Source organism: Thermomonas sp. XSG (assembly GCF_014678725.1).
Lineage (GTDB): Bacteria > Pseudomonadota > Gammaproteobacteria > Xanthomonadales > Xanthomonadaceae > Thermomonas.
Map to the genome: position 1 here is coordinate 2765577 of NZ_CP061497.1, position 111835 is coordinate 2877411.

Sequence of the window (111835 nt, forward strand, 5' to 3'; positions counted from 1 at the left end):
TTCGTACACTTTCTCGCCGACATGCAGCGAGAACAGCCCGCTGCCGGCGACGAAGAAACGCACTTCGTCCTCCTTGTGCGCGTGTTCGTCGAGGAACTTGGTGCGCATCGCCTCGCGGTTCGGGTTGTCCGGCGCGATGCTGACCACGTCGACGCTGCGGAAGCCGCGTTCGGCCACGAGGCGGTCGATGTCGGCCCGGTACGCGGCCATGATCATTTCCGGCGCGTCGCCCGGCTGCACCGGCTGCGCGGCCTGCCATTGCTCGAAGGCAACGCCGATCTTCGCCAGCTCGGCGGCGATCCCGGCATGCTCATGGGCGACCAGCAGCGGCGCCTGCGGGGCGTCATGGTGGAAGATGCGCAAACGGCTCATGTCAGGCTCCCGCGCCGCGCAGGCGGCGCATTTCCAGTTCGCAGCCGAGCAGGAATTCGAACGCGTCCAGGTGGCGGCGCGCTTCGCTGATGTCGCGGCCCCATGCGTACAGGCCGTGGCCGGCGATCAGGTAACCCCAGGTGTTGGGCTGGGTCAGTACCGCATCGACGCTCGTGGTCAGCTGGTCCATGTCCTGCGAATTCGGCACCACCGGCAGGTCGAGCTCGGTTTCGTGGGTGGTGTGGCCGCGCAGGGCCTTGAACAGTTCGTACCCGCGCAGGCGCACGCGGCCCTGGTCGGCATAGAGCAGGCCGGCGATGGTCTGGGTGGGGGAGTGGGTATGCAGCACCGCGCCCACGTCGGGGAAGCGGCGGTACAGGTGGGTATGCAGGGCGGCTTCGGCGGACGGCCGGTGGTGGGTGGCCACCGGGTCGTTGGCCATGTTGACCACCATGATGTCGGCTTCGGTCAGCCGGCCCTTGTCCTTGCCCGAAATGGTGATGGCCGCGTGGTCGGCATCCATGCGGATGGAGAAATTACCGGCGGTGGCCGGGGTCCAGCCCTTGGCGGCCAGCTCACGGGTATGGCTGATGATCTGGGCGGCGCAGCCGGCGTACAGGTTGTGGTCGAAGGCGGGGGCGTTCATCCGCGAAGTGTATTGCTTGGCGGCTCCCAGCGTCATCACGTTGCGCGCAGGATTTCAGGCGTGCATCACGTGGCCCCCCCCCGGCCCGCCAGTCGCTCCCCGATACTCGCTTGGTTGCGCGCTGCGGTGCCCGCGTGATGCTGCGGGGTTTGCGCGCGAGTGGAAGACCGGCATGTCCCTCTGCGCAATGACGAAGCCTCACGCCCTCATCGCTGCTGGCCATAGGTGCTGAACTTCTCCAGCACCCGCGCCATCTCCTCGGGCGGCAGGTCGCGGGTATGGCCCAGCATGCGTGCCAGCAGGTACTGGCGGGCCAGGTTCTCCACTTCTTCCGCCAGCGCGTAGGCTTCGGACAGGGTCTTGCCGGTGGTGACCTGGCCATGGTTCGCCATCAGGCAGGCGCGCAGGCCGCCGTCCAGCGCACGCAGGACGTTGGCGGACAGCTCGCCGGTGCCGAAGGTGGCGTAATCGGCGCAGGGGATGCGATCGCCGCCGGCCACCGCCACCATGTAGTGGAACGCCGGGATTCCCTGGCCCAGGCAAGCCAATGCGGTGGCGTGGGTGGAGTGCACGTGCACCACCGCGTTCATGTCCTGGAATGCGTGCAGGATGTCGCAGTGGAAGCGCCACTCGCTGGACGGAATCAGCTGCCCGGGCGGGCAGGTGCCGTCGGCTTCGAGATACACGATGTCCTCGGGCTGCAGGCGGTCATAGGCACGCCCGGTCGGGGTGATCAGCAGCCCGTCGCGCCAGCGGATGCTGGCGTTGCCGGACTTGTTCAGCGACAGCCCGCTGGCGTTCATCGCCCGGCAGTGGTCGATCAGGGATTGCCGGGCGGCGCGCTCGTGGTCGTGCATGGTGGTGTCCGGGTTGAAGCGAAGCGCAAAAGGATAGCGGGTGGTGACCATGCGGAAACGAAAAACCCGGCCGGAGCCGGGTTCTTCGCGGAGCGCAGTTCCTGCGATCAGGCCTGCGGACCCTCGTGGAACTTGGGTTCGGCTTCCATCGTGTTGCCGCCTTCCGGACCGGTGATGCCGCGGGCCAGGTCGCTGTGGCGATAGCCGTAGAGGGCGTACACGATCAGGCCGATCACTGCCCAGCCGAGGAACATGGCGATGGTGTAGAGCGACAGGTTCAGGAACAGCAGCAGGCAGCCGGCAATGGCCAGCGGGCAGACCACCCAGGCCATCGGGGTGCGGAACGGGCGATGGCGCTGTGGGTCGCGCTTGCGCAGGATCAGCACGCCCAACGACACCGCAATGAAGGCGAACAGGGTGCCGGAGTTGGAGATGTCGGCCAGGATGCCGACCGGGAACATCGCCGCGAACAGCGCCACGAACACGCCGGTCACCATGGTGACCACGTGCGGGGTGCGGAACTTCGGGTGCACCTTGGACAGCGCTTCTGGCAGCAGGCCGTCACGCGACATGGTGAAGAAGATGCGGGTCTGGCCGTAGATCATCATCAGCACCACCGACGGCAGTGCCAGCGCGGCGGCCAGGCCGATCGCGTTGCCCCAGCCGGCGAAGCCCATCACCTTCAGCACGTGGGCCAGCGGTTCCTTGCTGCACACCAGCGCATCGGAGCCTGCGCAGGCTGCGGCCATTTGCGGGGTGCCCGGATGGAAGGCCACGCCGTTCGCATCCAGCATCGGCTGCGAACCGATTGCGCCGACCGCACCGTAGCCCACCAGCATGTAGAAGATGGTGCAGACCAGCAGCGAGCCGATCAGGCCGATCGGAATGTTGCGGTTCGGATTCTTGGTTTCCTCGGCCGCGGTGGAGACCGCGTCAAAGCCGACGTAGGCGAAGAAGATCGATGCCGCCGCGCCCAGCACGCCGATGCCGCCCATCGGGCTGCCCCAGCCGGTGGGGAAGAACGGCTTGAAGTTGGCGTCCTGGGCCGCCGGCACCGCGATGATGATGAACGCGGTCAGCGCGACCACCTTGATCAGCACCAGCACCGCATTGACCTTGGCCGACTTGGAGGTGCCGATCACCAGCAGGCCGGTGATCACCAGCGCGATGGTGAACGCCAGGATGTTGAACGCGCCACCGTCCATCGGACCGGTCTTGAGCGCCATCGGCAGCTCCATTCCGGCGCTGGCCAGCAGGCCGTTCATGTAGCCGGACCAGCCCACCGCCACCGCGCCGGCGGCCACCGCGTACTCCAGCACCAGCGCCCAGCCCACGGTCCAGGCGATCGCCTCGCCCATCACCGCATAGGTATAGGTGTAGGCGGAGCCGGCCACCGGCACCATCGAGGCGAGCTCGGAGTAGGCCAGCGCGGCCAGCGCGCACACCACCGCTGCGATCACGAACGCCAGCATCATCGCCGGGCCGGCCTTCTGGCCCGCTTCGGCGGTCAGCACGAAGATGCCGGTGCCGATGATGGCGCCGATGCCGAGCATGGTCAGCTGGAAGGCGCCCAGCTGGCGCGTGAGGGCTTTCTTCTCTGCCGTCTCGAGGATCTTGTCGAGTGGCTTGATTCGCTGGAACAGCATCAGGTTACTCCCCCGGTTCTTGTTGTGGTCGGCCGCCTGCAGGCATGCCGCAAGCCGCCGACCTTAAACGGACAGGGGCGTCCGGCACAAGCGCCGACGGTCACGACGCGGGATAATGCAGCGCATTCAGATTCCGAGGAGCAAACCCGCGATGGACGCAGCCCTGCAAGCGGCGCTGGAAGGTTATGCCGGACGCTGGCCGGAGGAAGCTGCCACCGTCGCGCTGTTCTGCGAACTGCTGGCCGATGCCGAAGATCCGTTCCGCCGCGAGCGCCTTGCGGGTCATTTCACCGCTTCGTGCTGGCTGGTGGACCGCAGCGGAACGCGCGTGCTGCTGACCCACCATCGCAAGCTGGGCCTGTGGCTGCAGCTGGGCGGGCACGCCGATGGCCAGCGCGAACTGCCGATGGCGGCGCTGCGCGAGGCGGAGGAGGAATCCGGGCTGGCCGGCCTGCGCGTCAGCGATGCGATCTTCGACCTCGACCGCCACTGGATCCCCGAACACAAGTCCGTGCCTGCGCACTGGCATTACGACGTGCGCTACGTGGTGCATGCCGGCGAGGACGAGGCCTACACCATCAGCGAGGAATCGCTGGACCTGGCCTGGCGCCGCATCAACGAACTGGCGGCCGACCCGGCGACGGATGCATCGGTACGGCGGATGGCGGGGAAGTGGCTGGCGCGCGGCTGATCAGTACAGCACGCGCGTCCGCAGGGTGCCTTCGATGGCCGACAGTTCGTCGCGGATGGCCGCCGCCTGCGCTTCGTCGGCGCTGACGTCGATCACCACGTAGCCAACGTTCGCGTCGGTGCGCAGGAACTGGCCGTCGATGTTGACCGCGTGGCGGCTGAAGATCTCGTTGACCCGCGACAGCACGCCAGGCACGTTGCGGTGGATGTGCAGCAGGCGCAGGCTGCCCTCGTGCTCGGGCAGCGTCACCTCGGGGAAGTTGACCGCCGACAGGGTGCTGCCGTTGTCGCTGTAGCGCACCAGCTTGGCCGCCACCTCCACGCCGATGTTGTCCTGCGCTTCCAGCGTGCTGCCGCCGATGTGCGGGGTCAGGATCACGTTGTCGCGGCCGCGCAGCGGCGATTCGAAGACATCGCCGTTGGCCTTGGGCTCGACTGGGAACACGTCTACCGCGGCGCCGCCGAGATGACCGGATTCCAGCGCCGCGGCCAGCGCTTCGATCACCACCACGGTGCCGCGCGCGGCGTTGATGAGGTGGGCGCCGGGCTTCATCCTGGCCAGCTGCTGCGCGCCGATCATCCACTGGGTGGACGGGGTTTCCGGCACGTGCAGGGTGACCACGTCGGCGCGCGACAGCAGGTCGTCCAGCCCGGCCGCGGCGCGGGCGTTGCCCAGCGACAGCTTGGTTTCGATGTCGTGGAAGATCACCTGCATGCCCAGCCCCTCGGCCAGCACGCCCACCTGGGTGCCGATGTGGCCATAGCCGACGATGCCGAGCGTCTTGCCGCGCACTTCGTGGCTGCCGGTGGCCGCCTTCGACCAGCCGCCGCGGTGGCACTCGGCGCTCTTCTGCGGGATGCCGCGCATCAGCATCACCGTCTGCGCCAGCACCAGTTCGGCCACGCTGCGGGTATTGGAATAGGGCGCGTTGAACACCGGGATGCCGGCCAGCTCGGCGGCGTCCAGGTCCACCTGGTTGGTGCCGATGCAGAAGCAGCCGATGGCGATCAGGCGCTTGGCCTCGGCCAGCACTTCGGCGGTGAGCTGGGTGCGCGAGCGCAGCCCGACGATGTGTGCCTCGGCAATCCGCGCCTTCAGCTCGTCTTCGGGCAGCGCCTTGGCGTGGTATTCGATCTGGCTGTAGCCGGCGGCGCGCAGCGCGTCCACCGCGGTCTGGCTGACGCCTTCCAGCAGCAGCACGCGGATGTCCTGTTTCGGGAAGGAGGTCTTCTTCAGGGACATACGGGCGACATCCGGCGGGGTACGGATGCCGACTATAGCCAGAAAACCGGTGCTTTTGTTGCGCTGCGGCATGCTATTTTCCGGGCACAACATGCCGCAGTGGATGTTGCAGATGAAACCGTGCCGGCACTGCCGTCGCGGCCATGTTTTCCACCGGATCCCCGCCGCCATGTCCGACGCCCGCCTCGAATCCCTGCGTGCCCTGCTGCCCGAGTTGCGGCTGCTTGTCGAACCCGCCGACCTGGAACACTACGGCCGCGACTGGACCCGGCGCTGGACGCCCGCGCCGATGGCCGTTGCGCTGCCAGCCAGCGTGGAGGACGTGCAGGCCATCGTGCGCTGGGCCAATGCAGAAGGCGTGGGGATCGTGCCCTCGGGCGGCCGCACCGGCCTGTCCGGCGGCGCGGTGGCCGCCAACGGCGAACTGGTGCTCAGCCTGGAACGCATGCACAAGGTGCTGGAGTTCGATGCGGTGGATCGCACGCTGACCGTGCAGGCCGGCATCCCGCTGCAGAAGGTGCAGGAGACGGCGCGCGAACACGGCCTGCAGTATCCGGTGGATTTCGCATCGCGCGGCTCCTGCAGCATCGGCGGCAATATCGCCACCAATGCCGGCGGCATCCGGGTGGTGCGCTACGGCAATACCCGCGAGTGGGTGGCCGGTGTGAAGCTGGTGACCGGCAGCGGCGAGCTGATGACGCTGGGGCGCGGGCTGGTCAAGGATTCCAGCGGCTACGACCTGCGGCATCTGGCAATCGCCTCGGAAGGCACGCTGGGCATCATCGTCGAGGCCACGCTCAAGCTCACAGACCCGCCGCCGCCCAGCAACGTGATGCTGCTGGCGCTGCCATCATTCGAGGCGCTGATGCAGGTGTTCGCGGCGTTCCGTGCGCGGCTGCAGCTGCAGGCCTTCGAGTTCCTGACCGATGTCGCGTTGAAGCACGTGCTGGCCCACGGTGAGCCGCCGCCGTTCGAGCAGGCCCATCCGTACTACGTGGTCACCGAATTCGCCAGCGACGAGGCCAGCGAAGCCGAGGCGCTTGCTGCGTTCGAACAATGCCTGGAACAGGGCTTGGTCAGCGATGGCGTGATTTCCGCCAGCGACGCGCAGGCCGCGCAGCTGTGGCGGCTGCGCGAGGCCATCACCGAAAGCCTGGCGCGCTACGTGCCCTACAAGAACGACGTGTCGGTGCGGATCTCGGCGATGCCGGCCTTCCTTGCCGAAACACAGGTCCTGCTGGGGCGCGAATACCCGCAGCTGGAGGTGGTGTGGTTCGGCCATATCGGCGACGGCAACCTCCACATCAACATCCTCAAGCCTGACGCGATGGCGCAGGATGCGTTCGTGGCGGACTGCGAGCGCGTGACCAAGCTGCTGGCGCAGTCACTGCAGGCGCATGATGGAAGCATTTCCGCCGAGCACGGGATCGGGCTGGTGAAGCGGCCCTACCTGTCTTGCACCCGCGGCGCAGCCGAAATCGCCGCCATGCGCGGCATCAAGGCGGTACTCGACCCGAACGGAATCATGAATCCCGGCAAGCTGTTCGACCGCTGACACGCCAGCGCGCCAACATGAACCGATGCGGGCCGGCAGCCGCGGCGCGAGGCTGGATTCTCCGCGGGTTTGGATTAGTCTGCCGGCACGCCAGCACGGGCGCGCCAGTCGAGAACGCCATGTCGAAATCCTTCCTGCCCATCGTCCTGCTGCTCGCGGCCGCCCCGGCCTGTGCCGGCAGTTTTGCTTCCAGCGCTTCTTCCGCTGGCTCGGCGACCTCCGGCAGCATCTCCGGCGACGACAAGGTGGTGCTGCAGGCACGTGCGGATGCTGCAGCCTTCGTCGCCAGTGACGGCGGCATCCGCGGTGCGCGCCTGGAGGCGGCCCTGCGGCTGCTGCGTGAGCGCCGTGCCGATGCGCGCGCTGCCAGCGACATGCAGCTGGCGCAGGCCATCCTGGCCCGGTGAGCCCGCGCCGCCTCTGGTGGCGGCTGCTGTCGGCGGCAGCGCTGGCCAGCATCACGCTGCCGGCTGCCGCCTCCCGCTTGCAGGTGGAGCCGCGCGGGCTGGATGCGGCGCAGCTGCAGGCAAGCCACGAGTTAGTGGAGGAGGTCGAAGCGCGCCTGCCGCCAGCCTGGCGCGCCGCTATACCCGCCGACCTGCAACTGCGCTGGCGCGATGACCTGCCGGCGCAGGTGCATGGCCGCAGCGTGGGCCTGCAGGTCAGCCTGCGTCGCGAACTGCTCGATGGTTGGATGGCGCGTTCGCCACGGGAGGGCGCCGCAGGTGCGGCCACGCGTGTGGCGCAGGCCGCGCTGATCCACGAGCTGGCGCATGTGCTGGACCGCGGGCCGGCGGGTGGACTGTCGCGCGATCCGCGCCTGCTCGACCTTGCCGGCTGGCAGCTGCGGCCGCTGCACTTCGGCCTGCGTAGCCAGCGCAACCCGTTCACCGACCGCAGCCCGGACCGCTACGAGCTGCAGGATCCCGGCGAGTTCGTCGCGGTCAACCTGGAATGGTTCCTACTGGACCCCGGATACGCCTGTCGGCGTCCGGCACTGGCGCGTTATTTCGCAGCCCGCTTCGATTGGCAGCCACCGTCGGCGGAGTGCGCGCGGGGGCTGGTATTCCTGCAGGCCGGGAAGGACGCAGCAACCACCGGCTTCGAACAGATCGATCCGGCGCGCGTCTACGCCGTCGACTACCTGCTGGCCGAGGGCAACGGTGCGCCGATGAGCCGCTGGGGCCATGCCATGCTGCGTTTGGTGGTCTGCGCGCCCGGCCGCGTGCCGGGGCCGGACTGCAGGCTGGACCTGCAACACCACCGCGTGCTCAGCTTCCGCGCCTTCGTCGACGACGTGCAGATTTCCAGTTGGCGCGGATTGACCGGGCGCTATCCGTCGCGCCTGTTCCTGCTGCCGCTGGACCAGGTGATCGACGAATACACCCAGGTGGAGTTGCGCGGTCTGCGTTCGATCCCGCTGGCGCTGCAGCCTGGCGACATCGCCGGCCTGCTGGAGCGCGCCGCCCGGCTGCACTGGAGCTACGACGGCCGCTATTACTTCATCGACAACAACTGCGCGGTGGAAACCTGGCGGCTGCTGCGCGACGGCGTGCCGCGGCTGGCGGCGCTGCCGCTGCGCAGCATCACCCCGACCGGCCTGCTGCGGAAACTGGAGCGCAACGGGGTGGCCGATAGCGCGGTGCTGGACGACCGAGACGCGGCGCTGCGCAGCGGCTATTACTTCGAATCGGCGCAGGCGCGCTATCAGCAGATGTTCGCGCTGGCCCGTCAGCAGCTCGCCTTGCCGCAGGTGGGACTGGAAGAATGGCTGGCGCTGCCGGCGAAGCGCCGCAGCCCATGGCTGGGCCGGGGCGATCTGCGCGTGACGGCGGCGCTGCTGCTGCTGGAGGAGGCGGCGCAACGGCGGGCCGAATTGCGCGCGCGCGATGTGGCCAAGCGCCGGCTGCTGGCGCCGGGCGAGGGCAGCACGATGCACGACCAGCTGCGGCTGCTGCTGGCGGATGCCGGCTTGCTGCTGCGACCCGGTGCCTTGCAGGGTGGGGGTTACGGATTGCCGCAGGGGGAGCGTGGTGCGCTGGAGGCGCAGGCGATGCGGTTGTCGGCCGCGGTGGGCGGCGAGTGGGCGCGCCTGCGGCAGCAGGCGCAGGCGGCGCTGCCGCAGGCGCAGCAGCGCGAGTTGCAGGCGATTGCCGACAATCTGTCCGCGCTTGGCGAACGCCTGCGCCGGCTCAATCACGAACAGGGTGGGCTGGAGCTGCGCTGATCCCATGTGGTTGCAGGCACGGCCGGGAAAGGTCCGCGAACTGCGCGTGTGGCGGGAATGATTCTCCTTCATGGCTATCCGGATTGGAAACCGCGGCCGCTTGTCGGAAACTCCGTCCCGGAGTCGCGGTGTTTGATGCCGGTCAATATCCACGGATATGGCCTGGCCGATGATTCCCTTATTCCCCAAGGAGGCTTTCCACCATGAACCAACATGATTCCGGCCGCCGTCGTTTCATCGGTTATGCGGCGCTGCTGGCGCTGGCGCCGCTGGCCGCAAAGGATGTCCTCGCGCAGGCGAAGGCGCCTGCGGGCGCGCTTCCGAAGCTGCCGCTAGATAATGCCCAGGCCAAGGCGCTGAACTACGTGGAAAGCACGAAGGGGCTGGCACACAAGACCTTCAAGGCGGGCAGCGATTGCAGCAACTGCATGTTCTTCAAGGGCGCGGCGGGGCAGGCCTACGGCCCGTGCACGCTGTTCCCGCAGAACAGCGTGGCGGCCAAGGGCTGGTGCAGCGCCTGGGCCAAGAAGGTCTGAACCCGGCATCGCCTGGCGCGATGGTTGCAACCGGCGGCGCCCGATGGGCGCCGCTTTCTTTTCGTCCCGAGATCGGCGCCGGGCTGGCCATGAAAAACCCCGCCGGCAGCTGCCGGCGGGGCGGGGTAGTGCGGGTGGAGGCAATACGCCTCAGTAGACGTCACGCACCGTGTTGTAGACGTTGAATTTGCCGGTCGGGGTGACCAGGCGCTTGTCGTCCAGAACGGCCTTGAGCTTGCGGGTCCTGTCGTCCACCACCACGATCGCCGAGCGCTGGTTCTTGCCGTTCCACACCGAGAACCAGACCTCGTCGCCCTTGGCGTTGTATTCCGGCTGCACCACGCGCTTGGGGCCTTCCCCCAGGTTCGCCCATTCCGCGATCGGCAGCACCTGGTACCCCTTGGCGAGGTCGGTGGTGTCGAACACCGCGATCGACTGGCTGATCTTCGGGTCGGGGTTGAGGGTGGTGTCGACCCACAGGTTCCGTGACTTCGGGTGGGTCTTCACGAACAGCGAGCCGCCGCCCTGGCCCTTCAGCACTTCGCAGACCTTCCAGGCATAGTCCTTGTGGTTGACCGGATCGGTGGCGATCAGGGTGATCTTCTCGTTGCCCAGCGCCGAGGTCGCCCACACCGGCCCGCACTTGGGATGCATGAAGTTGGCGCCGCGGCCCGGGTGCGGGATCTTGTCGACATCGATCAGCGCGGCCAGCTTCTGGTCGCGCGAGTCCACCACCGCGATCTTGTCGCTCTGGTTGGCCGCGGTCAGGAAATAGCGCTTGGTCGAATCCCAGCCGCCATCGTGCAGGAAGCGTGCGGCATTGATCGTGGTGGTCTTGAGGTTCTCGATGTCCTCGTAGTTCACCAGCATGATCTTGCCGGTTTCCTTGACGTTGACGATGAACTCCGGGTGCTCGTGCGAGGCCACGATGGCGGCCACGCGAGGCTCGGGGTGGTATTCCTGCGTGTCCACGGTCATGCCGCGGGTGGAGACGATCTTGAGCGGCTTGAGCGTCTCGCCGTCCATGATCACGAACTGCGGCGGCCAGTAGGTGCCGGCGATCGCGTATTTGTCCTCGAAGCCCTTGAATTTGGAAGTCTCGACCGAGCGTGCTTCCAGGCCGACCTTGATCTCGGCCACCTTGTCGGGCTTGGGCAGCCACAGGTCGATCAGGTCGAGGCGCGCATCGCGGCCGATCGTGTAGAGGTAGCGGCCGGAGTGCGAGGTGCGCGAGATATGCACCGCATAGCCGGTCTTGACCACGTTGATGATCTTCTTGGTGTCGCCGTCGATCAGTGCCACCTCGCCGGAATCGCGCAGCGTCACCGCGAAGATGTTCTCGATGTTGTAGCTGTTCATTTTCTTCGTCGGCCGCTTGTCGGCGGGGACGAATTCGACGTAGCTGTCGCGCATTTCCTTCATGCCCCATTCCGGCGGCGCCGGCGGTTCATGCTGGAGGAAGCGCGCCATCGCGTCGATTTCCTTCGGGCTGAGGTCGCCCGAGGTGCCCCAGTTGGGCATGCCGGCCGGCGAGCCGAAGTTGATCAGCGCCTTCAGGTACTCGGTGCCCTTGGCGCGGGTGATGTCGGGGGTCAGCGGCTTGCCGGTGGCGCCCTTGCGCAGCACGCCGTGGCAACCGGCGCAGCGCTCGAAGAAGATCTGGGTGGAATGCTTGCGCTCTTCGTCGGTCAGCGCCGGGCCACCCTTGGGATCGTTGGCGATCGCGAGCTCGGCCGCCACCGCAAGCGGCGCGCCCTCGTATTTGGTTTCCGCCGCGGTGGAGGTGGCGTGCGACTGCGCCGTCTGCTGCGCCTGCGCGGGTGCAGCCGCCGCTGCGCCGCCGGTCGCCTTGCGATGCGCCTTGACGTGGTCTTCGTCGATCTCGAACGCCGGCGTATTGCCCCAACTGCTGGTGATATAGGTCAGCGCGTTGGCGATGTCCTCGTCGGACAGGTGGGCCATTGGCGGCATCACGTTGTCGTAGTCCACCCCGTTGACGGTGATCTTGCCGCTGATGCCCTGCAATACCGAATCAATGAGCTTGTCGCGGTCCAGGCCCTTCAGGTAGTCGGAGCCTGCAAGCGGCGGGAAAGCCCCGGCCAGCCCCATGCCGGTGGGTTGGTGGCAGGCTGCGCAATTGGCGAGGTAGGCGGCCTCCCCGGCCTCCATCTTCGTCTTGGGCGGGCGCTCGTTGGTGATCTGCGCGATGGCGTAGGCGGACATGCCGCCGAACATCGCCAGCCCCAATGCGGTCATTGCGACTTTCTTGTTCATAGGACTCCCCAGTAACGGTTGAAGACGCGATGAAGAGAAACTGCTTTCAATGCACGGTGATTCTCAGCCGGTTGCAGCCGGGCCGATCTGATTCAAATCAAATTAAATCCGTCCTCCCGGCCTAGAATCCCGGGGTCCAATTGCAGCCCATTCTCATGCGCGATTCCACAAGAAAAACCCTCTGCGGGGCAATCGCGGTCGCGCTGTCGCCGCTGGCGCATGCGCAGTCCGCCGCGGTAATCCCCGCCGAGGACGGGATCCGCTGGCTGGGCCGGGTGGTGGTGGTGGCCAGCAAGGCAGCGGAACCCGCGGCGCAGGTGGTCGGCACGGTCAGCAGCTTGGACCGCGAAACCATCGAGCGCCGCCAGGTGCAGACCATCGCCGATCTGGTCCGTTACGAGCCTGGCGTGGACGCATCGGGTGATGTTTCCCGGTTCGGCTGGCAGGGATTCTCCGTGCGTGGACTGGACGGCAACCGGGTAGGCATGGAAATCGACGGGGTGCCGCTGGCCGAGGGCTTCAGCGTGGGCCAGTTTGCCGCCGCCGGGCGCGACCTGGTGGATATCGCCGCGGTGCAGCGGGTGGAAATCCTGCGCGGCCCGGCGTCCACGCTGTACGGCAGCGATGCGCTGGCGGGGGTGGTGGCCTGGCGCACGCTGGATCCGCAGGACCTGCTGGATCGCGTGGAGGGCCAGGCTTACCTCGGGGGGAGGCTGGGCTGGACCGGGCGCGATCGCGGCCGCCAGCTGTCGGTGTCGATGGCCGGCGGCAGCGGTGCACTGCAGGGCATGCTGCTGCTGTCCCATCGCGAGGGCCATGAGGTGGAAAACGCGTCCACGAGCATGCCCGCCAATCCCGTGGACCAGTGGCGACGGAGCGCGCTGGCCAAGCTGGCATGGGATGGCGGCGTGCTGGGACGCTGGACCTTCGCGCTGGACGCCGCCCGCGGCCGCAGCGAAGTCGATATGCGCTCGTCACGGTTTGGCCCGGGGCGCCTGGCGACCACCACCGAACTGCTGGGTGACGACCGTTTCGAGCGCGATCGCGCCAGCCTCAAGGGCGAGTGGACGCCTGATGCGGCCTGGCTGGAAGCGTCGGAGCTGCTGGTTTACGGGCAGCGCAACCGCAGCCTGCAGGACACCGCCCAGACCCGCCTGGCCGACCGCGCCACGCCGTTCCCGTCGCTGCGCGAGCGCCGCTTCGACCTGCGGCAGCGCAACACCGGGCTGAAGTGGCTGGGCCAGGCGCGTTCCGAGGCTGGCGTCTGGTCGCACTGGCATGTGTTCGGGCTGGAGTACGCGCGCACCCGCTACAGCGGTTACCGCGACGGCCGCGAGATCAACCTGGCCACCGGCGCCAGCAGCAACGTGGTGCTGGGCGAACGGTTCCCGGTGCGCGATTTCCCCGAAAGCCGCAGCACCGAGTTGGGTGCGTTCTGGCAGGACGAGATCGGCATCGGCGAGACCTTCGCGGTGATCCCGGGACTGCGCTGGGAGCGCTACCGGCTGGACGCCGAGGCCGATGCGATGTTCCGTGAGGACTACCCGGACGTGGCCGTGGCCGATATCGCCCGCAGCGCGTGGACGCCGAAGCTGGGCCTGCGCTGGCGCAGCAGCGAACATTCGACCTGGTTCGCCCAGTACGCGCGCGGTTTCCGCGCGCCGCCGTTCGGTGACGTCAACATCGGCCTGTCGCTGACGCTGCTGAACTACGAAGTCCGCCCGAATCCCCAGCTGCGGCCGGAGCGCAGCCAAGGCCTGGAACTGGGCTGGCGCTGGGAAGGGCCGCGGCTGCAGGCGCAGCTGTCGGCCTATCGCAACCGCTACCGCGATCTCATCGAATCGCGTGCCAACCTGGGCATCGACCCGGTGACGCGCGCGCTGGTGTTCCAGTCGGTCAACCGCACGCGCGCATCCATCCATGGCGTCGAGGCCAGCCTGTCCTACAGCCCGGGCGCGACCAGCGACTGGGCGCTGCGCGCCGCCGCGGCCTGGGCGCACGGGCGCGACCAGGAACGCGATCGGCCGCTCAACAGCGTGGCGCCCGCAAGGCTCGTTCTTGGAGCGAGGTGGGAACCGCTTGAAGGTCGCTGGGGCGCGGAATTCGTGGCCACTGGCGTGGCCCGGCAGGGGCGCCTGGATACCAGTGCGGGCCCGCTGTTCCGCGCGCCCGGCCACGCCCTGCTGGATGCCTACGCGTGGTGGCGCTTCCGTCCCGGCATGCGTTTGGGTCTGGGGCTGCAGAACATTGCCGACCGCAGGTACTGGGACTGGACTTCGGTCCGCGGCATCGATCCGCTCGCCACCACGCCGCCGCTCGACTTCCACACGCGCCCGGGCCGCAACGTCAGCGTGACCCTCGGCATCGACTGGTAAGCGGACCTTCCGCGTAGCGGAGAGAAAGAGCGGGCGCACCCGGCCGCACGCGCCAGTGACGACGCGCGCCGCTCAGCCGACGGCGAGGCGCGCGTCCAGCCGCGCGCGGATCGCCGGCCATTCCGGCGCGGTGATCGAGTACACGTGGGTATCGCGCAGGCTGCCGTCCTTGTGGCGGCGGTGCGCGCGCATGATGCCGTCGCGCTGCGCGCCCAGGCGCTCGATCGCCACCTGCGAACGCAGGTTCTGGTGGCTGGTGTGGAAATACACCGACTGTGCGCCCAGGGTATCGAAGGCATGGCCCAGCATCAGCCGCTTGCCCGCGGTGTTGACGTGGCTGCGCCAGACCGATGCCGCGTGGAAGGTGTAGCCGATCGCCAGCGTGGGCACCGACAGATCGATGTCGTAGAAGCGGGTGCTGCCCACCACGCGACCGCCGGCGACGATCGCGAACGGCAGCTGCCGGCCGGCGTCGCGCATCGCCAGCGCCTCTTCCACCCAGCCCGGGATGCCGTCGCGGGCGGGCACGTTGACGTAGTTGATCGCGCCGATGTCGCCATCGTCCACCGCGTCCTGCAGCGCCGCGATATGGTCGCGCGCCAGTGGTTCCAAGCGCACGCCGTGGGTGGAAAGGATGGCGGGGGCGGAGGCGGTCATGGGCTATGGTGGAGTTGCAGCTGCCCGCCGTGCGGCTGGAGACGCCGCTGCGGGCAGCCGCAGGCCTTGTGTTGGCTTACTCCGCGCGGCCGCCGAATTCGCCGGTGGTGGTGTTCACCCACACCTTTTCGCCGTTGCCGATGTACTCCGGCACCATGATTTCCAGGCCGGTGGAGAGCTTGGCCGGCTTCGGTCGCTTGGTGGCGGTGCCGCCCTTGAGTTCCGGCGGGGTTTCGATGACTTCCATCGCCACGCTCTGCGGCAGCTGCACGGCCACCGGCATGTCGTCGATGATCTGGATGTAGCAGCCACTGAGGTCGTCGACGATGTAGCCGGCGGCATCGCCAACGACGTCGGCGTCCAGCGTGTACGGGGTGTAGTCCTCGTCGTCGAGGAACACGAACGCGTCGCCGTCCTTGTACGAGTAGGTCACCTGCCGGCGCGACAGCTCGACTTCCTTCAGCTCGTCGTCGCCGCCCACCGTGATGTCGAGCTTGCTGCCGCCGGGCACGCTGTACATGGTGAAGCGGAACTTGACGTTGCCGCCGCGGCCCTGCGGGCTGCTGCGCTCGATGTCGCGGATCTGGTAGACGGTGCCGTTGTGTTCGACGACGTTGCCCTTCTTGATGTCGTAAGCCTTCATGGGAGGTTCTTCTTCTGTTGTTGGAGCGCGTGGAAGATGCGTTCGTTGAAGGTCCAGGTGAGCAGACCCCAGATCAGGCCGCCGATGGCGCACAGCGGCACCGCGATGGCCAGCACCAGTGGGAGGCGAGGGTGCGACGGGCCAAGTTGCAGGGTCATGGCGATGGCCATGAATGCCAGCATCAGCCCGCCCCAGAAACCGACACCCTTGAGCAGCACGAAATGCCACATGCCGCGCGCGCGGATCGCGGGCCACTTGACCGCCGTCCAGCGTGCGGCGCGCGAACCGAAGTCGTTCACTTCGGCGCCAGCCGGGTGGCACCGTCGAGGCGGATGGTTTCGCCGTTGAGATAGGTGTTGGTGAGGATGTAGGCCACCAGGTCGGCGTACTCCTGCGGCTGGCCCAGGCGCGACGGGAACGGGATGGTGGCGGCCAGCGACTTCTGCACGTCCTCCGGCATGCCGTCGACCATCGGCGTCCAGAACACGCCCGGCGCCACGGTCATCACTCGTATGCCGAAGCGGGCCAGTTCGCGCGCCATCGGCAGGGTCATGCCGACCACGCCGCCCTTCGAGGCGGAGTAGGCGGCCTGGCCGATCTGGCCCTCATAGGCGGCCACCGAGGCGGTGTTGACGATCACGCCGCGCTCGCCGTCGGCGTTCGCTTCGTTGTGCTGCATCAGGTCGGCGCAGGCCTTGGCCACGTTGAAGCTGCCGACCAGGTTCACCATCACGGTGGTGGAGAAATGCGACAGCGTCATCGGCCCGGTCTTGCCCAGCACCCGGCCGGCGCCGAGGATGCCGGCGCAGTTGACGGCCGTGTTCAGGCCGCCCAGGAAATCCCTGGCGGCAGCGACGTTGGCGGCTACCTGTTCCTCGTTGCTGACGTCGGTCTTGAAGAAGCGGGCATTGGCTTCGCCCAGCTCGGCCACGGCAGCCGCGCCCTTGTCTTCGTTGACGTCGAACAGGGCGACCTTGCCGCCGTGGGCAACGAGGTGCCGGGCCACGGCGAAACCGAGGCCGGAAACGCCGCCGGTGATGACGGCGCGGGCGGATGCAAGCTGCATGGGGAGTCCTGCGGGCGGGAAAGCGGGGATTTTAGCGGATGGCGGTGGCGCGGCGGGCACGTCGACGGCCGGTGCGGTGTCGCTCGCGGCTCAATGCGAACGTGCTGTTCGATATCGCCGACGCGGCACCGCACCGGCCGCCGACGCGCCGCTTCTCGCAGGCGATGGGGGCGCGCAAGAAGCCTCTAGAGATCCAGCAGGTAGAACCTGTTGCAGCCGCCGTGCCCGGTGGCGCCCATCGGGCCGTCGATGCGGTGGAAGCCGCTGCGCTCGTACAGGCGCATGGCCGCATCCATGCCGGTGAGGGTTTCCAGGTAGCAGCGGGTGAAGCCGAAGCCGCGCGCGGCGTCCAGGCAGCGCGCCATCATCGCCGCCCCGGCGCCGCTGCCGCGGGCTTCCGGCAGGAAATACATCTTGCGCAGTTCGCAGACGTCGGCACCGCCGCCGGCCAGCGGCGCCACGCCGGCACCACCGAGCACGCGGCCATCGCGTTCCAGCACGAAATAGGCGTGGCGCGGCGCGGCGTAGGCGCGGCTCATCCAGTCCACTTCCGGGTCGCTGATGGCGAAGCCGCTGCCGGTGGCGCCGAATTCCGGCATCACCGTGCGGATGACGGCGGCCATCGCGGCATCGTCGTCGGCGAGGATGGGGCGGATCGAGAAATTGCTCATGCGTCGTTGCCCGGATTCAGGAGGTTCGGCTCAGGCCGCGCCCAGCGCGCGCCCGACCTTGCTGCCGGTGTCGCGGCCCAGCAGGCCGGCCAGCCAGCGTCCGGTCTCCGCCAGCAGCGGCAGGTCGATGCCGGTGTGAATGCCGAGGCCGTGCAGCATGTAGACCACGTCCTCGCTGGCCACGTTGCCGCTGGCGCCCTTGGCGTAGGGGCAGCCCCCGGCGCCGGACACCGCGCTGTCGACGACCGCCACGCCTTCCTCCAGGCAGGCCAGCACGTTGGCCAGCGCCTGCCCGTAGGTGTCGTGGAAGTGTATGGCCAGCGCGGCCATCGGCACCTCGGTGGCCACCGTCTTCAGCATCGCCCGCGCCTTGGTGGGGGTGCCGATGCCGATGGTGTCGCCCAGCGAAACCTCGTAGCAACCCATGTCGTGCAGCGCGCGCGCCACCCGCACCACGTCGGCCAGCGGTACTTCGCCCTGGTACGGGCAGCCGAGCACGGTGGAGACATAGCCGCGCACCTTCACGCCATCGGCGCGGGCGCGCTCGAGCACAGGCGAGAAGCGCTGCAGCGATTCGTCAATGCCGGCATTGGTGTTCTTCAGGTTGAACGCTTCGGAGGCGGCGGTGAACACCGCAACTTCCTGCGCGCCGGCTGCGCGGGCGCGCTCATAGCCCTGTTCATTGGGCACCAGCACCGGATAGCTGATCCCCGGTGCGCGGGTGATGCCGGCCAGCACCTGTGCGGCATCCGCCATCTGCGGCACCCATTTCGGGCTGACGAAGGCGGTGGCCTCGATGCTGGCAAGGCCGGTCCTGGACAGCCGGTCGATCAACTCGATCTTGGCGGCGGTACCGATGTCGACCTTCTCGTTCTGCAGGCCGTCGCGCGGACCGACTTCGACGATGCGGACATCAACGGGCAAGGGCATGTCAGGGTTCCTGTGGCTGCGTGGTGACGGCCGGTGCCGGGACGCGCCGGATCCGGGCCAGCGGCTGGTTGTCGAAGAAGGGGTGCCGCGCCAGCAGCGCGGCGATCCGGTCGGCGTCCCCGGCCACGAAATTGCGGCGGAGGGGCGATTCCGCTTTCGCCTCATCCGGTGGGATCGGGGCGCTGTAACCCTCGAGGTCGCCGCGCTGGATCGCGGCGGACACCCAGGCGTGGTCCGCCTCGTACAAGCTGATGGTGTCCCCGTCGCGTTCGTAGCGGAACAACAGCAGGCCGCAGCGCGTCCTGCCTTCGCCGGCGCAGTCTGGCCCTTCGCCCGGCTTGAACCGCAGGTACTGGTGGCCGCCCGCGTCGATCAGGGTCAGGTCCAGCGGCTTTTCCTCCCCGTTGGCGATGACGCTGCGGCAGCCAGGCAGGATTTCCAGGGCACCGGCGTCCGGCGGCAGCGCCTGGCTGTCCTTCGGAATGCGCTGCCAGTAGCCGGGCCAAGCCGGATCGCAACGGGTAACCGCACCCGCCGGGAGCGATTCGAATACGGTCATGGAGCAGCCGGCGAGCCCTGCCTGCAGTAGCAGCAACAGCAGGCTGGCGGCGTTCCTGCAGGTCATGGTTCGAGGGTGGCGAGCACGGCATCGGCTTCGACGAACTCGCCGGCCTGCGCGCGGACTTCCGCAAGCACGCCGTCGCGCGGGGCCTTCAGCGCCAGCTCCATCTTCATCGCCTCCAGCACCAGCACCACGTCGCCGGCCTGGACGGCGACGCCGACGCTGGCCTGCACCAGCACCACCCGGCCGGGCATGGGCGCGCGGATGCGGCTCTCCGCGCTGGCATCGGCGCCGGCCAGGCTGCGGTACATCGGCTCCACGCGCAGGCGCAAGCGCGCATCGCCGTCGTGCACCAGCACGTCGTCGCCGTCCGGCATGGCGCGGAAGCGGCGCATGCCGCCGTCCAGCCGCAGGGTCAGCGCGTCGCCATGCAGCCGCGCGCCGGACACCACGTGGGTAACGCCGTCGCGTTCGATGCGGTATTCGCCTCCATGGCCGTGCGCGGTCAGTTCGATGCGCTCGCCGTTGCCAAACGCCAGCCGGCGGGTGCCGGCATGGCCCAGCCGCCAGCCGTCGGCGCTGGCCCAGGGCGAAGTGGGATCGGTGGCACGCGCGGCGGCGTCGCGGGCGGCGGCTTCCTGCAGCAGCAGCTGCAGGGTGGCAGCGGCGAGCAGCAGCGCGGTGTCCTCGCGCGGCGGGGCGAGGAACTCGTCCAGGTGCCGGTCCAGGTAGCCGGTGTCGATGGTGCCGCCGACGATCGCCGGATGCCGCACCAGTCGCTCGAGGAAGCCGACATTCGATTTCGGCCCGCGGATCACGCACTGCGCCAGCGCCTCGCGCAGCCGTGCAAGCGCGCGCGGGCGGTCGCTGTCGTGGACGATGATTTTGGCGATCATCGGGTCGTAGAAGATGGTGACGTTGTCGCCCTCGACCACGCCGGAGTCGATGCGCACGTGCGCCGACGGCGCCGGCAGGTGCAGCGTCTGCAGGGTGCCGGAGCCGGGCAGGAAACCGGCATCGGGGTCTTCCGCATACAGCCGCACTTCGATGGCATGGCCGCGCTGGACGATGTCCTGCTGGCGCAGCGGCAGCGGCTCGCCGGCGGCGATGCGCAGCTGCCACTCGACCAGATCCAGCCCGGTGACTTCCTCGGTGACGGGATGTTCCACCTGCAGGCGGGTGTTGATTTCCATGAAGTAGAAACCGCCGTCCTGCCCGACGATGAACTCCACCGTGCCGGCATTGGCGTAGTCGATCGCGTGCGCGGCCTGGACTGCCGCCGCGCCCATCGCAGCCCGCAGTTCGGGGGTAAGGAAGGGCGAGGGCGATTCCTCCAGCACCTTCTGGTAGCGCCGCTGGGCCGAGCATTCACGCTCGCCGAGGTAGATGGCGTTGCCGCGGGCGTCGCCGAAGATCTGGATCTCGATGTGGCGCGGATGCTCGATGTAGCGTTCCAGCAGCACGCGGTCCTTGCCGAAGGCGTTCTTCGCCTCGCGCTGGCAGCTTTCCAGATTGGCGGCGAACTCGCCGGCCGCGCGCACGATGCGCATGCCCTTGCCGCCGCCGCCGTGCGCGGCCTTGATCATCAGCGGGTAGCCGATGCGATCGGCCTCGCGCTGCAGCAGGTCGGGCGACTGGTCTTCGCCGGTATAGCCGGGCACCACAGGCACGCCGGCGGCGGCCATCAGGTCCTTGGCGCCTGCCTTGCTGCCCATCTTGCGCATCGAGTTGCCCGACGGGCCGATGAAGGCGATGCCGGCGGCCGCCACCGCGTCGGCGAAGTCCGCGTTCTCGGAGAGGAAGCCGTAGCCGGGATGGATCGCCTGCGCGCCGGTTTTCTTCGCCACTTCGAGGATGGCATCACCGCGCAGGTAGCTGTCCTGCGGGCGCGAACCGCCGATGCAGTACGCCTCGTCCGCCAGACGCACGTGTTGGGCGTCAGCGTCGGCTTCCGAGAACACGGCGACGGTCCGGATGCCGAGCTTGCGCGCGGTGCGGATCACGCGGCAGGCGATCTCGCCGCGGTTGGCAATCAGGATGGTCGAGAACATCAGGCTTGGATCCAGTTCGGCTTGCGCTTGTCGAGGAAGGCCGACAGGCCTTCTTGGCCCTCGGGCGAGACCCGCAGGCGGGCGATCAGGGCGGCGTTGTCGGCGTCGTGTTTCGCGCCGTCGGCATGGGCGCAGACAGCGCGCACCAGCTGCTTGGCGGAAGCGGACGCCACCGGGCCGGCCTTGAGCAGCAGGTCGATCTGGCGCTGCACGGCCGCGTCCAGCGCGTCGGTGTCGACGACTTGGTGCAGCAAGCCGATGCGCAGCGCCTCGGCGGCGTCGAAGATCTCGGCGGTGGCGAAATACCGGCGCGCCTGGCGCGGGCCGATGGCGCTGATGACGTAGGGCGAGATCACCGCCGGCAGCAGGCCGAGCTTGCTTTCGGTCAGGCCGAATTTCGCCTCCGGTACGCCGATGGCGATGTCGCAGCAGGCCACCAGCCCCACGCCGCCACCGAACGCCGCGCCCTGTACGCGGGCGATGGTCGGCTTCGGCAGCGCATCCAGCGTGCGCATCAGGCGGGCGAGGGCGAGCGAATCCTCGCGGTTCTCGGCCTCGCTGGCGGCAGCCATCCCGCGCATCCAGTTCAGGTCGGCGCCGGCCGAGAACGAGGGGCCCTCGGCTTCCAGCACCAGCACCCGCACCGCGGGATCGTCGGCCAGCTCGGCCAGCGCGGTAGTCAGGCCGGCGATCAGGCCGGCGTCGAAGGCGTTATGCACCTGCGCGCGGGTCATCCGCAGGCGGGCGACGGCGCCATCGCGGTCAAGTTGCAGGGCCTGGCTCATGGGCGGATCGATCGCTCCGGAATTTGATCCAACACATGATAGCGGCAGCGCTGGAATGCTAGAATTGAGAACAATTCCCATTTGTCCCTGCGGTGCGGTTTCCATGCGATTGACCGAACTTCCCAAGCGCAAGCCGGCCGTCGTCGAGGCCGTCGAGGAGCAGGCGCCCAACGACCCGGTGGCGCGCCGCCTGCGTGAGCTCGGCTTCGTTGCCGGCGAGGGCGTGGAGGTGGTTGCCGCGGGGCCGCTTGGCGCCGAGCCGCTGCTGGTGCAGGTGGGCTTCACCCGTTTCGCCCTGCGTCGCGCCGAGGCCGCGCGGGTGCGCCTGCGCGCCAGCGGGAGCGCAGTATGAGCGAAGCCGCCGCACTGCCGCGCATCGCCCTGGTCGGCAACCCGAACTGCGGCAAGACCGCGCTGTTCAATCTGCTGACCGGCAGCCGCCAGAAGGTGGCGAACTACGCCGGCGTCACCGTCGAACGGAAGGAAGGGCGGCTGCTGTCGCCGTCGGGCCGCGGCTACGCCGTGCTGGACCTGCCGGGCGCCTACAGCCTCAACGCCGCCAGCCTGGACGAAGCGGTGACGCGCGACCTGATCCGCGGCTTCTATCCGGGCGAGGCCGCGCCCGACCTGCTGGTCTGCGTGGTCGATGCCACCAATCTGCGCCTGCACCTGCGCTTCGCGCTGGAGCTGCGCGCGCTGGGACGGCCGGTGATCGTGGCGCTCAACATGATGGACGCCGCGCGCCGGCGCGGCATCGCCATCGACGTGGACGTGCTGCAGCGCGAGCTGGGCTTGCCGGTGGTGGAAACGGTGGCGGTGCGCCGCGACGGCGCCCGCGCGCTGCTGGACCGGCTGGAAGGCCCGCTGCCGGCGCTGCCGGAATCGCGCGAAGCGTTGGCCGACGAGGCCCTGCACGAGGAAGTGCGCCGGCTGCTGGCGCTGGCGGTGACCATGCCGCGCCGTACCGCCGCCATCGACGACGCGTTGGACCGCTGGCTGCTGCATCCGGTGTTCGGCCTGCTGGCGCTGGGCGTGGTGATGTTCCTGATCTTCCAGGCGGTGTACGCCTGGGCCACGCCGATGATGGACGCCATCGAGGCCGCCACCGGTTGGTTCGGCGGGCTGGTGGGCAGCACCCTGCCGGACGGCCCGCTGCGCAGCCTGCTGGTGGACGGGGTGATTGCCGGCCTGGGCGGCGTCATCGTGTTCCTGCCGCAGATCATGGTGCTGTTCGCCTTCATCCTGGCGCTGGAAGAGTCCGGCTACCTGCCGCGCGCCGCCTTCTTGCTGGACCGGATGATGGCGGCGGCGGGTCTGTCCGGGCGCAGCTTCATCCCGCTGCTGTCCAGCTTCGCCTGCGCGGTGCCGGGGATCATGTCGACGCGCTCCATCCAGGATCCGCGCGACCGCATCGCCACCATCCTGGTCGCGCCGCTGATGACCTGCTCGGCGCGGCTGCCGGTGTACGCCCTGCTGATCGGCGCGTTCGTGCCGGAGAAGGACGTGGGCTGGTTCAACCAGCAGGGGCTGGTGCTGTTCGGCCTGTACGCGGCCGGCATCGTCAGCGCGCTGGCGGTAGCGTGGACGATGAAGCTGTGGCGGCGTGACAAGAGCGAGCATCCGCTGTTGCTGGAACTGCCGTCCTACCGCGTCCCGCACCTGCGCGACCTGGCCATCGGGCTGTGGGAGCGGGCGATGATCTTCCTCAAGCGGGTGGGCGGGATCATCCTCGCGCTGACCATCCTGCTGTGGTTCCTGCTGTCCTTCCCGGGCGCGCCGTCCGATGCCACCTTGCCTGCGATCGACTACAGCTTCGCCGGGCGCATCGGCCACTGGATGACCGCGGTGTTCGCGCCGATCGGCTTCAACTGGCAGATCTGCATCGCGCTGATCCCGGGCATGGCCGCGCGCGAGGTGGTGGTGTCCTCGCTGGCGACGGTGTACGCGCTGTCGGCGGCCAGCGAGGATGCGACGATCCAGGCGCTTACCCCGATCATCCAGGACCAGTGGTCGCTGGCCACCGCGCTGTCGCTGCTGGTGTGGTTCATCTACGCGCCGCAGTGCATCTCCACCCTGGCGACGATCCGGCGCGAGACCCATTCGTGGAAGCAGACGGCGTTCGCCGCCGGCTACCTGTTCGCGCTGGCCTACCTGGCGTCGTTCGCCACCTACCGGATCGCGCTGGCGCTCGGGGCAGGCGGATGACCACGGGGCTGCTCGCGCAATACCTGGTCATTGCGCTTGCGGTGCTGGCCAGCGTGGTGGTGGTGATGCGCAAGCAGTTCCCGAACGCCACGCGGCGCCTGCGTATCGCCATCGCCTTGCCGCTGCTGCGCGAGGGACGGCCCGCATGGCTGCGCGCATTGGCGAGGCGGATTGCGCCAGCGGGGCAGGGCGGCGGCAGGGATTGCGGGGGCTGCAACGGCTGCGGGTAGCAGCCCAAGCTCCACGCTTCCGCCGATGCGCCGCCGGCGCATAAAGAACAAGGCCCGCATGCGCGGGCCTTGTGGTGGTGCAGCAACCGCGCCGGCGGTTACTTCTTGGCTTCGTCGGCTGCCTTCTCCGCCTTGTTGGCCACTTCATCGGCGGCGTCCGCCGCCGACTGCGCGGCGTTGGCGGTGGCGTTCGCAGCATCGGCAGCGGCCTCGGCGCTGGCCTGCTTGGCGGCATCGGCCGCCTGCTCGACGTTGGCGCCGACCTCGCCGACCGCCTCACCGGTCGCGGCGGCGGCTGCATCGGTGGCCTGCGACGCCGCATTCGCGGCGGCATCGGCTGCCTGTTCGGCGGCAGCGCTGGCCTCGGCGGCCTCGTTCTGCGCGGTGGCGGTTTCGTTCTTGCAGGCGGTCAGCGCCAGCGTGGCCGCCACCAGGGCAACATAGAGTTTGGCGTTCATCAACAGACTCCTGGGTGTGGAAAATGGCGATCCGGCGCCGCGTCGTCGACGCGTTCCCGGACCGTGGAACCGCACGCAAGGGCGGCGACCCGGATCTTAGAAGGGGGTTTGTGAAGACGGGATGCAGGCCGATCAGGCCCCAGCAGTCCCCGGTCTTGCAGCGGCTAGTGTTTCAGCCTGCGCTTGCCCGGCGAGGCCGGCACCGCTTCCACCGCCACGCTGAAGCTGCGCGACTCGCCCGGGAACACCGCGCCCACGCCGACCACGTGGCGTCCCACTTCCTCATCGCGCTCGTTGCGGATCACCACCACCATGGTGTACTCGAACGCGCCGTCGTCCGGCGCGTTGAGGGTGCCCTCCACCTTCAGCGGGACGAAGCGCTGGGCCGCGTCCGCGGCGGGCGCGTCGAAACGCAGGTGCCCGCGGCAGGCCGGGCAGACCGCCGAGCTTTCCAGGATGGTCGCCTTGCAGTGCGGGCAGGTGCGGGTGGCGCCCGCCACGCCGGGGCGCGCCGCGCTCATGCGGCGCTGCCGCTCTCCGCTTTCGCCGCCGGCTTGTCGTCCTTGCCCCAGCCGCACTCGACATGGCCGCGGATGCGGCTGCCGGCGGCCACGGTCAGGCTGCCGGCCTTGAGATCGCCGTTGATCGCACCGCTGGGCAGCACGTCCACCTGCTGCGCGCTGGTGATGTTGCCGTCCAGCTCGCCGGCCAGCGTCACCTTGTTGGCCGACACGCCGCCGGACACCTTGGCGCCCTGGTCGATGGTCAGGTTGCCCTGCACCTTGATGTCGCCCTTGAACTTGCCGGCGATACGGACGTGGCCGGCGCCTTCGATCTTGCCCTCGATGGCTAGGTCGGCGGCGATCACCGATTCCCGGGCAGCGGGTTCAACCGCCCGGATCGGCGCGGGTGCCGCCGGTGCGGGAGCGGGCTCGACGGCCGGCTGTGGCTCGGGTGAACCAAGCTCGAAGCGGGCGGGCTCGCTGGCCTTGGCGGCCGGTGCGGGGTCTTTCCAGATGGCCATGCACGGATCTCCTCGGGAAGAGGGGTCGAGGCTACCACCGATTTGCGACGACTTCCTTGCTGAATACGATAGGTTGCTGTTGCAACCCATTGAATGCGATGGAAGTCACATCGCCCGTCACATGCGGAACACGCCGAAGCGGGTGCGCTCCTCGATCGGCGCATTGAGCGAGGCCGACAGTCCCAGCCCCAGCACGCGGCGGGTGTCGGCGGGGTCGATGATGCCGTCGTCCCACAGCCGCGCGGTGGCGTAGTAGGGGTTGCCCTGGTCCTCGTACTGCTGGCGGATCGGCGCCTTGAACGCCTCTTCCTCGTCGGGCGTCCACACCCCGCCGCGGGCCTCGATGCCGTCGCGCTTCACGGTGGCCAGCACGCTGGCCGCCTGTTCGCCGCCCATCACGCTGATGCGTGCGTTCGGCCACATCCACAGGAAGCGCGCGCCGTAGGCGCGGCCGCACATCGCGTAATTGCCCGCGCCAAAGCTGCCGCCGATCACCACGGTGAACTTGGGCACGTGGCTGCACGCCACTGCGGTCACCATCTTGGCGCCGTCTTTCGCAATCCCGGCCTGCTCGTACTTCTTGCCGACCATGAAGCCGGTGATGTTCTGCAGGAACACCAGCGGGATGCCGCGCTGGTTGCACAGTTCGATGAAGTGCGCGCCCTTGAGCGCGCTCTCGGCGAACAGGATGCCGTTGTTGGCGACGATGCCGACCGGGTAGCCGTGCAGGTGGGCGAAGCCGGTGACCAGGGTCTTGCCGTAGCGCGCCTTGAATTCCTGGAACTCGCTGCCGTCGACGATGCGCGCGATCACCTCGCGGATGTCGAACGGCCGGCGTGCGTCCTTCGGCACGATGCCGTACAGCTCCTCGGCCGGGTACAGCGGCTCGCGCGCGGGTTGCGTCGCTACCGGCACGACCTTCTTGCGGTTGAGGGAACCGACGATGCCGCGCGCGATCTCCAGCGCGTGGCGGTCGTCCTCGGCGAAATGATCGGCCACGCCGGAGATGCTGGTGTGCACGTCGGCGCCGCCCAGCGTTTCGGCATCCACCACCTCGCCGGTGGCGGCCTTCACCAGCGGCGGGCCGCCGAGGAAGATGGTCCCCTGTTCCTTGACGATCACCGATTCGTCGCACATCGCCGGCACGTACGCCCCGCCGGCGGTGCACGAACCCATCACCACCGCGATCTGCGGGATGTTCTCCGCGCTCAGCCGGGCCTGGTTGTAGAAAATCCGGCCGAAGTGTTCCTTGTCCGGGAACACCTCGTCCTGCAGCGGCAGGAAGGCGCCGCCGGAATCGACCAGGTAGACGCAGGGCAGGCGGTTCTCGCGGGCCACTTCTTGCGCGCGCAGGTGCTTCTTCACCGTCATCGGGAAGTAGGTGCCGCCCTTGACGGTGGCGTCGTTGGCGACGATCACGACTTCCTGGCCCATGACCCGGCCAATGCCGCAGACCATGCCCGCGGCCGGTGCGGCATCGTCGTACATGCCTTCGGCAGCGAGCGGTGCGATCTCGAGGAACGGCGAGCCCGGATCGAGCAGGGCGTCGATGCGCTCGCGCGGCAGCAGCTTGCCGCGCTCGGTGTGCTTGGTCCGGGCCTTTTCGCCGCCGCCGTCGGCCGCGCGCGCCAGCCGGCGGTCGAGTTCGGCCACCAGTTCGCGGTGGAAGGCGGCGTTGTCGAGGAAGTCCTGCGAACGGGTGTCGAGTTGCGAGGTCAGCGCGGGCATGCGGGCGTCCGGTACGGCGGCGGCAAAACGCCAAGGATACCGCCTGCACCGGCTGCCCCCGTACGGGCCGGCTGCCGCAGTCTGCGACAATAACCGGCTATCCACCTCCTTACGCGCCGTGGCCCGCCTCGACCAGACCCCCAAGACCCTCGACGTCCTCCATCTCACCCACGATGGGCGTGGCGTCGCCCGCTGGCCGGAGGGCCACTCGCAGGCCGGCAAGGCCGTGTTCGTTGCCGGTGCGCTGCCGGGTGAAACCGTCTCCGTGCAGCAGACCGCGCGCTCCAAGCACTTCGACGAGGCGAAGACGTTGGAAGTGCTCGCCGCATCGCCGGACCGCGTGACGCCGCGCTGCCCGCATTTCGGCGTCTGCGCCGGCTGCGTGCTGCAGCATTTGTCCGAAGACCGGCAGATCGAAGCCAAGCAGCAGGTGCTGCTGGACAACCTGCAGCGCATCGGCCACGTGGCGCCGGCCGCGGTGCTGCCGCCGCTGCGTGGGGAGGCCTGGGGCTATCGGCGCAAGGGCCGCTTGTCGGTGCGGCGGGTGGAAAAGAAGGACAAGACGCTGGTGGGCTTCCGCGAAACCGACCCGCGTTTCGTCGCCGACCTGCGCGAATGCCATACCGTCATTCCGCAGCTGGGCTTCAAGCTGGACGCGCTGGGCGCGCTGGTGGACGGCATGGACGCGCGCCGCGACATCCCGCAGATCGAATTCATCGCCGGCGATGCCGCCATCGCGCTGGTGTTCCGGCACCTGCAGCCGTTGTCCGAGGCGGACCGGGCGAAGCTTGCCGCGTTCGGGCAGGCGCATGGGTTCGCCATCTTCCTGCAACCAGGCGGCAACGATTCCGTGCATCCGCTCGGCGGCGAGGCGCCGCAGCTGTCGTTCCGGCTGCCGCAGTGGGACGTGGAACTGCTGTTCCGCCCGCTCGATTTCATCCAAGTCAATGCCAAGTTGAACGAGGCGATGATCGCCCGCGCGCTGGACCTGCTGGACGTGCAGCCGGGCGAGCGCGTGCTGGACCTGTTCTGCGGGCTGGGCAACTTCACCCTGCCGCTGGCGCGCGCGTCCGGCGACGGCGCGGTGATCGGGGTGGAGGGGGACGCCGGGCTGGTGGCGCGGGCGCGTTTGAATGCCGAACACAACGGCATGGGCAACGTGCAGTTCTTCGCCGCCGACCTGGCCCAGGACCTGGCCGGACAGCCGTGGCTGAAGCAGGGCTTTGACAAGCTGCTGCTGGACCCGGCCCGCGCCGGTGCGATCGAGGTGCTCAAGCAGCTGCCGCTGAAGGGCCTGAAGAAGATCGTCTACGTCAGCTGCCACCCCGGCTCGCTGGCGCGCGACGCCGGCTGGCTGGTCAACGAGGCCGGCTGGACGCTGCGAGAAGCGGGGGTGATGGACATGTTCCCGCACACCGCGCACGTGGAATCCATCGCGGTGTTCGATCCGCCGAAGAAGAACTGAGCATGGGCATCGAGATCGAACGCAAATTCCTGCCGCGCAGCGACGGCTGGCGCACGGCGGCGCATAAGGTGGTGCCGATGGCGCAGGGCTACCTCAACGACCTGGCGCTGGTGGATTCCGGGGCGATGCGGGCCTCGGTGCGGGTGCGCATCGAAGGCGAAGCCGCCTTCCTCAACATCAAGTCGCGCGAACTGGGCACTACCCGGCAGGAGTTCGAATATCCCGTGCCGGTGGCGGAGGCCCGCGCGCTGCTGAAGCTGTGCGTCGGCGGCCTGGTCGAGAAGAACCGCCATTACGTCGAGCATGCCGGGCACCTGTGGGAAGTCGATGAATTCCTCGGCGACAACGCAGGGCTGGTGGTGGCCGAGATCGAGCTGGCGGGCGAGGAAGAAACCTTCACGCAGCCCGACTGGGTCGGCGCCGAAGCCACCCACGCCGCGCGCTACTACAATCTGGCGCTGGCCTCGCGTTCGTTCTCGCAGTGGCGCGACGACGAGCGGCAGGCGCAGGACCTCATGGAAGGACGCTGAATGCTGCTGATCGGTATCACCGGGCACGAACTCACCGCGCGCGAGCGCGACTGGCTGCAGCACGACGCCTGCGCCGGCTTGACCCTGTTCGCGCGCAATTTCGCCTCGCGCGCCCAGGTGGCGGAGCTGACGCAGTCGATCCGCGAAGCCGCGCCGCGCCCGCAGCTGATCTGCGTGGACCAGGAAGGCGGGCGCGTGCAGCGCTTCCGCGACGGCTACACCAAGCTGCCGGCGCTGCACGGCTTCGAGGCGCTGTACCAGCGCGATGCCGGGGCGGCGCTGGCGCTGGCCCGCGAGCACGCCTGGCTGATGGCCAGCGAGATGCGCGCCAGCGGCGTGGACCTCAGTTTCGCCCCGGTGCTGGACCTGGCGCGCGGCAACCGTGCGATCGGCGACCGCGCGTTCGCCGCCGATCCCGAGGTGGTGGCCGCGTTCGCCCGCGTCTACGTGCAGGGCATGCACGAAGCCGGGATGGCCGCCACGCTCAAGCACTTCCCCGGCCATGGCTCGGTGCTGGAAGACACCCACCACGATGCGGCCATCGACCCGCGTCCGCTGGACGAGATCCGTGCGCACGACCTGGTGCCGTTCGCCGCCGGCATCGCCGCCGGCGCCGACGCGGTGATGACTGCGCACGTCACCTATCCGCAGGTGGCCGCCGAGCCTGCCGGCTGCTCGCGGCGCTGGATCGAGGAGATCCTGCGCGGTGACGTGGCCAACGGCGGCCTGGGCTTCCGCGGGGTGGTGTTTTCCGACGACATCGGCATGGCCGCCGCCGGCGCGGTGGGCGGGATCAAGGCGCGCATCGACGCGCACCTGGACGCCGGCTGCGACGTGGTGCTGGTCAGTCACACCCAGCAGGTGGACGAGGCGCTGGCGGCGATCGAAGGCCGCCGGCTCAATACGATGGCGCTGGTCGGCCTGCTGGGTCGCGGTGCGCTGGGCTGGGACGGGCTGCTGGCGGATGCGCGCCGCACCGACGCGCAGGCCCGGCTGGAAGACGTGCGCGCGCCGTCGCTGGCAACCGATGTGCTGTCGGGCGCTACCAACATGGGAGACGTAGCATGAGTACACCGAAGCTGGGCGATGCATTGGCATCGTCGCAGGTCCTGTTCGACCGCCCGGCGCTGGAGCATGCCATCGTGCGGATGGCTGGCGAGATCCGTGCGGCCTACGGCGACGGCGAGGTGCCGCTGTACCTGACGGTGATGAACGGCGGGCTGCCGTTCGCCGCGCAGCTGGCGTTCGCGCTGGGCGAGCGCGGGCTGGACCTGCAGTTCGACTACCTGCACGCCACCCGCTACCGCGGCCAGACCAGCGGCTCGGGCCTGGCCTGGCTGCACCGTCCGGCCACGCCGATGCACGGGCGCAAGGTACTGCTGGCGGACGACATCCTCGACGAGGGGCATACCCTGCTGGCGGTGAAGCAATGGTGCGAGGACCAGGGCGCGGCCGAGGTCCGGATCGCGGTGCTGGCGGAAAAGGTCCACGACCGCTGCGTCGAGGGCATCGCCGTCGATCACGTCGGCGTGCAGGTGCCCGATGCTTACGTTTTCGGCTACGGCATGGACTACTACGAGCAGGGCCGCAACCTGCCGGCGATCTATGCGCTGGGCGATTGATTTTCCACCCCCTCCGTTTCGCGTAGCGAAGGGGAGGACTGGGGAAGGGTGCTTTCCAGCGTTGCGCGAACAGCAACCCCCTCCCAACCTCCCCGTGCGCTGCGCGCAAGGGGAGGAGCAGGACAGGAGCACTGCATGAGCATCGAACTCGCCGTCATCGGCGGCACCGGCGTCTATGCGCTGGGCGAACTGGCCGACGTGGAAAGCCACCAGCCCGTCACGCCCTACGGCGCGCCGTCCGGCCCGGTGCGCATCGGCACCTTCGCGGGTCGGCGGGTGGCCTTCTTGGCCCGCCACGGCGAAGGCCATTCGCTGCCGCCGCACAAGATCAACTATCGCGCCAACCTGGCTGCGCTGAAAGCGCTGGGGGCCCCCCGCGTGCTGGCGCTGAACACCGTCGGTGGCATCACTGAGCGCTTCGGCCCGCGCGTGCTGGCCTGCCCGGACCAGCTGATCGACTACACCTGGGGCCGCATCTCCACCCTGTGCGAAGAGCCGGGCAGCGAGGTGCTGCACGTCGATTTCGGCGATCCCTATACGCCGGCGTTGCGCCGGCAGGTCATCGCCGCGGCGGAGCAGGCCGGCGTGGCGCTGGTCGATGCTGGTTGCTACGGCGCCACCCAGGGCCCGCGGCTGGAAACCCGCGCCGAGATCGCACGCATGCGCCGGGATGGCTGCGATCTGGTCGGCATGACCGGCATGCCCGAGGCCGGGCTTGCGCGCGAACTCGGGCTGGACTACGCCTGTCTGGCCATCGTCGCCAACTGGGCGGCGGGAGCAGGACCCGACGTGGAAGAGGTCATCACCCTTCAGGATGTGCTGGACAACGTCGAGATGGCGATGGCCGGCGTGCCCGGGCTGTTGCGACGCCTGCTGGCGGGTTGACCGTCAATCGGCGGGAAATCCGTTCTGGAGGATTGCGCGGGCATGGGGCTGTTGCATACTCGCGCCGTGCCGACGCACGGCACGACCGATCCAGTCCATCACCACGCGCATTCGCAAGAGGTCTTCGCAACCATGCAGTACGGCACCGTGAAGTGGTTCAACGACGCAAAGGGTTTCGGTTTCATCGCCCCGGAGGACGGCAGTGCCGACGTGTTCGTGCATTTTTCCGCCATCGACTCCAAGGGCTTCCGCAGCCTGCAGGAAGGCCAGCGGGTCAGTTATGAAGTGCAGCAGGGCGCGAAGGGCGCCCAGGCCGCCGGGGTCAAGCCCGCCTGAGGTCGATGCACGCCAGCAAATTCCCGACCCCGCCAAGTGCGGGGTTTTTTGTGTCGGAATGGAGGCAGGTTCCGCAAAAGAAAAAGGCCCGCCGGTGAGGGCGGGCCTTTCCGTACCGGCTGGAAGCCGGCAGGCGATTACTTCGCTTCGCCTTCGGCAGCCGGAGCGGCAGCGGCGTCGGCAGCCGGAGCAGCGGCGTCGGCCGGAGCAGCAGCAGCGTCGGCAGCCGGAGCAGCGGCGTCGGCCGGAGCAGCGGCGTCAGCAGCCGGGGCTTCGGCAGCCGGAGCGGCTTCGGCGGCAGCGGCGTCGGCCGGAGCAGCGGCTTCGTCAGCCGGAGCAGCGGCGTCGGCGGCCGGAGCCTCTTCCTTCTTGCAGGCCGACAGAGCGAGGACGCCAGCGGCGAGGAGCGCGAAAAGCTTGGTGTTCATGAAAATCTCCTGGGAGGGTTGACTGAAAATGCAGCGGTTTTGGGATCAGACAACGCCAGTGCGCTTAGCGATCCGGCAGGCGCCGGCGGGTCGTTCACTGACTCGAAACAGCCCCGGGGTTCCGGGACACGAAAAAGCCGCCGGTATGCCGACGGCTTTCCCGATTTTTGGGTAACGAATCGGGCGAGATGTTCTCCGCCTGGTCCGATTACTTCTTGGCTTCTTCAGCCGTGGTCGCAGCCTGCTCGGCGGCGTCGGCAGCAGCCTGGGCCTCGGCCGGGGCAGCAGCGGCGTCAGCCGGAGCGGCTTCCGCCGGAGCGGCGGCAGCGTCAGCCGGGGCTGCTTCGGCCGAAGCGTCGGCAGCCTGGGCGGCGGAGTCGGCGGCGGCCTGGGCGTCAGCGGCCGGGGTCTCGGCGCTGGCGGCGGCGTCGGCGGCCGGCTCGGACTTGCTGCACGCGGTCAGGGCCAGGCCCAGCGCCATCGCCAGCAGGATCTTGTTGATCGACATGATACGGTTTCCTCGTCGTGAATAATCTGGAGCAACGCAGACAATGCGTGCTCCACCATGATGACAAGCCGTAGCCGCGTGTCAAGCGGTTGGCTGTATTTTTTTCATTCCGGGGCCTGGAAGGCTTATGCCAGCTCGATCGCCATGGCGGTCGCTTCGCCGCCGCCGATGCACAGCGAGGCCACGCCGCGCTTGCCGCCGCGCGCCTGCAGGGCATGGATCAGGGTTACCAGCAGGCGTGCACCGCTGCAGCCGATCGGATGGCCCAGCGCCAGCGCGCCGCCGTTGACGTTGAGCTTCTCGTGCGCGATGCCGAGGTCGCTCATCGGCGCCATTGCCACACAGGCGAAGGCCTCGTTGACTTCGAACAGGTCCACGTCCGCCACGTTCCAGCCCGCCTTGGCCAGCACCGACTGCACGGCCGCCACCGGGGCGGTGGTGAACCACTCCGGCGCCTGCGAATGGGTGGCATGGGCGACGATCCGGGCCAGCGGCTTGGCCCCGGCGGCAGCCGCGGCCTCGGCCGACATCACCACCAGCGCTGCGGCGCCGTCGGAAATCTTGGAGGACGAGGCGGCGGTCAGCACGCCATCCTTGCCGAAGGCCGGACGCAGCTCGGGGATCTTGTTGAGATCGATCTTGCCGGGCTCCTCGTCCCTGTCGATCACCACCTCGCCCTTGCGGGTCTTGACGGTGACCGGGACGATCTCGGCGGCGAACGCGCCGGCGGCCTGCGCGGCCTGGGCACGGCGGGCGCTCTCGGCGGAGAACGCGTCGATGGCGGCGCGGTCATAGCCGTACTTGGCGCAGGCGGCATCGCCGAAGATGCCCATCGCCTTGCCATCGTAGGGGTTGGTGAGGCCGTCGTAGGCCATGTGGTCGAGGAACTCGGCGCTGCCGTAGCGCACGCCGGTGCGCGAACCGTTGAGCAGGTGCGGGGCGTTGGTCATCGACTCCATGCCGCCGGCGACGACCGCATTGGCCGAGCCCGCCTTGATGATGTCGTGGGCCAGCATCACCGCCTTCATGCCCGAACCGCAGACCTTGTTGACGGTGGTGGCGCCGGCGGCGTCGGGGATGCCTGCCGCGCGCATGGCCTGGCGCGCGGGCGCCTGGCCGAGGCCGGCCGGGAGCACGCAGCCCATGATGACCTCGTCCACCTGCCCGGTGGCCAGCCCGGACTGCGCGAGCGCGCCGGCGATGGCGGCGCTGCCCAGCGTCGGCGTGGGCGTGCCGGTGAACTGGCCGAGGAAGGAACCGATGGCGGTGCGCTTGGCACCGACGATGACGACGTCGCTCATGGAAAGCTCCGGTTGCGTGGGGCCGGACGGGCCGGCAAACCCCGATTATCGCTCGAAAACGCGCCCATGTTGCGGTGCCGCATTCAGCTGGTGCGCGCGCGTCCGGCGTTGCGCGAACGGCCGAGTGGGCTTACAAAGTCGCCATCCAGAAAACCGTGCCGGACGGCGCGGTTGCGTATCGAGTCGGGGAAGAAATGGACAGGAATCTTGCATCGCAGCGGCAGCTCCGGCTGGCCGGAACCTTGTTGCCTGCCGCCATCGCGCTGGCGTTGTCTGCCTGTGGCGGGGGTGGGGGTGGCAGCAACGTGCGGCCCACGCCGCCGCCGGTCACGCCTTCCGGTCCTGGCTTCACTCCGACCGTCGCCAACGATGCGTCGCTGGCGGTCAACCCGCCCTCGGTCCCGACGCTCGCCGGCCCGATTTCCCTTGCCAACAACAGCCTCAACCGCCACCTGCTGCTGACCAATGCGGCTGGGGCGCTGGGCGCCGGGCTCAAGGGGCAGGGCATCACCATCGGCCTGCTCGACTCCGGCGTTAACCGCAATCACCCAACCCTGGCCGGCCGCGTCACCCAGAATTTCATCAATATCTGCACGACCGCCGCCTGCGGGAACGATCTCAGCGTGGACGACAAGGTTGGCCACGGCACTACGGTGGCTTCGCTCGCGGCCGGCCGGCCGGCGGTCGGCAATTACCTCAACAGCGACGGCAGCAACAGCGGGCAGACCGATACCTGGGGAGGCGGTGTCGCCCAGAACGCCAACATCGTGTCCTCGCGCATCATCAGCGACGCGCCGCCGAAGGACGACGGCTCCGGTGCGGGCAACGAGATTCACGCGGGTGAAGGCCTGGGCGAGGATTTCGTCTATCTGCACAAGCAACTGGCCGACGCCGGCGCGAAGATCATCAACAACTCCTGGGGTGGGCTGTACTGGAGCGATCCGGCGCTGTCGCAGGAGCTCGCCACCGCCTACAAGGACTTCACCGTCAATCGCGGCGGCATTATCGTGTTCGCCAACGGCAATAGCGGTCGTGACGCGCGCTTCCGCCCCCAGCCTTCCGACAACGCGATGCTGCCGACGCTGGCCAACGACGCCGTCCTCGAAAAGGGCTGGCTCACGGTCGGTGCGCTGGACCCGGCCAATCCGACCCGGCTGACGGATTACTCGCAGGAATGCGGGCCGGCGATGAACTACTGCCTGGTGGCGCCAGGCAACGTGGTGTTCATCGATCCGGATGCGACCTCGCAGGCCACCAGCGGCCTGTATCAGGGCGGCGGCACCTCCTATGCGGCGCCGCAGGTATCGGGTGCGGCGGCGGTGGTGTGGGCGGCGTTCCCGTACTTCAGCAATGACCAGGTGCGGCAGGCGATCTTGGGCGGTGCCAAAGACCTGGGCGTGCCTGGCGTCGATACCGTGTTTGGCTGGGGCCTGCTGGACGTGACCAGGGCGGCGATGGGGCCGAGCAATTTCGCCTGGGGCGATTTCAGCGTGGCGTTCGCCGGCAATTCGGTATGGCGCAACGAGATCATCGGCAGCGGCGGGCTGGTCAAGGGCGGCAGCGGCACCCTGACCCTGACCGAGGCGGGGCGCTTCACCGGCGCAACCCAGGTCAACGCCGGCGGGCTGGACGTGCGCAAGGGGCTGCGGTCGAACCTGGCCATCGCCAGCGGCGCCACGGTGTGGGCCAGCGGCGCGTTCGCGGGCAACGTGACCAACAACGGCGCCTTCCTGAGCGGTGCCACCACGCCGGCGAGCATCGCCGGCAATTTCAGCCAGTCCGGCAGCGGCAATCTGGGCGTGTGGCTGGGCAGTGCGCTGAAGGTCACCGGGTCGGCCAGCGTCAACGGCACCATGTCCATCCTCGGGGTGAAGAGCGGTTACACCACCACGTCGAAGGAAACCCTGATCAACGCCACTGGCGGCGTCACCGGCACCTTCGTCTCGCTGCGCGCGGCTGCCAACGTGTTCCTTGACGCTGCACTGGCCTACGACCCCAATAACGTCTTCCTCAACATCAATCGCATCGACGTGACCAAGGCCGTGGCGGGAATGGGCCTGACCGGGGCCAGCCTGGCCTCGGCGGTGCGGGTGGAGTCGGCGATGCAGGCGATCGACCTGCAGTTGGGTGGGCGCGGTCCGGCCGGGATCGGTGCGGCGTTCATCGACGCTGCGGGCGCGCTGCAGCAGTCGGCCAGCGTGGCCAATGCGGATGCCTCGCTGCGCAGTCTGTCCGGCGAGCTGCATGCGGCCTCGGCGGCGATGACCTTCGATGCCATCGACGCCGGGCGCCGCGCGCTGGGCCAGCGCGTCGATGCGCTGGGGCAGGCGCCGTCGCGGGCCGGGGGCTGGGTGCGCGATCTCAGCGCGAGCGGCGAGCTGGCCCGGGCCGGCTTCGGCCAGTTGGGCATGGACGCGACCGGCAGCATGATCGGCAACGACTGGCGCCTCGGGCGCAGCGCGGTGGTAGGCGTGGCGATGAACCGGCTGGAGCAGTCCGGCTGGCTGGACGGCAGCGGCGATCGCAGCCGGGGCCACCAGCGCGAGGTGCAGTTGTACGCGGCCGGCTGGCGCGATGGCTGGCAGGCGCAGGCGCAGCTGGCCTCGGGCACCTTCAGTCGGCAGATGCAGCGCGAGCTGCTGCTGGGCGGGCTGCGCGATGCGGCCGCCACCCGACTGTCGGGCGATTACCTGGCGGCGTTCGGCGAGATCGGCCGGCGCTTCGATGCAGGCGCGCTGGCGCTGGTGCCGTACCTGGGCGCGCAGTTCGTGCGCGTGGCCAACGACGGCTTCGTCGAAAGCGGCGAAAGCGGTTTCGGACTGCGTGCCAACGCCTGGGACAGCCAGCGCTGGCAGGGCTTCGCCGGTCTTCGCGGCGAACGTGCCTGGCGCGTCGGCGGCGTGGACCTGCGCGCCGATGCCCGCGCCGAGTGGCAACGCACGCTGTCGTCCCATGGCCAGCTGTTCGACGCCAGCTTCACCGGCGTGGAGCAGTGGGCGCCGCTGCAGGGAATGGCACTGGGCGAACGCAGCCGGTTGTTCGGGCTCGGCCTGAACGCGGCTTTCGGCAGCAGGGCCACCTTCCGTTTCGATCTCAGTCGCCGCAACGGCGACTACGGTACCGACGGCATGGCATCGCTGTGGGGGTCGTACCGGTTCTGATCCGGCCCCGCCCCGCGCCCGTGCCAGGGCTCGGGGCGGGGAATGCGGCCGCAGGGTGCCGTGCTTGCGGGTCGACTGACGCGCGACGGAATTTCGGGCCTTGCCGGCGCATAGGCGCCGGGCGTGGGGCGGTATGCGGTGGTCAGGCCATCCTGGCGTCGATCGCGGCCGCCATTTCGCGGCGGCGGAACACGAAATCCCACAGGCTGCCGCCCATCTGCCGCCAGAGCACGGCGGAGCGCAGCGCGGCCAGCAGCAGCGCGCGGATCTCGGCCACCACGCCGGCCTGGCCGAGGTAATGCGGGTTGCCCTGCACCATCACGCGCGGGCGCAGGTTGCTGATGGTGTCGGCGTAGAGTCTTGCCAGTTCGGCGATGACGTCCGGATGCACGCTGCCTTGCGCCTTCGCCTCGCCGGCCAGCTGGCGCAGTCCTGCCTGCACCTTCAAGGTGATGCCGCCGCTGCGCACGAAGCGGCGCTCCAGTTGCAGCACGGCCAGCGCCAGCCTGCCCAGCGCCTCGTCCTTGTTGCCCTTGGAAAGGTAGTCGCGCAGCAGGCGCAGGCCGCCGCGCAGGTCGCCGGCGTCGCCGTAGACGGCCTCGGCGCTGCTGGCGTCGATGCGGAACACACTGTCCAGCGCGGCCTGCACCTGGCGGGTTTCCGATTGGCCGGTGTCGGCGATCCGCCGTACTTGCGCCAGTGCCTGTACCAGGCCGGCAAGGGCAAGCACGCGGTCGTCGATGGGGTTGCTCATGCGGGAGTCGTCTCGCTGGTATCCGGGGTTGGGAAGGGCGCGTCGGTGGAGGCGATCACCGCGCCGCCCAGGCAATGGTCGCCATCGTAGAGCACCACCGATTGACCGGGGGTGACCGCGCGCTGGGGGCGGTCGAAGCGCACGGCAACCGTGCCGTCGTCCAGGACTTCGACCTCGCAAGCCTCGTCCGGCTGCCGGTAGCGGGTCTGCGCGGTGCAGGCAAAGCGCGCCGCCGGAGGACTGCCGGCGATCCAGTGCGCGGCTTCGCTGCGCAATGCGTGCGACTGCAGCCACGGGCTGTCGTGGCCCTGGTCGACGTACAGGATGTTGCGCTCCACGTCCTTGGCGACCACGAACCACGGCGCCTGCGGGCGGCCGCGCACGCCGCCGATGTTCAGGCCTTCGCGCTGGCCCAGGGTGAAATAGAACACGCCGGGGTGGCTGCCGATGCGGCTGCCGTCGGGCGTACGCATCTCGCCTTCGCGCGCCGGCAGGTACTGCGCCAGGAAGCTGCGGAAATCGCGCTCGCCGATGAAGCAGATGCCGGTGGAATCCTTTTTCCCGGCCGTGCGCAGGCCGTGTTCCGCGGCGATCCGGCGGATCTCGCTCTTGTGCAGGCCACCCAGCGGGAAATGGGTGGCCGCCAGCTGGACCTGGCCCAGCTGGTGCAGGAAGTAGCTCTGGTCCTTGCTCCGGTCCACCGCGCGCAGCAGGCGGAAACCGTGTCCGTCGTGGTCGACGCGGGCGTAGTGGCCGGTGGCGATGGCATCCGCCCCCAGTTCCCGCGCCGCGTCGAGGAAATACTTGAACTTGATCTCGCGGTTGCACAGCACGTCCGGGTTGGGCGTGCGGCCGGCGGCGTATTCGTCGAGGAAATGGCGGAACACCCCGTCCCAGTACTCCTTCGAGAAGTCGCGGAAGCGGATCGGAATGCCGAGCGCCCCGCAGACCGCCACCGCGTCGCGGCGATCGTCCTCGGCGCGGCATTCCCCGGATCCGTCGTCGGCCCAGTTCTGCATGAACAGTCCGGTGACTTCATAGCCCGCATCGCGCAACAGCAGCGCGGCGACCGAAGAGTCGACGCCGCCGGATACGCCGACGACGATGCGGCGCCCGCCGTCGTTCATGGCAGCTGCCGCACCAGCGACAACGGGTGGCGGTTGCCGCCCAGGTAGTCGGCGACCGCGCGCCAGACCAGCGGACTGCGGTGGCGCGGGGCCTCGGCCTGCAGCTGCTGCGGCGACAGCCACAGCGCCCGCACGATGCCCTCGTCCAGGGGCGCGCCGGGGATCTCCTCCAGCGGTTCGGCAGCGAACGCGAAGCGCAGGTAATGCCGGCCGGTTTCCGGCGCCTTCCACTGATAGGTCCCGACCAGGTGGGTGATCCGCACGTGCCAGCCGGTTTCCTCGCGGGTTTCGCGCAGCGCGGCGTCCACCAGGCTTTCGTCGGGCTCCAGATGGCCGGCGGGCTGGTTGAGCACCAGGCGGCCACCCACTCGTTCCTCCACGCACAGCAGCTGGCCGTCACGCGCCACCAGGGTGGCCACGGTCACGTCCGGCTGCCAGAAACGGCCTTCGCGATAACTCATGTCAGAGCTCGTCCTTGGCGCCGGACAGTTCGATCTCCTTGTTGTCGGCGGTTTCCGCGGCGATGTCGATGGCGGCCTCCAGCTGGGTGGCGTCGACGCTGTCGGGCAGCTTGATCACGTAATAGAGCACGTCTCCGGCGATTTCCCACGCGCCGATCTTCAGGGTGCGGCTTTCGGCGAGCAGGTCCATCGCCTTGGCGGCGACGGCATCCGCGCCCACCTTGCCGGCGGGCGAGAATACCTCGCGCACCATCAGGCCCTGGATCGATTCGCTGGCGCCGGAGACGAACACCAGCTGGGTCCGGTGTTCGGCCTTGTAGGACACGACGACCTTGTAATCGCCGTCCCCATCGATCTCGTACCTGATGCCGCGCGCGTCCAGGCGCGCCTGGACCGACGCATCGCCGGCCGTGGAGGGGGGCGCGGCCAGAGCGAACAGAATGGCGGCGAGCAGGGGCAGGCGCATGGAGGCTCCGGTGCGTGGGTTGATGGGCGGTGCGACGTATAATTTGCCCATGCCGAACCAGCCCGACAAGCCGCAGCGCGATCACGACCACGGAACCGTGGTGGCGCCGGCGCGCCCGGAAGTGGCTCGCCCGCCGCAATACACCGTTCTGCTGCTCAACGACGACTACACGCCGATGGACTTCGTGGTCGACGTGCTGATGCGGTTTTTCTCGATGGGGCTGGAGCGCGCCACCCAGGTCATGCTGCACGTGCATACCCGTGGCCGCGGCGTATGCGGGGTGTTCACCCGCGAGATCGCAGAATCCAAGGTGGCGCAGGTCAACGAGTACGCCAGGCTGAACCAGCACCCGCTGCTGTGCACGATGGAGCGGGCCTGACCGGGATCGGCACTTGTCCCGGGGCCGAATGCGCCCTACATAGGAGCTGACGTACCCGAAGGCAGGTTTTCATGTTCAGCAAGGATCTCGAGCAAACCATCGGCCAGTGCTACAAGCGCACCCGCGAGGCGCGCTATGAGTTCATGACGGTCGAGCACCTGCTGCTGGCGCTGCTGGACAACCCCTCCGCCGAGGCGGTGCTGCGCGCGGTGGGCGCGGACCTGCCGCGGCTGCGCGAGGAACTGGACAACGCCATCGAGGTGTCGGTCAGCCGCTTCGCCGACGACGATGGCCGTGACACCCAGCCCACCCTAGGCTTCCAGCGCGTCCTGCAGCGCGCTGTTTACCACGTGCAGTCCTCCGGCAAGAAGGAGGTCACCGGCGCCAACGTGCTGGTGGCGATCTTCGGCGAAAAGGACTCGCACGCCGTGTATTTCCTCAACCAGCAGGACGTGCACCGGCTGGACGTGGTCAATTACCTGTCCCACGGTATCGCCCGCAACGAGGACGAGCCGGGCCAGTCCGCGCAGGACGGCGAGGGCAAGGCCGAGGCCGGCGAAGGCGAGGGCAAGGGCGATCCGCTGACCGAATTCGCCAGCAACCTCAACGAGGCCGCAGCGGCGGGCAGGATCGATCCGCTGGTCGGCCGTGCCGACGAGATCGAGCGCACCATCCAGGTGCTGTGCCGCCGGCGCAAGAACAACCCGCTGTACGTGGGCGAATCCGGCGTCGGCAAGACCGCGCTGGCGGAAGGTCTGGCCAAGCGGATCGTCGATGGCGAGGTGCCGGACGTGCTGGCGGACGCGGTGATCTATTCGCTCGACCTGGGCGCGCTGGTGGCCGGGACCAAGTACCGCGGCGATTTCGAGAAGCGCCTGAAAGGCGTGCTGGCGGCGCTGAAGAAGCAGCCGGGCGCGATCCTGTTCATCGACGAGATCCACACCATCATCGGCGCGGGCGCCTCCAGCGGCGGCACCATGGACGCCTCCAACCTGATCAAGCCGGTGCTGGCCAACGGCGAACTGCGCTGCATCGGTTCCACCACCTTCCAGGAATACCGCGGCGTGTTCGAGAAGGACCGCGCGCTGGCGCGGCGCTTCCAGAAGATCGATATCGTCGAGCCGACCGTGGGCGAGGCCGTCGAGATCCTCAAGGGGCTGAAGCCCAAGTACGAGGCCCACCACGACGTGGCCTACGCCGACGAGGCGATCCGCGCCGCGGTGGACCTGTCGGTCAAGCACATCGGCGACCGCCTGCTGCCGGACAAGGCGATCGACGTGATCGACGAAGCCGGCGCGCGCCAGCGGCTGCTGCCGGCCGACACGCGCAAGCAGCTGATCGACGTGGAGGAAATCGAGACCATTGTCGCCAAGATGGCGCGCATCCCGGCCAAGCAGGTGAGCGCGTCCGACAAGGACGTGCTGCAGCATCTGGAGCGCAACCTGAAGATGGTGATCTTCGGCCAGGATCCGGCCATCGAGACCCTGTCCAGCGCGATCAAGCTGGCGCGCTCAGGCCTGGGCAATCCCGACAAGCCGATCGGCAACTTCCTGTTCGCCGGCCCCACCGGCGTGGGCAAGACCGAGGTCACCCGCCAGCTGGCGATGCAGCTCGGCATCGAGCTGATCCGCTTCGACATGAGCGAATACATGGAGCCGCATTCGGTCAGCCGCCTGATCGGTGCGCCCCCGGGCTATGTCGGCTTCGACCAGGGCGGCCTTCTGACCGAGAAGATCGTCAAAACGCCGCACTGCGTGCTGCTGCTGGACGAGATCGAGAAGGCGCACCCGGACATCTTCAACATCCTGCTGCAGGTGATGGACCGCGGCACGCTGACCGATACCAACGGCCGCGAGGCCAATTTCCGCAACGTGATCCTGGTGATGACCACCAACGCCGGTGCCACCCAGGCGGCGCGGCGCAGCATCGGCTTCACCAAGCAGGACCACAGCCCGGACGCGATGGAGGCGATCCGCCGCGGCTTCACCCCCGAGTTCCGCAACCGGCTGGACGCGGTGGTGCAGTTCCAGGCGCTGGGCTTCGAGCACATCCTGCGGGTGGTGGACAAGTTCCTGATCGAGCTGGAAACGCTGCTGCACGAGAAGCAGGTGACCCTGACCGCCACCCCGGGCGCGCGCGAATGGCTGGGCCAGCAAGGCTTCGACCCGCTGATGGGCGCACGCCCGATGGCGCGGCTGATCCAGGACAAGATCAAGCGCCCGCTGGCCGACGAACTGCTGTTCGGCAAGCTGGTCGAGGGTGGTCGGGTGGCGCTGGACGCGGTGGATGGCGAGCTGGTGCTGGACGTGCAGGCCGAACCCGAAAAGCTGCTGCCGGCGATGCTGGCCTGACGCATCCCGGGCATGACATCAACGCAGGAGGCCGCATGCGCACCATGGTCGCCGTCTTCGCCCTCGCGTTTGCGGGCGCTTCCTCCGCCGGCAACGACAGGCCGGCGCAGCACCCGGAGCACGAGATCGTGTTCGCCGCTGCCAGCCAGTTGCTGTCCTGGTGCGAACAGGAGGCGCGCGCCCAGTACGCGGGGCAGGGCGTCACCACCTACCAGTGGACCGGCCGTCACTTCGAAAGCGGCAACACCCTGCATGCGGAAGGCAAGATCCGGGCAGGGGGCGAAGACGTGCCGGTGACCTGCGTCGCGGCAAGGGGCGCACGTGAGCGCCACGCCACCATCCGGATCGGTCCCGCTTCGTGATGGACGCCGCAGGCTTCGGCGGATCCGCGCTGCGCGGCGCCGGCTGACATCCAGCGCCTTCCTTCGATGCATCCCTCCGCCCGCCTGCACCTGCTGCCCGTTGCCGTGGCCGCCGCCGAAGCGGGCGCGCAGGGGCAGGACTGGCTGACCGACGCTGAGCGCCAGCGCCTGCAGGCGATCACCTCGCCGTCGCGGCGCGACACATTCCTGGCCGGACACTGGCAGGCGCGCGTGCTGGCGGCGCAGTGGCTGCAGCTGGACGTGGGTCGGATTGCGCTGGACGCGCACGCGGATGGCCGGCCGCTGCTGCGGGTGGATGGCGATGCCGCGCCGCTGCAGGTGTCGCTGAGCCACAGCGGCAACTGGCTGGCACTGGCGCTGGCCGACGCGCCGGTAGGCGTGGACGTCGAACTGCCGCGGCGCGTGCGCGACTGGAACGCGCTCGCGCGCTTCGTGTTCTCACCGGAGGAATGCGAGCGCGTAGAAGCCGCGGACCCGGCGATGCGCGCCGACGTCTTCCACGCGCTGTGGACGTTGAAGGAGGCGCACGGCAAGCGTAGCGGCGCGGGCCTGCAACCCCGCGCCGCGCGCGCGCTCACTGCGCGGCCTGCCAGCCCGGCCGCTGCGGAAGCGTTCGGTTGGCGCTTCGGCAATGGCGCGCTGGCGCTGGCGCTGACGCCCGGAACGCGGCTGGAGCGGATCGAAGGCGTGGCCGGGTCGCCGGCCTGCTGGCACTTCACCGAGAGCGTCGGGAACTCGCAGGGTCAGGATTGACCGGCTGCGGCATCCCCCTTATCTTGGGGTCGTCGGTTCTGGCGGGCACAACCTGTCGGATGAAAAGGGAAGCCGGTGCGGCGTGCATTCTTTCGGAATGGCGCGCCAATCCCGGCACTGCCCCGCAGCGGTAGGTGGAGACGAAGTCGCGATTCGCACTGGGGCGGTGGCCCTGGGAAGCGGCGACCAAGGCGGTCGGGCCCATGGCCCGCCACATCCACGAGTCCGAAGACCTGCCGACAGCCGCGCGAAGCACGCCGCGCGGTGCCGGCCGAAGAATCTCCGGGGGGAGATGGCTGGTGCAGCAGGGTCGCCGTGCACGCAGGCCGTGCCGGATCGCAGGCCGTGCGACACCGCGCTTCCACCCTGACGTTTCCGATGCCATCCGCGCCTGCGAGGGACAGGCCGGGCCCGTGCATCCGCATGGAGACGCCAGATGTCACAGACCTTGATTGCCGAAGCGCCCGCCGAAGCCCCGGCCGCCGCGCCCGCGTTCGACCTCACCCCGCCACCCACCGCCACCGCCATGGCGGTGACCAAGCGCAACGGCAGCACCGAGCCGGTCGATCTCAACAAGATCGTGCGCGCCGTCCAGCGCTGCTGCGACGGGCTGCATGCGGTGGATCCGATGCGCGTCGCCACCCGCACCATCTCCGGCCTGTACAACGGCGCGACCACGCAGGAGCTGGACGAGCTGTCGATCCGCACCGCCGCGCTGCTGATCGGCGAAGAACCCGAATACGGCCGGCTGGCCGCGCGCCTGCTGGCCAACACCATCACCAAGGAAGTCTCCGGCCAGGAGATCCACGCGTTCTCGCAGTCGGTTGGCCGCGGCCACGAAGTGGGCCTGATCAACGACCGCCTGCTCGGCTTCGTACAGGCCAACGCGCGCAAGCTCAACGATGCCATCGACCCGGCGCTGGACCTGGGTTTCGACTATTTCGGCCTGCGCACCCTGTACGACCGTTACCTGCTGCGCCACCCGCACACCCGCAAGGTGATCGAGACACCGCAGCAGTTCTTCCTGCGCATCGCCAGCGCCTTGAGCGAGGACGTGCCGGAAGCGTTGGCGCTGTACCAGCGGCTGGGCCACCTGGACTACCTGCCGTCCAGCCCGACCCTGTTCAACGCCGGCACCCGCCATGAGCAGCTGTCGTCGTGCTTCCTGCTGGATTCTCCGCAGGATTCGCTGGAGTCGATCTACGCGCGCTACGGCGAGATCGCCCAGCTGTCGAAGTTCAGCGGCGGGATCGGCGTGAGTTATTCGCGGGTGCGTTCGCGCGGCTCGCTGATCCGTTCCACCAACGGCCATTCCAACGGCATTGTTCCGTGGCTGAAGACGCTGGATTCGTCGGTGGCGGCGGTCAACCAGGGCGGCAAGCGCAAGGGCGCAGCCTGCGTCTACCTGGAAACCTGGCATGCCGACATCGAGGACTTCCTGGAACTGCGCGACAACGCCGGCGACGAGGCGCGCCGCACCCACAATCTCAACCTCGCCAACTGGGTGCCGGACCTGTTCATGCAGCGGGTGGAGGCTGGCCAAGACTGGTCGCTGTTCGATCCGCACGCGGTGCCGGAGTTCACCGACCTGTACGGCGCGGATTTCGAGCGCGCCTACCTGCAGGCCGAGGCGCAGGGCAAGGCGGCGCGCACGATCCCGGCGCGCAAGCTGTACGCGCGGATGATGCGGACGCTGGCCGAGACCGGCAACGGCTGGATGACCTTCAAGGACAAGTGCAACCGCGCCGGCAACCAGACCCTGCGCCCGCACAACGTCATCCACCTGTCCAACCTGTGCACCGAGATCCTGGAGGTCACCAGCGCCGAGGAAACGGCGGTGTGCAACCTCGGCTCGATCAACCTCGCGCACCACCTGGACGCGCATGGCGATTTCGATTTCGAGAAATTGGCCGAAACCGTGCGGTTGGCGGTGCGCCAGCTCGACCGGGTGATCGACCTCAATTTCTATCCGATCGAACCGGCCCGCCGCGGCAACCTGCGTTGGCGGCCGGTGGGGCTGGGCTGCATGGGCCTGCAGGACGTGTTCTTCCGCATGCGCCTGGCGTTCGACTCGGAACCGGCGCGCGCGCTGTCGAAGCGGATTGCCGAGGAGATCTACTTCCACGCGCTCGACACCTCCTGCGAATTGGCCATCGAGCGTGGCGCGCATGCTTCGTTCGCCGATACCCGCGCCTCCGTCGGCGAGCTGCAGTTCGATGCCTGGGGCGTGGCGCCGGAACATGCAGGGCGCTGGAACACCCTGCGCGAACGCATCCGGCAGCACGGCTTGCGCAACTCGCTGCTGATCGCGATTGCCCCCACCGCCACCATCGCTTCGATCGCCGGCTGCTACGAATGCGTGGAGCCGCAGGTATCCAACCTGTTCAAGCGCGAAACCCTGTCCGGCGACTTCCTGCAGGTCAACCGCTATCTGGTCGCCGAGCTCAAGCAGCTGGGGCTGTGGACGGCGGAAATGCGCGATGCGATCAAGCTGGCCGAAGGCTCGATCCAGGACCTGGCGCAGATCCCGGAGACGCTGCGCATGGTCTACCGCACGGTGTGGGAGTTGCCGATGCGCAGCCTGATCGACATGGCCGCCGAGCGCGGCGCATTCATCGATCAGTCCGCTTCACTCAACCTGTTCATGGAAAGCCCGAGCATCGGCGCGCTGTCGTCCATGTACATGCATGCGTGGAAGCAGGGCATCAAGACCTGCTACTACCTCCGCTCGCGCCCCGCCACCAGGATCGCCAAGACCACCGTGTCCGACTACAGCCCTGCACAGGCGGTGGCCTGCTCGCTGGAAAACCCGGAAGCCTGCGAGGCCTGCCAGTGAACGCCCCCCAATCCCGCCAGATGCTGCTCGACCCCGGTTTCGAGCTGACCCTCCGCCCGATGCGCTATCCGGGCTTCTACGAGATGTACCGCAACGCCATCCGCAACAGCTGGACGGTGGACGAGATCAACTTCCAGATCGACATCGCCGACCTGCACGCAAAGATGTCGCCGGCCGACCGCCACCTGATCCATCGGCTGGTGGCGTTCTTCGCCACCGGCGATTCCATCGTCTCCAACAACCTGGTGCTGAACCTGTACCAGCACCTCAATGCGCCGGAAGCGCGCATGTACCTGTCGCGCCAGCTGTACGAGGAGGCGCTGCATGTGCAGTTCTACCTGACGTTGCTGGACAACTACCTGCCCGATCCGGAAGAGCGCTTCAAGGCGTTCGCGGCGGTGGAGAACATCCCGGCCATCAGGAAGAAGGCCGAGTTTTGCTTCAAGTGGATCGATTCACTGCAAGACCTGCGGCGCATCGAAACTCGCGCGCAGCGCCGCCAGTTCCTGCTCAACCAGATCTGCTTCGCCGCCTGCATCGAGGGCCTGTTCTTCTTCGCTGCCTTCGCCTACGTCTACTACTTCCGCTCGCGCGGGCTGCTGCCGGGGCTGTCGTCCGGCACCAACTGGGTGTTCCGCGACGAAAGCTGCCACATGGACTTCGCCTTTGAATGCGTGCGCACCATCCGCGCCGAGGAGCCGGACCTGTTCGACGATGAGATGGAGCGGCAGGTGCGCGACATGCTCGCCGAGGCCATCGAATGCGAGGTGCAGTTTGCCGAGGACGTGCTGTCCGGCGGCGTGGCCGGCATTTCGATCCGCGACATGCGCCAGTACCTGCAGCACTGCGCCGACCAGCATTTCGCCAAGCTCGGCATGGCCAGGCAGTACCACGTGCGCAACCCGCTGCCGTTCATGGAGCTGCAGGATGTGCAGGAACTGACCAACTTCTTCGAACGCCGGGTGTCCGCCTACCAGGTCGGGGTGCAGGGCGAGGTGGAGTTCGACCATGCCTTCTGAGCCGGTGCGTCCGCTCGAGGCGAAGCTGCAGGAGATCGTCTTCCCCGACCATGCCAACCACCTGGGCACGCTGTTCGGCGGGCAGGCGCTGGCGTGGATGGACAAGGCCGCGTTCATCGCCGCTTCGCGCTACGCGCGCAGGACGGTGGTGACGGCGCGTTCGGAGCAGGTGGATTTCCGCCTGCCGATCCGCCAGGGCCAGCTGGTGGAAGTGCTGGCGCGGATCGTCGAGGTCGGCCGCAGTTCGATGCAGGTGGAGGTGGAACTGATCGCCGAAGACCTGCTGGGCGGCGAACGCGAGCTGTGCACGCGCGGGCGCTTCACCATGATCGCGCTGGATGGGCGCGGGCGGCCGACCGGGATCCCGGCACTGTCCGAGCACCCGCCGTAGCAGCGCGCCGCGAGCGCCAGATCGCGCGGGAAGCAGCGCGCCGCCGCGGCGGGCCTATGGGTGGGCGTCGGGATGGCGGGCCAGCCACGCCGCCAGCGTCTGCCGGTAATGCGCCAGTGCTTCGGCGTAGGTGTCGTTGACGCAGGGATCGCAACCGCTGTCGCAGCAGTCGCTGGGCAGCGGCGCTTCCGGCGGCTGCGGGCGCGGATCGGGATCGAGGCGGGGCAGGGGAATCGGCATGGCCGCAATTATCCATGCCCGTGCATGAGGCGGAAATGAGCCGGCGGCGCTGGCCGGTGCTTTCCGCAAATCAATTTGTCGCAAGTTCAAGGAGAGGACGATGCAACCAAGCAGTCCCACAGCCATGGCCGGGCGCAGCCTGGTCGATCCGGTCAGCTCGGTCGAGGAATACCTGACCCGCGCGGACTGGCGGGTCAATGCCAACGCCAACCAGGGCTATTCGCTGGGCGGGCTGATCCTCAACGTCGCCGGCAAGGTGACCGCCAATTACTGGCTGGAGAAGATCTATCCGCCGGAGATCGGCCGCGCCCATCGCGAGGCCGACCTGCACATCCACGACCTCGACATGCTCTCCGGCTACTGCGCTGGCTGGTCGCTGCGCACGCTGCTGTACGAAGGCTTCAACGGCGTGCCCAACAAGGTCGAGGCCGGCCCGCCCAGGCATCTGTCGTCGGCGGTCGGGCAGATCGTCAACTTCCTCGGCACCCTGCAGAACGAATGGGCGGGCGCGCAGGCGTTCTCCTCGTTCGACACCTACATGGCGCCGTTCGTGCGCAAGGACGCGCTGTCCTACGACGACGTGCGCCAGTGCATCCAGGAGCTGATCTTCAACCTCAACGTGCCCTCGCGCTGGGGCACGCAGACGCCGTTCACCAACCTCACCTTCGACTGGATCTGTCCCGCCGACCTGCGCCACCAGACCCCGTTCATCGGCGGCGAGGAGATGCCGTTCACCTACGGCGAACTGCAGGCCGAGATGGACCTGATCAACCGCGCCTACATCGAGGTGATGAGCGCGGGCGACGCGCGCGGCCGGGTGTTCACCTTCCCGATCCCCACCTACAACATCACCGCCGACTTCCCGTGGGATTCGGAAAACGCGCGGCTGTTGTTCGACATGACCGCGAAATACGGCCTGCCGTACTTCCAGAACTTCATCAATTCCGAGCTGGACCCGGGGATGATCCGCTCGATGTGCTGCCGCCTGCAGCTCGATCTGCGCGAGCTGCTCAAGCGCGGCAACGGCCTGTTCGGCAGCGCCGAGCAGACCGGCAGCCTGGGCGTGGTGACGGTCAACTGCGCGCGGCTGGGCTACCTGCACCGCGGCGATGAGGCCGGGCTGTTCGCTCGGCTGGACGAGCTGCTGGAGCTGGGCCGGCGCAGCCTGGAGATCAAGCGCACCACCATCCAGCAGCTGATCGACGACGGCCTGTACCCGTACACCAAGCGCTACCTCGGCACCCTGCGCAACCATTTCTCGACGCTGGGGGTGAACGGCATCAACGAGATGGTCCGCAACTTCACCTCCGATGCGCACGACCTGACCAGCGAGTGGGGCCATGCATTCGCCCTGCGCCTGCTCGACCACGTTCGTGCGCGGATGGTGGAGTTCCAGGAAGCCACCGGCCAGCTCTACAACCTCGAAGCCACGCCGGCCGAAGGCACCACCTACCGCTTCGCCAAGGAGGACCGCCGCCGCTGGCCGGACATCCTGCAGGCGGGCAGCCGCGACCGTCCTTACTACACCAATTCCTCGCAGCTGCCGGTGGGCTTCACCGACGACCCGTTCGAAGCGCTGGAGCGGCAGGAAGCGCTGCAGTCGCGCTACACCGGCGGCACCGTGCTGCACCTGTACATGGGCGAACGCCTGTCCAGCGGCGATGCCTGCCGCGACCTGGTGCGGCGCGCGCTGAGCCGCTTCCGCCTGCCCTACATCACGATCACGCCAACTTTCTCGATCTGCCCGGAGCACGGCTACCTGGCGGGCGAGCACGAATTCTGCCCGCGCTGCGACGAGCGGCTGCTGGCGGAACTGCAGGCGGCCGCCGCGCCGACCATTACCGACGTCACGTTCCACGAGGAGATTTCCGCATGAACAACATCGCCAATTCCGCAATATCCGCCGCCGCTTCGCTGCGCAACGAAGACCGCCAGCGCTGCGAAGTGTGGACCCGGGTGATGGGTTACCACCGCCCGGTGTCCAGCTTCAACATCGGCAAGCAGGGCGAGCACGCCGAGCGCTGCTTCTTCAGCGAACGCCCGCGCGCCACGCTGGCCGCCGCCGCCGCATGATCCGCGTCGGCGGGATGACGCCGCTGACCAGCATCGACTTCCCCGGTCGGCTGGCGGCGGTGTTGTACCTGCAAGGCTGTCCCTGGCGCTGCGGCTACTGCCACAACCCCGAACTGCTGCCGGCGCGTGGGCAGGGCGGGGTTGCCTGGGCGCAGGCCGAAGCGTTCCTGCACCGCCGCGTCGGCCTGCTCGACGCGGTGGTGTTCTCCGGCGGCGAGCCGACCTCACAGGCCGCGCTGCCCGACGCCATCGCGCAGGTGAAGGCGATGTGCTACCAGGTCGGCCTGCATACCAGCGGCATGTATCCGGCACGCCTGCGCCAGCTGCTGCCGCAGCTGGACTGGATCGGGCTGGACATCAAGGCGCCCGACGCGCATTACGACGCGGTGACCGGCCGCCGCGACAGCGCGCGTCCGGTGGGCGAGGCGCTGGAGGCGGTGCTGGCCAGCGGCGTGGCTTACGAATGCCGGACCACCTGGCATCCGGGGCTGTTCCCGCTGCCGGCGCTGTATGGCTTGGCGGAAGACCTGTTCGCGCGCGGCGTGCGTCACTGGGCGCTGCAGGAATGCCGCGAGGAAGGGCGCGGGCTGGTGGCGGAAGCCACGCTGGACCTGCAGCGGCTGGGTGCGGGGTTCGAGCGCTTCTGTTTCCGTCGCGGCTGAATCCCGCGTTCCCAGCAGCGCCGGGACGGGCTGGCGCGCGGGTAACATGGCGACATGGAGGAATCCCTGTCCGCCTGGATGCAGTCCAGGATCGAATACGTCGTGGTGGCGCTGCAGGTGCTGGCGATCCTGCTGGCGGCGTGGGCATTGCGCTGGCTGGTGCGGCGGCTGATCGCACGCCTGGCCGCGCGTTACGAGCTGCCGCCGATGGTGGTGATGGGCGCGCGTCGGGTGGCCACGTTCCTGATCGGGATGGCGGCGCTGCTGATGGTGCTGGAGCGCTTCGGCGTGTCCGCCGGGGTGCTGTGGGGCGCGTTCACCGGCTTCGCCGCGGTGGCGGCGGTGGCGTTCTTCGCCGCCTGGAGCGTGCTCACCAACATTTTCTGTTCGTTCCTGATTCTGGTGACCCGCCCGTTCCGCCTGTTCGACCACATCGAAGTGCTGGACAACGGCGAGAAGCCGGGCCTGGGCGGGCAAGTGATCGACATCAACCTGGTCTACGTGACCCTGCTGGAGCGCCATGCCGACGGTTTCGAAAGCCAGCTGCGGGTGCCCAACAGCCAGTTTTTCCAGCGTGCGGTGCGGCGCTGGAGCGGCGAGCCGCCGCCGCCGCGCGCGGCCGACGGCGGTGCGCGCCGCTGCGATGACAAACCCTAGGAACCCGACCATGCCCGCGATCTCGCGCCGCCGCCTGCTGGGTTCCGGCCTGGCGCTGTCGGTGCTGGGGCCATTGGGCCTGCGCGCCGCGCCCACCATCGACGCGGATGCGGACTGGATCCCTGCCGACGATTTCCTGCGCGAGCTGCCGCGGCAGATGCAGGCACTGGGCGTGCCGGGCATCGCCATCGCGGTGGTCGAGGACGGCGGGCTGGCATGGTCGCGCGGCTTCGGCCTGGCGCATGCCGGACGCGGCATGCCGGTGGGTGATGACACGGTGTGGGAGGCGGCCTCGCTGAGCAAGCCGATGTTCGCCTACGCGGTGCTGCAACTGGTGGACCGCGGCGTGCTGGCACTGGACGCGCCGCTGATGGGTTACGCCAGGCCGGCGTATCTGGGCAAATCGCCGTGGTTGGCGCAGATCACCGTGCGCGACGTGCTGCGCCATTCCACCGGCCTGCCGGACTGGCGCAAGGACCCGGCCAACGAGCCGCTCGAACCTGCGGTTGCGCCCGGCATGCGCATCGATTACTCCGGCGAGGCTTTCGTCTGGCTGCAGCTGGCGGTGGAGCGGCTGACCGGCGAAAGCCTGGACGAGACCATGCGCCGCCTGCTGTTCGACCCCGCCGGCATGCATGGCAGCAGCTACGCCTGGGATGCCGGTCTTGCCGCGCGGTCGGTCTATGGCCATCGACTGGCGGACGATGGCGGGATCGCGGTCCCGCCGCAGATGCTGCGCGATGCCTGGGAGGCAGCGATGCCGGTGGCCGAGCGCATCGGCAAGCCGCTGTCCGCGTGGCGCTATGCCGACGCGGAGCGCGCGATGCCGGAAGCGCAGGCCGTCGCGCGGCCGGGGCTGGTGAGCTGGCCCAGCGACATCCTGGCCAATGCGGCGGCCAGCCTGCGCTGCACCGTGCAGGACTACGCTCGGTTCATGGCGCTGATGGTGCACTCGGATCCGCAGCCATGGGAGCTGAAGCCCACCACCCGCGAGGCGATGCTGCGGCGGCAGATCGACGTGCCCGGCCGCTGGACCGAGAAGGGCCTGGGCTGGAATCTCGAAGCCACCGCGCGTGGGCCGGTGTTCTACCACTCCGGCAGCAACGGCGGCATCTTCAAGACCTTCGCGCTGGGCGATGCGCGCCGGCGCCGCGCGCTGGTGGCGATGACCAATGCCGCCAACGGCAACGTGCTGTATCGCCGCGTGGTGCGCGCGGCGACCGGATTGGACCTGCTGGCGTTCGACCTCTGACCTTGTGCGGCGATCAGCCGCGCTTGAGGCCCTTCAGGGCATCGGCCATTGCACTGTTGAAGGGCGCCTTCTGCTGTGCCGGTGCGGCAGGGTGCGGGCCACGCGCGGCACCGCCGTAACCTCCCCCGTCAAGCGGACATTTCAAAAGTAGAACGTCTGGCGGGTTGGTTGCGGTACTCGATGGGCGTCATGCCGTTGAGTGCGTCGTGCTCCCGGTGCTCGTTGTAGTCGATGAGGAAGCGCCACGTGGCTTCGCGGACATCGTCCAGTCGGGCGAACAGGTAGCGGTCGAGCACATCCTCGCGGTAGGTGCGGTTGAAGCGCTCGATGTAGGCGTTCTGGTTGGGTTTGCCGGGCTGGATGTACTGGATCGCCATGCCGTTGGCCTTGGCCCATGCGGTGAAGGCTTCCCCCAGGAACTCCGGTCCGTTGTCGGTACGCAGCACCTGCGGGAGCGGCCGTTCCTGGCGGATCTGCTCGAAGATCCGCACCAACCGCTGCGAAGTGATCGAGGTGTCGACTTCGATATGCACGATCTCCCGATTGAAGTCGTCGATGATGTTGAAGGTGCGGAAGCTGCGGCCACAGGCCAGCGCATCGAGCATGAAGTCGGCGGACCACACGATGTCGGGGTGCTCGGGCACGTACAGCGGTACGCACTCGCGCTTGGGCAGGCGACGGCTGGCGGCACGGCGCAAGTTGAGCTTCATGGCGCAGTACACCCGGTAGATCCGCTTGTCGTTCCAGTGCGGATGGCTCTTCGCCAAGCGCTGGCAGCACTTCCCGAACCCACGACTGGGGCGTTCCTCCACCAGCTTCGCCAGTGCGGCAATCAGTTCGGCATCCCGCACCGTCCAGTCCAACGGCGGCGCATACCAGGCCGAGCGCGACAGGCCGACACAGTCGCAGGACCGGCGGAGCGGGCGGCCCTGCGTCTCCACCAGGAACCGCACCGCCTCGCGCTTCTGCGCCGGCCCTACAGTTTTTTTGCGATCAACTCCTTCATCGCGGCAATGTCCAGTGCCTGCTCTGCGTACATCCGCTTGAGCTTGGCGTTCTCGGCTTCCAGATCCTTGACCCGCCTCAGGTCCGACGCCTCCATGCCGCCGTACTTCGACTTCCATTGGTAGTAGGTGGCGGTGCTGATCCCGGCCTGTCGACACAGATCCTTGATCGGAACGCCGATGTCGCCCTGCTTGAGGATGGCGACGATCTGGGTCTCGCTGAACTTCGACTTCTTCATGGAACCTCCTGACGGAAAGATGCCAGAAAGCTCTACTTCTCAGGTGTCCACCTTCAGGGGGAGGTTACGCCGCCATCGCGACGGGCAGGACGCTCGTCGCGACGTGCATCGGTGCGGGCCTCGCCCACGGGGTCGTCCATGCGCCGGGTCAGCGCGATGCGCTTGCGCGCGACGTCGACCTCCAGCACCTTGACCTTGACGATGTCGCCGGCCTTCACCACTTCGCGCGGATCCTTCACGTAGCGGTCGGACAGCGCGGAGATGTGCACCAATCCGTCCTGGTGCACGCCGATGTCCACGAATGCGCCGAACGCGGCGACGTTGCTGACCACGCCCTCCAGCACCATGCCGGGGCGCAGGTCCTTGATGTCCTCCACGCCGTCGGCGAACTGCGCTGCCTTGAACTCCGGACGCGGGTCGCGGCCGGGTTTCTCCAGCTCCTTCAGGATGTCGCGCACGGTGGGTTCGCCGAAGCGCTCGTCGGTGAATTGCGACGGCTTGAGCGAACGCAGGAAGGACGCATCGCCGATGATCTGCTTCACCTGCTTGCCGCCGGCGGCCAGGATGCGTTCCACCACCGGATAGGCTTCCGGATGCACCGATGAGGCATCCAGCGGCTGTTCGCCGTCCATGATGCGCAGGAAGCCGGCGCACTGCTCGAAGGTCTTCTCGCCCAGTCGCGCCACCTTCAGCAGCGCCTTGCGCGACTTGAACGCGCCGTTGGCATCGCGATGCGCCACGATGTTTTCCGCCACCGTGGCCGACAGCCCGGACACCCGCGCCAGCAGCGCGCCGGAGGCGGTGTTCACGTCGACGCCGACGGCGTTCACGCAGTCCTCCACCCGCGCATCCAGTGCGCGCGCGAGGCGGTACTGGTCGACGTCGTGCTGGTACTGGCCGACGCCAATCGCCTTGGGTTCGATTTTCACCAGCTCGGCCAGCGGGTCCTGCAGGCGACGGGCGATGGAAACCGCGCCGCGCAGCGACACGTCCAGGTTCGGGAACTCCTTCGCCGCCAGTTCCGAGGCCGAGTACACCGATGCGCCGGCTTCGCTCACCACGATCTTCTGCGCCTTCAGCTCCGGCACCAGCTTGAGCAGGTCGCCGGCCAGCTTGTCGGTCTCACGCGATGCGGTGCCGTTGCCGATGGCGATCAGCTGCACGCCGTGGGCGAGGCAGAGCTTCTTCAGCGTTGTCAGCGATTGGTCCCATTGGCGACGCGGTTCATGCGGGTAGATGGTGTCGGTGGCGACCAGCTTGCCGGTGGCATCCACCACCGCCACCTTTACGCCGGTGCGCAGGCCGGGGTCGAGGCCCAGCACCGCTTTCGGGCCGGCGGGCGCGGACAGCAGCAGATCCTTGAGGTTGTCGCCGAACACGGCGATGGCCTCGCCCTCGGCCTTCTCGCGCGCCTGGTTGAACAGGTCCAGCAGCAGGTGCATGTGGATCTTGGCGCGCCACGCCAACCGCACCGCGTTGCGCAGCCAGGTGTCTGCGGCGCGACCGCGCGCGTCGATGCCGGCGTGCAGGGCGATGCGCCCCTCGGCGTACTGGTGGCCCGCCTCGGCATCCGCGCCGGGGTCGAGGTCCAGCTGCAGGAATTCCTCGCGACGCCCGCGAAGCAGCGCCAGCATGCGGTGCGAGGGGATCTTCGCCAGGGATTCCGCATGGTCGAAGTAGTCACGGAATTTCTCGCCCGCGGCTTCCTTGCCTTCCACCACCCTCGACCGGATCAGGCCTTCGCGCGCCAGCCACTCGCGCAGTTCGCCCAGCAGCCCGGCATCCTCGCCCCAGCGTTCGATCAGGATCGCGCGCGCACCTTCCAGCGCGGCCTTGGCATCGGCCACGCCCTTGTCGGCATCGACGAAGCCGGCGGCGAACTCCTCCGGCACCAGCGTCGGGTCGGCCAGCAGGCCATCGGCCAGCGGCTCCAGCCCGGCTTCGCGGGCGATCTGCGCGCGGGTGCGGCGCTTCTGCTTGTACGGCAGGTAGAGGTCCTCGAGGCGCGACTTGCTGTCGGCAGCTTCGATGTCGGCGCGCAGCTCGTCGGTCAGTTTGCCCTGTTCGGCGATGCTGGACAGGATCGCCGCGCGGCGGTCTTCCATCTCGCGCAGGTAGGTCAGCCGGGTTTCCAGGTTGCGCAGCTGGGTATCGTCCAGCCCACCGGTCACTTCCTTGCGGTAGCGCGCGATGAAGGGCACGGTCGCACCTTCGTCCAGCAGTCCCACCGCCGCCTGTACCTGGGCGGTCTGCGCGCCGATTTCCTCGGCGATGGTGGCGGCGATTTTCTGCGCAAGGCTGCGGGCGAGGGCGGGGGAAAGCTGGGTCATCGAAACCGATTCATGCATGTGGAGCCCTGCATTTTCGCGGTGTCGGCCGCTCGAGTCACTCTTGACAGCGGAGGATTGGCCGGGGCCGTCAGGTGGCGGGTGGGTACTCGCGCAGCAGCTGCCATGGAGCCAATCCGCGTTGTTCGATCAGCGCGATGGAGCTGAACGTCACCACGAGGTCGGCAAGCACGGTTGCGAGCTCCGCCACATCGGGCGGGGTGCCGGTCGCATGGCGCGGATGCAGCAGAGTGAGGTGCGCGCCGTGGATCGGTGCCGCCGGCCCCAGCAAGGATCGGCGGAGAGCCTGGTATTGCTCCACGCCTTGCGTCGGGCGCAGCAGGATGCAGCCATCGGGCAGCGCCTGCGGCGCGCCGAATCGCAGGGTGAGGGAGAACGCCTCCAGGCTCGAAAGGCGTCGTTCAAGTGCCGGCCAATCGGCCAGTTCGTCGTCGCGGCACAGTGTCACGTGCGCGGGGATGATGGCGTGTTGGCGCGGATCGAGGCGCTGCCGGATCGGTTCGATGATCGCGCGCTGAGGCGGTGGCAGGAACAGGGTGAGCTGACGTCTCATTGGGGGCATCGCTGCCGGTCGCGCTATGCGCTGCGCCGCGCGCGCCACTCCACGAACACGCCCAACGCCACGCCCAGCCCCGCCATCCCGACGATGTAGTGTATCGGCGCGGCCGGGTTGCCTTTCATCGCTAGGCTCAGCAGCACCGGCGTCAGCCCGCCGGCGATGGCGTAGGCCAGGTTGTAGGAGAAAGACAGCCCGGAGAAGCGTACCGGCGCGGGAAAGCCGCCCAGCGCGATCGCCGGGATCATCGCTGTCAGGCCCACTGCGCTGCCGGCGACGGCGTAGTGCCACTGCGAATAGGCGCCGGCCTGCGCCTCGCGGTAGAACCACCAGAACGCGACGCCCAGCAGCAGGCTCCACAGCGCCAGCACGCGGCCGGCGCCGTAGCGGTCCGCCAGCGCGCCGGCAAGCAGGTTGGCCGCCATCGCCGCCAGCACCGCCAGCGCGTTGCCCGCCAGCGCGGCGTCGCGGCTCACGCCCATGCCCTGCAGGAAGGTGGGCATCATCAGGATGGTCACCACCACCGCGGCGGTCAGCAGCCAGGTCAGCAGCATGCCCAGCGCGACCGCGCCGGCGTGGTCGCGCACCACCGCCTTCAGCGGCGTCTCCGCCGACAGGGCGCGTCGCTGCTGCAGCTCGGCAAACACCGGGGTTTCGTGCAACTGCCGGCGCAGGACCATGGCCAGCAGGCCGAACACGCCGCCGGCCACGAACGGGATGCGCCAGCCCCAGGCCATCAACTGCGCCTCGTCGAACGCGGCGTTGACCGCGCGCGCGACCAGCGAGCCCAGCAGGATGCCGGCCAGCAGGCCCAGCGACAGCGAGCCGCAGGCGAGGTTGCGATGGCGCGCGGACACGTGCTCGCTGACGAACACCCACGCACCCGGTGCCTCGCCGCCGATCGCCGCGCCCTGCAGGATCCGCAGCAGCAACAACAGCAGCGGCGCAGCCATGCCGATCTGCGCATAGGTCGGCAGCAGGCCCATCAGCAGGGTGGGTACCGCCATCAGCAGGATGCTCAGCATGAACATCCGCTTGCGCCCGGACAGGTCGCCGAAATGCGCCATCAGCACGCCGCCCAGCGGCCGCGCCAGATAGCCGGCGGCGAAGATGCCGAAGGCCTGCACCAGCTTCAGCCACTGCGGCATGTCGACCGGGAAGAACAGGGCACCCATGGTGGTGGCGAAGAACACGAACACCACGAAGTCGTAGAACTCCAGCGCACCGCCCAGCGAGGCCAGCGCGAGGGTCTTGAGCTGTTGGCGGGACAGGCCGGGGGCCGGGGCGTCACTTGCGGTCATCGCGCAAGCCTAGGGCATGGGCGTCGTTGCGTGCTACGCCAGCCAGCGCCGCAGGTGGCGGTAGACCTCCTGGCTGTCGAGCAGGTCCAGATGTCCCGTACCCTCCACCACCCGCTGGCGGCTGGGTGCAATCGCCAGGCGCCGGCGTGGATCGCGATGCTCGCCCAGGGCACTGGAAACCGGGACCAGCCCGTCGCCGCGCAGCGCGCGTCCGCCCCGGGTGCTCGACCGCGAGCCCGCCACGGCATAGGCGCGAACCCCGGCGGGCAGCGGAATTGCCGCGCGAGGAGGCGCGGGAGCGTCGCTGATGGCGCCATGCCGCAGATCGCGGATGCCGGCGCAGCGAAGATCACCGAGCCGCACGAACGGCGCGGTCCACGGCGTGAGCCCCAACGTCTGTTGCAACAGGTGGCCGGCGCGCTCCAGCGGCGCGCCGTGGTGGGGCGTGCCGAGGAAGACCACCTGGTCCAGCTGCCGGACCCAGGGCTGCGCGCGCTGCGTGGCCTCGTGCATCGCGGCCCGCGTGACCAGCCCGCCCATGCTGTGGCCGAGGATGGCGAATCGCTCGAGCGGCAACGGCCAGCCTTCCAGCAGCTGCTGCAGCAGCGCCGAGAACGCGCGCCCGTTGCTGGCGATCGACAGCCCGCTGTTGTAGTGCAGGTGGATGGCGGTGTAGCCAAGCGCCTTGGCCAGCTGCTCGCCATGGTCGTGGCCGTTGCGGCGCCACTGCCGGTCGTTCATGCACAGGCCGTGGACCTGCACCAGCAGGCGTGGCGAGGGCGACGACAGGGCGCTGGGCCACTGGGGTTCGCCGATCGGCAACGCTTGGCCGGCATGGCGCAGGGATGCGGCCAGCGCCAACGGATTGCCGGTCGTGGCGAGCTGGTCGCCGAGGACGCCATTGAGCGCGGCCAGCAGTGCATCCCGGCGCGCCGATCCTGCGCCCTGCGGCCAACGATCCGCCAGCGGTGCCAGCACGCCGTCCACCGCGCTGCCCAGCAGCGACGCGCCGCCGCGGACGGCGCTGTAAGCAAACCCCGCAATGCCGCGTGTGCGCGTGGTCGGCTCCGCCCCGAGCAGGCGTGCGGGCAGGCCAAGCACGTTCGCGTGCACATTCTCGGCCAGGTCGGTGGTCGCGGTCACGGCCTGCACCAGCAACTGGGCGATGCCTCGCAGGTCTTCCATCCCCTGTGGCGGCGGGAATCTCGTGGAACCGGCGATGTGCTTGGCAGTACCCATCATTCCACCCTAGCGCTGGCAAGCTGAGTGAAAGTTCCAACCCGGCCGCCGGAACGGACAGGCGGGTTCGCTGGAGCCGGGTGAGGAGCGACTACGAATGCGGGCCGAGGAACAGGTCGTCCTGCGCCGCACTGCCGTCGGGTTCGGCGAAGCCCGACAGTCCCACCCCGGCCAGCCGGTAGCGCGTGCCGGCCGGCAGGTCGACGCGCGCGCGCAGCGCGCAGGCGGTGCGTGCCAGCGCGTCCTCGCTGGTCGGCGGCTCCGCGCCGGTCAGGCTGCGGGTGAGGGTGCGGAAGTCGGCGGTCTTCAGTTTCAGCACCACGGTGCGGGCGATGCGGTCCGGGTGTTGCGCGCGTTCGCGCAGGTAACCGGCCCAGGTGCTGGTGGCCAGCCGGCGGATATGCGGCTCCAGCTCGTCCAGCAGCAGATCGCTGGCGAAGGTGTCCTCGCTCGAAATCTGCAGGGTGGGGCGGCCGGTCTGCACCTCGCGCTGGTCCAGCCCCTGCGATAGTTCATGCAGGCGGCGGCCCCAGCGGCCGAAGCGCGCCTCCAGCGCCTCCGCGCCAAGCGCGCGCAGGTCCGAACAGGTGGCCACGCCCAGTTCGGCCAGTTTTGCTTCCATCACCCTGCCGACCCCCGGCAGGCGTCCCACCGCCAGCGGTGCGAGGAACGCCTCCACCATCGCCGGCTTGAGCACGAACTGCCCGTCCGGCTTGTTCCAGTCACTGGCGATCTTGGCCAGGAACTTGTTGGGCGCGATGCCGGCCGAGGCGGTGAGGCTGGTCTCCCCGCGGATCGCATCGCGGATTTCGCTGGCGATGGCGGTGGCGCTGCCGAGGTCGCGCTTGGGGGCGGTGACGTCGAGATAGGCTTCGTCCAGCGACAGCGGTTCGATCCGGTCCGTGTAGCGCTCGAAGATCCCGCGCACCTGTTTCGACACCGCCTTGTAGCGGGTGAAGTCCGGCGGCACGAACACGGCCTGCGGGCACAGCCGCTCGGCGCGCAGCGCCGGCATCGCCGAGCGCACCCCGAACCGGCGCGCCTCGTAGCTGGCGGCGCAGACCACCGAGCGGGCCCCTTTCCATGCCACCACCACCGGCAGGCCACGCAGCGATGGATCGTCGCGCTGCTCCACCGACGCGTAGAACGCGTCCATGTCGACGTGGATGATCTTGCGCTGCGGGGTTTCGCTCACCCGCCGATTTTAGAGCGTTGGCCGTGCCAGCTCAGCGCCAGAACGGAATCGCATCGAAGCCCGGGTCGGGATGGTCCTTGTCCGGCTTGCGGTCGGCGCGTGGCGGACGGGCGACGCGCAGTTCGTGCCGGCCGCGCGGCAGCTCGCGCACGTCGATCATCGCCAGCAGTGCGGGGCGGTCGGTGCGCGGATCGCTGGCGATTTCGTAGCGCAGGTCGGTGAGTGTCCTGCCGTCCAGCGTCACCGGGTGCATGTCCTGCAGGCAGGCCAGTTGGGCTTTCGCCAGCGCCTCGCCGTCCAGCTTACGGATTTGCTCGCCGCACTGATTGCGCATGGCGGCCTCGTCACGACGGGGCTGATACGGCACGACCAGCTTCAGATAGGGCCCGATGATCACGGCCGACTGCACATAGGGCCGCACGCTGTCCCGGGCGGGATCCCGCTGGTCGTCGTAGTGCGCCGGGCTGACGGCCAGTGGATCGGCGTCTGGAAAACCGGAATAGTTGCCGATCGCGCTATCGCTCCGCATCGCCAGGAAGCTCGCGCAAACGCCGATGATCGACGCCAGCATCACTCCGACGACCGTCGCCATCATCCGGCGTTCGCCGCCGTTGCTGCCGAGGATGGCGATGATCCGGTTGTTGCTTCGGCTCATGCCCATGCGAGTGTAAAACCGGAGCACGCCGGCGATGAGGCGATGGCCCGGGGTGTCCGGAGGGAACCGGTTGTGCAGATGCTGGTCGAGGCCGGCGGCGACCATGAACGGAGTCATGAAGGCCGCGAAGGCGCCGAAAAACAGCCAGATCGGCTTCACCTGCAAACCCAAGGTCTGGGTGGATAACGTCGCCAGAACCAGCATGCAGCAGAAGATGACGCAGACGGAAGCAATAATCAGCGCCACGCTGACGCCGATGGCGAAGGCGACGCTGGAGCGGTTGTCGGCGCGCTCGATCGCCGCCTCGGTCGTGCCTTGGCGCTCGGTTTCGATACTGCGCTGGATCGGTCCCATGCGCAGCCGGTCCAGCCGGATGCCCTGTGGATACACCGAGTGCACGCCGACCAGCGCGATCCACTGCGCGCGCAGCATCAAGTGCATGGCGAAGGTGGCCGCCAGCACCACGGCTGCACTCTTGGCGTAGAAGTAGGAGAGCGCCAGCACAATCCGCCAGTCCTCGTCCAGCCGAGGCTCCAGCGCGAACATCCGGTCATCCAGCCACCCCGGCAGCTGCAGCATGGCGAACACCGCCACGCCGGAGATCAGCAGTTCGACTTCCCAGGTGGGCGTGGTGCGGCGGGACAGGTGGTGCGTGGCTTCGATGGGTTCGCTCATGGCCGCCGATGGTGCGGGCGGCGCGCGGTGCTGGCAAGCCCGGTCGGACCCGCTCGGTCAGACCAGCCCGACGCCGTAGAATAGGCCGATCACCACGAACACCGCCATCGTCTTGATGCAGGTGATCGCGAAGATGTCCTTGTAAGCCTGCCGGTGGGTCAGCCCGGTCACCGCCAGCAGGGTGATCACCGCGCCGTTGTGCGGCAGCGTGTCCATGCCGCCGGAGGCCATCGCCGCGACCCGGTGCAGCACGTCCATCGGGATGCCGGCGGCGTTGGCGTTGGCGATGAAGGTGTCGGCCATCGCCGCCAGCGCGATGCTCATGCCGCCGGAGGCGCTGCCGGTGATGCCGGCCAGCGCGGTGACCGTCACCGCTTCGTTGACCAGCGGGTTCGGGATCGACCCCAGCGCATTGGCGACCACAAGGAAGCCGGGCAGGGCGGCGATCACCGCGCCGAAGCCGTATTCGGAGGCGGTGTTCATGCCGGCCAGCAGCGCACCGGAAATCGCCGACTTGCTGCCCTCGGAAAAACTGGCCTTGACCGGCTTCCACGCGAACAGCAGCACGCAGGCGATGCCCGCAAGCAGCGCGCCCTCCACCGCCCAGATCGCCGCGAGCTTGGAGACTTCCTGCACCACCGGCGCGGGATTGCCGATCACCGCCGGCACGAAGCTGGCGCTGTCACCGTAATGGCCGGGGATCCACAGCGTCAGCAGTTTGTTGGCTACCCCCACCACCAACAGCGGCAGGATGGCGATCAGCGGGTTGGCCAGCTTGCCGCCGGCGAACGCGGCCGGTTCGTTGACCAGCGTGGCCGCATCGCCGTAACCCTCGCCGTTGCGCGCGGCCACGCGCCGCCGCCAGTCGAGGTAGGACAGGCCCACGAGCAGGATGAAGACGCCGCCCAGCGTGCCCAGCACCGGCGCCGCCCAGGTATCGGTGCCGAAGAAGGTGGTGGGGATGATGTTCTGGATCTGCGGCGTGCCTGGCAGCGCGTCCATGGTGAAGGTGAACGCGCCCAGTGCGATCGTGCCGGGGATCAGCCGCTTGGGGATGTTGCTCTGGCGGAACAGCTCGGCGGCGAACGGGTACACCGCGAATACCACCACGAACAGCGATACCCCGCCGTAGGTCAGCAGCGCGCAGACCAGCACGATGGACAGCATCGCCCGCTGCGCGCCGACCACCCGGATGGTGGCCTGCACGATGGCCTTGGAGAAGCCCGACAGTTCGATCACCTTGCCGAACACCGCGCCCAGAAGGAACACCGGGAAGTACAGCTTGAGGAAACCGACCATCTTGTCCATGAACAGGCCGGTGAACATCGGCGCGACCAGCGACGGGTCGGTCAGCAGCACCGCGCCCAGCGCCGCCACCGGCGCGAACAGGATCACGCTGTAGCCGCGGTAGGCCACCAGCATCAGGAAGCACAGCGCGGCCAACACGATCAGAAACGACATGCCCATCCCCGGCGGCGGATTCAGGGCTGCGAGTGTCGTGGCAGCGGCCGGGCCGGCCCATTGTCCGAACGTCCAATGCCGCAGCGAAGCGTTGCCGCTTACCTTGCCGGGCATTGGTGGTAATCGTGCCGCCCGCAGCACCCGGAGGGGGAGTGATGAAACGCAAGCAATTGAGCATGGCGATCCACGGCGCGCTGGCCGTGTCGCTGCTGGTGGGCGCGCCTGCGCTGGCCCAGGACGCCTCTGCGGCCAAGCAGGACGGCCAGAAGACCACGACGCTGGAAAGCGTCAAGGTCACCGCGCGCAAGCGCGAGGAGACCCTGCAGGAAGTGCCGGTGGCGGTCACCGCGTTCACCGCGGCCGCATTGGACAAGCTCAACGTGGAGGACCTGTCCGATCTTGACGCGCAGGTGCCGAACCTCACCATCTACGCTGCACGCGGTTCCAGCAGCACGCTCACTGCCTACATCCGCGGTGTTGGCCAGTCCGATCCGTTGTGGGGCGTGGACCCGGGCGTCGGCATCTACATGGACGATGTCTACATTGCCCGCCCGCAGGGCGCGCTGCTGGACGTGTTCGATGTCGAGCGCATCGAAGTCCTGCGCGGCCCGCAGGGCACGCTGTACGGCAAGAACACCATCGGCGGCGCGATCAAGTACGTCTCCAAGGGGCTGCGCTCCGACTTCAACGGCTACGGCTCGGTGACGGTGGGCAATTACGGCCAGCGCGACATCAAGGCAGCGGTGGGCGGTGGTTTCGGCGGCAGCGAATACCTGCGCGGCCGCATTTCCGTGGCCGACCTGCATCGCGACGGCTTCGGCGAAAACGTCATCACCGGCGCCCAGGTGAGCGACAAGAAGATCCGCGCGTACCGCGCCAACCTGGGCGCATACGTCACCGACAAGTTCGACCTGCAGTTCGCATTCGACCATGTCGACGACACCTCCGGCGTGCGCGGCGCGAAGATGCTGGCTCCCAACCCGTTCAACTCGATCCCGCTGTACGGCGGCACCGGCCCGAAGGCGCCGATGGCGAGCCGCTACGACGTGCGAAACGGCATGCCGAACGTCAATGACACCACCCTCAGTGGCGCCTCGGTCACCGCGAACTTCCGCATGAACGAAGACTGGACGTTCAAGTACGTCTTGGCCAAGCGCGAGTCGGATACCGAGACCAACATCGACTTCGACACCACCCAGGACAAGATCGCCGACGTCAAGGCGTTCTACAGCGACGAGCAGGTCACCCACGAGGTCCAGGCCAACTATGACGCCGGCGGCCGTATGCGCGGCGTGTTCGGCGTCTACAGCTTCGATGGCGAAGCCGGCGGGCAGGTGCTGAACAACTTCTTCAACCTCAGCTTCGGCGACACCCAGGGTACGGTCTATACCGAGAGCGTCGCCGCCTACGCGGACTGGACGTTCGACGTCAGCGATAGATTCAGCGTGGACCTGGGCATGCGCTGGACCTCCGAGGACAAGCACGCGGTGGTCAAGAACATCGGCTATACCGACGGCACTTTCACCAAGCCCAGCGGCGTGGTGGCTGCGGCCTTCGACAAGACCATCAATTTCAAGAACCTGTCGCCGAAGATTTCGCTGGATTACCAGGTGACGCCGGACATCATGGTGTATGGCGTGGCCTCCCGCGGGTTCAAGTCCGGTGGCTACAACATCCGCGCGCAGGCCACCGCGGTGCCGCGTTCCGCCGATCCGTTCCAGGACGAGCAGGTGGACAGCTACGAGGTCGGCACCAAGATGGGCCTGCTGGACCAGCGGCTGTTCCTGAACCTGTCGGCGTTCCACAACAAGTACAAGGACATCCAGCTCTCCATCTTCACCGAATACACCACGCCGCAGAACACCAAGGCGTTCTTCGGTGACTTCACCAACGCAGGTGAGGGCACCGTTGACGGCCTTGAAGTCGAGTACCAGTGGCTGGCCACCGACAGCTTCACGATCACCGGCAATCTGGCCTGGCTGGACGCGAAGTTCGACACCTACATGTTCAAGAACGTCAACATCGCCAAGCAGCAGGAGTTCACCAATGCACCGGACTTCTCGGGTGCGCTGAACGCCGAGTACCGCATGGACCTGGGTAGCGCCGGCAGCCTGTCCGCGCGGGTGGGTTACAGCTACCAGAGCCGCGTCGTGGCAACCACGGAAGTGGTCTATGACCCGGTGACCAAGGCGACCGTGCAGCCGATCACCCAGGATGGGTACGGCCTGATCGGTGCCGGCCTCATCTGGAAGTACAACGATGCCTGGACGGTATCCCTGCAGGGCAGCAACCTGGCCGATGAGGAATATCTCACCACTGGTTACAACCTGTATTCCGCACTGGGCGTGCACACCGGTTTCTACGGTCCGCCGCGCCAGTACAGCCTGACCGTGAAGTACGACTTCTGATCCAATCCCCGGGTGGAAACGGCGCGGCGGCGGGCTTCGGCCCGCCGTCGCGTTATTCTCGCCCGCGATGCTGACCAATGACCTGCGCCCCGCCACGACCCCGCTGTCCACGGCATGCCTGAAGGCGGCGCGATGCTGAGCGTCGCCGCGGTCGTGGCCGCGGCCCTGCTGTGGCTGGGCCTCCTGTTCGGCACCGGGCTTGTCGCGGAGCGGCATCCCGGCGTCTTCGAAAGGCACTGGCGACACGTCTATGCGCTGTCGCTGGCGGTCCACTGCACCTCGTGGACCTTCTACGGCACCGTCACCCAGGCGGCGCGCTACGGCTGGCCGCTGCCGCCCACCTTCGTCGGCGCGATCCTGTTCTATGCGCTGGCGATGGCGTTCATGATGCGGCTGGTGCGGCTGGCGCGTGAAAGCAACGCCACCTCGCTGGCCGACCTCATCGCCACCCGGCTGGGCAAGGATCCCTGGCTGGCGGCGGTGGTGACCCTGGTTGCGGTGCTCGGCCTGATTCCCTACATCGCGCTGCAGCTGCAGGCGATCACCATGAGCCTGGCCACGGTCACCGGCGGGCTTGCCACCAGCGCAGATGCGCCGCTGTGGCACGACGGTGCGCTGTACGTGGCCTTGGCGATGGCGCTGTTCGCGATCCTGTTCGGCACCCGCCGGGTCGATGCGGCCGGGCACAACCGCGGGCTGGTGCTGGCGCTGGCGTTCGAATCGCTGTTCAAGCTGGTGGCGATGCTGGCGCTGGGCGGTTTCGTCTGGCTGGGCCTGCACGGCATGCCGGAAATGCCCGCTGCGCCTTCGCCGGTGCGCACGGCCGGCGGCTTCATGCCGCTGGTGATCCTGGGCGCGCTGGCGATGTTCGTGATGCCGCACCAGTTCCACGTCGGGGTGGTGGAGTGTCGCGACGAGGCCGACGTGCGCACCGCGCGCTGGCAGTTCCCGCTGTACCTGCTGCTGATCGCACTGCCCACGCTGGCACTGGCCCGCTACGGCGCGGCGCTGCTCGGCGATGCGGTGCCCACCGACATGTACGCGCTGGCGCTGCCGCTTGCGCAGGGCAATGCCGCGCTGGCGCTGCTGGTATTCCTGGGCGGGCTCAGTGCCGCCACCGGCATGGTGATCGTCAGCACGCTGACGCTGAGCCTGATGATCGGCAACCACTGGTTCGCGCCTGGCCTGCTGCGCGGCGCCTGGGCACGCGCGGGGGGCGACGGCCATGGCGACCATCGCGGCGACCTGCTGCTGCTGCGGCGCACCGGCATCGTGGCACTGATGCTGCTGGGCTGGGCTTACAGCCGGCTGGTCAGCGGCAACGAGGCGCTGGCGGATGTCGGCGCTGTATCGTTCTCCGCGCTGGCCACGCTGGTGCCGGCGCTGGTGTTCGCGGTCTGGCGGCCGCACACGCCCGCCGTTGCCGCTTCGGCCGGCGTGCTGGCCGGCTTCGTGGCGTGGTCGTGGGTAATGCTTGTTCCGATGCTGCTGGCCACCGCCGGCGGCGACCCGGCCTGGTTGCGGGACGGGCCCTTCGGGCTGTCGTGGCTAGCGCCGGACGCGCTGTTCGGTCTGACCGGCTGGAGCAGGCTGGGGCGCGCGGTGGGCGTGAGCCTGTTCGTCGGTGCAGCCACTACGGTGCTGGTGGCCGCGCTGCGCGGTGCGCCCCGCCATCGTCAGGCGGGGAGTGCCGACCTGGCCAGCCTGCGCAACGCGGGGCGACGCTTCCTGCCGTCGGCACGCGTGGATGAACTGCTGCGGCATGCACCCGCCACCGGGCCGGTGCCTGCGCGGATCGAATTGAAGCTTGAACACGAGTTGGCCGCGGTGCTGGGCAGCGCTTCCGCGCGCCTGCTGCTGGACGCGGCGCGCCGCGATCCGGTGGACGATGCCGACCGTCGCGGCGCCGACCTCGACACCATTGCCGCCATCGTCGGTGAGGCCTCGCAGGACCTGCGCTTCAACCAGCGGGTGCTGGAAGCGGCGCTGGAGAACATGAGCCAAGGCATCAGCGTGGTCGATGCCGAACTGCACCTGGTGGCCTGGAACCGCCGTTACGAGGAGTTGTTCGGCTACCCGAAAGGGATGCTGCGGGTGGGGATGCCGATCGCCGAGGCGGCACGCTGGGCGCTACGGGAAATCGCCGGCATCGACCCTGTGCAGGATGTCGCCGCGCTGGAGCGCCGTCTGGCGCATATGCGCGCCGGCACCCCGCATCTGTCGGAGCGCGTGTTCCGTGGCGGCAGGAGCGGCGAAGACATCATTGTGGAGATCCGCGGCAATCCGATGCCGGGCGGCGGCTTCGTCGCCACCTTCACCGACGTCACCGCCTTCCGCCAGGCCGAGGCCGGGCTGAGGCGGGTGAACGAAACACTCGAGCAGCGTGTGGCCGAGCGCACCGCGCTGCTGGAGACCGCCAAGCGCGAGGCCGAGCACGCCAACGACGCCAAGAGCCGGTTTCTGGCGGCCATTGGCCACGACCTGCTGCAGCCGCTGCACGCGGCGCACCTGTTTACCGATACCCTGCAACAGCGCGGAGAACCCGAGCAGCGCGAACTGGCGCGGCATATCGGATCGGCGCTGGATTCCACCACCGACCTGCTGACCACCCTGCTGGACATGTCGCGGCTGGAGGCGGGCGGGCTGGTGCCGGAGCCGCGCGCCTTCCCGCTGGCCGACGTGCTGGACCCGCTGGTGGCCCAGTTCCGCGTGCTGGCCGGGCAGCGCGGCCTGCGCCTGGACTTCGTGCCCACCCGTGTCTGGGTGCGCAGCGATCCGCAGCTGCTGCGACGGGTGCTGCAGAACTTCCTCGCCAACGCGCTGCGCTACACCGCAAGCGGCCGGGTGCTGCTGGGCGTGCGTCGGTGCGGCAACGAGCTGCGCATTGAAGTCCACGACACCGGGCCCGGCATCGATGCCGCCCAGCGTGAAGCGATTTTCGAGGAGTTCCGGCGTGGCGAGGATGCGCCGGGGCAGGGATTGGGCCTGGGTCTGGCGATTGCCCGCCGTATCGCCCAACTGCTGGGATCGGATGTATCGCTGCGCAGCACGCCCGGTCGCGGCAGCGTTTTCGCCATCGACGTGCCCCGCGCGCCGGCGGCGCAGCCGCACCGCGCCGCGCCGCGCGGGTTGGTCGGACTGCGTGTGCTGGTGGTGGACAACGAAGCCCCGGCGCGCGAGGCGCTGGCGGCAGTGCTGCGCGGCTGGGGCTGCCAGGTGCGGGCCGCAGCCGATGGCGATGCCGCGGCGGCGGTGCTCGCGCAGGAGGCGATCGACCTGTGGATCTTCGATTACCACCTCGACGGCGGCGATGACGGCGTGGCGCTGCATGGCCGCCTGGTGGCGGCGTTCCCGGCTTCGCCGTGCCTGATCCTCAGCGCCGACCAGACCGGCGCGGTACGCACCGCCGCACAGGAAGCGGGTTTGCCGCTGCTGATGAAGCCGTTGCGCCCACTGGCCCTCAAATCAGTGCTTGACCGGATGCTGGCGGCGCGCGGGTCGGATTTTTCCTAACGTTCATTCGGGCAAATCCTGCTTGGCCGGGGCGGGGTGGGGCGCTACCTTGTGCCCTTCGGACTGGGGAGAGCCGGGATGGGGATCAGGGTATTCATCGTTGACGACCACGCGCTGGTGCGCGCCGGCTTCCGCCTGGTCCTGGGCGCGGAGGGCGACATCGAGGTGGTCGGGGAAGCCGACAGCGCGGAATCCGCGCTGCCGCAGATCCGCAAGCTCAAGCCGGACGTGGTGCTGTGCGACCTGCACCTGCCTGGCCTCAGCGGGCTGGAACTCACCGAGCGCATCGTCCGTGGCGATTACGGCACGCGCGTCATCGCCGTGTCGGTGCTGGAAGACGGGCCGATGCCACGCCGGCTGCTGGAGGCGGGGGCGTTCGGCTACGTCGGCAAGGCCAGCGACGCGTCCGAGCTGTTGCGCGCGGTGCGCGACGTGGCACGTGGCAGGAAATTCCTGGCCAGCTCGATCGCGCAGGGGCTGGCGCTGGCTGGCCTGCACGGAGAAACCGCCTCGCCGTTCGATACGCTGACGCCGCGCGAACTCGAGGTCGCCCTGCTGCTGAACCAGGGCCTGCGGCAGGAGGCCATCGCGCGCCAGCTCAGCCTGAGCGCCAAGACCGTCAACACCCACAAGACCCGGCTGTTCGAGAAGCTGGGGATCCACGACAACATCGCGCTGGCGCGGCTGGTGGGCCAGTACGGCCTGGTCGATCCTGCGCAGGCGGTGCACTGAGTCCTGCGCGATGCCTGCGCCGCCGCGGCAGCGCTCGAATTCCGATGATGCAAATGAAATGGCGCCGGTTTCCCGGCGCCATCTGTTTGTGCTCGGTACCGCCCGGAATCAGGCGTTGTGACGCGGCTCGTCCGCATCCTTCTCCGCGGCTTCCGTCGCGGCAACCTGCGCTTCCGGTGCGGCCGGCTCGACCTCCGGCAGCGATTCGAACAGCCCGCGCGTGGTGGCATCAGGGGCAGGCGCGGCCGCCGGTGACGGCGTGGCGGCTGCGATCGGATCAACGGCCGGCGCCGCTTCCGTCGCGGTCGAAGGCGCTGCCTGCGGAATGAGATCCGGCTGGGCGGCGGCAATGCCGGCCTGCGCAACGGCCACTTCCGCCGGGCTGGCGTCCGCGGCCTGCGCCGTGGCGGCCGAGGCGGGAGTCGAGGTCGCAGCCATTGCATCGCTGGCAGCTGCGGTGCGCTCAGCCTCAACTTCAACGTCGAGGTCCACCGAGGCGGTTGCGCTCACCGCGTCCGCCGGGGGCAGAGAGTCGGCTTCGGCATCCGCCACCGGTGCGACAGGCGCGACGACATCCGCGGTCGCCGGTGCCGGAGACAGTTCGGGTGCGGCGGCCGCAACGGCTGCGATCGCTGCCGCTGCCGGCTGCGGTGCCGGTGCTCCGGTCTTCGCAGCGGCCTGCTCGCCGTGGCGCAGCGGGGCAGGATCGGCCGCAACTGCGGAGACGGCCGGGGCCGGGGTCTCGATGTCGTCGAAGTCGAACTCCGGCTGGTTGGTGTCGGCGCCGACCACTTCGTCCAGCACATCGTCCTGGTCCAGCGTGGCCTCGTCGGCACCGGCTGCATCACCGTTGCCACGACGGCGGCGACGGCCACCGCGACGGCCGCGACGGCGCTTGCCGCCACCTTCGCCCGTATTGGCCTCATCCCCCGCGACAGGCGCAATGTCACCGGTGGCTTCCAGCCGCGCTGCTTCGAGCGATTGAACGACTTCAACCGGGGCCGCCGATGGTGCCGTTGCAACCGACTGGGCAACGGCGCCGTCATTGGTTGCGATCATGGTCGCAGCGGTGGTGGCAGCCGCTGCCGCGGCTTCCGCCGGCTGTACCGTTTCGGTGGCCGGGCGCTCCTGCTTCGGCGGGCGCGGCTGCTTCTGCTGCTGCGGCTGCTGCGTCTTTTCCTGCGCCTTCTGTTGCTGCGGCAGGCGCTCCTGCTTCGGCTGGGCCTGCTGTTGTGGCCTGTCCTGCTTCTGCTGCGGCTGCTGCTTCTGCTTTTGCTGCTGCTTCTGGCCTTCGCCGCGGTTGTCGCGCTGGCGATTGTCGTCACGCCGACTTTCGTCGCGGCGGCCGTCCTCGCGGCGTCCGTCGCGGTTGCCGCGGCCGTCGCGCTCGTTGCGACGGTTGCCACGCTCGTCGCGGCGGCCATTGCCTTCGCCGCGCGCGGGGGCCGCAACGGGGGCGGCCGGGGCCGCTCCGAATAGCCCACGCAGCCAGCCGATCACGCCGCCGGTGGCGGGCGCAGCATGTGCGGTGGGCTGGGCTGCCTGGGCAAAGGCCGGGGTGGGCGCCTGTTGCGGCTCCTGCGGCATCGGCTTGGGGTCGCGCAGCGGTGCCGGCTGGGCCGGCTGCACCTTGGTGACGGCCGGCGGCGGGATGTTGAGCTGGGCCTTGGTCAGCGCGATGGTGTTCAGCTTGCGCGGGGTGCCGCGCTGGTAGCTGGGCTTGGTGGTTTCCTCGCCCATTTCGTTGTCGCGGATGCGGGTGACTTCGTAGTGCGGCGAGTGCAGCTGCTCGTCGGCCACGATCACGATGGGGGCGTCGTGGCGCTGCTCGATCTCGCGCAGCGCGCTGCGCTTCTCGTTGAGCAGGAAGTTGGCGATCTCCACCGGCGCCTGCACCAGCACCTGGCCGGTGTTGTCCTTCATCGCGTGCTCCTCGGCGACGCGGATGATCGACAGGCTCAGTGATTCGATGCTGCGCATGCGGCCATGGCCCTCGCAGCGCGGGCAGACGATCTGGCTGGCTTCGCCCAGCGACGGGCGCAGGCGCTGGCGGCTCATCTCCAGCAGGCCGAAGCGGCTGATGCGGCCGATCTGCACGCGCGCGCGGTCGTACTTGAGTGCGTTCTGCAGCTTGTTCTCGACGTCGCGCTGGTGCTTGTTGGACGACATGTCGATGAAGTCGATCACCACCAGGCCGCCGAGGTCGCGCAGGCGCAGCTGGCGGGCCACTTCCTCGGCCGCCTCCAGGTTGGTGTTGAACGCGGTTTCCTCGATGTCGCCGCCCTTGGTGGCGCGCGCGGAGTTGACGTCGATCGCGGTCAGCGCCTCGGTCTGGTCGATCACCAGCGCGCCGCCGGAGGGCAGGCGGATGGTGCGCTCGTAGGCGTTCTCGATCTGCGATTCGATCTGGAAGCGGTTGAACAGCGGCACGTCGTCGGTGTAGTGCTTGAGCTTGCGCTTGTTGTGCGGCATCACCTGTTCGACGAACTCCAGCGCCTCGGCGTACATCTCCGGGGTGTCGACCAGGATCTCGCCGATGTCGCTGCGCATGTAATCACGCAGGGCGCGCACGATCAGGCGCGACTCCTGGTAGATCAGGAACGGCGCCGGCTTGCTCAGCGCGGCCTCGGCGATCGCGCGCCAGATGCTCAGCAGGTAATCCAGGTCCCACTGCAGCTCTTCCGCGTCGCGGCCCACGCCGGCGGTGCGGATGATCACGCCCATCTCGTCGGGGATGTCCAGCGAATCCATCGCGCGCTTCAGTTCGGCGCGATCGTCGCCCTCGATCCGGCGCGAGACGCCGCCAGCGGTCGGCGAGTTCGGCATCAGCACCATGTAGCGGCCGGCAAGCGAGATGAACGTGGTCAGGGCCGCGCCCTTGTTGCCACGCTCTTCCTTGTCCACCTGCACAACCACTTCCTGGCCTTCGCGCAGGAGCTCCTTGATGCCGGCCTTGTTGTGGTCCACGCCCGCCTGGAAATAGTCGCGGGAGATTTCCTTCAGCGGCAGGAAGCCGTGGCGCTCGCCGCCGTATTCGACGAAGGCGGCTTCGAGGGACGGCTCGAGCCGGGTGATACGGCCCTTGTAGATGTTGGACTTCTTGTTGTCGCGGGACGGCTGTTCGATGTCGATGTCGTACAGGTTCTGTCCGTCGACGATGGCGACCCGCAGTTCTTCCGCCTGCGTGGCGTTGATGAGCATTCGCTTCATTGTGCGTTCCTTGTGCGCTGCCACACCCGGCATGGGTGCCGCGCGGAACGCCATGGGCGTTTCGCTTCTGGATACCACCAAGCGCGCGGCCGCGCTGGGCGCTGGCCGTGCCGCTTTCGAGTTTTCCAGCGCTGCCACACCACGGCGAACCGCGGGAGCGCTTTTTCCTTGTAATGGGCTTGCTGGGCCGGCGACCGCCACCGCATGCCTTGTGGGGAATGGGCGCGTCGCACGGGGCGTTGTTCAACGGGCAGAGTCACGGCGGGGGCCGGCAATGGGCGGGTTTGCCGCGCAGCCGTTAACATGTCCGCCCCGAGGGCGGTGGCAACGTCACTGCGGCGGGGCTCGCCAGGCAGGCCGGCTTTCGGCCGGATGGGCGGTCAACCGCCCGACACTTCCTGCGAAATCAAACCCTTGCATCGCCCCCCGAGTGTAGCAGATCAGCCTCCAATGACACAGCCGGATACCCCCCCCAGCGGCGGCGCGCGTACCGTCCGCGTTCCCGACGATCGCGCCGGGCAGCGGCTGGACAATTTCCTGCTGGGCCAGCTCAAGGGCGCCCCGCGCAGCCTGGTCTACAAACTGGTGCGCAGCGGACAGGTGCGGATCAACGGCGGCCGGGCCAAGGCGGAGCGCAAGCTCGAGGTGGGAGATGATGTCAGGATCCCGCCTGTTCGACTCGAAACGCAGCAGGATGCCGGACGTTCGCCGCCAAAGGGCCTGCTGGCGGCGCTCGAGGCGTCGATCGTGTTCGAGGACACCCGCCTGCTGGCGATCAACAAGCCATCTGGCATCGCCAGCCATGGCGGCAGCGGCATCTCCTTCGGCGTGATCGAGGCGATGCGCGCGCTGCGCCCGCGCGACACGCTGGAGCTTGTCCATCGGCTGGACCGCGACACCTCGGGCCTGCTGGTGTTGTCCAAGAAGCGTTCCGCGCTGTCGGAACTGCAGCGATTGCTGCGGGAAGATCATGGATCAGGCATCGAAAAGCGTTATCTGGCGCTGCTGGTTGGTCGCATGCCGGGCGGTACCATGAGCGTGGATGCGCCGCTGCACGTCGGCCTGCGCCAGGGGGGCGAGCGGCATGTGCAGGTCAACCCGGCCGGCAAGCCGTCGATGAGCCATTTCCGGGTGCTCGAGCGGCGTGGGGGGCAGAGTTATTGCGAAATCCGCATCGAGACCGGCCGCACCCACCAGATCCGCGTCCACGCCCAGCACATCGGCCATCCGGTGGCGGGCGACGACAAATATGGTGACGAAGCCGCCAACAAGCGCCTGCGCGAGCAGGTCGGGCTGAAGCGGCTGTTCCTGCATGCTTCCACCCTGGAGTTCGCGCTCGATGGCGGCAAGGCGCCGTATTCGCTCAACGCGCCGCTGGTGCCGGAGCTGATCGAGGTGCTGGACAGGCTGGGGTAGGTGCCGGACTGGTCTTGGCCGCCACAGACTTCATCCGACACGCCGCGAATATGTTCATGCAGGCTTCTCGGCGGCTTGGATGCCGCCGAGAGCCAGCGGAAGCCCACGGCAGCCAATGCCTTCGATGTATTTCAGCCCGCCAGCAGATCCGCCTTTGCCGCGCAGATGAAATCGTTCTCGCTCAGCCCGCCGACGTCGTGGGTGGAGAAGTGCACCACGCAGCGGTCGTAGTGCACCGACAGGTCCGGATGGTGGTTCTCGGCATTGGCGACGTGGGCCAGCGCGTTCACGAACGACATCGTCCGGTAGTAGTCGGCGAAGCGGAAGGTCTTGCCGAGCACGTGGCCGTCTTCCAGCAGTTCCCAGCCCTGCAGCTGCGGCAGCAACTCGCGGATGCTGGCTTCCGACAGCCGGTGTTCATGGCCGCGGCGAGCCACGCAACGGGCTTGGGCGAGGGGGATGAGGTCGGCCATGATGTTCTCCGTGCGCGGGCTGAACCGGGATGCGGGCGATACGCAGCTGCAACGCAGCGCCGCTAGAATAGCCGGATGATCCAGATTTCCGAAGCCGCGCAGACCCATTTCCGCAAGCTGATCGAGCGCGAGGCGATTCCCGGTCTGGGCGTGCGTCTGTCCGCCCAGCAGCCCGGCACAGCGCGTGCCGACGTGCGTCTGGAATTCGCCGAGCCGGCCGAGCTTGCCGGCGACGAGTGGGCAATCGATTGCGAAGGCTTCACGCTGTGGCTGGATGCTCCCAGCGTGCCGTTCCTCGACGGCGCCGAAATCGACTACGCGACGATGGCGACGGGCGGCCAGCTGCAGATCCGCGCACCGCGGATCAAGGGCGTGGCACCGGGCGAGTCGGCATCGCTGGTCGAGCGCGTGCGCTGGGTGATCGAGAACGACATCAATCCGCAGTTGGCCATGCACAAGGGCCACGTCACCCTCACCGAGATCACCGCTGACGGCATCGTGGTGCTCAATTTCGGCGGCGGCTGCCACGGCTGCAGCATGGTGGACATCACCCTGAAGCAGGGCGTGGAGAAGACGTTGCTGGACAAGGTGCCGGGGGTGGCCGGGGTGCGCGATGTCACCGACCATGCCAGCGGCAGCGCGCCGTACATGTCGAACGGCGGGACCTGACGGAACCGGGCGCGCGTGACGACGGCACAGGACCTGATCGCCGCGCTCGAACAACGGCGCCTGCTCAAGCGGGGGCACGCTGATGCGCCGGGGGAAATGCCTGCCGGCTGGCAGCGCTGGTTCGACGCGCAGCCGCAGGCCGATGCCGGTGCCGCGCGCGCGCATATCGAAGCCTGGGTGGCGCCGCTTGCGGAGCGCCTGACCTATGCGGCGCAGGGCCGTGCCGCGCGGCTGGGCCTGCCGTTCTTCCACTTGCAGCGGCTGGCGCGCCCGCACGACCCCCGCGATGGGCGCGTCCTGCGGATCGGCGTGGGCGCCGCCGACATCGTGCTGCACCTGCTGCTGGCGGCCACGCTGCTGTGGCTGATGTACCTGCATCTGGCCGAACTGGCGCGGCAGGACGACGAGCCAGGCCAAGTGGTGCAGGTCCATTTCATTGGTCGCGGCAATGCCCAGGCGGGTGGTGGTGCGGTTGCCGAGCAGGGGGCGCAGGGCGCGCCGTTGCGGGCTTCCCCTGCCTCCCGCCGGATGCCGGCGCCTGCGCAGGAAGCCGCCGCTGCGTCCGCGCAGCCCTCGGAGACGGCGGTGCCGCCGGCGGTGGAGCAGGTCGCTTTGCCGCAGCAACAGTCGATCGATGCCAGCCGACCGGTGCCGCAGTTGGAGCAGGTGCCGACGCCGCCGGAGGCGCGCCAGGTGCTGCAGGTGAGCGAGGTGCCGCAGCCGCAGCCGGACGGATTCAAGCTGCCGCCGCCGCGCGAACGCAGCGTGGTGTTGCCGCAGGCGACGCTGCGGGAAGCCCATCCGCGGCCGCAGGTGGAGTCGCTTCCGATGCTCGAAACGCCTGCACCCCGCGCGCTGCAGCCCTTGCCGCAGCAGGCGCAGTTGCGCGCGCCGGAATTGCGCGAAAAGGTGCGGGACATCGAAGTGTTCCGGCCGGATGCGCGCCTGCAGGCGCGCGAGCGCACGGCGCCGACTGCCGATGCCACGGCGCAGGTGCGGGTGCCGCGGCCGGTCGGGCAGGTGCGTGAATTGCCATTGAAGCCGGATCCCGGCGGTGCAGCCGTTGCCGCGCCAGAGCGGGGCAACGCCCCGGCGGGCGGCGGCGCGCGTGCGGCGAGCGCCGGCGCCGGCCAAGTGCAGGCCGGCAGCGGACAGGGCGTACGAACCGCGAAGGCGGGCGGGCGTGGCGTCGCAGCAAAGGGCGCCGGTGCCGGTCCCGGGTTGAAGCCGGCACCGGGCGGGTGGCCGGGCGCGGCGAAGAGCGATGACTGGGGTGCCTCGCAGCGTAACGTCGCCGGGACAGGCAATGGCGACGGCCGCGAGGGTGATGGCAAGTCCGGCCTGTTCAACGCCGACGGCAGCGCGCGCCTGCCGGACGAATGGTCCAGGCAGGACGGGCTGGACCTGGATCGGGCGGGGACTTGGCTCAAGCGGCCTGGACTGGAATACCGTGGCACGCGCTTCGACAAGTACTGGATCCCGCAGGGTACGCTGCTGCAGGAATGGGTGCGGCGCGGGATCAAGGAGCTGTCGATCCCGATTCCCGGCACCGGCCTGAAGCTGAAGTGCGTGGTGTCGCTGCTGCAGTTCGGCGGCGGCTGCATGCCGGTGGACCCGGACGTGAACGAGCAGTCGTCGACCGGTCGCGCCGCGCCCGCGGTGCCGTTCAAGCCCGAGCTGCAGGAAGACAACGGCAGCGTGCGCCCGGCGCCCGTGCCTGCGGAAAACCCATAGCGTCGATCAGCGATGCCCGGACTTGTTGCGGGGGACAGGTGATGCCCTTGCGCTGCCGGCCATCAACGAAGCGGGCGACTCAGGCGCGTGCGCCCAGCGACTGCACCATCAGTGTGCGCAGGGCGGCATCATCGCGCGCCACCGGCGGCGCGATCTCGGTCAGCGAAAACCCGCGCGCCAGCGCATCGTCCTCGTCCAGTCCTTCGAACGCCACGAACTCGGCGTCCATCAGCGCGGCGCGCGCAGTGTCGATGCTGTCGTAGGCGAGGGTGTTGCCATCGCTGTCGAAGACCTCCGCGGTCCCGGCCTCGCGTTCGCGCAGGCGTGCCCACACCACGGTGCGGCCCAGCGTGGCCAGCCACCAGCTGTCGTTGTCCGTTTCGCTCATGACAATCCCTTTCCGATGATCCACAGCACGCCGCCCATCGCGATCCCGCCCAGGATCACCAGCAGGGAGATGCGCGAAGGCGTGGCCAGCCCCGACAGGCTGCGGTCGGACGCGCTGCGATAGTCGCCGCGCAACAGCCACCAAAGGGCCACGGGCTTGAGGAAAGCACCGGGGCCGAACTGTTCCACCAGCCGCGGATGGCGGTCGCGCAGGTGCACCAGTGTCAGCGGCCAGAAGATCACGAAGGCGGTGGCGCCGGCGATCGCGATCGCGAATGCGGTCAGCGCCAGGAACAGGACCAGATCGGCGTCCATCAGAACTCCGCCGAGCCCGGCGCGCGCGGATAGGCGATCGCATCGCGGATGTTCGCCAGCCCGCACACATAGACCACCAGTCGTTCGAAGCCCAGCCCGAAGCCGGCGTGCGGCACCGTGCCGTAGCGGCGGAAGTCGCGGTACCAGCCGTAATGGGCCGGGTCGAGGCCGAACTGCGCCATGCGCGCGTCCAGCACGTCCAGGCGCTCCTCGCGCTGGCTGCCGCCGATGATCTCGCCGATGCCCGGCGCCAGCACGTCCATCGCCGCCACGGTCCTGCCGTCGTCGTTGATGCGCATGTAGAACGCCTTGATCTGCTCGGGGTAGTTCATCACCACCACCGGGCGGCCGACGTGTTCTTCGGTCAGCCAGCGCTCGTGCTCGGTCTGCAGGTCCAGGCCCCACTCGACCGGGAATTCGAATTTCCTGCCGGACTTCTGCAGCAGCGAGATCGCGTCGGTGTAGTCGATGCGCTCGAACGGTGCGTTGATGAATTTTTCGAGGCGGGTGATGGCGTCGGGCTGCACGCGTTCGGCGATGAAGGCCATGTCGTCGGCGCGCTCGTCCAGCACCGCCTTGAACAGGTACTTCAGGAAGTCCTCGGCCAGGTTGGCGTCGTCGTTGAGGTCGGCAAAGGCGATTTCCGGCTCGATCATCCAGAACTCGGCCAGGTGGCGCGTGGTGTTGCTGTTCTCTGCGCGGAAGGTCGGGCCGAAGGTGTAGACCTTGCTCAGGCTGAGGCAGTAGGCCTCGACGTTGAGCTGGCCGGACACCGTGAGGAAGGTTTCCTTGCCGAAGAAGTCGCGGCTGAAGTCGACGTTGCCCTTGCCGTCGCGCGGCAGGTTGGCCATATCCAAGGTGGAGACGCGGAACATCTGCCCGGCGCCCTCGGCATCGGAAGTGGTGATGATCGGCGTGCTGATCCAGTAGAACTGGCGCTCGTGGAAGAAGCGGTGCACCGCCTGCGCCAGGCAGTGGCGGATGCGGGTCACGGCGCCGAACAGGTTGGTGCGCGGGCGCAGGTGGGCGAATTCGCGCAGGTACTCCAGCGAATGCTGCTTGGGCTGCATCGGGTAGGTCAGCGGGTCTTCCACCCAGCCGACGACCTCGACGGCGGAGGCCTGCACCTCGAAGCTCTGGCCCTGGCCCTGCGACTTCACCAGCGTGCCGGTGCAGATCACCGCGCAGCCGGTGGTCAGGTGCTTCACCTCGGATTCGTAGTTGGGCAGGGTGTCCGGCGCCACCACCTGGATCGGCGCGAAGCAGGAGCCGTCGCTGACGTTGACGAAGCTCAATCCGGCCTTGGAGTCACGGCGCGTGCGCACCCAGCCGCGCACGGAAACCTGGCCGCCTTCCGGGACGTGCCCGGCCAGCGCCTGGGCCACGGAGATCGTCGTCATCTTGAAATCCTGCGTTGCAAGCATGAAATAGAGCGGGGAGTTTACCGGAGCTACAATCCCCGCATGGCCATTCTGCTGACCGACACCGCCCGCGACCGCATCCGCGGCTACCTTGATGCCGACCCCGCCGCCTTGGGCCTGCGCTTCGGCGTTTCCCGCAGCGGCTGCTCGGGCTGGGGCTACAAGGTGGACATGGCGCGCGAGCAGGGCGCGGACGACGTGGTGTTCGACGCCGGCGGCGTACGCATCTTCGTCGATGCCGCCAGCCTGCCGCAGGTGGACGGCACCCGCATCGACTTCGTGAAGCAGGGGTTGAACGAACAGTTCACCTTCGACAATCCCAATGTGACCGGCGGCTGCGGCTGCGGCTCCAGCTTCACCACCGGGCTGGTCCAACTGGCCTGATTTGCACGCAAGTGCTTGATTGGCCATAATGGTCGGCTCCCGCTTGCGGGGGGCTCTTGCCCGAACGCGCCTGTCCATGTCACCGGCAGGTGGCCGAGGGCTGTCCGGCCGGCATCGCGCCAGCCGCCATCCACAAGGAAACCACCATGCGTCACTATGAAATCGTGTTCCTGGTCCATCCGGACCAGAGCGAGCAGGTCCCGGCGATGATCGAGCGCTACAAGGGCGCCATCGAGGCCGGCAACGGCAAGATCCACCGCCTGGAAGACTGGGGCCGCCGCCAGCTGGCCTACCCGATCCAGAACCTGGTGAAGGCGCACTACGTGCTGCTGAACATCGAGGCCGAGCAGTCCGTGCTGGACGAGCTGGTCGACACGTTCCGCTTCAACGACGCGATCCTGCGCCACCTGGTCATGCGTCGCGACGACGCGGTGACCGAGCAGTCCCTGATCATGAAGAACAAGGACGAGAAGGGCGACAAGCCCGAGCGTCGCCGCCGCGACGACGAGAGCGACAGTGCCGTGGGCACTGGCGAATCCGATAACGCCGAAGCCGCCTGAGGAGCACGTCCATGTCCAAGTTCTTCCGCCGCCGCAAGTTCTGCAAGTTCACTGCCGAGGGCGTGACCGAGATCGACTACAAGGATCTCAACACCCTGCGCCAGTACCTGACCGAGACCGGCAAGATCGTGCCGAGCCGCATCACCGGCACCAAGTCCAAGTACCAGCGCCAGCTGCAGAACGCCGTCAAGCGCGCTCGCTTCCTGGCTCTGATCCCGTACACGGACAACCACAACGTCTGATCCCGCTCGTTGACGAGCAAGCCCGTCCATTCGGACAGCCACCGTTGCGGCGCATCGCGCGCCGCTAACGAATACGGAGCAACACCATGCAACTGATCCTCCTGCAGAAGGTCACCAACCTCGGCAATCTCGGCGACAAGGTCGACGTGAAGCCGGGCTACGGCCGCAACTACCTGGTGCCGCAGGGCAAGGCCGTGCCGGCCACCGCCGCCAACCTGGCCGAGTTCGAGGCCAAGCGCGCCGAGTACGAAGCCAAGGCCCAGGCCACCCTGGATGCCGCTTCCGCGCGCCAGGCCAAGCTGGCCGATGCCAGCGTGACCGTGGCCGCCAACGCGTCCACCGAAGGCAAGCTGTTCGGTTCGGTCGGCCCGCGCGAAATCGCCGAGGCCCTGACCAAGCAGCTGGGCGTGGAAGTGAACAAGTCGGAAGTGGTGATGGGCGAAGGCCCGCTGCGCCACACCGGCGAGTTCGAGGTGCTGGTGCACCTGCACGCCGACATCGACACCACCGTCAAGGTGGTGGTGGTGCCGGAAGCCGCCTGATACGGCCGCCAGCCAGCATGACCGCGACGGGCGCCGCAAGGCGCCCGTTTCGTTTTTACGGAACGTCGGAACGATCACTGTCGCAGCCAGTGAGATGCCCACCGGTTATCCACAGGGTTATCTGCAACGCTTGCCGACGGCGCCGACTACGATGATCGTTTCCACCGCACAACAACGACCGGCCCGCCATGACGGGCCGACAGGGGAGTCACGCTGCCGATGAGCGCAAGGTCGGGGATCCGTTCCGATGCCAGCTTCCAGACCCGCAACGAGCACCGGGTCGAGCAGCTGCGCGTGCCGCCGCAATCGATCGAGGCCGAGCAGGCGGTGCTGGGCGGGCTGATGCTGGACCCGAACGCGTTCGACCGCGTGGCCGACCAGCTGGTGGAGGAGGATTTCTACCGGCGCGACCACCAGCTGATCTACCGCGCGGTGCGCGAACTGGTGGAGAAGAACCGCCCTTGCGACGCGGTGACGGTGGGCGAGTGGTTCGATTCGCAAGGCATCAGCGAGCAGGTCGCCGGCGGTGCCTATCTGGTCGAGCTGGCCGCCAGCACGCCCAGCGCGGCCAATATCAAGGCCTATGCGGAAATCGTCCGCGACAAGGCGGTGCAACGCCGGCTGATCGACGTCGGCACTACCATCGTCAACGACGGCTTCCAGCCCGAAGGCCGCGACTCCGGCGAACTGCTGGCGCAGGCCGAATCGGCGGTGTTCGCGATTGCCGAAGGCCATTCGCGCGGCAAGCAGGACTTCACGCCGGTGCGGCGCGCGCTGGCCGAGGCGTTCGAGATCCTGCAGAAGCGCGCCGAGAACGGCGGCGGCATCACCGGCCTGCCGACCGGTTATTCCGAGTTCGACCAGATGACCGCCGGCCTGCAGCCCACCGACCTGATCGTGCTGGCCGCGCGCCCGGCGATGGGCAAGACCACCTTCGCCCTCAACATCGCCGAATACGGCGCGCTGAAGTCGAAGAAGGCGGTGGCGGTGTTTTCGATGGAAATGTCCGCCGGGCAGCTGGCCATGCGCCTGATCTCGTCGCTGGGCCGGGTCAATGCGCAGCGGCTGAAGGTCGGTGATCTGGAGGACGAGGACTGGAGCCGCGTCACCGGGGCCATCGCCCAGCTCAGCGGCATCAAGATCTTCATCGACGACACCCCGGGCCTGTCCCCGGAGGTGCTGCGCGCCAAGGCGCGCCGGCTCAAGCGCGAGCACGACCTGGGCCTGATCGTGATCGACTACCTGCAGCTGATGCAGGTGCCCGGCAACAGCGAGAACCGCGCCACCGAGATCTCCGAGATCAGCCGCTCGCTGAAGGGGCTGGCGAAGGAGCTGAACGTGCCGGTGATCGCGCTGTCGCAGCTCAACCGCTCGCTGGAATCACGCACCGACAAGCGGCCGGTGATGGCCGACCTGCGCGAATCCGGCGCGATCGAGCAGGACGCGGACATGATCGTGTTCATCTACCGTGACGAGTACTACAACAAGGAAAACTCGCCGGACAAGGGCCTGGCCGAGATCATCATCGGCAAGCACCGAAACGGCAGTACCGGCAGCTTCAAGCTGAAGTTCTTCGGCGAGTACACGCGCTTCGACAACCTGGCGCACGACACCGTCGGCAGCTTTGAGTGATGGCATGCCGAAGGTTGGCTAGGCAGCCGCGGCGGCGCGTGTTCGAATAGCGCCCCTATGAGCGAACTGATGAGCCAGCGGCCGACCCGGATCGTGGTCGACCTGGACGTGCTGGGCGGCAACCTGCGCGCGATCCGCGCGAAGGTCGGCGTGCCGGTGATGGCGATCGTCAAGGCCAATGCCTATGGCCACGGCCTGGTGCCGGTGGCGCACCACCTGCAGGCGCAGGGCGTGGAGCAGCTGGGCGTGGCCTTCGTCGAGGAAGGCATGGCGCTGCGCAGGGCCGGCATCACCGTGCCGATCCTGGTGCTGGGCGGCATCCTCGGTCGCCAGGTCGGGCAGCTGATCCAGCACGACCTGGAAATCACCGTGTCCTCGCTGGACAAGCTGCGCAAGGTCGAGGTCGCCGCCGAGCGGCTGGGCCGCAAAGCGGTGGTCCATCTGAAGATCGACACAGGGATGGAGCGGATCGGCGTGCACAGCTATTCGTGCGGGCCGATGATCGAGGCGGCGGTGGCCTCGGGCTGGTGCACGGTGAAAGGGGTGTATTCGCACCTGGCCTGCGCCGACGATCCCACGTCGGCGATGACCGCGCTGCAGCTGGAGCGTTTCCAGGAGGCCTGCGCCCATTTCGAGCGCATCGGTGCACCCATGCCGATCCGCCACCTCGCCAATTCCGGCGGCGTACTGCATTACCCGGAGACCTGGCTGGACATGGTGCGGCCGGGGATCATGCTCTACGGCGTGCTGCCCGACCCGGACGCGCACCGCACGGTGGACGTGAAGCCGGCGCTGTCGCTGATCTCGCAGGTGGTCTATTTCAAGACCGTGCTGGCAGGGCACCCGGTCGGCTATGGCGCCACTTGGGCGCCGCCGCATGACACCCACGTCGTGACCGTGCCGATCGGCTATGGCGACGGCTATCCGCGCGCGCTGTCCAACTGCGGTGAAGTGCTGATCCGTGGCCAGCGCCGGCCGATCGTGGGCCGCCTGTGCATGGACCAGTTCATGGTCGACCTGGGCCCGGACGGCAGCGCCTACGTCGAGGACGACGTGGTGTTGATCGGCACGCAGGGCGGCGAAACGATCAGCGTCGAGGACGTGGCCAAGCGCGCCGGCACCATCGGCTACGAAATCCTGACCCGGCTCAACGAGCGCGTGCCGCGTGAATACGTGGGCGGGCCAACGGCGGTCGTCTGACCAGAGCCCTGCGGGCTGCACTCCGCGTTGACCACTCGTCAGGCGGCGTGATTCACTCGCCGGGACTACCGGGGAGTGCAGGATGGCCACGTCGAAGCCGCGCCTGAAGCGTCCTGCCGAGCCATTGCGCCGGCCCAAGCGCGAACCGATGTCACGCGTGGACACCGCCTGGTTGCGGATGGAACGCCCAACCAACCCGATGATGATCACCGGCGTGCTGATGCTTGCCGAGCCGATGCAGCTTGCGCAGCTGAAGAAGGTGATCCAGCAGCGGTTCCTGTCGTATGCGCGGTTCCGGCAGAAGCCGGTCGATGGCGCGGCCGGGGCGCAGTGGGTCGAGGACGAGCATTTCGACCTCGACTGGCATGTGCGCCTGGCGGGGTTGCCCGGACGCCCGGGACGGGCCTCCGAGAAGCGCGCATTGGAGCGTTTCGTCAGCGAGCTGGCGTCCAGTCCGCTGGATCCCACCAAGCCGTTGTGGCAGTTCCACTTGGTCGAGCGCTACCAGGGCGGCTCGGCGGTGGTGGCGCGCATCCACCATTGCTATGCCGACGGCATCGCGCTGGTGCAGGTGCTGCTGTCGCTGACCGACACCAGCCGCGAATCGTCCTCGGCCTCCCGGCTCGACAAGGCCTGGCTGAAGGAACAGGCGGCCCCGGTGGCGCGCCGGGTGGGCGCGATGGAGCGCTACATGAAGCTCGGCGGCAAGGCGCTGGGGCAGGGCATGGCGATGATGCAGGACCCGTCGCTGGCCACGCTGCTGGCGAAGGAAGGCGGCGACATCGCCCGCGAGCTGGTGCATGCGCTGGCGCTCCCGGATGACCCGCCGTCGTTGCTGCGCGGCCAGCTGGGCGTCAGCAAGCGGGTCGCGTGGGCCGAGCCGCTGGAACTGGAGGAGGTGAAGGCGGTCGGCCGCGCCTGCGACTGCACCGTCAATGACGTGCTGATGGCCGCCGCCGCCGGTGCGCTGCGTGGCTACATGCGCGACCGCGGCGAGGCGCTGGAGGGCCTGAGCCTGCGCGCGACCGTGCCGGTCAACCTGCGCCCGCTGGAACACGCGAAGAAGCTGGGCAATCACTTCGGCCTGGTCTTCCTTGACCTGCCGGTGGGCGAGGACAACCCGCTGCGCCGGCTGCAGCGCGTGGCCGAATGCATGAACCAGCTGAAGGAGTCGCGCCAGGCCATCGTCGCCTACGGCCTGCTGGCTGCGCTGGGCATCGCCCCGCAGCCGGTGCAGGAGATCGCGCTGGAGCTGTTCAGCCGCAAGGCCAGCGCCGTGGCGACCAACGTGCCCGGCCCGCAGCAGCCGCTGTACATGGCCGGCTGCACCGTGCGCGAGATCATGTTCTGGGTGCCGCAGACCGGCTCGATCGGGCTGGGCCTGTCGATCCTCAGCTATCGCGGCAAGGTGCACTTCGGGATGATCGCCGACGCCCGTCTGGTACCGGACCCGGATGCGGTGGTCCGTCGATTCGGCGAGGAATTCGAAAAGCTCCTGTATCTGGCGATGATGGGGCCCTGGGATGCGCCGCTGGATGCAGCCGCGGCGGAGGCCCTGCTGCAAGACGCAACCTTGGCTTAACGCGGCGGCGCCCGTTCACATTCAGGCCACGATCCGCCGCCTAGCCTCATCGCCGCAACGCCACCGTGCCATCCAGACGAGGAGTCACCCAATGAAGCCGCATTTCAAGCTCGCCATCCTGGGCGTGTGCCTGGCCACCATGACCGCCGGCTGCGCCACCTACACCGGCCAGACCAACGATCCCAACGATCCCAACCGCACCAAGCGCGGCGCGCTGATCGGTGCGGCCATCGGCGCCGCCGCGGGCCTGCTCAGCGGAGACAGCGCAGTGGAGCGTCGCCAGCATGCGATGGTCGGTGCCGGTATCGGGGCGCTCGCGGGTGGCTCGATCGGCGCCTACCAGGATCGTCAGGAAGCCGAGTTGCGCCGCGCCACTGCCGGCACCGGCGTCGACGTCAGCCGCGACGGCGACGTCATCAAGCTGAACCTGCCGGATGGCGTGACCTTCGACTTCAACAAGACCAACGTCAAGCCGCAGTTCTACCCGGCCCTCAACACCATCGCCGGCACCCTGCGCGAGTACAACCAGACCATCGTGGAGGTCAGCGGCCATACCGACAGCATCGGTACCGATGCGATCAACCAGCGCATTTCCGAGCAGCGCGCCAATTCGGTGGCCAGCTACCTGATCGGCCAGGGCCTGCAGCGCGAGCGCTTCGAGATCGTCGGCATGGGTGAACGCTATCCCATCGCCAGCAACGACACCGATTCCGGCCGTGCGCTCAACCGCCGCGTGGAAATCCGCCTGCTGCCGCTGCGTTCGTAAGCCGCACGGCAAATCGTTCCACCGGGGCGGGCCGCGCAATGCGGCCCGCTTCCGTATCCGGCGGATGAACGGCATCCTTCCCGGCCTTGTGAATGCCGCCACCGCCCCTATACTGCGGGTGTCGGTAAAATCGATGCTTCCCGGGGGTGCACTGGCTTCGACGGGGGTCGCGAAATTACTTGGCGCATGCCGAGGGGGTAGCTTTCCTCGTTAATCCAGCTGCAAAACTCTAGTTGCCAACGACGACAACTACGCTCTCGCCGCTTAAGGCGTAAGCCCCGAACCCACTTGTGCCCGTGCTCGTGGATGTAGGGTCATTATCACGGAACCGGCTGTGATGGCTGCCTGTCAGTCACGGCTTAACCAAAACAGGCTGGTCCCGCGGTGCGCTTTGCACACCGTGCTGCTGCGGGACGAGACCCAACGGTGAGCTAAGCATGTAGTGCCGGGGATGGAGTGCCTTCGGACGCGGGTTCGACTCCCGCCACCTCCACCATCTACCAAAACCCCAACCGGTCACGGTTGGGGTTTTTCTTTGGAGGCCATTTTTCCCGCCTCCATTGGCGCCGGCAGGGGCGAGGGTCAGAGCAGCGGGGCCAGACGCGGTTCCAGCAGTGGACGGCGCCAGCCGGCCAGCTGGCCGTTCCAGCCGCTGCCGTCCTGCAGCGCTTCCAGCACCTTGCGCGAGGCGAGCAGGCCTTCCGGGAGCTGCAGCTCGGCGGCGACCGCGGCCACGGCTTCCTGCAGGGCACGCAGCTGCTTTTTGTCGCGATCATCGCCGCGTGCCATTGGTGCTTTCGATTCGTCGGCCAGCGGCGTGATCAAGGCTTCCCACAGTGGCGTGCGCAGGCTGCGCGGGGCTTTGGGGTTGGCATCCAGCAGGGCGTCGAAGCGCAGCCGGCTGTCCAGCTTCTGGCGGGCCAGCGCCACCGCCAGTTCGTTGTCGAGGATCCAGCTGCGGGGGCGGTCGCTGCTGCGCGCCTGCGCGTCGCGCCAGCGCAGCATGCGCAGCAGCCGGCGCTGGCCCTCCGCGTCGAGGAACTGCGCGCTGCGGATCGCAAGATGCGGCCAGCGCTCGCCGTCGTCACTGGCGGCATTGGCCAGTTGGCGGGCACTGTCTTCTTCCAGCCACGCGGTACGGCCGTTGCCGGCCAGGCGCGCCTGCAGGTCGCGATGGAGGGCGTGCAGGTGGCGCACGTCGTCGGCTGCGTATTCCAGCTGGGCGGGCGACAGCGGCCGGCGCAGCCAGTCGGAACGGGTTTCGCCCTTGGCCAGCTCCACCCCGGTCACGGCCTGCACCAGCTTCTGGTAGCCAAGGCCGGCCCCCAGCCCGCACATCGCGGCCGCGGCCTGGGTATCGAACAGCGGCGTCGGCAGGGTGCGGCAGGCGTACTGGAAAGCCACCAGGTCTTCGCTGGGGCTGTGCATCAGCTTCAGCACGTCGGGGTTGGCCAGCAGCGGGGCCAGCGCTTCGCGCATGCCGGGGCGCAGCGGGTCGACCAGCAGGATGTCGTCATCGCTTTCGCCCAGCGCGATCTGCACCAGGGCCAGCTGTGGCCAGTAGGTGCGTTCGCGGATGAACTCGGTGTCCAGGCCGATCGCGGCGGGCGGGTTCTCAAGGCGAGCGCGCAGCGCGCCGGGGGTATCGATCCAATGTGTCATCCGCACATTATGCGGTTGCCGGAGGCTGGCCCATGCCCTAAGTTCGTCGGCACCGCCAATCGGCGGGTGCAGGACTGATGGAGCTGGAGTTTGCGCGCAGGAGGTTTCCTCATCCCGCTGTTGCTGCTGCTGGCCGGTTGCAAGCCGGAACCGGAGGCGCCGGCACTGGCACTGCAACCGGTGCCGGCGCAGGAGCGGCTGCCGGCACCGGCGCCTGTGCTCGAACCCGGCCGGGTCAGCATCCGCGGCGATGACGCGCTGGCCGACGTGCTGAGCTGGACGCTGCCGGAAGCCCGCATCGACCAGCCGGCGCGCGCCCGCGCCAATGCGCGGCGGGCGCTGGCCAAGGGTGATCTGTTCGAAACCGGCGAATCGGCGATCCCGCTGCTGCTGGCGCTGCGCAAACTGGAGCCGGACAGTGCCCAGGACGCGCGATTGCTGGAAAAGGCCCGCGCTGCGCTGCTGGCGCAGGCGTGGATGGCGCTGGATGCCGGCGAAGACCTGGCGTCGCTGCGCTATGCCCAGCGCCACGGCACCGTGCTGCGCACGCTGTGGCCCGAGCTGCCGGAGGCGAAGACCTATCTGGATGCGGTGGATCGGGCCGGCCAGGCCTTCGACCTGTGCCTTGCCGGAGAGCGCGCGCTGCGGGCGGGGAATCTGGACGCCCCGGGCGGCGCGCTGGAACTGTTTCGCCAGGCGCAGGCGCTGTGGCCGCTGCAGACCCGCGCCCAGCGCGGCATCGCCGCGGTCGAGGCCGCGGTGCTGGTGGAGGCACAGGCGCTGGCGGCGGGCGGGGATTTCGAGGGCGCCTATGCAGAACTGGCACGGGCAGGGCGCGTGCGCAATGACGCGGAGGCGATCACGGCGACGCGGCAACGCATCGAGGCGATGCGCACCGACCGGATCCGCCGGTTGGGCGATGAGGGCCTGATGGCGCTGGCCGACCCCGCCGGCCTGCAGTTCGCCCGCGAGCGGCTGGCCGAGATCCTGCGGATCGCGCTGCCCGGCACCGGTGCCGGCGTGGCGCTGCGCCAGCGCATTGATCTGGTGGGTCATTACGGGCTGTTCCGCCCTGGTCAGGTGTTCACCGAGGAAATGCAAGCGGGCGGGCGTGGACCAGCGCTCAGCGTGCTGCCGCGTGGCGGTTTCATGATGGGTGCGCCGGAAGACGAGGAGGGCGCGACTCTGGACGAACAGCCGCGGCATCAGGTGCGTCTGGATCGCGGTTTCGCAATGACCCGGCACGAAATCACGGTGGGCCAGTTCCGGCGTTTCGTCCAGGCCACGGGTTTCGTGCCGCGCGCCACCCAGCGCGGCCACTCGCTGGCTTACGACGCGCGCAGCGGCAATTTCCTGCGCGGCAGTGGCATCGACTGGCAGTCCGGCTACGACGGCCGTCCGGCCGCGGACGACATGCCGGTGATCCACGTCACCGCCCGCGATGCCGAGGCTTACGCAGCGTGGCTGTCGGCGCAGACCGGCGCGCACTACCGCCTGCCCAGCGAGGCCGAGTTCGAGTACGCCCTGCGGGCGGGGGGACAGGCGCTCTACCCATGGGGCGCGGGTGCGCCTCCGGCGAGCGTCGGCAACCTCGCCGGTGGCAGGGACGTGTCGGCACGCGGGCGACGCTGGAGCAATGCCTTCCTTGGCTATGGCGACGGCTGGTGGGGGCCGGCGCCGGTGGGCAGCTTCGCGCCGAATGCCTACGGCTTGTACGACATGGCGGGCAACGTCAGCGAGTGGGTTGCGGATTGCTGGCACCGCGGCTACCGGCGCGCGCCGGCCAACGGCCAGGCCTGGGTGAATCCGGGCTGCCGTACGCGGATGTATCGTGGCGGTTCTTGGGCCAGCGCCCCGGCGCAGGCGCGTTCGGCGTGGCGGGCCTCGGGCGGCGTCGACGTGACCAACGCGCGGGTGGGTTTCCGGCTGGTGCGGCAGCTGTGAGAAGGATGCTCACGCCGTGTTGAGGGGCGCCCGCTAGTCTTTTCGCCGATGCCCGAGACGGGCCGGAGGACACGATGAACCGCAATCCGATTGGAACCCGCCGTGGTGGCGGCCTGCGCATCTGGGTGTTGGTGCTTTTTGCCGGTTATGCGGCGTGGTACTGGTACTCCAACCGCAGCGTGGATGCGCTGACCGGCGAGACGGTGGTGATCGACAAGAACATCTCGCCCGAGCAGGAAACAGCGTTGGGCCTGCAGGCCTACCAGGAGGTGCTGCAGCAGGAGCGCCCGCTGCCGGCGGATGCGCAGGTCTCGCGACAGGTCGGTGCGATCGCGCAACGGCTGATTGCCAAGATCCCGCCGGTGTCCGATGCCTTGGCCGCCGAAAACGGAATGCAGGCGAGCCACATCGAGAAGTCCTTCGACTGGAAGGTGACGGTGCTGGAATCCGACCAGGTCAATGCATTCTGCCTGCCGGGGGGCAAGATGGCGGTGTATACCGGCTTGCTGCCGGTGGCCCAGAACGCCGACGCGGTGGCCGTGGTGATGGGGCACGAAATCGCCCACGCGCTGCTGCGCCACGGCGCACAGCGCATGACCCGCGGCAAGCTGGAGCAGATCGGACAGATGGCCGGAGCGGCCAGCGGCATGGACCAGAACACCATGCAGGCGGTGATGCAGGCCTATGGCTACGGCAGCGCGCTGCCATATGCGCGCAGCCAGGAAACCCAGGCCGACGAACTGGGGCTGATGCTGGCAGCAGCGGCCTGCTTCGATCCGCGCGAATCGGTGCCGCTATGGGAGCGCATGGATCGGAACTCGGGCGGTGGCGCGCCGCCGGAATTCGCCTCCACCCATCCCAGCGCCGGTACCCGCATCCAGCAGCTGCAGGCGCTGATGCCGAAGGCACTGGCCTACCAGGCGAAGTTCTGCGAAACGGCCGCCAGCGCCGCGCGCTGACGGCGCACTGCCACGCTTGCGAGCGGCTTGCGCATCATCCCGCATGACTCGTGGCGACGGGTCCATCTGCCTTGACGGCTGCGGGCGCGCAGCGCTGTGATCGACTACAGCCACCACGCCAGCGCGAACAGGCCCAGCATGGCAAACGCCAGTGCGAGCTTGAGCGCGGTGCCGAGCAACAGGCCTACCCAGGTGCCTGCGCCGACCTTGGTGGCGTGGCCCACCCGATGTGGATGCAGGCTGCGGTGATGGGCCAGCTCACCGGCCAGTGCGCCGATGAACGGGCCGAACAGCAAACCGGGCAAGCCGAACAGCAGTCCCACCAGGGTGCCGATGGCCGCGCCCCACATCGCCATCCGGCTGGCGCCGACGCGCCGGGCGCCGTGGGCCGTGGCCCAGAAATCCACGGCCACCGACACCAGCGTCAACATCGCCAGCACGATCAGCGCGGGCGCGCCGATGGCCTGGAAACTACCAGCCCACGCCGCCAGCAGCATGCCGGCGAACATCAGCGGTATCCCCGGCAGCACCGGCAACACGGTGCCCAGCAGGCCGACGAGGATCAGCAACGCGGCGATCAGGTAGTAGATCGTGGTGGAATCCATGGCGGCTCGCAGCGGGCAGGGCGGGGCATTGTGCCGGGTGTGAGAACGGCCCGCACCGGGCGGGCCGTTCAGCGGCACCAGCTGGAGGGAGGGGCGCGCGGTCAGCGCAGGTAGGCCTGGCCGTTTTCGATCCGCACCCGCGCGCCCTCGCGGAAGCCGGAGACATTCGACTGGGTGACCTTCACCGTGCGGCCGTCGTCCATGCGCACGTGAACGGTGTAGCCCTCGCTGCGGTTCTTCTGGATGGCGCTGCCCGCCGCTGCGCCGGCGGCGGCACCGGCCACGGCGGAAATGTTCTGGTTACCCTTGCTGCCGCCGGTGTGGGCCGATACCTCATGGCCGGCAACGGCACCAATCAGGCCACCGATGAGGGCGCCGGAGGTCCCGGAGGCGCCGCCGACGGTGATCTGGGTGACGGTGCCGCAGTTGCCGCAGGTATTGTCGTACCCGCTATAGCTGGCGCTGCCGCCGTAGCCGCCCCCGCCATAGGCGGGCGCGGTGCTGGCGCAGCCGGCGCTCGCTCCCAGTGCGAGCGCGAGGGCGGCGGTGCCGAGGATGGTGTGGATGCGAACAGCCATGTTCTGTCTCCTTTCAGTACGCGGGGATCGCGGGGGAATGGAATACCTTGACACCCCGATCCTGTGCCGCGGCGCATGAACGACAGCCACATCCGCCTCTTGCGCGCGGGATGCGCTCAGCAGGGGTTCACCGCGGTGCAGCCGGAGTGAAGGGCAGGGCTGTTTCGATGGCCAAAGAGAAAGCCGCCCGGGGGCGGCTTCTTCGTGTGCAGCATGGAGACGCTGCAATCAGCCGCGGAAGTCGCGATGGCAGGCCTTGCAGGAATCACCCAGCGACTTCATCGTGCCGGCCAGGCTCTGGCAGCTCAGCGGCGGCGCGCTGACGGCCTTGTCGGCAGCGGCCCGCATTGCCGCGGCGGCGGTGCGGAAGCGCTCGTCGTCGCGCAGGTCGGGGAAGGCGGGTTCAAGGTCGTTGCCCAGCATCCGCAGGGTCTGCAGGTGCGGCAGCACGTCGGTGGCGCCGCAGCGGTTCTGCTCCATTGCCGCCTTCAGCTGACCCATGTGCCAGCCCTGCACTTCCATCAGCGAATCCGGGAAATGGTCTTTGCGCGCATCGAGTGCACGCATCGCCATGACCGTGGCAATCGCGCCAACCACCAGGCCGAGGATGAGCAGGAACAGATAGCGCCCGGCGTTGGACGAACGGGTAGCGGCAGGCTTGCCGGCGGGATCGGGATTGGACATGGCGTCTCCGGAGGAATCGGATGGAAGTGGAACCCGTGGATGGTGGCACAGCGGCCCCGGTCGCGTAACCACCGGTGCATCGCTCCATGCGGATGGACGCACCGGGGTGGGCGGGGGCGACAGTCACCAGCCCATGTGGTGCCCGCCGTTGATGTCGAGGTTGCTGCCGGTGATCCAGCCGGCCTGTTCGTCGGCAAGGAAGCCGACGCCATAGGCGATCTCTTCCGGCGTGCCGAGGCGGCCGGTGGGGATGTCGGCGATGATCTTGGCGCGCACCTCTTCCGGCACTGCCATCACCATGTCCGTGGCGATGTAGCCCGGGCTGATGGTGTTCACGGTGATCCCGTTCCTGGCGTTCTCGCGCGCCAGCGAAATGGTGAAGCCGTGCATGCCGGCCTTCGCCGCCGCGTAGTTCGCCTGCCCGTACTGGCCCTTCAGTCCGTTGATCGAGCTGATCTGGATGATCCGCCCCCATTTGCGATCGCGCATGCCCTCGATCACCGGGCGGGTGACGTTGAAGCAGGAGTTGAGGTTGGTATTGATCACGTCCATCCACTGGTCGGCCTTCATCCGGTGGAAGGTGCCGTCGCGGGTGATGCCGGCGTTGTTGACCAGAATGTCGATCGGGCCGAGGGTCGCCTCGACCTCGCGCACCATCGCTTCCGCCTCCTGTGGCGAGGTAACGTCGCCTTTCACGATGGCGACGTCGAAACCCTCCGCCTTCATCTTCTCCTGCCAGGCGCGCGCCTTTTCCTCGTTGCGGTAATTGGTGGCGACCTTGTGGCCCATTCCGGCCAGACGCTTGACGATCGCGGTGCCGATGCCGCCGGTGCCACCGGTGACCAGTGCAACTCTGGAAGTCATGTACAGCTCCTCGTGAAGGGCGGAAGACGGATGTCCCGATTCTAGGCACGGGTGATGGCGTTTGCGTTGTGCGCTGCGGCGCAAACGCTGCGGGCCTGGAGGGGAACGCGATCCAGCCGGAATGCGGCCAGCGCCCTGTCCAGGAAGGCCGTCGCGGAGGGCGTGGTGGCGTCGGCAAGTGGCGCTTGGCCAAGGCAGTTCCACAACCGCTGGAGCGTCACCAGCGGTTCGTCCACGCGCACCGGCAGCGCGGCCTCGGACTTCGACAGCTTGCGGCCGTCCGCGCCCAGCAGCAGGGGCAGGTGCGCGTGCCGCGGCGTCGGCAGGCCCAATGCACGCTGCAGCAGGACCTGCCGGGGGGTGGAGTCCAGCAGGTCGGCGCCGCGCACCACGTCGGTGATGCCCTGGTCGGCATCGTCCACCACCACGGCCAGCTGATAGGCCCAAAGGCCGTCGCTGCGGCGCAGCACGAAGTCGCCGACCTCCAGGTCCACGCGCTGGGCCACATGGCCATGGATGGCATCATCGAAAGCGATGCTGCAGCCGTCCGGCACGCGCAGGCGGATGGCCGGATCCGGTCGCCGGCGGCCCGCCACGCAGCGCCGGTGGATGCCGCCGGCCGCCGCCAGCTCGCTGCGGCTGCAATGGCATTCGAACGCCCAGCCGCCCGCCAGCAGGCGCTCCAGCGCGGCCTGGTAGAGGGGGGCGCGCCGGCTCTGGTATTCGACCGGGCCATCGGGGTGCAGGCCGAACGCCGCCAGCGTGTCCAGCTGCGCCAGCGCCGCGCCCGGGACTTCCCGCGGCGGGTCGATGTCCTCGATCCGCACCAGCCACTCCCCGCCGGCCTGGCGCGCCAGCAGCCAGCTGCCCAGCGCGGCGAGCATCGACCCGGCGTGCAGCGGCCCGCTGGGGGAAGGCGCGAAGCGGCCGCGGTAGCGTGGCCCGCTCACGGATTCAGGGAGGTGTATTGATTTCGCACTTGGTCGGCCACACTACCCGGGTAGCCGCGCATCGGGCGCGGAAGGATCGGAATTATCCATGTTCAATCGTGTTTTCCTCTTCCTGGCGACCAACCTGGCGGTGCTGGCCCTGGTCAGCATCGTGATGTCCGTGTTCGGGGTGAATCCCAACCAGTTCGGCGGCCTGCTGGTCATGGCCGCGCTGTTCGGCTTCGGCGGCTCGATCATCTCGCTGCTGCTGTCGAAGTGGATGGCCAAGCGCAGCACCGGTGCCCACGTCATCGAGCAGCCGCGCAACGAGGCCGAGCAGTGGCTGCTGTCCACCGTGCGCCGGCAGGCCGAGGCGGCCGGCATCGGCATGCCCGAGGTGGCGATCTACGACGCCCCCGAGATCAACGCCTTCGCCACCGGCGCCAACCGCAACAACGCGCTCGTGGCGGTGTCCACCGGCCTGCTGCGGGCGATGAACCGCGACGAGGCCGAGGCGGTGCTGGCGCACGAGGTCAGCCACGTCGCCAACGGCGACATGGTGACAATGGCGCTGCTGCAGGGCGTGCTCAACACCTTCGTGATCGTGCTGGCCCGCGTGGTCGGCCGGGTGGTGGACGGCGCGATCAGCGGCAACCGCGACAGCGATGCGCCGGGCTTCGGCTACTACATCATCGTGTTCGTGCTGGAGATGGTCTTCGGCGTGTTCGCCTCGATGATCGCGATGTGGTTCTCGCGCCACCGCGAGTTCCGCGCCGATGCCGGCGGTGCTTCGCTGGCTGGCCGCCACAAGATGATCGCCGCGCTGGAGCGGCTGGCGCAGACCCACGGCGCCAGCACCCTCCCCAAGCAGGTGGCGGCGTTCGGCATCAGTGGCGGGATGAGCGGTCTGCTGCGCAGCCATCCGCCGCTGGAGGACCGCATCGCGGCGCTGCGCCAGGCCGGTTGATCCGGGAACGCCTGAATGCACCACGCGAAGCCCGCCACCCGGCGGGCTTCGTCGTTCTCAGGCGTCGAACTCGCTCAGGCGTCGAACTCGTAGTTCATGTCCGGGCCGGCGATGGCCAGGAAGTTGCCCTCGACATAGTCGATGCCCTGCGAGAACAGGATGCTCATGCTGGCGGCGTCCTGCACGAACTCGGCGATGCTCTGGATGCCGAGGTCACGGGCCTTCTGCGCCAGTTCGCGCACCCGGTTCTGGTTGGCCTGGTTCTTCGACAGGTCTTCCATGAAGCTGCGGTCGATCTTGACGAAGCCCGGGGTGAAATGGGACAGCAACTGGAACGAGTCCAGCCCGGCGCCGAACTGTTCGAGCACCAGCTTGCAGCCCAGCCTGCCGATCGCAGCGGCGAAATCCTGGGTGGCGCGCAGGTTGATGAACACCTTGGACTCGGGCAGTTGCAGCAGCAGCGCGTCGCCGGGGACCCCGTGCGCGGCCAGCTGCTCGCCGATGTAGGCAGGCAGGGTGGAGTCCTGCAGGGAGGCCTGGGTGATCTTCACCAGCAGCGTCACCGGCTTGCCGGCGCGCGCGCGCGCGCCAAGCACCGAGATGGCATGACCGATCACCCAGCGGTCGATCTGCCCCAGCAGCCCGTGTTCCTCGGCGATCGGCAGGAAGTTCATCGGCGTGATGGTTTCGCCGGTGCCCGATTCCAGCCGCAGGTAGCTTTCGTACATCGCCCGCGGCTCGCCCAGCAGGTGGATGATCGGCTGGTAGTGGAGCAGGAAGCGGTCGTTGGCCAGCGCGTCGTGCAGGCGGTCCACCCAAGCCTGGATGCGTTCTTCCTCGGCGCGATCGGTGGCGCTGGGGTCGAACACTTCGGCATGGTTGCCGCCCACGCCCAGCGAGGACTGCAGGCATTGGCTGGCCTTGGCCAGCACCTGGGTGACGCTGGCGATCTTCTCGCCGATCTGCACGCCGCCAATGCTGGCGGTGATGGTGCTGGAGCTGCCACCGACCTCGAACAACCGCGCCGCGAACGCGTCGATGATGCGATCGGCGAGCGCAGCGGTGCGTGCGTGATCGCCGCGGGCCAGCACCGCGAAACTGTGCTCGCTGAAACGCGCGGCGTGGACGCTGCCGTCGGCCAGCTGCTCGCCCACCACCTGGCGGATGCAGTCGGCGATCGCCGCCAGCAGGTCGTCGGCGCTGTCCAGTCCGATCTCCTGCAGGATGCGCTGGTAGTTGTCAGGCTCCAGCAGCAGCAGGCCGTACTGGGCGCGCTGCTGGGCGGCTTCGGCCACCGCGTCTTCGAGCACGCGCAGGAAGGTGGGGCGGTTGAGCAGGCCGGTGCTCTGGTCGCGCTGGCGCAGTTCCTCGACCTCGCGGGCCAGCTCCGGGTCCACCTCGGCGGCCTGGTGGCGGAAGATCACCTGCTGGCAGGCCTCGCCCTGGTATTGCGCGGCGGTGAATTCCATCACCGCCGGGAACTCGTTGCCGTCGGCGTCGTGCGCGGTCAGCTCGTAGCGCGGCGGCGCTTCCTCGCCCTTGGACAGGCTCTTGAGCAGCGCCTTGAACGCGGTCACGTCGCCGGGCGCCACCAGGTCGAGCAGCGACATGCCCTCGATGTCCTCGAACGATTCGAAGCCGAACATCTCCAGGTAGGCCTGGTTGGCCCGGATGTGCATGCCTTCGTGGATGTATGCGATGGGCTCGCGCGAGGAATCGATCAGCATGTCGCAGCGGCGCTGGGTCTCGCGCATCTGCGCCTCCAGCCGGCGCTGGGTGCGACGGGCCTCCAGCGCCTGCCATTCCGTCTGCACGGTCTTCAGGAACTGCTGCGGGCGGTCGCGCAGGGCCACCGCCTGCGCGCCCAGCGCCTGCACGTTCTCGAGGATGTCGTCGCTGATGCCGTCCAGCGTGGCCAGCAGCGGGACGTCGCGGCCGCAGCCGATGACCGCCTTGGCCACCTGCTCGAAGGGCAGCAGGGCGGAGGCATAGTCGGCCAGCACCATGTCGACCGGTTGCCCGGCCAGCATCTCGACCATCTCATCCAGCGATTCCGGGCGCAGTGGGCGCACCGCGGTACCGGCGTTGCGCAGGCGGCTGACCAGGGCCTCGGCCTCGTTGACCAGATCGGCCACCAGCATCAGTCGCAGCGCAATGTCTTTGCCTGTGGCCATGCGGAAGATCTTGCGGTGTTCGTTGCCGACAGGCTACATCATCCTGCCGCGGCTGTAGCCCCCCGCAGAAGAGGGGTCTTGCCCGGCTGGCCGGCGATTTCACGCACCAGCTTCGGCACCAGGTAACCCGGCAGGCGCGCCGCCAGCGCGGCATGCAGTGCCAGAGCGGTGGCGTCGTCGACCTCGAAGTGGGCGGCGCCGGCGACGCGATCCAGCTGGTGCAGGTAGTAGGGCAGCACGCCGGCTTCGTGACCGCGCTCGCACAGAGCGGCCAGTGCCTCGACGGAGTCGTTGACCCCGCGCAGCAGCACCGCCTGGTTGAGCAGGGTGGCGCCGGCTGCCCGCAACGCCGCCATCGCGGCATCGACCGACGGGTCGAATTCGTTGGCGTGGTTGGCGTGGACGACCACTGCGACCGGCCAGGGCAGGCCGCGCAGCCACGCCAGCAGGCCCCCGTCCACCCGCTCCGGCAGCACGATCGGCAGGCGGGTGTGGATGCGCAGTCGGCGGAGGTGCGGGATGCCGCGCAGCGCGTCGGTCAGTTCGGCCAGCTTGTGGTCGGCCAGCGACAGCGGGTCGCCGCCGGACAGGATCACCTCGTGCACCGTGGCATCGGCCGCGATCAGTGCCACCGCCTCGCGCCAGCCGCCGGCCGCCGCGGTGTCCTCGGCATAGGGATAGTGGCGGCGGAAGCAGTAGCGGCAGTTGACCGCGCAGCTGCCGGTGGCGATCAGCAGGGCGCGGCCGTTGTATTTCTGGATCACGCCGTGGCCGCTGCGGGCAGCGGTGTCGCCGACCGCATCCAGGGCGAAGCCGGGGGCCACCTGGTCCTCGTCCAGCACCGGCAGCACCTGCCGCAGCAGCGGATCCCGTGCATCGCCGGGACGCATGCGGGCGACGAAGCCGCGCGGGACGCGCAGCGGGAACTGCTGGGTGGCGGCGTCGGACAGGCCATCGGCCAGGGTGTCCAGGCCCAGCATCGCGAGCAGCTGGCGGGGGTCGCGCACGGCGTCGCGCCACAGCGCCTGCCAGCGCTGTTGCTCGCCTTGCTGCAATGGGGTAGGGGCTGCGGGTATCATGTCGGGCTGCAAGAAAACCGTTCCGGCCACGCCGGAATCCTCGCCAAACTCACAGTTTAGCCGCCCGGACGGGTGGCCCCAAGGAGCACCCATGGCCACTCTGGGCATGAACGACGTCAAATCCGGCCAGAAGATCCTCGTCAACAACGAGCCCGCGGTCATTTTCGAAACCGATTACGTGAAGCCGGGCAAGGGCCAGGCCTTCACCCGCGTGCGCTACCGCCAGATCCGCACTGGCCGGGTGCAGGAAATCACCATGAAGTCCACCGATTCGGTGGAGGCCGCGGACGTGGTCGATACCGACATGCAGTACCTGTACACCGATGGCGAGTACTGGCACTTCATGAACCAGGAGACCTTCGAGCAGGTGCAGGCCGACAAGGCCGGCGTCGGTGATGCCGCCAAGTGGATCAAGGGCGAGGAAGACTGCGTGGTCACCCTGTTCAACGGCAACCCGATCCAGGTGACCCCGCCGAACTTCGTCGAGCTGAAGATCGTCGAAACCGATCCGGGCGTGAAGGGTGATACCGCCGGCACCGGTGGCAAGCCGGCCACCCTGGAAACCGGCGCAGTGGTGCGCGTGCCGCTGTTTGTCGCCCAGGATGAAATCATCAAGGTCGATACCCGCAGCGGCGAATACGTCAGCCGGGTGAAGTAAGCAATGACGGATACCGCCCCGCAGCCCTGCGATCTGCTGATCGAAGCCGGCTGGGTGGTCCCGGTGGTCCCGCACGGCGTGGTCCTCCCGGATCACGCCGTTGCCGTTTCTGCCGGCGCCATCGTTGCCGTGCTGCCCATCGCCGAGGCACGCACGCGCTTCGCTGCGAAGGAAACCGTGTCGCGCCCGGACGCCGCGCTGATCCCCGGCTTGGTCAACGCCCACACCCACAACCCGATGACCCTGCTACGCGGGATCGCCGACGACCTGCCGTTGATGAACTGGTTGCGCGAGCACATCTGGCCGGTGGAAGCGGCGGTGATCGGGCCGGAGTTCGTGGCCGACGGCATGGCGCTGTCGATCGCCGAGATGCTGCGCGGCGGCACCACCTGCGCCAACGAGAACTACTTCTTCCCCGACGTGCAGGCCGGCGTCTACAAGAAGCACGGTTTCCGCGCGCTGGTTGGCGCGGTGATCATCGATTTCCCCAGTGCCTGGGCGAAGTCGGACGACGAATACTTCGACCGCGCCTGCGAACTGCACGATGCCTGGCGCCTTGATCCGCTGGTCGGTACCGCGTTCGCCCCGCACGCGCCTTACACGGTCAACGACGCCAATTTCGAGCGCGTGCGGATGCTGTCCGACCAGCTCGATGTGCCGGTGCACCTGCACACCCACGAGACCGCGCAGGAAGTCGCCGACTCGATCAGCCTGCACGGCCAGCGTCCGCTGGCGCGGCTGGACCGGCTGGGTCTGGTCAACGACCGGCTGATCGCGGTGCACATGACCCAGCTCACCGAGGCCGAGATCCACCTGTGCGCCGAGCGTGGCGTCAGCGTGGTGCATTGCCCGGAATCCAACCTCAAGCTGGCTTCGGGCTTCTGCCCGGCCTGCGCGCTGCTGAAGGCGGGCGTGAACCTCGCCATCGGCACCGACGGCTGCGCCAGCAACAACGACCTCGACATGTTCGGCGAGACCCGCACTGCCGCGCTGCTGGGCAAGGCAGTGGCCAACGATGCCGCCGGCTTCTCCGCGTTCGAGGCCCTGCACGCGGCCACGCTGGGCGGTGCCAGGGCGCTTGGCTTCGATGCGCGCATCGGCAGTATTGAAGCCGGCAAGCGCGCCGACCTGGTGTGCGTGGACCTGTCGCAGCTCGAGACGCAGCCGCTGCACCACGTGGTCTCGCAGCTGGTCTACGCCACCGGTCGCCAGCAGGTCAGCGACGTCTGGATCGACGGCGTGGCCAAGCTGCGCCAGCGCGTGCTGGCGGACATGGACATCGACGCCATCGTCGCCAACGCCAGGCAGTGGCGCCAGCGCATTGCCGCCATCCAACGATGATTTTCCTCCCGCAGGGATCCGCAGGACGCCACCCATGAGCGAAACCGCCCAGACCAATTTCCACCAGGCCGAGCTCGACAAGTTCGACGAGCTGGCCCAGCGCTGGTGGGACCCCAGCGGTCCGCAGAAGGCGCTGCACGCGCTGAACCCGGCGCGGCTGGGCTATGTGGCGGAGCGGACCACCCTGCGCGATGCGGCCGTGCTGGACGTGGGCTGCGGCGGCGGCCTGCTCAGCGAGGCCCTGGCCAAGGCCGGCGCCCGCGTCACTGCCATCGACCTGGCGCCGAACCTGCTGAAGGTCGCGCGCCTGCACGGCCTGGAGTCGGGCGTGAAGGTCGAATACCGGCAACTGGCGGTGGAAGCGCTGGCCGAGGAGGTGCCGGGCTCGTTCGATGTCGTCACCTGCATGGAGATGCTCGAGCACGTGCCCGATCCGGCCTCCATCGTGCGCGCCTGCGCGACCCTGCTGAAGCCGGGCGGACGCCTGTTCCTGTCCACCCTCAACCGCACCCCGGCCGCGTTCGCGCTGGCCATCGTCGGCGCGGAATACGTGGCACGGCTGCTGCCCAAGGGCACCCACCAGTACCGCGACTTCATCAAGCCCTCCGAACTGGCGCGGCTGCTGCGCGAGGCCGGGCTGGCGCTGGAGGACGTCAGCGGCCTGATGTACGAGCCGTGGCGCAACGCCGCGCGGGTAGTCCGGCGTACCGACGTCAACTACCTGGCCTGCGCGCGCAGGCCGGAATGAGCCCGGTGTTTCCGAAGCTGGTGCTGTTCGACCTCGACGGCACCCTGCTCGACAGTGCGCCGGACATGGTGGCCACCGTCAACCAGATGCGCGCTGCAAGTGGACAGGGGCCGATGGCGCTGGAGGCGCTGCGCCCGCACGTGTCCAAGGGCTCGCGGGCGATGAGCGCGGCGGCGTTCCCGCAGCTGGGCGGGGACGTGCCGGGGGAGATGATCCGCGAATTCCTCGACATCTACGAGCAGGTGCTGGGCAAGCACAGCGTGCTGTTCGACGGCGTGGCCGAGCTGCTGGACGCCATCGAGGCCGCCGGCAGCCGCTGGGGCATCGTCACCAACAAGCCGGAATACCTGGCCCGACAGGTGCTGCCGGCACTGGGTTGGGAAACGCGCAGTGCCATCCTCATCGGCGGCGATACCCTTCCCGAACGCAAGCCGCATCCGCTGCCGCTGCTGCACGCCGCGGCAGAACTCGGCGTCGCCATCGACGACTGCGTGTACGTCGGCGACGACCGCCGCGACATCGACGCCGCCCGTGCCGCCGGCATGCGCTCGGTGGTCGCACTCTGGGGTTACCGCCCGGATGGCGACGAGCCGGCGGTGTGGGGGGGCGACGTGATGGTGGCAACGCCGCGCGACCTGCTCGGCGGGATCCCCACCCGCTGATCAGAGCAGGCCGGCCGGCTTCCACGCCTCCGCCCGCCTACAATTTCCCCATGACCGACAGCGCCTCCCTCGACAGTTTCCTCGCCAAGTGGCGGGCGCAGTGGCCGGAATGGGCCGTGGCGGAAGTGTTCCTGCCGGCAGCGCAGCGCCTGCGAGCGCGCGCCTGGCTGGCCCTGCGTGGCGAGCTTACCGAGGCGGCCTGGGGCGGGGACGATCCGACGCCCGGCGCGGCCAAACTGGGCTGGTGGGAAGAAGAACTCGCGGGCTGGTCGCGTGGCGCGCGCCGCCATCCCTTGGGGCTGGCGCTGCAGAAGCTGCCTGTGGACTGGTCGCTGCTGGTCGCCGGCATCCCCGCGCTGCGGGCCAGCCGCAGCCCCGAAGGCGACCGCGCGGCGAGCCTGCGCGGGCTGGAGCCGTTCGCACGCGCGCAGGCGGTGCTCGCCGCGCAGTTGTTTGACGCCACGCCGCCGGCATCCACGCAGGCGATGGCCGAAGCGCTGCTGGCCGAATGGGTATTGCACCTGCCGGTCCGCGGCGTGCCGGCGGCCGGCACCGATATCCCCAGTCTGCTGGCGTTGCCCCTGTTGCGGGATGCGCCCCGGGTCGAGCGCATCCATGCCGCGCTGGTGCGGACGCGGCTGGGCCGGTTGGCGCGTGGCGCCAAGGGCCCGCTGCCTGCGCCGGTAGCGCTGTGGGCCGCTTGGCGCGCCGCTCGCGGCTGACCAGCCTGGCGGCGCGGATGCACCAGAGCGTTGCGCGGGCGCTCATTCCCGCACCGGTACAATGTCGCGATGCACAAGACCGTTTCCCCCGTCTCCCTGCCCGATGTCGCCTTTGACGCGGTCGCGCTGGCGCGCCCGCTGGACTGGGTGGGAATGGACGGCATGGCCCTGCCCATCCGCCTGCCTGGCGAGGGAGGCACGCCGCTGCTGGTACCGGCCAGCGTCGATGTGGCCGTCAACCTGCGTGATCCCGACGCCCGCGGCATCCATATGTCGCGGTTGTACCTGCAACTGCAGGAAGGCCTTGCGAACGAAACCCTGGGTGCGCCCTCACTGCGGCGGTTGCTGGACGCCTGCATCGCCTCGCAGAAGGGCTTGGCCGAACGTGCGCGCCTGCGCCTGCGCTTCGACCACCTGCTGCTGCGCCGCGCCCTGCGGAGCGACAACGCCGGCTGGAAGCGCTACCCGGTGGAGATCGAGGCCGAGCTGGTCGATAGCCATTTGCGGCTGACCCTGGGGTTTTCGGTCGAGTACTCCAGCACCTGTCCGGCGTCTGCTGCGCTGTCGCGGCAGGCCAACGCGCAGCGCTTCGCCGAGGATTTCGCCGAAGCGCCGTCGCTGTCGGTGGCCGCTGTCCACGACTGGCTGGCCGGCGAGCGCGGCATGGCCGCCACCCCGCATGCGCAGCGCAGTCGCGCCGACGTGCGGGTGGAGCTGCGGCCGGCGTTCGACGAGCTGCCGCTGGCATCGCTGGTGGATGCGCTGGAAACCGCGCTGGGCACGCCGGTGCAGACGGCGGTCAAGCGCGAGGACGAGCAGGCGTTCGCGCAGGCCAATGCCGCCAACCTGATGTTCTGCGAGGACGCCGCGCGGCGGGTCTCCTCGGTGCTCGCGGCCGATGCGCGGATCGCCGCATGGAGCGCCCGCGTGGCCCATTTCGAAAGCCTGCACCCGCACGACGCCGTTGCCAGCGTCAGCGGGAGGAACGCCTGATTCAATCGCTTTTGCGCGCCGGTTCCGGCCGGCCGATCCTCAATCCGGCCAGGCAGGGCGTGGTCAGGTTCGTCGCAAAGGCCTCCGCTTCCGCGCTGGCAATCCGGCCACTTGCTTTGTAATACCAGGTGACGCCCTCGGGTGTCGGACCATGCTGGACTAGCGAGGGCGGGGCCGTTTCGGGCAGGGGGCGCAGACCCGATCGTTGGAGCATCCGGTCGAATCTCACGCATGTCGCCTTGGGAAGAATGAGGAGGGTGCCGTCGACGGCGTATGTGCCGTATTCGACGGAGGCGATGCCAGTGCGCTTCGCCTGTTCCGCGGACGGCCTGAACACCAGCGTCTTGGGATTCGTCAGCGGTTTCAGCGTCGGGGCTTGGTCGTAGAAATCCAGCAAGGTGCGCAGCCGGTTCGGGCCTGCCAGTTTCCAAACGCTGCCGAGAAAACGCGCCACTTCGTCCTGGGGCTGCGCGGGACCGGCAATCGCTTTTTCTTCGGCCGGGACAGCCTGGGCGGCACTGCCGTTTACCGCCGCAAGCCAGAGCAGCAGGGGCGCCAGGCGCATCAGCGGTCGAACGTCAGCCGCTGTCCCTGCGGGCTGCCGACCAGCTTGTCGCCGTCCCACGCCAGTACGCCGTTGACCCAGGTGGAGGCGATCCGCGAGCGGAAGGTCATGCCCTCGAACGGCGACCAGCCGCATTTGCTGAGCACGTCCTCGCGGCGGACGGTCAGCGGCGCGTCCTCCACCAGAACCAGGTCGGCGGCATACCCTTCGCGCAGGAAGCCGCGCCGTTCGACATCGAACAGCTGCGCCGGCGCATGGGCGAACTTCTGCACCACCTGCGCGGTGGTCAGCAGGCCGTCGTGCACCTTCTCCAGCGCCAGGTTCAGCGCGTACTGCACCAGCGGCAAACCGCTGGGTGCGTCGACGTAGGGCTTGTTCTTTTCTTCCAGCGTATGCGGCGCGTGGTCGGTGGCGAGCACGTCCAGCACGTCCTCGGCCAGCGCGCGCAGGATGGCGTCGCGGTCGGAGACGTCCTTGATCGCCGGGTTGCACTTGATCAGGTTGCCCAGCCGCGCGTAGTCGGGGCGGGCGAAGTGGAGGAAGTGCACGCAGGTCTCGGCGGTGATCTGCTTGCGGCTGCCATCGGCGCGGACCAGCGGGGCCTTCTCGAACAGCGCCAGCTCGTCGGCGGTGCTGATGTGCAGCACGTGCAGGCGGGTGCCGTGGCGCCGCGCCAGGTCGATGGCCAGCCGGGTGGACTTGATGCAGGCCTCGCGCGAGCGGATGTCCGGGTGGCATTCCACCGGGATGTCGTCGCCGTACTTCGCCCGGTATTCGGCGAATGTGGCGTCGATCATCGGGGTGTCTTCGCAGTGGGTGATGATCGGCACCGGGGTGTCGCGGAAGATCGCGTCCAGGGTCGCCGGGTCGTCCACCAGCATGTTGCCGGTGGAGGCCCCCATGAACACCTTGACGCCGGGCGCGGCCTTCGGGTCGAGCGCGCGGATCGCCTCGAGGTTGTCGTTGGAGGCGCCGTGGTAGAAGCCGTAGTTGCCCCAGACGCGGCCGGCCGCCCGGCGGTACTTGTCCTCCAGCGCGGCGCTGTCCAGCGTCGGCGGGCGGGTGTTAGGCATGTCCATGAAGCTGGTCAGGCCGCCGGCGACCGCAGCCGCCGATTCGGTGGCCATGTCGGCCTTGTATTCCATGCCGGGTTCGCGGAAATGCACCTGGTCGTCGATCATGCCCGGCAGGAGCCGGCGGCCATTGGCGTCGATGACGGTTTCGCCGGGCCTGGCGGCCAGACCGCTGCCGATGGCCTCGATGTGGCCGTCGCCGAAGCGCAGGTCACCGTCGAACTCGCGACCTTCGTTCACCAGGCGGGCATTGACGATCAGGGTGGAGGACATGGGGGCTTCCTTAGTGCGGCGGCACGGGATCGTGCCCGCCGGGATGGAGGGGGTGGCAGCGGCCGATGCGGCGGATCGCCAGCCAACCGCCGCGGAGGGCGCCAAATCGGCCAATTGCGTCCATCGCGTATTCCGAACAGGTCGGGACGAACCGGCAGCGTGTTCCCAGCAGGGGGCTGATCCAGCGCTTGTAGCCGCGCAACAGCGCGATGAGGAGTCTGTCGATCACGGACCGGCCACGGACGGGGAGGCAGGCGGAGCCTGAGGATTCATGTGGTTGCCGCCTTGCGCGTGGCAGGGTATAACAGCGCGCCTTCCCGCCTCAAGGGAAAACCCAAGGAATACCTCGACGTGGCAGCGAAGAAACCCGCGAAGAAGGTCGCCAAGGCGGCCAAGAAAGCCGCTCCGGCCAAGAAGCCGGTGATCGCCAAGAAGGCCGCGCCGGCCGCCAAGAAGGTGGCGCCCAAGCCGGCGGTGAAGCCCGCCGCGAAGAAGACGGCGAAACCGGTGGCCAGGCCTGCTGCGAAGAAGGCGGTGGCCAAGAAGGCGCCCGCGAAGAAAGTCGCGCCGGTGAAGAAGGCGGCGCCAGCCAAGAAGGCGGTGGCGGCCAAGAAGCCGGCAGCCAAGCCCGTCGTCAAACCCGTCGCCAAGCCGGCGAAGCCGGTTGCGAAGAAAGTGGTCGCCAAGCCGGTGGCCAAGCCCGCCGCGAAGAAGGCAGCCCCGGTCGTGAAGCCGTCGCCGGCCGTCAAACCGACGGCTACGAAGGCGCCCGTGGTTTCCAAGGACGTGAAGAAGCAGGCGCCTGCGCCGAAGCCCGAACCGCAGAAGGCGGTCAAGGCGGCGGAAGCGCCGAAGAAAGAAACGCACAAGCCCGTGGCACCGCCGGCCGCAAAGCCGGCGCCGGCCGCGGACAACAAGAAGAAAGGGAAAGTGATGGTTGCGGTGAAGAAAACGTCCGGGGGCCAATCCGCGCCCAAGGGCAAGCACAAGGTAGTGCCTTACAAGGTCGATGAAGCCAGCGGTCGCCCGATCCTGCCCGCCGGCTACAAGCCGTCCGCGGACGAGGAATACATGAGTCCGCTGCAATTGGAATATTTCCGCCAGCGCCTGCTGCAGTGGCGGGCCGATCTGGTGGAGGAATCCAAGCAGACCATCGAGAACCTGCGCGAGGAAGTGCGCGACATCGGCGACGAGGCCGAGCGCGCGACCCGCGAAACCGAGAACTCGCTGGAGCTGCGCACCCGCGACCGCTACCGCAAGCTGATCGGCAAGATCGACAGCACGCTCAAGCGCGTGGACAGCGGCGAGTACGGCTTCTGCGTCGATACGGGCGAGGAGATCGGCCTGGACCGGATGGAGGCGCGGCTGACCGCCGAGCGCACCATCGATGCCCAGGAGCGCTGGGAGCATCTGCAGAAGCAGATGGGCGACTGAGGCAGGCAGCTGCCGGTTGACAGAAAAAACCCCGCCGAGGCGGGGTTTTTTCATGCGTCGGCGCTTGCGTGCCGTGTCGGTGCCAGCGCGGAGCGGGTTGCATCCCGCTCCGCGCATCGATTACTTGCTGTCCAGCCCGCGCTGTTCCAGCAGCGCCTCGATCTTCGCCTCGTAGCCGGCGAAGTTGGGGAACAGTTTGCCTGCCTCGATCTGGCCGCCCGGTGCCAGCACGAATTCGCGCAGGCGGTCGCCGTTCTGCAGGCTGAGCCCGCCGTTCTTGCGGATCCACTGGGTGGTGTTGGCGCCCAGAACCTCCGACCAGATGTAGGCGTAGTAGCCGGCCGCGTAGCCGCCCATGATGTGGCTGAAGTAGGGCGTGCGGTAGCGCGGCGGCACCGGCGCGTAGTCGAAGCCGTCGGCCTTCAGCGCCTGCGCTTCGAATGCCATCACGCCGCCGGCTTCCGGGATGTTTTCCAGCGGCAACTGGTGCCAGCGCTGGTCCAGCATCGCCGCTTCCAGATATTCGGTGGTGGCGAAGCCCTGGTTGAACTTCGACGCCGCGATCACCTTGTCCAGCAACGCCTTCGGCATCGCCTCGCCGGTCTGGTAGTGCTTGGCGTAGTGGGCCAGGATCTCGGGCCAGTCGGCCCACATCTCGTTGACCTGCGACGGGTATTCGACGAAGTCGCGCGGCACGTTCATCGAGAAGTACGGGTAGCGCACGTCCTGGAAGAAGCCGTGCAGCGCATGGCCGAACTCGTGGAAGGCGGTGGTGACCTCATCCCAGGTGAGCAGGGTGGGCTTGCCTTCGGACGGCTTGGGCACGTTCAGGTGGTTGGCCACCACCGGCTTCTCGCCCAGCAGCGCCGACTGCGCCACGTAGGTGTTCATCCACGCACCGCCGCGCTTGGAAGGCCGCGCGTAGGGATCCCAGATGAAGATCGACAGGCGCTTGCCGTCCTTGTCGAACACGTCGTAGATCCAGGTGTCCGGGTGGTACTTGGGCAGGTCGGTGCGTTCCTTGAAGCTGATCCCGTACAGCTTGTTGGCGGCGTGGAAGACGCCGTTCTCGAGCACGTTCTTCATCTCGAAGTACGGCTTGAGCTGGCTTTCGTCGAAGCTGAACTTCGCCGCGCGCACCTTCTCGCTGTAATAGGCCCAGTCCCACGGCTGCAGGGCGAAGGTCGGCTGTCCCTTGGCCTTCTGCTCGGCGTCGATCATCGCCTGCAGGTCGGCACCCTCGCGACGGGCGTTGGCCACCGCCTTCGGCGCCAGCTGGCGCAGCATGGCGTTGACGTTGTCCTGGTTGGCGGCGGTTTCGTCGGCCAGCACGAAGTTGGCCGAAGTGTCGTAGCCCAGCAGGCGTGCGCGTTCGGCGCGCAGCTTCAGCACCTGCGAGACGATGGCGGTGTTGTCCCACTGGTTGCCGCGGCTGCCGCGGGCCACCGAGGCCTCGTGCAGGCGCTGGCGCAGCGCGCGGTTGGCCAGCTGTGCTTCGGCCGGCTGGCCGGTGGTGTTGAGCAAGGCGATCACGTACTTGCCGTCGAGTTTGCGCGCCTTGGCGGCTTCGGCGGCGGCGGCGACCTGCTCGTCGCTCATCCCGGCCAGCTCGTCGCGGCTGTCCACCACGATGGCGGAGGCGTTCACCTCGGCCAGCACGTTCTGGTTGAACTGCGTGCCCAGCTTCGACATCTGCGTGTTGATGTCGCGGATGCGCACCTTCTGCGCGTCGGTCAACGCGGCGCCACCGCGCACGAAGTCCTCGTAGCGCTTCTCCAGCAGGCGCGTGTCCACGGCATCCAGGCCCAGCGTGTCGCGGGCGTCGTACAGCTTCTTGATCCGGGCGAACAGCTTCGGATTGAGGGTGATCGCATCGCGGTGCGCGGAGAACTTCGGCGCGTACTCGGTCTGCAGCTTGTCGCGGGCGTCGTTCTTGTCGGTGCCGACCAGGTTGAAGAACACGTTGGTGGCGCGGTCCAGCAGCTGGCCGCTCTTTTCCATCGCCACGATGGTGTTCTGGAAGGTCGGTGCCTCCGGGTTGTTGGCGATTGCGTCCATCTCGCGCAGCTGCTCGGCCATGCCGGCGTCGAAGGCGGGGGCGAAGTCGCTGTCTTGGATCTTGTCGAACCGGGGGTAGTTCAGGTCCAGCGTGCTCGGGGTGGCGAACGGCCCGCTGTAGGTGGTGGCGGTGTTCATCGAAGTCGAAGCCTCCTGCTTCTTCGCGGCGTGGGCGGGGGCCATGCCCAGGGCGGCGGAAATGGCGAGCGCGAGCGCGCAGGCGATGGGTTGTTTCATGGTTTCTGGGTCCGGTAGTTCGACGGAGGATGGCGGCCGAGCAGGCTCGGCGCTGTGCGATGGACGCGCGCGCAAGGTTAACGCATGGCCGCCGACCGCAGGAGTGAAGAAGGTATGGCCAACGGTCGATTGATTTCCCGCGGATTACGGATAGGCTGGATCAATCCCCTGCGCCGCATCGCGGCGAACGAGCCGCCCGATGCCAACCGCATTCGATTTCGAGGCCACCGGCCTGGATGGAACTCCCCAGCCTCTGTCGCAATGGCGCGGCAAGGTATTGCTGGTCGTCAATGTCGCCAGCAAGTGCGGCTTCACCCCGCAGTACGCGGGGCTGGAGGCGCTGTGGCGCGCATATGGCGAGCGCGGGCTGGTGGTGCTGGGCTTTCCCTGCGACCAGTTCGGGCACCAGGAGCCGGGCGATGCGGACGAAATCCGCAATTTCTGCTCCCTGACCTTCGACGTGACCTTCCCTATGTTCGCCAAGGTGGAGGTGAACGGTATCAATGCCCACCCGCTTTGGCGCTGGCTGAAGAAGGAGAAAAGCGGTCTGCTCGGCATCGAGGCGATCAAATGGAATTTCAGCAAATTCCTGGTCGGCCGCGATGGGCGGGTGCTGGCGCGCTATGCGCCCACCGACAAGCCTGAATCACTGGCGGGCGACATCGAGGACGCCCTGGCATGACCCGGGACACATTGTCAGGCGGCAGCTACCGGTTGGAGTTCGATTACCAGGCGCCGCTGTTGACCGTGCGCTTGCTGGGCGAGGTCGCGGCCGAGAAGAATCTGGAGACAACCCGCGAGTACTGGCAGCACATCGCCGACCGGGTGTCGGCTTGCGGTGCTGACGCATTGCTGGTGCTGGATGCGCTGCCGGGCGAGGTGATGGGCGATGCCGACCTGGTCCGCTTTTTCAACGGCGTGGCCGGGCTGGGCCTGGATCGGGTCCGGATTGCCTACGTCGAGGCCCGCACCGACCAGATGCCGCGGATCGAGTACGTGGAACAGCTGGCGCTGGAGCGCGGCTACCGGATCCGCATGTTCGCCAACGAGCCGGAAGCCCGGCTCTGGCTGCGCTACGGCGGCGACTAGCGCAGGCGGGCGCAGCCCTGGCTGCGGCTATTTTTCGACGAATGCCCGCTCGAACACGTACTCGCCGGCGGTACCGATCCGCGGCGAGGCGGTGAAACCGCGTGCGTCGAGGATGCTGCGGAAATCCGCGAGCATCTGCGGACTGCCGCAGATCATCGCGCGGTCGAACGCCGGGTCCAGCGCGTCGAGACCCAGCGCGTCGGTGAT

At 68.5% G+C, this 111835-nt stretch carries 106 protein-coding genes, 1 other RNA gene, 1 pseudogene and 1 riboswitch (2 of these 109 only partly in view); of the genes and pseudogenes, 55 read left to right on the forward strand and 53 right to left on the reverse strand.

The genetic code is table 11. The annotated features are described in order from the left end of the window. From ICG51_RS12935 to ICG51_RS12950, 4 genes are all read right to left on the reverse strand, one after another. Nucleotides 1-372, reverse strand: the 5' portion of a protein-coding gene (locus tag ICG51_RS12935; RefSeq protein WP_190280745.1) for an acireductone dioxygenase. It extends 186 nt beyond the left edge of the window; only the first 372 of its 558 coding nucleotides appear in the window; its start codon is at nt 370-372; its stop codon lies off the left edge, out of view. Between the two features lies 1 nt (nt 373). Continuing rightward, on the reverse strand, nt 374-1018 hold the full coding sequence (locus tag ICG51_RS12940) for a methylthioribulose 1-phosphate dehydratase (RefSeq protein ID WP_190280746.1): 645 nt from the start codon (nt 1016-1018) through the stop codon (nt 374-376). Nucleotides 1019-1224: 206 nt separating this feature from the next. Then, the gene (locus tag ICG51_RS12945) at nt 1225-1926 is read right to left on the reverse strand and encodes a class II aldolase/adducin family protein (RefSeq protein ID WP_223809457.1); all 702 of its coding nucleotides are present in this window, start codon (nt 1924-1926) and stop codon (nt 1225-1227) included. Nucleotides 1927-1982: 56 nt separating this feature from the next. Beyond that, nucleotides 1983-3521, reverse strand: coding sequence for an amino acid permease (locus tag ICG51_RS12950; protein WP_190280747.1), 1539 nt, complete (start codon nt 3519-3521; stop codon nt 1983-1985). A gap of 151 nt (nt 3522-3672) precedes the next feature. On the opposite strand from ICG51_RS12950, the gene ICG51_RS12955 reads away from it, so the two are divergent. Next, on the forward strand, nt 3673-4212 hold the full coding sequence (locus ICG51_RS12955) for an NUDIX hydrolase (RefSeq protein WP_223809458.1): 540 nt from the start codon (nt 3673-3675) through the stop codon (nt 4210-4212). On the opposite strand, the gene serA is transcribed toward ICG51_RS12955, so the two are convergent. Beyond that, complete coding sequence (gene serA, locus ICG51_RS12960; RefSeq protein WP_190280749.1) at nt 4213-5454, reverse strand: phosphoglycerate dehydrogenase; 1242 nt, start codon at nt 5452-5454, stop codon at nt 4213-4215. Nucleotides 5455-5623: 169 nt separating this feature from the next. Between serA and ICG51_RS12965 the strand changes: the two genes are divergently transcribed. The 4 genes from ICG51_RS12965 (at nt 5624) to ICG51_RS12980 (ending at nt 9772) form a co-directional block, all read left to right on the forward strand. Continuing rightward, on the forward strand, nt 5624-7009 hold the full coding sequence (locus ICG51_RS12965) for an FAD-binding oxidoreductase (RefSeq protein ID WP_190280750.1): 1386 nt from the start codon (nt 5624-5626) through the stop codon (nt 7007-7009). 119 nt (nt 7010-7128) lie between these two features. After that, the gene (locus tag ICG51_RS12970; protein WP_190280751.1) at nt 7129-7416 is read left to right on the forward strand and encodes a DUF2388 domain-containing protein; all 288 of its coding nucleotides are present in this window, start codon (nt 7129-7131) and stop codon (nt 7414-7416) included. Beyond that, complete coding sequence (locus ICG51_RS12975; protein WP_223809459.1) at nt 7413-9236, forward strand: DUF4105 domain-containing protein; 1824 nt, start codon at nt 7413-7415, stop codon at nt 9234-9236. Before ICG51_RS12970 ends, ICG51_RS12975 begins: the two co-directional genes overlap by 4 nt. A gap of 203 nt (nt 9237-9439) precedes the next feature. Further along, nucleotides 9440-9772, forward strand: coding sequence for a high-potential iron-sulfur protein (locus ICG51_RS12980; protein WP_190280752.1), 333 nt, complete (start codon nt 9440-9442; stop codon nt 9770-9772). A gap of 150 nt (nt 9773-9922) precedes the next feature. Here the strand turns inward: ICG51_RS12980 and ICG51_RS12985 are convergent, their stop codons facing one another. Beyond that, on the reverse strand, nt 9923-12046 hold the full coding sequence (locus tag ICG51_RS12985; RefSeq protein ID WP_304940997.1) for a cytochrome D1 domain-containing protein: 2124 nt from the start codon (nt 12044-12046) through the stop codon (nt 9923-9925). Between the two features lie 155 nt (nt 12047-12201). Here ICG51_RS12985 and ICG51_RS12990 point away from each other — a divergent pair, with 155 nt between their 5' ends. Continuing rightward, nucleotides 12202-14421, forward strand: coding sequence for a TonB-dependent hemoglobin/transferrin/lactoferrin family receptor (locus ICG51_RS12990; RefSeq protein WP_190280753.1), 2220 nt, complete (start codon nt 12202-12204; stop codon nt 14419-14421). A 72-nt stretch (nt 14422-14493) separates the two neighbouring features. Here ICG51_RS12990 and ICG51_RS12995 read toward each other — a convergent pair whose 3' ends face one another. From ICG51_RS12995 to ICG51_RS13035, 9 genes are all read right to left on the reverse strand, one after another. Further along, on the reverse strand, nt 14494-15078 hold the full coding sequence (locus ICG51_RS12995; protein ID WP_190280754.1) for a GNAT family protein: 585 nt from the start codon (nt 15076-15078) through the stop codon (nt 14494-14496). Between the two features lie 76 nt (nt 15079-15154). Further along, a complete protein-coding gene (yeiP, locus tag ICG51_RS13000; protein ID WP_190280755.1) occupies nt 15155-15721 on the reverse strand; it encodes an elongation factor P-like protein YeiP in 567 nt (188 codons plus the stop codon). After that, nucleotides 15718-16020 carry a hypothetical protein gene (locus ICG51_RS13005; RefSeq protein ID WP_190280756.1) on the reverse strand — a complete coding sequence of 101 codons (303 nt, stop codon included), beginning with the start codon at nt 16018-16020 and terminating at the stop codon, nt 15718-15720. The genes yeiP and ICG51_RS13005 overlap by 4 nt, the downstream gene beginning before the upstream one ends. Continuing rightward, nucleotides 16017-16787, reverse strand: a complete 771-nt coding sequence (locus ICG51_RS13010; RefSeq protein ID WP_190280757.1) for an SDR family NAD(P)-dependent oxidoreductase — start codon at nt 16785-16787, stop codon at nt 16017-16019. Before ICG51_RS13010 ends, ICG51_RS13005 begins: the two co-directional genes overlap by 4 nt. A 185-nt stretch (nt 16788-16972) precedes the next feature. Continuing rightward, entirely contained in the window at nt 16973-17458 is a 486-nt protein-coding gene (locus ICG51_RS13015; protein ID WP_190280758.1) for a GNAT family N-acetyltransferase, read from the reverse strand. 30 nt (nt 17459-17488) lie between these two features. Next, the gene (locus tag ICG51_RS13020) at nt 17489-18382 is read right to left on the reverse strand and encodes a hydroxymethylglutaryl-CoA lyase (RefSeq protein ID WP_190282488.1); all 894 of its coding nucleotides are present in this window, start codon (nt 18380-18382) and stop codon (nt 17489-17491) included. Nucleotides 18383-18389: 7 nt separating this feature from the next. Continuing rightward, a complete protein-coding gene (locus ICG51_RS13025; protein ID WP_190280759.1) occupies nt 18390-19013 on the reverse strand; it encodes a hypothetical protein in 624 nt (207 codons plus the stop codon). Further along, nucleotides 19010-21001, reverse strand: a complete 1992-nt coding sequence (locus ICG51_RS13030) for an acetyl-CoA carboxylase biotin carboxylase subunit (protein ID WP_190280760.1) — start codon at nt 20999-21001, stop codon at nt 19010-19012. Before ICG51_RS13030 ends, ICG51_RS13025 begins: the two co-directional genes overlap by 4 nt. Continuing rightward, nucleotides 21001-21786, reverse strand: a complete 786-nt coding sequence (locus ICG51_RS13035) for an enoyl-CoA hydratase-related protein (RefSeq protein ID WP_190280761.1) — start codon at nt 21784-21786, stop codon at nt 21001-21003. The genes ICG51_RS13030 and ICG51_RS13035 overlap by 1 nt, the downstream gene beginning before the upstream one ends. 103 nt (nt 21787-21889) lie before the next feature. Between ICG51_RS13035 and ICG51_RS13040 the strand changes: the two genes are divergently transcribed. The 3 genes from ICG51_RS13040 to ICG51_RS13050 are packed head-to-tail and all read left to right on the forward strand — an operon-like array spanning nt 21890 to nt 24221. Then, a complete protein-coding gene (locus ICG51_RS13040; protein WP_223809460.1) occupies nt 21890-22138 on the forward strand; it encodes a FeoA domain-containing protein in 249 nt (82 codons plus the stop codon). Further along, the gene (gene feoB / locus ICG51_RS13045; RefSeq protein WP_190280762.1) at nt 22135-23991 is read left to right on the forward strand and encodes a ferrous iron transport protein B; all 1857 of its coding nucleotides are present in this window, start codon (nt 22135-22137) and stop codon (nt 23989-23991) included. Before ICG51_RS13040 ends, feoB begins: the two co-directional genes overlap by 4 nt. Next, nucleotides 23988-24221, forward strand: a complete 234-nt coding sequence (locus ICG51_RS13050; RefSeq protein ID WP_190280763.1) for a DUF6587 family protein — start codon at nt 23988-23990, stop codon at nt 24219-24221. The genes feoB and ICG51_RS13050 overlap by 4 nt, the downstream gene beginning before the upstream one ends. 98 nt (nt 24222-24319) lie before the next feature. Here ICG51_RS13050 and ICG51_RS13055 read toward each other — a convergent pair whose 3' ends face one another. From ICG51_RS13055 to ICG51_RS13070, 4 genes are all read right to left on the reverse strand, one after another. Next, nucleotides 24320-24679, reverse strand: a complete 360-nt coding sequence (locus ICG51_RS13055; RefSeq protein ID WP_190280764.1) for a hypothetical protein — start codon at nt 24677-24679, stop codon at nt 24320-24322. 164 nt (nt 24680-24843) lie between these two features. Then, the gene (locus tag ICG51_RS13060) at nt 24844-25200 is read right to left on the reverse strand and encodes a hypothetical protein (protein WP_190280765.1); all 357 of its coding nucleotides are present in this window, start codon (nt 25198-25200) and stop codon (nt 24844-24846) included. Continuing rightward, nucleotides 25197-25703 (reverse strand): polymer-forming cytoskeletal protein, encoded by a 507-nt coding sequence (locus ICG51_RS13065; RefSeq protein WP_190280766.1) that lies wholly within the window; start codon nt 25701-25703, stop codon nt 25197-25199. The genes ICG51_RS13060 and ICG51_RS13065 overlap by 4 nt, the downstream gene beginning before the upstream one ends. A 117-nt stretch (nt 25704-25820) precedes the next feature. Further along, a complete protein-coding gene (locus ICG51_RS13070; protein ID WP_190280767.1) occupies nt 25821-27431 on the reverse strand; it encodes a carboxyl transferase domain-containing protein in 1611 nt (536 codons plus the stop codon). A 118-nt stretch (nt 27432-27549) separates the two neighbouring features. On the opposite strand from ICG51_RS13070, the gene rlmD reads away from it, so the two are divergent. The 6 genes from rlmD (at nt 27550) to ICG51_RS13100 (ending at nt 32269) form a co-directional block, all read left to right on the forward strand. Further along, nucleotides 27550-28896 (forward strand): 23S rRNA (uracil(1939)-C(5))-methyltransferase RlmD, encoded by a 1347-nt coding sequence (gene rlmD, locus ICG51_RS13075; RefSeq protein WP_223809461.1) that lies wholly within the window; start codon nt 27550-27552, stop codon nt 28894-28896. 2 nt (nt 28897-28898) lie between these two features. Next, nucleotides 28899-29426, forward strand: coding sequence for a CYTH domain-containing protein (locus ICG51_RS13080; protein ID WP_190280769.1), 528 nt, complete (start codon nt 28899-28901; stop codon nt 29424-29426). Further along, nucleotides 29427-30494, forward strand: coding sequence for a beta-N-acetylhexosaminidase (gene nagZ / locus ICG51_RS13085; RefSeq protein WP_190280770.1), 1068 nt, complete (start codon nt 29427-29429; stop codon nt 30492-30494). Then, a complete protein-coding gene (locus tag ICG51_RS13090) occupies nt 30491-31048 on the forward strand; it encodes a hypoxanthine-guanine phosphoribosyltransferase (RefSeq protein ID WP_190280771.1) in 558 nt (185 codons plus the stop codon). Before nagZ ends, ICG51_RS13090 begins: the two co-directional genes overlap by 4 nt. A 135-nt stretch (nt 31049-31183) precedes the next feature. Further along, nucleotides 31184-31933, forward strand: coding sequence for an S-methyl-5'-thioinosine phosphorylase (locus tag ICG51_RS13095; RefSeq protein WP_190280772.1), 750 nt, complete (start codon nt 31184-31186; stop codon nt 31931-31933). Between the two features lie 132 nt (nt 31934-32065). Next, nucleotides 32066-32269, forward strand: coding sequence for a cold-shock protein (locus ICG51_RS13100; RefSeq protein WP_190282490.1), 204 nt, complete (start codon nt 32066-32068; stop codon nt 32267-32269). 137 nt (nt 32270-32406) lie between these two features. Here the strand turns inward: ICG51_RS13100 and ICG51_RS13105 are convergent, their stop codons facing one another. From ICG51_RS13105 to ICG51_RS13115, 3 genes are all read right to left on the reverse strand, one after another. Further along, the gene (locus ICG51_RS13105) at nt 32407-32697 is read right to left on the reverse strand and encodes a hypothetical protein (protein WP_190280773.1); all 291 of its coding nucleotides are present in this window, start codon (nt 32695-32697) and stop codon (nt 32407-32409) included. A gap of 208 nt (nt 32698-32905) precedes the next feature. Next, on the reverse strand, nt 32906-33205 hold the full coding sequence (locus ICG51_RS13110) for a hypothetical protein (protein WP_028838191.1): 300 nt from the start codon (nt 33203-33205) through the stop codon (nt 32906-32908). A gap of 125 nt (nt 33206-33330) precedes the next feature. After that, nucleotides 33331-34506 carry an acetyl-CoA C-acyltransferase gene (locus tag ICG51_RS13115; protein ID WP_190280774.1) on the reverse strand — a complete coding sequence of 392 codons (1176 nt, stop codon included), beginning with the start codon at nt 34504-34506 and terminating at the stop codon, nt 33331-33333. Between the two features lie 245 nt (nt 34507-34751). Here ICG51_RS13115 and ICG51_RS13120 point away from each other — a divergent pair, with 245 nt between their 5' ends. Further along, complete coding sequence (locus ICG51_RS13120; protein ID WP_190280775.1) at nt 34752-37667, forward strand: autotransporter serine protease; 2916 nt, start codon at nt 34752-34754, stop codon at nt 37665-37667. A 142-nt stretch (nt 37668-37809) separates the two neighbouring features. Here ICG51_RS13120 and hflD read toward each other — a convergent pair whose 3' ends face one another. From hflD to ICG51_RS13140, 4 genes are read right to left on the reverse strand one after another with little or no spacing between them, the layout of a single operon-like run. Further along, nucleotides 37810-38421, reverse strand: a complete 612-nt coding sequence (gene hflD, locus ICG51_RS13125; RefSeq protein ID WP_190280776.1) for a high frequency lysogenization protein HflD — start codon at nt 38419-38421, stop codon at nt 37810-37812. Continuing rightward, complete coding sequence (gene mnmA / locus ICG51_RS13130) at nt 38418-39548, reverse strand: tRNA 2-thiouridine(34) synthase MnmA (protein WP_190280777.1); 1131 nt, start codon at nt 39546-39548, stop codon at nt 38418-38420. Before mnmA ends, hflD begins: the two co-directional genes overlap by 4 nt. Further along, a complete protein-coding gene (locus ICG51_RS13135) occupies nt 39545-40009 on the reverse strand; it encodes an NUDIX hydrolase (protein ID WP_190280778.1) in 465 nt (154 codons plus the stop codon). Before ICG51_RS13135 ends, mnmA begins: the two co-directional genes overlap by 4 nt. 1 nt (nt 40010) lies before the next feature. Further along, complete coding sequence (locus tag ICG51_RS13140; protein ID WP_190280779.1) at nt 40011-40475, reverse strand: YbjN domain-containing protein; 465 nt, start codon at nt 40473-40475, stop codon at nt 40011-40013. A 49-nt stretch (nt 40476-40524) separates the two neighbouring features. Between ICG51_RS13140 and clpS the strand changes: the two genes are divergently transcribed. The 7 genes from clpS to ICG51_RS13175 all read left to right on the forward strand — a co-directional run bounded on the left by clpS (nt 40525) and on the right by ICG51_RS13175 (nt 48587). After that, the gene (gene clpS, locus ICG51_RS13145; protein WP_190280780.1) at nt 40525-40854 is read left to right on the forward strand and encodes an ATP-dependent Clp protease adapter ClpS; all 330 of its coding nucleotides are present in this window, start codon (nt 40525-40527) and stop codon (nt 40852-40854) included. Between the two features lie 71 nt (nt 40855-40925). Continuing rightward, nucleotides 40926-43205: an ATP-dependent Clp protease ATP-binding subunit ClpA gene (gene clpA / locus ICG51_RS13150; protein ID WP_190280781.1), complete on the forward strand. Its 2280-nt coding sequence runs from the start codon at nt 40926-40928 to the stop codon at nt 43203-43205. 35 nt (nt 43206-43240) lie between these two features. After that, entirely contained in the window at nt 43241-43567 is a 327-nt protein-coding gene (locus ICG51_RS13155; protein WP_190280782.1) for a hypothetical protein, read from the forward strand. Nucleotides 43568-43633: 66 nt separating this feature from the next. Beyond that, nucleotides 43634-44341 (forward strand): 4'-phosphopantetheinyl transferase superfamily protein, encoded by a 708-nt coding sequence (locus ICG51_RS13160; RefSeq protein WP_190280783.1) that lies wholly within the window; start codon nt 43634-43636, stop codon nt 44339-44341. Between the two features lie 16 nt (nt 44342-44357). After that, nucleotides 44358-44597: riboswitch (cobalamin riboswitch) on the forward strand. Between the two features lie 270 nt (nt 44598-44867). Beyond that, a complete protein-coding gene (locus tag ICG51_RS13165; RefSeq protein WP_223809622.1) occupies nt 44868-47177 on the forward strand; it encodes a ribonucleoside-diphosphate reductase subunit alpha in 2310 nt (769 codons plus the stop codon). A gap of 20 nt (nt 47178-47197) precedes the next feature. Then, the gene (locus ICG51_RS13170) at nt 47198-48196 is read left to right on the forward strand and encodes a ribonucleotide-diphosphate reductase subunit beta (RefSeq protein WP_190282491.1); all 999 of its coding nucleotides are present in this window, start codon (nt 47198-47200) and stop codon (nt 48194-48196) included. Beyond that, complete coding sequence (locus ICG51_RS13175; protein ID WP_138349053.1) at nt 48186-48587, forward strand: acyl-CoA thioesterase; 402 nt, start codon at nt 48186-48188, stop codon at nt 48585-48587. Before ICG51_RS13170 ends, ICG51_RS13175 begins: the two co-directional genes overlap by 11 nt. 54 nt (nt 48588-48641) lie before the next feature. Here ICG51_RS13175 and ICG51_RS13180 read toward each other — a convergent pair whose 3' ends face one another. Continuing rightward, nucleotides 48642-48827, reverse strand: coding sequence for an oxidoreductase-like domain-containing protein (locus ICG51_RS13180; protein WP_138349054.1), 186 nt, complete (start codon nt 48825-48827; stop codon nt 48642-48644). A 100-nt stretch (nt 48828-48927) separates the two neighbouring features. Here ICG51_RS13180 and ICG51_RS13185 point away from each other — a divergent pair, with 100 nt between their 5' ends. The 5 genes from ICG51_RS13185 to ICG51_RS13205 are packed head-to-tail and all read left to right on the forward strand — an operon-like array spanning nt 48928 to nt 53471. Further along, complete coding sequence (locus tag ICG51_RS13185) at nt 48928-50703, forward strand: ribonucleoside triphosphate reductase (protein WP_190280785.1); 1776 nt, start codon at nt 48928-48930, stop codon at nt 50701-50703. Further along, entirely contained in the window at nt 50700-50900 is a 201-nt protein-coding gene (gene nrdD / locus ICG51_RS14415) for an anaerobic ribonucleoside-triphosphate reductase (protein WP_028838178.1), read from the forward strand. The genes ICG51_RS13185 and nrdD overlap by 4 nt, the downstream gene beginning before the upstream one ends. Continuing rightward, on the forward strand, nt 50897-51562 hold the full coding sequence (locus ICG51_RS13195; protein WP_190280786.1) for an anaerobic ribonucleoside-triphosphate reductase activating protein: 666 nt from the start codon (nt 50897-50899) through the stop codon (nt 51560-51562). Before nrdD ends, ICG51_RS13195 begins: the two co-directional genes overlap by 4 nt. Before the next feature lie 54 nt (nt 51563-51616). Further along, nucleotides 51617-52219 (forward strand): mechanosensitive ion channel domain-containing protein, encoded by a 603-nt coding sequence (locus ICG51_RS13200; RefSeq protein ID WP_028838177.1) that lies wholly within the window; start codon nt 51617-51619, stop codon nt 52217-52219. Nucleotides 52220-52229: 10 nt separating this feature from the next. Beyond that, nucleotides 52230-53471 (forward strand): serine hydrolase domain-containing protein, encoded by a 1242-nt coding sequence (locus ICG51_RS13205; RefSeq protein WP_190280787.1) that lies wholly within the window; start codon nt 52230-52232, stop codon nt 53469-53471. A 128-nt stretch (nt 53472-53599) separates the two neighbouring features. Here ICG51_RS13205 and ICG51_RS13210 read toward each other — a convergent pair. The 8 genes and pseudogenes from ICG51_RS13210 to ICG51_RS13245 form a co-directional block, all read right to left on the reverse strand. Beyond that, a protein-coding gene (locus tag ICG51_RS13210) for an IS3 family transposase (protein ID WP_190280120.1) occupies nt 53600-54714 on the reverse strand; the annotation gives its coding sequence in 2 pieces (ribosomal slippage) (nt 53600-54462 and nt 54462-54714; 1116 coding nt in all). A gap of 137 nt (nt 54715-54851) precedes the next feature. Further along, a pseudogene (locus tag ICG51_RS13215) lies at nt 54852-57044 on the reverse strand (Tex family protein); the annotation flags it as partial. Between the two features lie 88 nt (nt 57045-57132). Then, a complete protein-coding gene (locus ICG51_RS13220; RefSeq protein ID WP_190280788.1) occupies nt 57133-57615 on the reverse strand; it encodes a hypothetical protein in 483 nt (160 codons plus the stop codon). 23 nt (nt 57616-57638) lie between these two features. Continuing rightward, nucleotides 57639-58919, reverse strand: a complete 1281-nt coding sequence (locus ICG51_RS13225) for an MFS transporter (protein WP_190280789.1) — start codon at nt 58917-58919, stop codon at nt 57639-57641. 33 nt (nt 58920-58952) lie between these two features. Beyond that, a complete protein-coding gene (locus ICG51_RS13230) occupies nt 58953-60104 on the reverse strand; it encodes a GPI inositol-deacylase (RefSeq protein WP_223809462.1) in 1152 nt (383 codons plus the stop codon). Nucleotides 60105-60249: 145 nt separating this feature from the next. Beyond that, nucleotides 60250-61353 carry a DNA polymerase IV gene (gene dinB, locus ICG51_RS13235; protein ID WP_223809463.1) on the reverse strand — a complete coding sequence of 368 codons (1104 nt, stop codon included), beginning with the start codon at nt 61351-61353 and terminating at the stop codon, nt 60250-60252. A gap of 31 nt (nt 61354-61384) precedes the next feature. Beyond that, on the reverse strand, nt 61385-62683 hold the full coding sequence (locus ICG51_RS13240; protein WP_190280791.1) for a hypothetical protein: 1299 nt from the start codon (nt 62681-62683) through the stop codon (nt 61385-61387). A gap of 57 nt (nt 62684-62740) precedes the next feature. Next, nucleotides 62741-64144 (reverse strand): GntP family permease, encoded by a 1404-nt coding sequence (locus tag ICG51_RS13245; protein WP_190280792.1) that lies wholly within the window; start codon nt 64142-64144, stop codon nt 62741-62743. A gap of 155 nt (nt 64145-64299) precedes the next feature. On the opposite strand from ICG51_RS13245, the gene ICG51_RS13250 reads away from it, so the two are divergent. The 3 genes from ICG51_RS13250 to ICG51_RS13260 all read left to right on the forward strand — a co-directional run bounded on the left by ICG51_RS13250 (nt 64300) and on the right by ICG51_RS13260 (nt 70797). Beyond that, nucleotides 64300-66552, forward strand: coding sequence for a TonB-dependent receptor (locus ICG51_RS13250; RefSeq protein WP_190280793.1), 2253 nt, complete (start codon nt 64300-64302; stop codon nt 66550-66552). Between the two features lie 132 nt (nt 66553-66684). Continuing rightward, nucleotides 66685-70065, forward strand: coding sequence for a PAS-domain containing protein (locus ICG51_RS13255; protein WP_190282493.1), 3381 nt, complete (start codon nt 66685-66687; stop codon nt 70063-70065). A gap of 78 nt (nt 70066-70143) precedes the next feature. Next, a complete protein-coding gene (locus ICG51_RS13260) occupies nt 70144-70797 on the forward strand; it encodes a response regulator transcription factor (protein WP_190280794.1) in 654 nt (217 codons plus the stop codon). A 108-nt stretch (nt 70798-70905) separates the two neighbouring features. Here ICG51_RS13260 and rne read toward each other — a convergent pair whose 3' ends face one another. Then, on the reverse strand, nt 70906-74007 hold the full coding sequence (rne, locus tag ICG51_RS13265) for a ribonuclease E (RefSeq protein WP_190280795.1): 3102 nt from the start codon (nt 74005-74007) through the stop codon (nt 70906-70908). 450 nt (nt 74008-74457) lie between these two features. On the opposite strand from rne, the gene ICG51_RS13270 reads away from it, so the two are divergent. Further along, on the forward strand, nt 74458-75423 hold the full coding sequence (locus ICG51_RS13270) for an RluA family pseudouridine synthase (protein ID WP_190280796.1): 966 nt from the start codon (nt 74458-74460) through the stop codon (nt 75421-75423). A 131-nt stretch (nt 75424-75554) separates the two neighbouring features. Here the strand turns inward: ICG51_RS13270 and ICG51_RS13275 are convergent, their stop codons facing one another. Next, nucleotides 75555-75896 (reverse strand): 4a-hydroxytetrahydrobiopterin dehydratase, encoded by a 342-nt coding sequence (locus tag ICG51_RS13275; protein ID WP_190280797.1) that lies wholly within the window; start codon nt 75894-75896, stop codon nt 75555-75557. 75 nt (nt 75897-75971) lie between these two features. Here ICG51_RS13275 and ICG51_RS13280 point away from each other — a divergent pair, with 75 nt between their 5' ends. Both ICG51_RS13280 and ICG51_RS13285 read left to right on the forward strand, forming a co-directional pair. Continuing rightward, on the forward strand, nt 75972-76565 hold the full coding sequence (locus ICG51_RS13280) for an NfuA family Fe-S biogenesis protein (RefSeq protein ID WP_190280798.1): 594 nt from the start codon (nt 75972-75974) through the stop codon (nt 76563-76565). A 15-nt stretch (nt 76566-76580) separates the two neighbouring features. Then, nucleotides 76581-78299: a hypothetical protein gene (locus ICG51_RS13285; protein ID WP_190280799.1), complete on the forward strand. Its 1719-nt coding sequence runs from the start codon at nt 76581-76583 to the stop codon at nt 78297-78299. Nucleotides 78300-78378: 79 nt separating this feature from the next. On the opposite strand, the gene ICG51_RS13290 is transcribed toward ICG51_RS13285, so the two are convergent. Genes ICG51_RS13290 through asnS form a run of 3 tightly spaced genes read right to left on the reverse strand, consistent with a single transcriptional unit; the run spans nt 78379 to nt 80401 of the window. After that, complete coding sequence (locus ICG51_RS13290; protein ID WP_190280800.1) at nt 78379-78687, reverse strand: hypothetical protein; 309 nt, start codon at nt 78685-78687, stop codon at nt 78379-78381. Next, entirely contained in the window at nt 78684-79001 is a 318-nt protein-coding gene (locus ICG51_RS13295) for a hypothetical protein (protein ID WP_190280801.1), read from the reverse strand. The genes ICG51_RS13290 and ICG51_RS13295 overlap by 4 nt, the downstream gene beginning before the upstream one ends. Continuing rightward, nucleotides 79001-80401 carry an asparagine--tRNA ligase gene (gene asnS, locus ICG51_RS13300; RefSeq protein WP_190280802.1) on the reverse strand — a complete coding sequence of 467 codons (1401 nt, stop codon included), beginning with the start codon at nt 80399-80401 and terminating at the stop codon, nt 79001-79003. Before asnS ends, ICG51_RS13295 begins: the two co-directional genes overlap by 1 nt. Before the next feature lie 63 nt (nt 80402-80464). Between asnS and ICG51_RS13305 the strand changes: the two genes are divergently transcribed. The 9 genes from ICG51_RS13305 (at nt 80465) to ssrA (ending at nt 87826) form a co-directional block, all read left to right on the forward strand. Further along, nucleotides 80465-80806: an iron-sulfur cluster assembly accessory protein gene (locus tag ICG51_RS13305; protein WP_190280803.1), complete on the forward strand. Its 342-nt coding sequence runs from the start codon at nt 80465-80467 to the stop codon at nt 80804-80806. A 146-nt stretch (nt 80807-80952) separates the two neighbouring features. Then, entirely contained in the window at nt 80953-81366 is a 414-nt protein-coding gene (rpsF, locus tag ICG51_RS13310; RefSeq protein ID WP_190280804.1) for a 30S ribosomal protein S6, read from the forward strand. 11 nt (nt 81367-81377) lie between these two features. Then, nucleotides 81378-81608 (forward strand): 30S ribosomal protein S18, encoded by a 231-nt coding sequence (gene rpsR, locus ICG51_RS13315; protein ID WP_114961112.1) that lies wholly within the window; start codon nt 81378-81380, stop codon nt 81606-81608. An 86-nt stretch (nt 81609-81694) separates the two neighbouring features. Further along, nucleotides 81695-82150: a 50S ribosomal protein L9 gene (gene rplI, locus ICG51_RS13320; RefSeq protein ID WP_190280805.1), complete on the forward strand. Its 456-nt coding sequence runs from the start codon at nt 81695-81697 to the stop codon at nt 82148-82150. Nucleotides 82151-82369: 219 nt separating this feature from the next. Beyond that, nucleotides 82370-83782 carry a replicative DNA helicase gene (locus ICG51_RS13325; RefSeq protein WP_190280806.1) on the forward strand — a complete coding sequence of 471 codons (1413 nt, stop codon included), beginning with the start codon at nt 82370-82372 and terminating at the stop codon, nt 83780-83782. 57 nt (nt 83783-83839) lie between these two features. Beyond that, a complete protein-coding gene (alr, locus tag ICG51_RS13330; RefSeq protein WP_190280807.1) occupies nt 83840-84982 on the forward strand; it encodes an alanine racemase in 1143 nt (380 codons plus the stop codon). Nucleotides 84983-85064: 82 nt separating this feature from the next. Next, nucleotides 85065-86564, forward strand: a complete 1500-nt coding sequence (locus tag ICG51_RS13335; protein ID WP_190280808.1) for a wax ester/triacylglycerol synthase family O-acyltransferase — start codon at nt 85065-85067, stop codon at nt 86562-86564. A gap of 139 nt (nt 86565-86703) precedes the next feature. Beyond that, nucleotides 86704-87330, forward strand: a complete 627-nt coding sequence (locus tag ICG51_RS13340) for an OmpA family protein (protein ID WP_223809624.1) — start codon at nt 86704-86706, stop codon at nt 87328-87330. A 142-nt stretch (nt 87331-87472) separates the two neighbouring features. After that, nucleotides 87473-87826: a transfer-messenger RNA gene (gene ssrA, locus ICG51_RS13345) on the forward strand. Nucleotides 87827-87912: 86 nt separating this feature from the next. Here the strand turns inward: ssrA and rnd are convergent. Further along, entirely contained in the window at nt 87913-88992 is a 1080-nt protein-coding gene (gene rnd, locus ICG51_RS13350) for a ribonuclease D (RefSeq protein WP_190280810.1), read from the reverse strand. A gap of 90 nt (nt 88993-89082) precedes the next feature. Here rnd and ICG51_RS13355 point away from each other — a divergent pair, with 90 nt between their 5' ends. Then, nucleotides 89083-90936 carry a formylglycine-generating enzyme family protein gene (locus ICG51_RS13355; protein ID WP_223809464.1) on the forward strand — a complete coding sequence of 618 codons (1854 nt, stop codon included), beginning with the start codon at nt 89083-89085 and terminating at the stop codon, nt 90934-90936. Between the two features lie 74 nt (nt 90937-91010). Further along, on the forward strand, nt 91011-91895 hold the full coding sequence (locus tag ICG51_RS13360; RefSeq protein WP_190280811.1) for a M48 family metallopeptidase: 885 nt from the start codon (nt 91011-91013) through the stop codon (nt 91893-91895). A gap of 104 nt (nt 91896-91999) precedes the next feature. Here the strand turns inward: ICG51_RS13360 and ICG51_RS13365 are convergent, their stop codons facing one another. From ICG51_RS13365 to gluQRS, 5 genes are all read right to left on the reverse strand, one after another. Beyond that, the gene (locus ICG51_RS13365; protein WP_190280812.1) at nt 92000-92500 is read right to left on the reverse strand and encodes a DUF456 family protein; all 501 of its coding nucleotides are present in this window, start codon (nt 92498-92500) and stop codon (nt 92000-92002) included. 101 nt (nt 92501-92601) lie between these two features. Then, the gene (locus ICG51_RS13370; protein WP_190280813.1) at nt 92602-93078 is read right to left on the reverse strand and encodes a glycine zipper 2TM domain-containing protein; all 477 of its coding nucleotides are present in this window, start codon (nt 93076-93078) and stop codon (nt 92602-92604) included. A gap of 228 nt (nt 93079-93306) precedes the next feature. Further along, on the reverse strand, nt 93307-93762 hold the full coding sequence (locus tag ICG51_RS13375; RefSeq protein ID WP_190280814.1) for a cytochrome c: 456 nt from the start codon (nt 93760-93762) through the stop codon (nt 93307-93309). 123 nt (nt 93763-93885) lie between these two features. Continuing rightward, nucleotides 93886-94626 (reverse strand): acetoacetyl-CoA reductase, encoded by a 741-nt coding sequence (phbB, locus tag ICG51_RS13380; RefSeq protein ID WP_190280815.1) that lies wholly within the window; start codon nt 94624-94626, stop codon nt 93886-93888. Nucleotides 94627-94667: 41 nt separating this feature from the next. Continuing rightward, entirely contained in the window at nt 94668-95576 is a 909-nt protein-coding gene (gene gluQRS, locus ICG51_RS13385; protein ID WP_190280816.1) for a tRNA glutamyl-Q(34) synthetase GluQRS, read from the reverse strand. 88 nt (nt 95577-95664) lie between these two features. Between gluQRS and htpX the strand changes: the two genes are divergently transcribed. Continuing rightward, nucleotides 95665-96522, forward strand: coding sequence for a protease HtpX (gene htpX, locus ICG51_RS13390; protein ID WP_190280817.1), 858 nt, complete (start codon nt 95665-95667; stop codon nt 96520-96522). 74 nt (nt 96523-96596) lie between these two features. On the opposite strand, the gene ICG51_RS13395 is transcribed toward htpX, so the two are convergent. Next, nucleotides 96597-98696 (reverse strand): bifunctional diguanylate cyclase/phosphodiesterase, encoded by a 2100-nt coding sequence (locus ICG51_RS13395; RefSeq protein ID WP_190280818.1) that lies wholly within the window; start codon nt 98694-98696, stop codon nt 96597-96599. A 38-nt stretch (nt 98697-98734) separates the two neighbouring features. Continuing rightward, entirely contained in the window at nt 98735-99775 is a 1041-nt protein-coding gene (gene epmB, locus ICG51_RS13400; RefSeq protein WP_190280819.1) for an EF-P beta-lysylation protein EpmB, read from the reverse strand. Between the two features lie 91 nt (nt 99776-99866). On the opposite strand from epmB, the gene efp reads away from it, so the two are divergent. The 6 genes from efp to folE2 all read left to right on the forward strand — a co-directional run bounded on the left by efp (nt 99867) and on the right by folE2 (nt 104899). Then, nucleotides 99867-100433 carry an elongation factor P gene (efp, locus tag ICG51_RS13405; protein ID WP_190280820.1) on the forward strand — a complete coding sequence of 189 codons (567 nt, stop codon included), beginning with the start codon at nt 99867-99869 and terminating at the stop codon, nt 100431-100433. Nucleotides 100434-100436: 3 nt separating this feature from the next. Further along, nucleotides 100437-101774 carry a TRZ/ATZ family hydrolase gene (locus tag ICG51_RS13410; protein ID WP_190280821.1) on the forward strand — a complete coding sequence of 446 codons (1338 nt, stop codon included), beginning with the start codon at nt 100437-100439 and terminating at the stop codon, nt 101772-101774. 34 nt (nt 101775-101808) lie between these two features. Beyond that, nucleotides 101809-102522 (forward strand): bifunctional 2-polyprenyl-6-hydroxyphenol methylase/3-demethylubiquinol 3-O-methyltransferase UbiG, encoded by a 714-nt coding sequence (gene ubiG, locus ICG51_RS13415; protein ID WP_190280822.1) that lies wholly within the window; start codon nt 101809-101811, stop codon nt 102520-102522. Next, the gene (gene gph, locus ICG51_RS13420; RefSeq protein ID WP_190280823.1) at nt 102519-103184 is read left to right on the forward strand and encodes a phosphoglycolate phosphatase; all 666 of its coding nucleotides are present in this window, start codon (nt 102519-102521) and stop codon (nt 103182-103184) included. The genes ubiG and gph overlap by 4 nt, the downstream gene beginning before the upstream one ends. Nucleotides 103185-103234: 50 nt before the next feature. Next, nucleotides 103235-103906: a hypothetical protein gene (locus ICG51_RS13425; protein ID WP_190280824.1), complete on the forward strand. Its 672-nt coding sequence runs from the start codon at nt 103235-103237 to the stop codon at nt 103904-103906. A 69-nt stretch (nt 103907-103975) separates the two neighbouring features. Further along, nucleotides 103976-104899, forward strand: coding sequence for a GTP cyclohydrolase FolE2 (gene folE2 / locus ICG51_RS13430; protein WP_190280825.1), 924 nt, complete (start codon nt 103976-103978; stop codon nt 104897-104899). Between the two features lies 1 nt (nt 104900). Here folE2 and ICG51_RS13435 read toward each other — a convergent pair whose 3' ends face one another. The 3 genes from ICG51_RS13435 to yidD are packed head-to-tail and all read right to left on the reverse strand — an operon-like array spanning nt 104901 to nt 107039. Beyond that, entirely contained in the window at nt 104901-105464 is a 564-nt protein-coding gene (locus tag ICG51_RS13435; protein WP_190280826.1) for a hypothetical protein, read from the reverse strand. After that, on the reverse strand, nt 105464-106810 hold the full coding sequence (locus tag ICG51_RS13440) for a dihydroorotase (protein ID WP_190280827.1): 1347 nt from the start codon (nt 106808-106810) through the stop codon (nt 105464-105466). The genes ICG51_RS13435 and ICG51_RS13440 overlap by 1 nt, the downstream gene beginning before the upstream one ends. 10 nt (nt 106811-106820) lie before the next feature. Beyond that, nucleotides 106821-107039, reverse strand: a complete 219-nt coding sequence (yidD, locus tag ICG51_RS13445) for a membrane protein insertion efficiency factor YidD (protein ID WP_190280828.1) — start codon at nt 107037-107039, stop codon at nt 106821-106823. 122 nt (nt 107040-107161) lie between these two features. Between yidD and dksA the strand changes: the two genes are divergently transcribed. Next, entirely contained in the window at nt 107162-108244 is a 1083-nt protein-coding gene (gene dksA / locus ICG51_RS13450; RefSeq protein WP_190280829.1) for an RNA polymerase-binding protein DksA, read from the forward strand. A 120-nt stretch (nt 108245-108364) separates the two neighbouring features. Here the strand turns inward: dksA and ICG51_RS13455 are convergent, their stop codons facing one another. Next, entirely contained in the window at nt 108365-110527 is a 2163-nt protein-coding gene (locus tag ICG51_RS13455) for a M3 family metallopeptidase (RefSeq protein WP_190282495.1), read from the reverse strand. Between the two features lie 211 nt (nt 110528-110738). On the opposite strand from ICG51_RS13455, the gene ICG51_RS13460 reads away from it, so the two are divergent. Together ICG51_RS13460 and ICG51_RS13465 are read left to right on the forward strand one after the other, a co-directional pair. Next, nucleotides 110739-111221, forward strand: a complete 483-nt coding sequence (locus ICG51_RS13460) for a glutathione peroxidase (protein WP_190280830.1) — start codon at nt 110739-110741, stop codon at nt 111219-111221. Then, on the forward strand, nt 111218-111628 hold the full coding sequence (locus ICG51_RS13465) for a hypothetical protein (protein ID WP_190280831.1): 411 nt from the start codon (nt 111218-111220) through the stop codon (nt 111626-111628). Before ICG51_RS13460 ends, ICG51_RS13465 begins: the two co-directional genes overlap by 4 nt. 27 nt (nt 111629-111655) lie before the next feature. On the opposite strand, the gene ICG51_RS13470 is transcribed toward ICG51_RS13465, so the two are convergent. Next, a protein-coding gene (locus tag ICG51_RS13470) for a ferredoxin--NADP reductase (RefSeq protein WP_190280832.1) crosses the window boundary here: on the reverse strand, nt 111656-111835 show its final stretch. It continues 630 nt past the right edge of the window; 180 of the gene's 810 nt are visible here — the last part of the coding sequence; the start codon falls outside the window, past its right edge; its stop codon occupies nt 111656-111658.

Bases quoted from the DNA above. Each gene is read 5' to 3' on its own strand.
- ICG51_RS13010 (WP_190280757.1), bottom strand. From the start codon at position 16,787: ATGCAGCTTGCATCCGCCCGCGCCGTCATCACCGGCGGCGTTTCCGGC.
- ICG51_RS13025 (WP_190280759.1), bottom strand. From the start codon at position 19,013: ATGACCTGCAGGAACGCCGCCAGCCTGCTGTTGCTGCTACTGCAGGCA.
- ICG51_RS13155 (WP_190280782.1), top strand. From the start codon at position 43,241: ATGCGCACCATGGTCGCCGTCTTCGCCCTCGCGTTTGCGGGCGCTTCC.
- ICG51_RS13095 (WP_190280772.1), top strand. From the start codon at position 31,184: ATGAGCATCGAACTCGCCGTCATCGGCGGCACCGGCGTCTATGCGCTG.
- ICG51_RS12945 (WP_223809457.1), bottom strand. From the start codon at position 1,926: ATGGTCACCACCCGCTATCCTTTTGCGCTTCGCTTCAACCCGGACACC.
- ICG51_RS13140 (WP_190280779.1), bottom strand. From the start codon at position 40,475: ATGCGCCTGCCCCTGCTCGCCGCCATTCTGTTCGCTCTGGCCGCGCCC.
- ICG51_RS13395 (WP_190280818.1), bottom strand. From the start codon at position 98,696: ATGGCCACAGGCAAAGACATTGCGCTGCGACTGATGCTGGTGGCCGAT.
- ICG51_RS13360 (WP_190280811.1), top strand. From the start codon at position 91,011: ATGAACCGCAATCCGATTGGAACCCGCCGTGGTGGCGGCCTGCGCATC.
- ICG51_RS13160 (WP_190280783.1), top strand. From the start codon at position 43,634: ATGCATCCCTCCGCCCGCCTGCACCTGCTGCCCGTTGCCGTGGCCGCC.
- ICG51_RS13070 (WP_190280767.1), bottom strand. From the start codon at position 27,431: ATGCCCGCGCTGACCTCGCAACTCGACACCCGTTCGCAGGACTTCCTC.
- ICG51_RS13180 (WP_138349054.1), bottom strand. From the start codon at position 48,827: ATGCCGATTCCCCTGCCCCGCCTCGATCCCGATCCGCGCCCGCAGCCG.
- ICG51_RS13255 (WP_190282493.1), top strand. From the start codon at position 66,685: ATGCTGAGCGTCGCCGCGGTCGTGGCCGCGGCCCTGCTGTGGCTGGGC.
- clpA (WP_190280781.1), top strand. From the start codon at position 40,926: ATGTTCAGCAAGGATCTCGAGCAAACCATCGGCCAGTGCTACAAGCGC.
- ICG51_RS12995 (WP_190280754.1), bottom strand. From the start codon at position 15,078: ATGACCGCCTCCGCCCCCGCCATCCTTTCCACCCACGGCGTGCGCTTG.
- ICG51_RS13375 (WP_190280814.1), bottom strand. From the start codon at position 93,762: ATGTCCAATCCCGATCCCGCCGGCAAGCCTGCCGCTACCCGTTCGTCC.
- gph (WP_190280823.1), top strand. From the start codon at position 102,519: ATGAGCCCGGTGTTTCCGAAGCTGGTGCTGTTCGACCTCGACGGCACC.
- ICG51_RS13065 (WP_190280766.1), bottom strand. From the start codon at position 25,703: ATGGCCATCTGGAAAGACCCCGCACCGGCCGCCAAGGCCAGCGAGCCC.
- ICG51_RS13165 (WP_223809622.1), top strand. From the start codon at position 44,868: ATGGCGGTGACCAAGCGCAACGGCAGCACCGAGCCGGTCGATCTCAAC.
- hflD (WP_190280776.1), bottom strand. From the start codon at position 38,421: ATGAGCAACCCCATCGACGACCGCGTGCTTGCCCTTGCCGGCCTGGTA.
- ICG51_RS13340 (WP_223809624.1), top strand. From the start codon at position 86,704: ATGACCGCCGGCTGCGCCACCTACACCGGCCAGACCAACGATCCCAAC.
- ICG51_RS12955 (WP_223809458.1), top strand. From the start codon at position 3,673: ATGGACGCAGCCCTGCAAGCGGCGCTGGAAGGTTATGCCGGACGCTGG.
- ICG51_RS13225 (WP_190280789.1), bottom strand. From the start codon at position 58,919: ATGACCGCAAGTGACGCCCCGGCCCCCGGCCTGTCCCGCCAACAGCTC.
- ICG51_RS13260 (WP_190280794.1), top strand. From the start codon at position 70,144: ATGGGGATCAGGGTATTCATCGTTGACGACCACGCGCTGGTGCGCGCC.
- ICG51_RS13370 (WP_190280813.1), bottom strand. From the start codon at position 93,078: ATGGCTGTTCGCATCCACACCATCCTCGGCACCGCCGCCCTCGCGCTC.
- ICG51_RS13335 (WP_190280808.1), top strand. From the start codon at position 85,065: ATGGCCACGTCGAAGCCGCGCCTGAAGCGTCCTGCCGAGCCATTGCGC.
- ICG51_RS13135 (WP_190280778.1), bottom strand. From the start codon at position 40,009: ATGAGTTATCGCGAAGGCCGTTTCTGGCAGCCGGACGTGACCGTGGCC.
- clpS (WP_190280780.1), top strand. From the start codon at position 40,525: ATGCCGAACCAGCCCGACAAGCCGCAGCGCGATCACGACCACGGAACC.
- ICG51_RS13465 (WP_190280831.1), top strand. From the start codon at position 111,218: ATGACCCGGGACACATTGTCAGGCGGCAGCTACCGGTTGGAGTTCGAT.
- rpsR (WP_114961112.1), top strand. From the start codon at position 81,378: ATGTCCAAGTTCTTCCGCCGCCGCAAGTTCTGCAAGTTCACTGCCGAG.
- ICG51_RS13060 (WP_190280765.1), bottom strand. From the start codon at position 25,200: ATGAGCGCGGCGCGCCCCGGCGTGGCGGGCGCCACCCGCACCTGCCCG.
- ICG51_RS13115 (WP_190280774.1), bottom strand. From the start codon at position 34,506: ATGAGCGACGTCGTCATCGTCGGTGCCAAGCGCACCGCCATCGGTTCC.
- ICG51_RS13435 (WP_190280826.1), bottom strand. From the start codon at position 105,464: ATGCGCCTGGCGCCCCTGCTGCTCTGGCTTGCGGCGGTAAACGGCAGT.
- rne (WP_190280795.1), bottom strand. From the start codon at position 74,007: ATGAAGCGAATGCTCATCAACGCCACGCAGGCGGAAGAACTGCGGGTC.
- asnS (WP_190280802.1), bottom strand. From the start codon at position 80,401: ATGACGACGATCTCCGTGGCCCAGGCGCTGGCCGGGCACGTCCCGGAA.
- ICG51_RS13015 (WP_190280758.1), bottom strand. From the start codon at position 17,458: ATGAGCAATTTCTCGATCCGCCCCATCCTCGCCGACGACGATGCCGCG.
- rpsF (WP_190280804.1), top strand. From the start codon at position 80,953: ATGCGTCACTATGAAATCGTGTTCCTGGTCCATCCGGACCAGAGCGAG.
- ICG51_RS13365 (WP_190280812.1), bottom strand. From the start codon at position 92,500: ATGGATTCCACCACGATCTACTACCTGATCGCCGCGTTGCTGATCCTC.
- ICG51_RS13425 (WP_190280824.1), top strand. From the start codon at position 103,235: ATGACCGACAGCGCCTCCCTCGACAGTTTCCTCGCCAAGTGGCGGGCG.
- alr (WP_190280807.1), top strand. From the start codon at position 83,840: ATGAGCGAACTGATGAGCCAGCGGCCGACCCGGATCGTGGTCGACCTG.
- yeiP (WP_190280755.1), bottom strand. From the start codon at position 15,721: ATGAAGGCTTACGACATCAAGAAGGGCAACGTCGTCGAACACAACGGC.
- ICG51_RS12940 (WP_190280746.1), bottom strand. From the start codon at position 1,018: ATGAACGCCCCCGCCTTCGACCACAACCTGTACGCCGGCTGCGCCGCC.
- ICG51_RS13250 (WP_190280793.1), top strand. From the start codon at position 64,300: ATGAAACGCAAGCAATTGAGCATGGCGATCCACGGCGCGCTGGCCGTG.
- ICG51_RS13040 (WP_223809460.1), top strand. From the start codon at position 21,890: ATGCGATTGACCGAACTTCCCAAGCGCAAGCCGGCCGTCGTCGAGGCC.
- efp (WP_190280820.1), top strand. From the start codon at position 99,867: ATGGCCACTCTGGGCATGAACGACGTCAAATCCGGCCAGAAGATCCTC.
- ICG51_RS13240 (WP_190280791.1), bottom strand. From the start codon at position 62,683: ATGAGCGAACCCATCGAAGCCACGCACCACCTGTCCCGCCGCACCACG.
- ICG51_RS12965 (WP_190280750.1), top strand. From the start codon at position 5,624: ATGTCCGACGCCCGCCTCGAATCCCTGCGTGCCCTGCTGCCCGAGTTG.
- ICG51_RS13170 (WP_190282491.1), top strand. From the start codon at position 47,198: ATGCTGCTCGACCCCGGTTTCGAGCTGACCCTCCGCCCGATGCGCTAT.
- nrdD (WP_028838178.1), top strand. From the start codon at position 50,700: ATGAACAACATCGCCAATTCCGCAATATCCGCCGCCGCTTCGCTGCGC.
- rnd (WP_190280810.1), bottom strand. From the start codon at position 88,992: ATGACACATTGGATCGATACCCCCGGCGCGCTGCGCGCTCGCCTTGAG.
- ICG51_RS13105 (WP_190280773.1), bottom strand. From the start codon at position 32,697: ATGAACACCAAGCTTTTCGCGCTCCTCGCCGCTGGCGTCCTCGCTCTG.
- ICG51_RS13295 (WP_190280801.1), bottom strand. From the start codon at position 79,001: ATGGACGCCGATCTGGTCCTGTTCCTGGCGCTGACCGCATTCGCGATC.
- ICG51_RS13245 (WP_190280792.1), bottom strand. From the start codon at position 64,144: ATGTCGTTTCTGATCGTGTTGGCCGCGCTGTGCTTCCTGATGCTGGTG.
- ICG51_RS13090 (WP_190280771.1), top strand. From the start codon at position 30,491: ATGAGTACACCGAAGCTGGGCGATGCATTGGCATCGTCGCAGGTCCTG.
- ICG51_RS13220 (WP_190280788.1), bottom strand. From the start codon at position 57,615: ATGAGACGTCAGCTCACCCTGTTCCTGCCACCGCCTCAGCGCGCGATC.
- ICG51_RS12980 (WP_190280752.1), top strand. From the start codon at position 9,440: ATGAACCAACATGATTCCGGCCGCCGTCGTTTCATCGGTTATGCGGCG.
- ICG51_RS12950 (WP_190280747.1), bottom strand. From the start codon at position 3,521: ATGCTGTTCCAGCGAATCAAGCCACTCGACAAGATCCTCGAGACGGCA.
- ICG51_RS13440 (WP_190280827.1), bottom strand. From the start codon at position 106,810: ATGTCCTCCACCCTGATCGTCAATGCCCGCCTGGTGAACGAAGGTCGC.
- phbB (WP_190280815.1), bottom strand. From the start codon at position 94,626: ATGACTTCCAGAGTTGCACTGGTCACCGGTGGCACCGGCGGCATCGGC.
- ICG51_RS13460 (WP_190280830.1), top strand. From the start codon at position 110,739: ATGCCAACCGCATTCGATTTCGAGGCCACCGGCCTGGATGGAACTCCC.
- ICG51_RS13030 (WP_190280760.1), bottom strand. From the start codon at position 21,001: ATGTTCTCGACCATCCTGATTGCCAACCGCGGCGAGATCGCCTGCCGC.
- ICG51_RS12985 (WP_304940997.1), bottom strand. From the start codon at position 12,046: ATGAACAAGAAAGTCGCAATGACCGCATTGGGGCTGGCGATGTTCGGC.
- ICG51_RS13410 (WP_190280821.1), top strand. From the start codon at position 100,437: ATGACGGATACCGCCCCGCAGCCCTGCGATCTGCTGATCGAAGCCGGC.
- ICG51_RS12970 (WP_190280751.1), top strand. From the start codon at position 7,129: ATGTCGAAATCCTTCCTGCCCATCGTCCTGCTGCTCGCGGCCGCCCCG.
- ICG51_RS13195 (WP_190280786.1), top strand. From the start codon at position 50,897: ATGATCCGCGTCGGCGGGATGACGCCGCTGACCAGCATCGACTTCCCC.
- ICG51_RS13185 (WP_190280785.1), top strand. From the start codon at position 48,928: ATGCAACCAAGCAGTCCCACAGCCATGGCCGGGCGCAGCCTGGTCGAT.
- ICG51_RS13305 (WP_190280803.1), top strand. From the start codon at position 80,465: ATGGCCATTCTGCTGACCGACACCGCCCGCGACCGCATCCGCGGCTAC.
- rplI (WP_190280805.1), top strand. From the start codon at position 81,695: ATGCAACTGATCCTCCTGCAGAAGGTCACCAACCTCGGCAATCTCGGC.
- htpX (WP_190280817.1), top strand. From the start codon at position 95,665: ATGTTCAATCGTGTTTTCCTCTTCCTGGCGACCAACCTGGCGGTGCTG.
- ICG51_RS13050 (WP_190280763.1), top strand. From the start codon at position 23,988: ATGACCACGGGGCTGCTCGCGCAATACCTGGTCATTGCGCTTGCGGTG.
- feoB (WP_190280762.1), top strand. From the start codon at position 22,135: ATGAGCGAAGCCGCCGCACTGCCGCGCATCGCCCTGGTCGGCAACCCG.
- ubiG (WP_190280822.1), top strand. From the start codon at position 101,809: ATGAGCGAAACCGCCCAGACCAATTTCCACCAGGCCGAGCTCGACAAG.
- epmB (WP_190280819.1), bottom strand. From the start codon at position 99,775: ATGATACCCGCAGCCCCTACCCCATTGCAGCAAGGCGAGCAACAGCGC.
- ICG51_RS13325 (WP_190280806.1), top strand. From the start codon at position 82,370: ATGAGCGCAAGGTCGGGGATCCGTTCCGATGCCAGCTTCCAGACCCGC.
- serA (WP_190280749.1), bottom strand. From the start codon at position 5,454: ATGTCCCTGAAGAAGACCTCCTTCCCGAAACAGGACATCCGCGTGCTG.
- ICG51_RS13175 (WP_138349053.1), top strand. From the start codon at position 48,186: ATGCCTTCTGAGCCGGTGCGTCCGCTCGAGGCGAAGCTGCAGGAGATC.
- ICG51_RS13110 (WP_028838191.1), bottom strand. From the start codon at position 33,205: ATGTCGATCAACAAGATCCTGCTGGCGATGGCGCTGGGCCTGGCCCTG.
- ICG51_RS13230 (WP_223809462.1), bottom strand. From the start codon at position 60,104: ATGGAAGACCTGCGAGGCATCGCCCAGTTGCTGGTGCAGGCCGTGACC.
- ICG51_RS13270 (WP_190280796.1), top strand. From the start codon at position 74,458: ATGACACAGCCGGATACCCCCCCCAGCGGCGGCGCGCGTACCGTCCGC.
- ICG51_RS13035 (WP_190280761.1), bottom strand. From the start codon at position 21,786: ATGAGCCAGGCCCTGCAACTTGACCGCGATGGCGCCGTCGCCCGCCTG.
- ICG51_RS13275 (WP_190280797.1), bottom strand. From the start codon at position 75,896: ATGGCCGACCTCATCCCCCTCGCCCAAGCCCGTTGCGTGGCTCGCCGC.
- mnmA (WP_190280777.1), bottom strand. From the start codon at position 39,548: ATGAACGACGGCGGGCGCCGCATCGTCGTCGGCGTATCCGGCGGCGTC.
- ICG51_RS13205 (WP_190280787.1), top strand. From the start codon at position 52,230: ATGCCCGCGATCTCGCGCCGCCGCCTGCTGGGTTCCGGCCTGGCGCTG.
- nagZ (WP_190280770.1), top strand. From the start codon at position 29,427: ATGCTGCTGATCGGTATCACCGGGCACGAACTCACCGCGCGCGAGCGC.
- ICG51_RS12990 (WP_190280753.1), top strand. From the start codon at position 12,202: ATGCGCGATTCCACAAGAAAAACCCTCTGCGGGGCAATCGCGGTCGCG.
- ICG51_RS13055 (WP_190280764.1), bottom strand. From the start codon at position 24,679: ATGAACGCCAAACTCTATGTTGCCCTGGTGGCGGCCACGCTGGCGCTG.
- ICG51_RS13280 (WP_190280798.1), top strand. From the start codon at position 75,972: ATGATCCAGATTTCCGAAGCCGCGCAGACCCATTTCCGCAAGCTGATC.
- ICG51_RS13100 (WP_190282490.1), top strand. From the start codon at position 32,066: ATGCAGTACGGCACCGTGAAGTGGTTCAACGACGCAAAGGGTTTCGGT.
- ICG51_RS13200 (WP_028838177.1), top strand. From the start codon at position 51,617: ATGGAGGAATCCCTGTCCGCCTGGATGCAGTCCAGGATCGAATACGTC.
- ICG51_RS13290 (WP_190280800.1), bottom strand. From the start codon at position 78,687: ATGAGCGAAACGGACAACGACAGCTGGTGGCTGGCCACGCTGGGCCGC.
- folE2 (WP_190280825.1), top strand. From the start codon at position 103,976: ATGCACAAGACCGTTTCCCCCGTCTCCCTGCCCGATGTCGCCTTTGAC.
- ICG51_RS13080 (WP_190280769.1), top strand. From the start codon at position 28,899: ATGGGCATCGAGATCGAACGCAAATTCCTGCCGCGCAGCGACGGCTGG.